At 49.4% G+C, this 113,818-nt stretch carries 113 protein-coding genes, 4 tRNA genes and 7 pseudogenes (2 of these 124 running past the window's edge); 61 read left to right on the forward strand and 63 right to left on the reverse strand.

What is annotated here, in order from left to right; translation table 11 throughout:
- The 3 genes in view from JVX88_RS19775 to JVX88_RS19785 are tightly spaced (at most 34 nt apart) and all read right to left on the reverse strand, a layout consistent with a single transcriptional unit that may run on beyond the window.
- On the reverse strand, positions 1-226 hold the 5' portion of the coding sequence (locus JVX88_RS19775) for a DinB family protein (protein WP_211619870.1). 455 nt of this gene lie to the left of the window's left edge; only the first 226 of its 681 coding nucleotides appear in the window; its start codon is at positions 224-226; the stop codon falls past the left edge of the window.
- A gap of 34 nt (positions 227-260) precedes the next feature.
- Positions 261-1,364 (reverse strand): hypothetical protein, encoded by a 1,104-nt coding sequence (locus tag JVX88_RS19780; RefSeq protein ID WP_211619871.1) that lies wholly within the window; start codon positions 1,362-1,364, stop codon positions 261-263.
- On the reverse strand, positions 1,364-1,585 hold the full coding sequence (locus JVX88_RS19785; RefSeq protein ID WP_211619872.1) for a hypothetical protein: 222 nt from the start codon (positions 1,583-1,585) through the stop codon (positions 1,364-1,366). The genes JVX88_RS19780 and JVX88_RS19785 overlap by 1 nt, the downstream gene beginning before the upstream one ends.
- Between JVX88_RS19785 and JVX88_RS19790 the strand changes: the two genes are divergently transcribed.
- Complete coding sequence (locus JVX88_RS19790; protein ID WP_211619873.1) at positions 1,584-2,444, forward strand: hypothetical protein; 861 nt, start codon at positions 1,584-1,586, stop codon at positions 2,442-2,444. The two genes, JVX88_RS19785 and JVX88_RS19790, sit on opposite strands and share 2 nt — an antisense overlap.
- A 15-nt stretch (positions 2,445-2,459) precedes the next feature.
- On the opposite strand, the gene JVX88_RS19795 is transcribed toward JVX88_RS19790, so the two are convergent.
- From JVX88_RS19795 to JVX88_RS19815, 5 genes are all read right to left on the reverse strand, one after another.
- On the reverse strand, positions 2,460-3,134 hold the full coding sequence (locus JVX88_RS19795) for a Rho termination factor N-terminal domain-containing protein (protein WP_211619874.1): 675 nt from the start codon (positions 3,132-3,134) through the stop codon (positions 2,460-2,462).
- A gap of 4 nt (positions 3,135-3,138) precedes the next feature.
- Positions 3,139-4,464, reverse strand: a complete 1,326-nt coding sequence (locus JVX88_RS19800; RefSeq protein WP_410503795.1) for an AAA family ATPase — start codon at positions 4,462-4,464, stop codon at positions 3,139-3,141.
- Between the two features lie 63 nt (positions 4,465-4,527).
- Positions 4,528-5,493 carry a hypothetical protein gene (locus JVX88_RS19805; RefSeq protein WP_211619876.1) on the reverse strand — a complete coding sequence of 322 codons (966 nt, stop codon included), beginning with the start codon at positions 5,491-5,493 and terminating at the stop codon, positions 4,528-4,530.
- Between the two features lie 89 nt (positions 5,494-5,582).
- Entirely contained in the window at positions 5,583-6,329 is a 747-nt protein-coding gene (locus tag JVX88_RS19810; protein WP_211619877.1) for a GntR family transcriptional regulator, read from the reverse strand.
- A gap of 287 nt (positions 6,330-6,616) precedes the next feature.
- Entirely contained in the window at positions 6,617-7,198 is a 582-nt protein-coding gene (locus JVX88_RS19815) for an EamA family transporter (RefSeq protein ID WP_211619878.1), read from the reverse strand.
- Positions 7,199-7,404: 206 nt separating this feature from the next.
- Here JVX88_RS19815 and JVX88_RS19820 point away from each other — a divergent pair, with 206 nt between their 5' ends.
- Positions 7,405-8,418, forward strand: coding sequence for a helix-turn-helix transcriptional regulator (locus tag JVX88_RS19820; protein ID WP_211619879.1), 1,014 nt, complete (start codon positions 7,405-7,407; stop codon positions 8,416-8,418).
- 95 nt (positions 8,419-8,513) lie between these two features.
- Positions 8,514-9,323: an AMIN domain-containing protein gene (locus tag JVX88_RS19825; protein WP_211619880.1), complete on the forward strand. Its 810-nt coding sequence runs from the start codon at positions 8,514-8,516 to the stop codon at positions 9,321-9,323.
- A gap of 154 nt (positions 9,324-9,477) precedes the next feature.
- On the opposite strand, the gene JVX88_RS19830 is transcribed toward JVX88_RS19825, so the two are convergent.
- The gene (locus JVX88_RS19830; protein ID WP_211619881.1) at positions 9,478-11,598 is read right to left on the reverse strand and encodes a type II CAAX prenyl endopeptidase Rce1 family protein; all 2,121 of its coding nucleotides are present in this window, start codon (positions 11,596-11,598) and stop codon (positions 9,478-9,480) included.
- Here JVX88_RS19830 and JVX88_RS19835 point away from each other — a divergent pair.
- From JVX88_RS19835 to JVX88_RS19855, 5 genes are all read left to right on the forward strand, one after another.
- On the forward strand, positions 11,570-12,343 hold the full coding sequence (locus JVX88_RS19835; RefSeq protein WP_211619882.1) for a Uma2 family endonuclease: 774 nt from the start codon (positions 11,570-11,572) through the stop codon (positions 12,341-12,343). The genes JVX88_RS19830 and JVX88_RS19835 overlap by 29 nt on opposite strands.
- Positions 12,344-12,595: 252 nt before the next feature.
- A complete protein-coding gene (locus JVX88_RS19840; protein ID WP_263975180.1) occupies positions 12,596-13,057 on the forward strand; it encodes an ATP synthase subunit I in 462 nt (153 codons plus the stop codon).
- A gap of 75 nt (positions 13,058-13,132) precedes the next feature.
- The gene (atpB, locus tag JVX88_RS19845; RefSeq protein ID WP_211628780.1) at positions 13,133-13,888 is read left to right on the forward strand and encodes a F0F1 ATP synthase subunit A; all 756 of its coding nucleotides are present in this window, start codon (positions 13,133-13,135) and stop codon (positions 13,886-13,888) included.
- Between the two features lie 304 nt (positions 13,889-14,192).
- On the forward strand, positions 14,193-15,143 hold the full coding sequence (locus tag JVX88_RS19850) for a carbon-nitrogen hydrolase (protein ID WP_211619883.1): 951 nt from the start codon (positions 14,193-14,195) through the stop codon (positions 15,141-15,143).
- A gap of 95 nt (positions 15,144-15,238) precedes the next feature.
- Entirely contained in the window at positions 15,239-15,808 is a 570-nt protein-coding gene (locus JVX88_RS19855; RefSeq protein WP_211619884.1) for a DUF4145 domain-containing protein, read from the forward strand.
- Here the strand turns inward: JVX88_RS19855 and JVX88_RS19860 are convergent.
- The gene (locus JVX88_RS19860) at positions 15,795-16,322 is read right to left on the reverse strand and encodes a methylated-DNA--[protein]-cysteine S-methyltransferase (RefSeq protein ID WP_225931123.1); all 528 of its coding nucleotides are present in this window, start codon (positions 16,320-16,322) and stop codon (positions 15,795-15,797) included. The genes JVX88_RS19855 and JVX88_RS19860 overlap by 14 nt on opposite strands.
- A 2-nt stretch (positions 16,323-16,324) precedes the next feature.
- Here JVX88_RS19860 and JVX88_RS19865 point away from each other — a divergent pair, with 2 nt between their 5' ends.
- The gene (locus JVX88_RS19865) at positions 16,325-16,537 is read left to right on the forward strand and encodes a hypothetical protein (protein ID WP_211619885.1); all 213 of its coding nucleotides are present in this window, start codon (positions 16,325-16,327) and stop codon (positions 16,535-16,537) included.
- Positions 16,538-16,981: 444 nt separating this feature from the next.
- On the opposite strand, the gene JVX88_RS19870 is transcribed toward JVX88_RS19865, so the two are convergent.
- The gene (locus JVX88_RS19870; protein ID WP_211619886.1) at positions 16,982-18,268 is read right to left on the reverse strand and encodes a glycoside hydrolase 5 family protein; all 1,287 of its coding nucleotides are present in this window, start codon (positions 18,266-18,268) and stop codon (positions 16,982-16,984) included.
- 163 nt (positions 18,269-18,431) lie between these two features.
- On the opposite strand from JVX88_RS19870, the gene JVX88_RS19875 reads away from it, so the two are divergent.
- Positions 18,432-19,091: an NAD(P)-binding protein gene (locus JVX88_RS19875; RefSeq protein ID WP_211619887.1), complete on the forward strand. Its 660-nt coding sequence runs from the start codon at positions 18,432-18,434 to the stop codon at positions 19,089-19,091.
- Here the strand turns inward: JVX88_RS19875 and JVX88_RS19880 are convergent.
- Positions 18,975-19,688, reverse strand: a complete 714-nt coding sequence (locus JVX88_RS19880; RefSeq protein WP_211619888.1) for a HEAT repeat domain-containing protein — start codon at positions 19,686-19,688, stop codon at positions 18,975-18,977. The genes JVX88_RS19875 and JVX88_RS19880 overlap by 117 nt on opposite strands.
- 153 nt (positions 19,689-19,841) lie before the next feature.
- Complete coding sequence (locus JVX88_RS19885) at positions 19,842-20,537, reverse strand: tetratricopeptide repeat protein (protein WP_211619889.1); 696 nt, start codon at positions 20,535-20,537, stop codon at positions 19,842-19,844.
- Between the two features lie 272 nt (positions 20,538-20,809).
- On the opposite strand from JVX88_RS19885, the gene JVX88_RS19890 reads away from it, so the two are divergent.
- Positions 20,810-21,268, forward strand: coding sequence for an EF-hand domain-containing protein (locus JVX88_RS19890; protein WP_211619890.1), 459 nt, complete (start codon positions 20,810-20,812; stop codon positions 21,266-21,268).
- Positions 21,269-21,446: 178 nt separating this feature from the next.
- Here the strand turns inward: JVX88_RS19890 and JVX88_RS19895 are convergent, their stop codons facing one another.
- Positions 21,447-21,590 (reverse strand): carbohydrate porin, encoded by a 144-nt coding sequence (locus tag JVX88_RS19895; protein ID WP_211619891.1) that lies wholly within the window; start codon positions 21,588-21,590, stop codon positions 21,447-21,449.
- On the opposite strand from JVX88_RS19895, the gene JVX88_RS19900 reads away from it, so the two are divergent.
- On the forward strand, positions 21,577-22,413 hold the full coding sequence (locus tag JVX88_RS19900; protein WP_211619892.1) for a hypothetical protein: 837 nt from the start codon (positions 21,577-21,579) through the stop codon (positions 22,411-22,413). The two genes, JVX88_RS19895 and JVX88_RS19900, sit on opposite strands and share 14 nt — an antisense overlap.
- Before the next feature lie 118 nt (positions 22,414-22,531).
- Positions 22,532-22,915, forward strand: a complete 384-nt coding sequence (locus JVX88_RS19905; RefSeq protein WP_211619893.1) for a hypothetical protein — start codon at positions 22,532-22,534, stop codon at positions 22,913-22,915.
- A gap of 8 nt (positions 22,916-22,923) precedes the next feature.
- Here the strand turns inward: JVX88_RS19905 and JVX88_RS19910 are convergent, their stop codons facing one another.
- Positions 22,924-23,436 carry a nuclear transport factor 2 family protein gene (locus tag JVX88_RS19910; RefSeq protein ID WP_211619894.1) on the reverse strand — a complete coding sequence of 171 codons (513 nt, stop codon included), beginning with the start codon at positions 23,434-23,436 and terminating at the stop codon, positions 22,924-22,926.
- Positions 23,437-23,594: 158 nt separating this feature from the next.
- Between JVX88_RS19910 and JVX88_RS19915 the strand changes: the two genes are divergently transcribed.
- From JVX88_RS19915 to JVX88_RS19935, 5 genes and pseudogenes are all read left to right on the forward strand, one after another.
- Positions 23,595-24,065, forward strand: a complete 471-nt coding sequence (locus JVX88_RS19915) for a dienelactone hydrolase family protein (protein ID WP_211619895.1) — start codon at positions 23,595-23,597, stop codon at positions 24,063-24,065.
- A gap of 461 nt (positions 24,066-24,526) precedes the next feature.
- Positions 24,527-24,706: a 30S ribosomal protein S21 gene (gene rpsU, locus JVX88_RS19920; RefSeq protein ID WP_058881784.1), complete on the forward strand. Its 180-nt coding sequence runs from the start codon at positions 24,527-24,529 to the stop codon at positions 24,704-24,706.
- A gap of 339 nt (positions 24,707-25,045) precedes the next feature.
- A complete protein-coding gene (locus tag JVX88_RS19925) occupies positions 25,046-25,858 on the forward strand; it encodes a carbon-nitrogen hydrolase family protein (protein WP_211619896.1) in 813 nt (270 codons plus the stop codon).
- Positions 25,859-26,007: 149 nt separating this feature from the next.
- Positions 26,008-26,535 (forward strand): annotated as a pseudogene (locus JVX88_RS19930) (cation:proton antiporter); the annotation flags it as partial.
- A gap of 29 nt (positions 26,536-26,564) precedes the next feature.
- Positions 26,565-26,870 (forward strand): hypothetical protein, encoded by a 306-nt coding sequence (locus JVX88_RS19935; RefSeq protein WP_211619898.1) that lies wholly within the window; start codon positions 26,565-26,567, stop codon positions 26,868-26,870.
- Positions 26,871-26,947: 77 nt separating this feature from the next.
- Here the strand turns inward: JVX88_RS19935 and JVX88_RS19940 are convergent, their stop codons facing one another.
- Positions 26,948-27,427: a phosphate-starvation-inducible PsiE family protein gene (locus JVX88_RS19940; protein WP_211619899.1), complete on the reverse strand. Its 480-nt coding sequence runs from the start codon at positions 27,425-27,427 to the stop codon at positions 26,948-26,950.
- A gap of 501 nt (positions 27,428-27,928) precedes the next feature.
- On the opposite strand from JVX88_RS19940, the gene JVX88_RS19945 reads away from it, so the two are divergent.
- Positions 27,929-29,056 (forward strand): 8-oxoguanine deaminase, encoded by a 1,128-nt coding sequence (locus JVX88_RS19945; RefSeq protein WP_263975181.1) that lies wholly within the window; start codon positions 27,929-27,931, stop codon positions 29,054-29,056.
- Between the two features lie 996 nt (positions 29,057-30,052).
- On the forward strand, positions 30,053-31,531 hold the full coding sequence (locus tag JVX88_RS19950) for a hypothetical protein (protein ID WP_211619900.1): 1,479 nt from the start codon (positions 30,053-30,055) through the stop codon (positions 31,529-31,531).
- Here the strand turns inward: JVX88_RS19950 and JVX88_RS19955 are convergent.
- Both JVX88_RS19955 and JVX88_RS19960 read right to left on the reverse strand, forming a co-directional pair.
- Positions 31,466-32,911, reverse strand: a complete 1,446-nt coding sequence (locus tag JVX88_RS19955; RefSeq protein WP_211619901.1) for an alpha/beta hydrolase — start codon at positions 32,909-32,911, stop codon at positions 31,466-31,468. The genes JVX88_RS19950 and JVX88_RS19955 overlap by 66 nt on opposite strands.
- An 800-nt stretch (positions 32,912-33,711) precedes the next feature.
- Entirely contained in the window at positions 33,712-33,948 is a 237-nt protein-coding gene (locus tag JVX88_RS19960; protein WP_211619902.1) for a hypothetical protein, read from the reverse strand.
- 16 nt (positions 33,949-33,964) lie between these two features.
- On the opposite strand from JVX88_RS19960, the pseudogene JVX88_RS44245 reads away from it, so the two are divergent.
- The 3 genes and pseudogenes from JVX88_RS44245 to JVX88_RS19975 form a co-directional block, all read left to right on the forward strand.
- Positions 33,965-36,499 (forward strand): annotated as a pseudogene (locus tag JVX88_RS44245) (non-ribosomal peptide synthetase); the annotation flags it as partial.
- 169 nt (positions 36,500-36,668) lie between these two features.
- Positions 36,669-37,463 carry an SGNH/GDSL hydrolase family protein gene (locus JVX88_RS19970; protein WP_211619904.1) on the forward strand — a complete coding sequence of 265 codons (795 nt, stop codon included), beginning with the start codon at positions 36,669-36,671 and terminating at the stop codon, positions 37,461-37,463.
- A 20-nt stretch (positions 37,464-37,483) separates the two neighbouring features.
- Positions 37,484-38,569, forward strand: a complete 1,086-nt coding sequence (locus tag JVX88_RS19975; protein WP_211619905.1) for an acyltransferase family protein — start codon at positions 37,484-37,486, stop codon at positions 38,567-38,569.
- A gap of 120 nt (positions 38,570-38,689) precedes the next feature.
- Here the strand turns inward: JVX88_RS19975 and JVX88_RS19980 are convergent.
- Positions 38,690-38,765: transfer RNA gene (locus JVX88_RS19980), tRNA-Thr, on the reverse strand.
- 40 nt (positions 38,766-38,805) lie between these two features.
- Positions 38,806-38,873: transfer RNA gene (locus JVX88_RS19985), tRNA-Cys, on the reverse strand.
- On the opposite strand from JVX88_RS19985, the gene JVX88_RS19990 reads away from it, so the two are divergent.
- From JVX88_RS19990 to JVX88_RS20015, 6 genes are all read left to right on the forward strand, one after another.
- Entirely contained in the window at positions 38,872-39,495 is a 624-nt protein-coding gene (locus JVX88_RS19990) for a glutamine synthetase (RefSeq protein ID WP_263975611.1), read from the forward strand. The genes JVX88_RS19985 and JVX88_RS19990 overlap by 2 nt on opposite strands.
- Before the next feature lie 246 nt (positions 39,496-39,741).
- Positions 39,742-41,232, forward strand: a complete 1,491-nt coding sequence (locus JVX88_RS19995) for a protein adenylyltransferase SelO (RefSeq protein WP_211619906.1) — start codon at positions 39,742-39,744, stop codon at positions 41,230-41,232.
- Between the two features lie 241 nt (positions 41,233-41,473).
- Complete coding sequence (locus JVX88_RS20000; RefSeq protein ID WP_211619907.1) at positions 41,474-41,860, forward strand: alr0857 family protein; 387 nt, start codon at positions 41,474-41,476, stop codon at positions 41,858-41,860.
- A 134-nt stretch (positions 41,861-41,994) separates the two neighbouring features.
- Positions 41,995-42,094 (forward strand) — tRNA-Cys (locus JVX88_RS20005).
- Between the two features lie 263 nt (positions 42,095-42,357).
- Positions 42,358-43,059, forward strand: a complete 702-nt coding sequence (locus JVX88_RS40830) for a hypothetical protein (protein WP_211619908.1) — start codon at positions 42,358-42,360, stop codon at positions 43,057-43,059.
- A gap of 4 nt (positions 43,060-43,063) precedes the next feature.
- Positions 43,064-43,501 carry a surface-adhesin E family protein gene (locus JVX88_RS20015; protein ID WP_211619909.1) on the forward strand — a complete coding sequence of 146 codons (438 nt, stop codon included), beginning with the start codon at positions 43,064-43,066 and terminating at the stop codon, positions 43,499-43,501.
- A gap of 215 nt (positions 43,502-43,716) precedes the next feature.
- On the opposite strand, the gene cphA is transcribed toward JVX88_RS20015, so the two are convergent.
- The 8 genes from cphA to JVX88_RS20055 form a co-directional block, all read right to left on the reverse strand.
- The gene (gene cphA / locus JVX88_RS20020; protein ID WP_211619910.1) at positions 43,717-45,465 is read right to left on the reverse strand and encodes a cyanophycin synthetase; all 1,749 of its coding nucleotides are present in this window, start codon (positions 45,463-45,465) and stop codon (positions 43,717-43,719) included.
- A gap of 124 nt (positions 45,466-45,589) precedes the next feature.
- Positions 45,590-46,273 (reverse strand): cyanophycinase, encoded by a 684-nt coding sequence (locus JVX88_RS20025; RefSeq protein WP_211619911.1) that lies wholly within the window; start codon positions 46,271-46,273, stop codon positions 45,590-45,592.
- Between the two features lie 480 nt (positions 46,274-46,753).
- A complete protein-coding gene (locus tag JVX88_RS20030; protein WP_036007137.1) occupies positions 46,754-46,894 on the reverse strand; it encodes a hypothetical protein in 141 nt (46 codons plus the stop codon).
- A gap of 468 nt (positions 46,895-47,362) precedes the next feature.
- Positions 47,363-47,947 carry a pre-peptidase C-terminal domain-containing protein gene (locus tag JVX88_RS20035; RefSeq protein WP_211619912.1) on the reverse strand — a complete coding sequence of 195 codons (585 nt, stop codon included), beginning with the start codon at positions 47,945-47,947 and terminating at the stop codon, positions 47,363-47,365.
- A gap of 718 nt (positions 47,948-48,665) precedes the next feature.
- Complete coding sequence (locus tag JVX88_RS20040) at positions 48,666-48,974, reverse strand: hypothetical protein (RefSeq protein WP_225931124.1); 309 nt, start codon at positions 48,972-48,974, stop codon at positions 48,666-48,668.
- Positions 48,975-49,221: 247 nt separating this feature from the next.
- The gene (locus JVX88_RS20045; protein WP_263975182.1) at positions 49,222-51,108 is read right to left on the reverse strand and encodes a copper-translocating P-type ATPase; all 1,887 of its coding nucleotides are present in this window, start codon (positions 51,106-51,108) and stop codon (positions 49,222-49,224) included.
- The gene (locus tag JVX88_RS20050) at positions 51,041-51,649 is read right to left on the reverse strand and encodes a DUF3850 domain-containing protein (protein ID WP_225931126.1); all 609 of its coding nucleotides are present in this window, start codon (positions 51,647-51,649) and stop codon (positions 51,041-51,043) included. Before JVX88_RS20050 ends, JVX88_RS20045 begins: the two co-directional genes overlap by 68 nt.
- Positions 51,639-53,231 carry a GNAT family N-acetyltransferase gene (locus JVX88_RS20055; RefSeq protein WP_211619913.1) on the reverse strand — a complete coding sequence of 531 codons (1,593 nt, stop codon included), beginning with the start codon at positions 53,229-53,231 and terminating at the stop codon, positions 51,639-51,641. The genes JVX88_RS20050 and JVX88_RS20055 overlap by 11 nt, the downstream gene beginning before the upstream one ends.
- Before the next feature lie 106 nt (positions 53,232-53,337).
- Between JVX88_RS20055 and JVX88_RS20060 the strand changes: the two genes are divergently transcribed.
- Genes JVX88_RS20060 through JVX88_RS44250 form a run of 3 tightly spaced genes read left to right on the forward strand, consistent with a single transcriptional unit; the run spans position 53,338 to position 54,519 of the window.
- A complete protein-coding gene (locus JVX88_RS20060; protein ID WP_211619914.1) occupies positions 53,338-53,514 on the forward strand; it encodes a hypothetical protein in 177 nt (58 codons plus the stop codon).
- Positions 53,515-53,574: 60 nt separating this feature from the next.
- Positions 53,575-54,315 carry a hypothetical protein gene (locus JVX88_RS20065; protein WP_211619915.1) on the forward strand — a complete coding sequence of 247 codons (741 nt, stop codon included), beginning with the start codon at positions 53,575-53,577 and terminating at the stop codon, positions 54,313-54,315.
- A gap of 33 nt (positions 54,316-54,348) precedes the next feature.
- Positions 54,349-54,519: an abortive infection family protein gene (locus JVX88_RS44250; protein ID WP_211619916.1), complete on the forward strand. Its 171-nt coding sequence runs from the start codon at positions 54,349-54,351 to the stop codon at positions 54,517-54,519.
- Between the two features lie 69 nt (positions 54,520-54,588).
- Here the strand turns inward: JVX88_RS44250 and JVX88_RS20075 are convergent, their stop codons facing one another.
- Positions 54,589-54,747, reverse strand: a complete 159-nt coding sequence (locus tag JVX88_RS20075) for a hypothetical protein (RefSeq protein ID WP_211629095.1) — start codon at positions 54,745-54,747, stop codon at positions 54,589-54,591.
- On the opposite strand from JVX88_RS20075, the gene JVX88_RS20080 reads away from it, so the two are divergent.
- Positions 54,692-54,982, forward strand: a complete 291-nt coding sequence (locus JVX88_RS20080) for a metalloregulator ArsR/SmtB family transcription factor (RefSeq protein ID WP_211619917.1) — start codon at positions 54,692-54,694, stop codon at positions 54,980-54,982. The two genes, JVX88_RS20075 and JVX88_RS20080, sit on opposite strands and share 56 nt — an antisense overlap.
- Before the next feature lie 133 nt (positions 54,983-55,115).
- Here the strand turns inward: JVX88_RS20080 and JVX88_RS44255 are convergent, their stop codons facing one another.
- From JVX88_RS44255 to JVX88_RS20125, 9 genes and pseudogenes are all read right to left on the reverse strand, one after another.
- Positions 55,116-55,439 (reverse strand): DUF736 domain-containing protein, encoded by a 324-nt coding sequence (locus JVX88_RS44255; RefSeq protein WP_211619918.1) that lies wholly within the window; start codon positions 55,437-55,439, stop codon positions 55,116-55,118.
- 277 nt (positions 55,440-55,716) lie between these two features.
- Positions 55,717-57,000, reverse strand: a complete 1,284-nt coding sequence (locus tag JVX88_RS40845; RefSeq protein ID WP_211619919.1) for a M1 family aminopeptidase — start codon at positions 56,998-57,000, stop codon at positions 55,717-55,719.
- Positions 57,001-57,146: 146 nt separating this feature from the next.
- Positions 57,147-58,442: an alpha/beta hydrolase family protein gene (locus JVX88_RS20095; protein WP_211628784.1), complete on the reverse strand. Its 1,296-nt coding sequence runs from the start codon at positions 58,440-58,442 to the stop codon at positions 57,147-57,149.
- 67 nt (positions 58,443-58,509) lie between these two features.
- Positions 58,510-59,346 carry a cytochrome P450 gene (locus JVX88_RS20100; RefSeq protein ID WP_211619920.1) on the reverse strand — a complete coding sequence of 279 codons (837 nt, stop codon included), beginning with the start codon at positions 59,344-59,346 and terminating at the stop codon, positions 58,510-58,512.
- Positions 59,347-59,380: 34 nt separating this feature from the next.
- Positions 59,381-60,865, reverse strand: a complete 1,485-nt coding sequence (locus JVX88_RS20105) for a cytochrome P450 (protein ID WP_211619921.1) — start codon at positions 60,863-60,865, stop codon at positions 59,381-59,383.
- A 67-nt stretch (positions 60,866-60,932) separates the two neighbouring features.
- The gene (locus JVX88_RS20110; RefSeq protein WP_211619922.1) at positions 60,933-61,337 is read right to left on the reverse strand and encodes a 2,3-bisphosphoglycerate-dependent phosphoglycerate mutase; all 405 of its coding nucleotides are present in this window, start codon (positions 61,335-61,337) and stop codon (positions 60,933-60,935) included.
- A 36-nt stretch (positions 61,338-61,373) separates the two neighbouring features.
- Positions 61,374-62,630: a bifunctional folylpolyglutamate synthase/dihydrofolate synthase gene (locus JVX88_RS20115; RefSeq protein ID WP_211619923.1), complete on the reverse strand. Its 1,257-nt coding sequence runs from the start codon at positions 62,628-62,630 to the stop codon at positions 61,374-61,376.
- Between the two features lie 3 nt (positions 62,631-62,633).
- On the reverse strand, positions 62,634-63,083 hold the full coding sequence (locus tag JVX88_RS20120; protein WP_211619924.1) for a DinB family protein: 450 nt from the start codon (positions 63,081-63,083) through the stop codon (positions 62,634-62,636).
- 7 nt (positions 63,084-63,090) lie between these two features.
- Positions 63,091-63,453, reverse strand: a pseudogene (locus tag JVX88_RS20125) (carboxyl transferase domain-containing protein); the annotation flags it as partial.
- On the opposite strand from JVX88_RS20125, the gene JVX88_RS20130 reads away from it, so the two are divergent.
- On the forward strand, positions 63,418-63,903 hold the full coding sequence (locus JVX88_RS20130; RefSeq protein ID WP_211619926.1) for a hypothetical protein: 486 nt from the start codon (positions 63,418-63,420) through the stop codon (positions 63,901-63,903). The pseudogene JVX88_RS20125 and the gene JVX88_RS20130 sit on opposite strands and share 36 nt — an antisense overlap.
- Here the strand turns inward: JVX88_RS20130 and JVX88_RS20135 are convergent.
- Positions 63,872-65,338, reverse strand: a complete 1,467-nt coding sequence (locus tag JVX88_RS20135) for a phosphomannomutase/phosphoglucomutase (protein WP_211619927.1) — start codon at positions 65,336-65,338, stop codon at positions 63,872-63,874. The genes JVX88_RS20130 and JVX88_RS20135 overlap by 32 nt on opposite strands.
- Positions 65,339-65,384: 46 nt before the next feature.
- Between JVX88_RS20135 and JVX88_RS20140 the strand changes: the two genes are divergently transcribed.
- The gene (locus tag JVX88_RS20140) at positions 65,385-66,170 is read left to right on the forward strand and encodes a VWA domain-containing protein (RefSeq protein ID WP_211619928.1); all 786 of its coding nucleotides are present in this window, start codon (positions 65,385-65,387) and stop codon (positions 66,168-66,170) included.
- 67 nt (positions 66,171-66,237) lie between these two features.
- Here JVX88_RS20140 and JVX88_RS20145 read toward each other — a convergent pair whose 3' ends face one another.
- Entirely contained in the window at positions 66,238-67,101 is an 864-nt protein-coding gene (locus tag JVX88_RS20145) for a prohibitin family protein (RefSeq protein WP_211619929.1), read from the reverse strand.
- A gap of 920 nt (positions 67,102-68,021) precedes the next feature.
- A complete protein-coding gene (locus JVX88_RS20150) occupies positions 68,022-68,315 on the reverse strand; it encodes a hypothetical protein (RefSeq protein ID WP_211619930.1) in 294 nt (97 codons plus the stop codon).
- 37 nt (positions 68,316-68,352) lie between these two features.
- On the opposite strand from JVX88_RS20150, the gene JVX88_RS20155 reads away from it, so the two are divergent.
- Positions 68,353-69,450, forward strand: a complete 1,098-nt coding sequence (locus tag JVX88_RS20155; RefSeq protein ID WP_211619931.1) for an aminotransferase class V-fold PLP-dependent enzyme — start codon at positions 68,353-68,355, stop codon at positions 69,448-69,450.
- Between the two features lie 5 nt (positions 69,451-69,455).
- Positions 69,456-70,883, forward strand: a complete 1,428-nt coding sequence (gene gcvPB, locus JVX88_RS20160) for an aminomethyl-transferring glycine dehydrogenase subunit GcvPB (protein ID WP_211619932.1) — start codon at positions 69,456-69,458, stop codon at positions 70,881-70,883.
- Here the strand turns inward: gcvPB and JVX88_RS20165 are convergent.
- A pseudogene (locus tag JVX88_RS20165) lies at positions 70,864-71,100 on the reverse strand (dihydropteroate synthase); the annotation flags it as partial. The gene gcvPB and the pseudogene JVX88_RS20165 overlap by 20 nt on opposite strands.
- A gap of 129 nt (positions 71,101-71,229) precedes the next feature.
- Between JVX88_RS20165 and JVX88_RS20170 the strand changes: the two are divergent.
- The 5 genes from JVX88_RS20170 (at position 71,230) to JVX88_RS20190 (ending at position 75,833) form a co-directional block, all read left to right on the forward strand.
- A complete protein-coding gene (locus tag JVX88_RS20170) occupies positions 71,230-72,111 on the forward strand; it encodes an ABC transporter permease (protein WP_211619933.1) in 882 nt (293 codons plus the stop codon).
- 515 nt (positions 72,112-72,626) lie between these two features.
- A complete protein-coding gene (locus JVX88_RS20175) occupies positions 72,627-73,307 on the forward strand; it encodes a hypothetical protein (protein ID WP_211619934.1) in 681 nt (226 codons plus the stop codon).
- A gap of 564 nt (positions 73,308-73,871) precedes the next feature.
- Complete coding sequence (locus JVX88_RS20180; protein WP_225931127.1) at positions 73,872-74,459, forward strand: sigma-70 family RNA polymerase sigma factor; 588 nt, start codon at positions 73,872-73,874, stop codon at positions 74,457-74,459.
- A gap of 85 nt (positions 74,460-74,544) precedes the next feature.
- Positions 74,545-75,138: a cupin domain-containing protein gene (locus JVX88_RS20185; RefSeq protein WP_211619935.1), complete on the forward strand. Its 594-nt coding sequence runs from the start codon at positions 74,545-74,547 to the stop codon at positions 75,136-75,138.
- Between the two features lie 131 nt (positions 75,139-75,269).
- The gene (locus tag JVX88_RS20190) at positions 75,270-75,833 is read left to right on the forward strand and encodes a VOC family protein (RefSeq protein WP_263975185.1); all 564 of its coding nucleotides are present in this window, start codon (positions 75,270-75,272) and stop codon (positions 75,831-75,833) included.
- Here JVX88_RS20190 and JVX88_RS20195 read toward each other — a convergent pair.
- From JVX88_RS20195 to JVX88_RS20205, 3 genes and pseudogenes are all read right to left on the reverse strand, one after another.
- Positions 75,758-76,789 (reverse strand): annotated as a pseudogene (locus JVX88_RS20195) (amidohydrolase family protein); the annotation flags it as partial. The gene JVX88_RS20190 and the pseudogene JVX88_RS20195 overlap by 76 nt on opposite strands.
- Positions 76,790-76,871: 82 nt before the next feature.
- On the reverse strand, positions 76,872-77,366 hold the full coding sequence (locus JVX88_RS20200) for a hypothetical protein (protein WP_211619937.1): 495 nt from the start codon (positions 77,364-77,366) through the stop codon (positions 76,872-76,874).
- 627 nt (positions 77,367-77,993) lie between these two features.
- Complete coding sequence (locus tag JVX88_RS20205) at positions 77,994-78,752, reverse strand: Uma2 family endonuclease (protein WP_211619938.1); 759 nt, start codon at positions 78,750-78,752, stop codon at positions 77,994-77,996.
- A gap of 67 nt (positions 78,753-78,819) precedes the next feature.
- Here JVX88_RS20205 and JVX88_RS20210 point away from each other — a divergent pair, with 67 nt between their 5' ends.
- Positions 78,820-79,518, forward strand: a complete 699-nt coding sequence (locus JVX88_RS20210; RefSeq protein WP_211619939.1) for an O-methyltransferase — start codon at positions 78,820-78,822, stop codon at positions 79,516-79,518.
- 298 nt (positions 79,519-79,816) lie between these two features.
- On the opposite strand, the gene JVX88_RS20215 is transcribed toward JVX88_RS20210, so the two are convergent.
- The 7 genes from JVX88_RS20215 to JVX88_RS20245 form a co-directional block, all read right to left on the reverse strand.
- Positions 79,817-80,395 carry a hypothetical protein gene (locus tag JVX88_RS20215; RefSeq protein ID WP_211619940.1) on the reverse strand — a complete coding sequence of 193 codons (579 nt, stop codon included), beginning with the start codon at positions 80,393-80,395 and terminating at the stop codon, positions 79,817-79,819.
- 238 nt (positions 80,396-80,633) lie between these two features.
- Positions 80,634-81,113, reverse strand: coding sequence for a GNAT family N-acetyltransferase (locus tag JVX88_RS20220; protein ID WP_211619941.1), 480 nt, complete (start codon positions 81,111-81,113; stop codon positions 80,634-80,636).
- 200 nt (positions 81,114-81,313) lie between these two features.
- Positions 81,314-81,742, reverse strand: coding sequence for an aspartyl protease family protein (locus tag JVX88_RS20225; RefSeq protein WP_211619942.1), 429 nt, complete (start codon positions 81,740-81,742; stop codon positions 81,314-81,316).
- Entirely contained in the window at positions 81,735-81,950 is a 216-nt protein-coding gene (locus tag JVX88_RS20230) for a hypothetical protein (RefSeq protein ID WP_211619943.1), read from the reverse strand. The genes JVX88_RS20225 and JVX88_RS20230 overlap by 8 nt, the downstream gene beginning before the upstream one ends.
- Before the next feature lie 556 nt (positions 81,951-82,506).
- Entirely contained in the window at positions 82,507-82,695 is a 189-nt protein-coding gene (locus JVX88_RS20235) for a hypothetical protein (protein ID WP_211619944.1), read from the reverse strand.
- Positions 82,696-82,868: 173 nt separating this feature from the next.
- Positions 82,869-83,372 carry a hypothetical protein gene (locus JVX88_RS20240; RefSeq protein ID WP_211619945.1) on the reverse strand — a complete coding sequence of 168 codons (504 nt, stop codon included), beginning with the start codon at positions 83,370-83,372 and terminating at the stop codon, positions 82,869-82,871.
- Between the two features lie 333 nt (positions 83,373-83,705).
- A complete protein-coding gene (locus JVX88_RS20245) occupies positions 83,706-84,566 on the reverse strand; it encodes an Npun_R2479 family HD domain-containing metalloprotein (RefSeq protein WP_211619946.1) in 861 nt (286 codons plus the stop codon).
- Positions 84,567-84,774: 208 nt separating this feature from the next.
- Between JVX88_RS20245 and JVX88_RS20250 the strand changes: the two genes are divergently transcribed.
- A tRNA-Gly gene (locus tag JVX88_RS20250) sits at positions 84,775-84,846 on the forward strand.
- Positions 84,847-85,337: 491 nt separating this feature from the next.
- Here the strand turns inward: JVX88_RS20250 and JVX88_RS20260 are convergent.
- Entirely contained in the window at positions 85,338-86,333 is a 996-nt protein-coding gene (locus JVX88_RS20260) for a DUF6908 domain-containing protein (RefSeq protein ID WP_211619947.1), read from the reverse strand.
- 211 nt (positions 86,334-86,544) lie between these two features.
- Between JVX88_RS20260 and JVX88_RS20265 the strand changes: the two genes are divergently transcribed.
- A protein-coding gene (locus tag JVX88_RS20265) for an ISKra4 family transposase (protein WP_211619948.1) occupies positions 86,545-87,620 on the forward strand; the annotation gives its coding sequence in 2 pieces (ribosomal slippage) (positions 86,545-86,701 and positions 86,701-87,620; 1,077 coding nt in all).
- 180 nt (positions 87,621-87,800) lie between these two features.
- Positions 87,801-89,135 (forward strand): isochorismate synthase MenF, encoded by a 1,335-nt coding sequence (locus JVX88_RS20270; RefSeq protein ID WP_211619949.1) that lies wholly within the window; start codon positions 87,801-87,803, stop codon positions 89,133-89,135.
- A gap of 6 nt (positions 89,136-89,141) precedes the next feature.
- On the opposite strand, the gene JVX88_RS20275 is transcribed toward JVX88_RS20270, so the two are convergent.
- From JVX88_RS20275 to JVX88_RS20280, 3 genes and pseudogenes are all read right to left on the reverse strand, one after another.
- Positions 89,142-90,074 carry a 2OG-Fe(II) oxygenase gene (locus tag JVX88_RS20275; RefSeq protein ID WP_211619950.1) on the reverse strand — a complete coding sequence of 311 codons (933 nt, stop codon included), beginning with the start codon at positions 90,072-90,074 and terminating at the stop codon, positions 89,142-89,144.
- 54 nt (positions 90,075-90,128) lie between these two features.
- Positions 90,129-90,269: pseudogene (locus JVX88_RS44260) on the reverse strand (phosphoribosylaminoimidazolecarboxamide formyltransferase); the annotation flags it as partial.
- Positions 90,238-90,516 (reverse strand): hypothetical protein, encoded by a 279-nt coding sequence (locus tag JVX88_RS20280; RefSeq protein WP_211619951.1) that lies wholly within the window; start codon positions 90,514-90,516, stop codon positions 90,238-90,240. The pseudogene JVX88_RS44260 and the gene JVX88_RS20280, both read right to left, overlap by 32 nt.
- A 90-nt stretch (positions 90,517-90,606) precedes the next feature.
- Here JVX88_RS20280 and JVX88_RS20285 point away from each other — a divergent pair, with 90 nt between their 5' ends.
- Positions 90,607-91,857, forward strand: coding sequence for an MFS transporter (locus tag JVX88_RS20285; RefSeq protein WP_211619952.1), 1,251 nt, complete (start codon positions 90,607-90,609; stop codon positions 91,855-91,857).
- Here the strand turns inward: JVX88_RS20285 and JVX88_RS20290 are convergent.
- Both JVX88_RS20290 and JVX88_RS20295 read right to left on the reverse strand, forming a co-directional pair.
- The gene (locus tag JVX88_RS20290; RefSeq protein ID WP_211619953.1) at positions 91,854-92,657 is read right to left on the reverse strand and encodes a sensor histidine kinase; all 804 of its coding nucleotides are present in this window, start codon (positions 92,655-92,657) and stop codon (positions 91,854-91,856) included. The genes JVX88_RS20285 and JVX88_RS20290 overlap by 4 nt on opposite strands.
- Entirely contained in the window at positions 92,596-93,975 is a 1,380-nt protein-coding gene (locus tag JVX88_RS20295; protein WP_211619954.1) for an N-acetylmuramoyl-L-alanine amidase, read from the reverse strand. Before JVX88_RS20295 ends, JVX88_RS20290 begins: the two co-directional genes overlap by 62 nt.
- 352 nt (positions 93,976-94,327) lie before the next feature.
- On the opposite strand from JVX88_RS20295, the gene dnaG reads away from it, so the two are divergent.
- The 3 genes from dnaG to JVX88_RS20310 all read left to right on the forward strand — a co-directional run bounded on the left by dnaG (position 94,328) and on the right by JVX88_RS20310 (position 97,403).
- The gene (gene dnaG, locus JVX88_RS20300; protein ID WP_317134394.1) at positions 94,328-95,302 is read left to right on the forward strand and encodes a DNA primase; all 975 of its coding nucleotides are present in this window, start codon (positions 94,328-94,330) and stop codon (positions 95,300-95,302) included.
- A 29-nt stretch (positions 95,303-95,331) separates the two neighbouring features.
- Positions 95,332-95,883, forward strand: coding sequence for a heme NO-binding domain-containing protein (locus JVX88_RS20305; protein ID WP_211619955.1), 552 nt, complete (start codon positions 95,332-95,334; stop codon positions 95,881-95,883).
- 95 nt (positions 95,884-95,978) lie between these two features.
- Positions 95,979-97,403: an ATP-binding protein gene (locus JVX88_RS20310; protein WP_211619956.1), complete on the forward strand. Its 1,425-nt coding sequence runs from the start codon at positions 95,979-95,981 to the stop codon at positions 97,401-97,403.
- A 141-nt stretch (positions 97,404-97,544) separates the two neighbouring features.
- On the opposite strand, the pseudogene psaB reads toward JVX88_RS20310, so the two are convergent.
- Positions 97,545-98,171 (reverse strand): annotated as a pseudogene (gene psaB, locus JVX88_RS20315) (photosystem I chlorophyll a apoprotein A2); the annotation flags it as partial.
- A gap of 1,147 nt (positions 98,172-99,318) precedes the next feature.
- Between psaB and JVX88_RS20320 the strand changes: the two are divergent.
- Positions 99,319-99,744 carry a hypothetical protein gene (locus JVX88_RS20320; RefSeq protein WP_211619957.1) on the forward strand — a complete coding sequence of 142 codons (426 nt, stop codon included), beginning with the start codon at positions 99,319-99,321 and terminating at the stop codon, positions 99,742-99,744.
- A 211-nt stretch (positions 99,745-99,955) separates the two neighbouring features.
- Here JVX88_RS20320 and JVX88_RS20325 read toward each other — a convergent pair whose 3' ends face one another.
- Positions 99,956-100,807, reverse strand: a complete 852-nt coding sequence (locus JVX88_RS20325; RefSeq protein WP_211619958.1) for a caspase domain-containing protein — start codon at positions 100,805-100,807, stop codon at positions 99,956-99,958.
- A 982-nt stretch (positions 100,808-101,789) separates the two neighbouring features.
- Here JVX88_RS20325 and JVX88_RS20330 point away from each other — a divergent pair.
- The 4 genes from JVX88_RS20330 (at position 101,790) to JVX88_RS20345 (ending at position 107,280) form a co-directional block, all read left to right on the forward strand.
- A complete protein-coding gene (locus JVX88_RS20330; protein ID WP_211619959.1) occupies positions 101,790-105,080 on the forward strand; it encodes a GAF domain-containing protein in 3,291 nt (1,096 codons plus the stop codon).
- A gap of 154 nt (positions 105,081-105,234) precedes the next feature.
- Positions 105,235-106,398 (forward strand): response regulator, encoded by a 1,164-nt coding sequence (locus JVX88_RS20335; RefSeq protein ID WP_211619960.1) that lies wholly within the window; start codon positions 105,235-105,237, stop codon positions 106,396-106,398.
- A 128-nt stretch (positions 106,399-106,526) separates the two neighbouring features.
- The gene (locus JVX88_RS20340; protein ID WP_211619961.1) at positions 106,527-106,763 is read left to right on the forward strand and encodes a hypothetical protein; all 237 of its coding nucleotides are present in this window, start codon (positions 106,527-106,529) and stop codon (positions 106,761-106,763) included.
- Between the two features lie 31 nt (positions 106,764-106,794).
- Positions 106,795-107,280: a cyanophycinase gene (locus JVX88_RS20345; protein ID WP_211619962.1), complete on the forward strand. Its 486-nt coding sequence runs from the start codon at positions 106,795-106,797 to the stop codon at positions 107,278-107,280.
- On the opposite strand, the gene JVX88_RS20350 is transcribed toward JVX88_RS20345, so the two are convergent.
- Both JVX88_RS20350 and JVX88_RS20355 read right to left on the reverse strand, forming a co-directional pair.
- Entirely contained in the window at positions 107,277-108,362 is a 1,086-nt protein-coding gene (locus JVX88_RS20350; protein WP_317134395.1) for a calcium/sodium antiporter, read from the reverse strand. The genes JVX88_RS20345 and JVX88_RS20350 overlap by 4 nt on opposite strands.
- A gap of 552 nt (positions 108,363-108,914) precedes the next feature.
- Complete coding sequence (locus tag JVX88_RS20355; RefSeq protein WP_211619964.1) at positions 108,915-109,055, reverse strand: hypothetical protein; 141 nt, start codon at positions 109,053-109,055, stop codon at positions 108,915-108,917.
- Between the two features lie 28 nt (positions 109,056-109,083).
- Between JVX88_RS20355 and JVX88_RS20360 the strand changes: the two genes are divergently transcribed.
- The 4 genes from JVX88_RS20360 to JVX88_RS20375 all read left to right on the forward strand — a co-directional run bounded on the left by JVX88_RS20360 (position 109,084) and on the right by JVX88_RS20375 (position 111,415).
- The gene (locus JVX88_RS20360) at positions 109,084-109,692 is read left to right on the forward strand and encodes an RNA-guided endonuclease InsQ/TnpB family protein (protein WP_263975186.1); all 609 of its coding nucleotides are present in this window, start codon (positions 109,084-109,086) and stop codon (positions 109,690-109,692) included.
- A complete protein-coding gene (locus JVX88_RS20365; RefSeq protein WP_211619965.1) occupies positions 109,689-109,979 on the forward strand; it encodes a hypothetical protein in 291 nt (96 codons plus the stop codon). The genes JVX88_RS20360 and JVX88_RS20365 overlap by 4 nt, the downstream gene beginning before the upstream one ends.
- Before the next feature lie 105 nt (positions 109,980-110,084).
- A complete protein-coding gene (aac(6'), locus tag JVX88_RS20370; protein WP_211619966.1) occupies positions 110,085-110,543 on the forward strand; it encodes an aminoglycoside 6'-N-acetyltransferase in 459 nt (152 codons plus the stop codon).
- Positions 110,544-110,602: 59 nt separating this feature from the next.
- Entirely contained in the window at positions 110,603-111,415 is an 813-nt protein-coding gene (locus JVX88_RS20375; RefSeq protein ID WP_211619967.1) for a hypothetical protein, read from the forward strand.
- 3 nt (positions 111,416-111,418) lie between these two features.
- Here the strand turns inward: JVX88_RS20375 and JVX88_RS20380 are convergent, their stop codons facing one another.
- Positions 111,419-112,066, reverse strand: a complete 648-nt coding sequence (locus JVX88_RS20380) for a tetratricopeptide repeat protein (protein WP_211619968.1) — start codon at positions 112,064-112,066, stop codon at positions 111,419-111,421.
- A gap of 7 nt (positions 112,067-112,073) precedes the next feature.
- On the opposite strand from JVX88_RS20380, the gene JVX88_RS20385 reads away from it, so the two are divergent.
- Entirely contained in the window at positions 112,074-112,232 is a 159-nt protein-coding gene (locus JVX88_RS20385; RefSeq protein ID WP_211619969.1) for a hypothetical protein, read from the forward strand.
- A gap of 624 nt (positions 112,233-112,856) precedes the next feature.
- Positions 112,857-113,818, forward strand: partial view of a glycosyltransferase gene (locus tag JVX88_RS20390; RefSeq protein WP_211619970.1) — the 5' portion only. Its footprint extends 301 nt past the window's final position; the window shows 962 of its 1,263 coding nt (coding positions 1-962); the start codon lies at positions 112,857-112,859; the stop codon falls past the right edge of the window.

A 113,818-nucleotide genomic window follows, 5' to 3' on the forward strand; every position in this document is an offset into this window, starting at 1 on the left:
ATGCGGAAATTAAGGTTACTGTGTCGTTCATTATTTTCTGGTCTCCGTCGGAGACAAGACCGAAAGGTTCGCGAGCGAGTTTACACGTTTTGTCAGCAATTGGCACCGCTTCGTGAGACACTTTTACGGCCTCGGGAGCGAGTTGTAGTGCTTCGGGACGAACTGTTACTGCTTCGCAAGCCATTTTAACCGCTTCGTCAAACCCTTGAGGGCCTTCGTGAGGCACTCGCAAGCCCTAGTGAGCTATTGAGACCGCTTCGTCAAAGTGGCTTCTTCACGAAGTTCAAGCGATCCATAATATCGAGACTTGCTCTGTGAACTTCTATCCCGTTTGCATCTTGATCGTAGTACCGCCGCTCTAATGCCTTGAGTGCTTCAGGCAATGAACCCTCGAATCGAGTGTGAATATACAAAACAGGATTGGGACCCTTTTGCCACCCAACCTCAAGAAAAGCGAGGATACCGGCATATGTTGGTTTTTCGTCGCGTTTTTGATTGAAATAGCCATCAGGATCAAAGCCACTTTCAAGAACGCATCCGTCGTAACCGACTTTCTCGAAGGTATGGCCAAACAAAACCTTGTCGAAATGCTCAAGTTCGGTTGATATTCCAGAGGCGTCTATCGCTAGCAATACTGCTTCATCTGAAGAACGAACCTGCCGCTTCTTCCGCTTTAGCGCGAGCCTAATTCGATCTTCTGAGTTATCAAAAACGGTTATCGGGGGTTCAAACATTAGGCGTCCAGATTTTGACTCTCCTGGCCAAAGAGTAATTCGGATCATGCCTGTAGGTATTTCCTCATTCAATTCCAATTTATCGCCGTCTTGTCTTTGCGGTAACTTAGAAAACATTGAGTCTAAGGCTCGCTTGAACTCCTTTTTTGAATCCGCTAAACCGATCCTTGGAAGTTCCCGCACTCCGCATCGCCATCCGGCCGGCAGTGTATTTTCGATAATTTCTAGTAACGGATTTCGTCGTACTACTTCGTCACAAGCATGAGCATTGAACACTGGAGAGATGGCTTCCACGATGATTGAGCAGTCGCGGAACGAAGCTTTGAAATCCGGTTGTCTTCCCTCGTTATTAGGTGGTTCGACTACGATGGTTGCACCAAGTTCTTGTAAGAACCTACAAACAATCAATTCGAAAAAAGCACTTTTCCAACGAGGTCGAGCGTTCTTCATGAATGACTCACTAGCTTCTAGTGGGACTTTGAAGAGATTTTCGTTCAGGAAACGACGACACTCTTTGGCTTTCCAGTTACTGCAACGCGCTAACCATTCCAAAGTATGCTCTTCACGGCTTGCCGCTGACTCGTCATCCCCAGATGGTTCAGGAAACCAAATTTCAGGACCTTCCTGCATCAGGCCGCGACATTCTCCATACGGTTGTAGACGGTATCCCTTTCCACGGCCTCAAACCCTGCACGCTCGATCATTTCGATAATCTCGGCTTTGGCCATTTTTACTTCGCCGCCGGATTCGACCGAGTAGCTGTGGGTGAGTTCGCCGCCGTCGGTGATGGTGCCGTCGAGGTCGTTGGCTCCGAAGTGGAGGGCGGTCTGGGCGGTGGCTTTGCCGAGCATGACCCAGTCCCGGATTCGCCACTTTACGTCTCTAGAGCTGATTGAGATGCTGAAGGAAGCCCTGATTACTCTGCAAGCTAGCGAAATTCAGGCTCCGCTGCTGGAACGCACCAAATTTGCCGGCTATTCCTTTAGCTACCAACGACCTGATTTAGCCAATTCCCGCGATCGGATTGGCATTGTCTGGACTGAAGACCAGGGCATGGACAATTTCTTTCGCGTCATGGAAGCCTGCCAGCGAGCGCTTGAGCAAAATCTCTGTCAAACCCTGTATCTGATTCGGGCCGAAGGAGTTGGCAAACCCAGCCTCAAGGGCCACCAGCTTTATCAACAAATTTTTTCCGTCACACCTCATTGTCATATTCAGCCGGATATTGCCTCAGTTCAATGCCTAGCCGCCTACTACAGTTTGGTGAAAGATGCCCGCGAAGGCGATTTAGTCATCGGCAGCCAAACGATTGGCCTGAAGCTACTGCAATCTCTGACCGAGCAGTCCCAGATTTGGCAAGACTGTACGCTGCTACAGGCGTTGGGCATGGTGACTGTACGAGATCCGGAGCCAGCCGCAGAGTCGATTGCACTAGCCGCAAATTTTGAGTCACCCTTTCCGCCCCTTCCCGATCTAGGCAATGGTCATCGCTTGAGCCGCCAAGTCGAAGATTATTTACTCAGCCTGGTGCGTACCCATCCGGTGATTGGTTTGCAAACGCTAGTCCAAAATTCTTTAAGGCAGTTTCCCCAGGTGGATGAGGTGTTTGTGAATCAACGCATGAACTATTTACAAGAGACCAAAAAGATTCAGATATTAAACCCTAATGCATCAAATGATGCAAAATTAGTGGTACACACAACATCATGATGAATACTGTCATTGCTAACTATTAAGTAGGAGATCAATCAGCTCTCCTTTCTTTTTATTGGAATATTTTTTAAGCCCTCGTTCCTTCGCAAGTGCCTGTAGTTGTTTTATAGTCATATTTGCAAAAACTACAGATTGACTCAACTTGCTAAAGGAATTATCCAAAACTCGAAATTCTTGAGACAAACTATTAACATTTTCTTGTATTTCATTTATGGTTTCCTTAATTGAGTCGGAGTAGTGTTTAAGCTTTTTCTCAAGAGAATTTTCAACATGTCGTTTCAACAAAGTTTCAACCTGCTTCACTATGTCAGGAACTGGGGTTTCAGCTCTCCCCAACAACTGCTCAATTTCCTGTTTTGCGAGTACAACCTCTTCATCGGTCATGTCGAAAACCCAGACCCACAGCTTTTCAATCTCCAACTCTCTCGCAACAAGACACCAATCTACCCCATAAACAACTTCATAGTCTTCCTCTTCACTATATGCATCAGTACGACGAACAATCACTGGAATTAAATTTGTGTTTTGTTGCTTGAAGCTATTGCTTAAGGCTTCAAATCTATCAGGAGAGATTTCTAATGATTCAGTCTCTGGAATCGCAATCTGGAAAGTATAAACCTGACCATGACTAATTGGTTTGACTTTAAGGTACTCAACTATACGTTTTTGGCGCTCTAATTGATCCATCACATCAAACTCCTGTTTTTTGAATGAGATGCTTGGCTAAATTGATATAACAATTCAGTGCATCTTGGGCAGCTTCTTTATCACGTTGGTCCAACTCATTGTCATACTCGGCAAAGCAAACGGGATATCCCTTACCCGAAGCCACAGAAATCATGGAGAGACTTGGAATCCAAGTTTTTTCAGGAAAGAGTTCTACATTTTTACTTTCATCCCTTTTTGCTAAAACATTAACAATTTCATCAACCATGTTACGAGCAAGCTTATGAGCAGTCCTATTATACATACTGACTGCAACACCCAAAATGGGCAATGGTTCTCCATCTCTGGATTGATCAATTGCAATTGCTCTATTGACTACATACTCCAAAGCTCTAATAGGGTATGGTGCTAATTGGGTAGGTACTAACACTCCTGAAGATGCCATAAGAGCAATAGTATTTACTTTTCCAAAGGAAGGAGGAGGATCAATAAAAATATAGTCATATTCAGTAGTGTATTTTTTAAGCTTTTTCTTGAGTACTCGATCAATATCAGGCGTCATGATCAAAGTCGCTTCCATGTCACTTAAGCGAATGTGTGAAGGAACAATATCTAGCTGCACATTGCCCCACCTTCTCTTTAATATCACTTGTTCTAGAGGTAATCTAGGATCTATTAGCAGATCAGATATATCCTTTCTTTTCTCATACTCAACATCTTTCAAAGGATCAACTCCTAAACCTGTCGTTAAATTTGCTTGAGGATCAATATCAATCAAAAGAACTCGCTTGCCTAGAGAATTTAGTGCAGCAGCAAGGTTAATTGTTAATGTGGTTTTTCCCACCCCACCTTTATTGTTGAAAATGGTGATAATCATGCCTTGTTTCTCCTTCGCTTCAGTTGTAGGTGTCACCTTAGTTTGAACTCCAGGATATGAGTTCTGCTGCTTCTCAAGCAGATTAGTCACTTCTTCACTATCGAGGGAAATTCCGGCTCTGGGACCAGCATTACCCAAGATGCAAATCGTGCCGCCTCTAGCGGTGGCTGCTGCATTGGCCGAAGCACTGCCTCGAATCAAGATTTGTCCTGCCATCAGGTTTTCCCCTACCGACCAACCGCAGTTGCCGTCGATTTCGAGATGAATCTGCTCGCTCAAGCCACCACAGTAGTAACCTACTGGACCGGCAATCTGGATTCTCATGCGGGTGTCCATTCCGACAGCGAGGTTGTGGCGTCCGGCTGGGTTGGTTAGCGTCACTTGCTCTAACCCTTCAGCCGCCAATGTGCGCAACTGTTGGTTGATTTCTCTGGTGGTTAGCTCGCTACAGTCAACCACAGTACCAGTTAGCATTTCCTGTTCGATCATAGTTTTTATTTGATGAAGTGATTAGAATATTCACGATTACTTGCTCCTCTAGTGGTTAACTAGCGTTCGTTCTGCTGTTTCTTTAGCTGTAGGCAGCACTGACCAGATATTGACCTCACCTGCACTCGGCTCGCGGATTGTGGCGTTAGAGTCAAAGTTAGGCAGATTGAGCAACGCCCGATATTCAGAAGCAATCGCAACCATATCCTCAGTTTCGTAGATCACGGCGGGTTTGGCGGCGAATTTGTCGCGCACTAGAGCCACTTTATCGCGGGTGGCAACCAGGAAGGTATAGGTGCCGTCGATGTCATCCAAAAGCTGATACAATCCGGCTTCCAGGGATTTACCTTGCAGTAACTGATAGTGAATGTAGTGGGCAATCGCTTCTGAGTCGTTTTGGGTTTGAAACATGGCTCCCATTCGCTCTAGCTGAAACCGCAGTTTATAGTAATTGGACACCTGCCCATTATGCACAAGCGCCAGATCGTAGCTGCTGGTAAAGGGATGGGAATGGTGCGTATCGACGACCGATTCAGTCGCCATGCGGGTGTGGCCGATGCCATGCGTACCGGAAAAATGGTTGAGGCCATATTTGCGGTTGAGAAGTTCGATCGCGCCGGTTTCTTTGTAGATTTCCATTGCCTGTCCCATGCCGACGACATGCAGCATCGGGAACTGGCTGTGCAAAGCTTGCTTGAACTGCGCCGGATCAAAGTTGCCGTTGGCTAAATCGATCACGAGCCGCAATCCTTCGGGAATCGGTTGGCAATCTACCAGAGAATTCATTGCCGCCAACTGCTGCTCTAACCACTGCTGCACCTGCGGCCACGGGGTTGAGGAATTGCCATGCAGTAAGAGTTTGATCTGCGCTGCCGTAACCTGCCCACTGTAGAGCGCCACGCCGCACGAATCAGGCCCGCGAGTTTCCAGGGGTTGAATCAGGGAAAGCAACGTTGAACCCAGACTATCGTAGAGTGCTGAGTTGTAGTAAATCAGCCCTGCAATACCGCACATGATGATTAATCTTAAAGATGCAACTAGTTATAACAAGTAGAGAATTGCGGAATTGTGTCACGAGTTACGCTTTGAACTCAGATTGCAGTCTACATCGACGACTTCTTCAATACCACCGAATAGGAAAGACGATCGGCTCGCGACAGGGTTTCTCCGCAAATTACCGGCTGGTTTCCGGTAGTATAGGCGACATAGCGATTCACCAACAGCGGTGCGCCCAGGGTGGTTTCCAGATGTTCGCTGATTTCGTGGCTGGCATGGGTGCATTCCAACAGCGCTTCTACCCGTTCGATTAGGACGCCATTTTTGTCGAGAGTAGGATAGATCAAGCTCGATTGCAATTCGGTGGCGAAGGTTTGACCTAGTTCCAGCAGAATGTAGGTGATATCGATGGCGACCGGAATTTCATCTACTAAAATTACTTTTTTCTGACAGTACACCTCTGACTGATGCGGCGGAAGCTGCAAGTTGGTTGCCACTGTGGGCGAAGCCGGCAAGACTTCAAATGAAAGGCTGCGAATCGAGGCGGAGGCATTCTGCTGGGCCATGTCTTCGTCAAAAAAGATCAATGGATTGGACAGCGAGCGGGTCATTTTGCGGCGCTCTTTCACAAACACCCCTTTGCCGCGATGCGATACCACCAGCCCCTGACTGACCAAATTGGCAATCGCTCGCCGCACCGTAATCCGACTGACGTGGTAATGCAGCATCAGTTGATGTTCGCTGGGAAGCTGTTCGCCGGGTAAAAACTCGCCGCTAGCAATCTGTTCCCGCAATTTTTCGGAAATGATTAAATGGAGAGGCAACTGCGGCTGAGCCGCGATCGGTCTAGACATAAATAAAGAAGGGAGTTCAAACCGCTTTTAACTTATACGGTTCCCCCCTTTCTGCAAGCTACGAAGTATACACAAGTCCTCTCAGCTTCCTTTTCTGGGATGCCTGCAGGGCTATAATCTTGCATCAATGGGAGACTTTGAGGATTTGTGTGTACACAGTAGCTTTCTGCAAGGAGGGCTAGGGGAGATCCCCAACGGTCAACAATGGCAGCAGGGCCTCGACGGTGGATCTATCTTTGCTGGCTAGATGGAGTTCTACCGCTGGAGTTGCAATTAAATTCTTTTTCCTAGGGCATTTCCTTCTCTGGATCAATTACGGCATCAACTACAGGTAAATTCGTGGGAGCAGTTACCGGGTTAACTTCAACTTGTTCAATCGGTTCAACATCCATATTCGGAACATTGGTTGGTGCAGTGGCTGAGGCAAAGCCACCTTCTGGATAAATCAGCACTAAGGCTCCTGATATAATCAACCCGGCTCCCAGGATTGTTTTTAGGGTCATTGCTTCGCCCAGAAATAGAAACGACAGAATCAACACCAGGGCCAATCCTAACTTGTCCACCGGAGCGACCCAGGAAGCGGGTGCCATTTGCAGCGCTTTGAAGTAGCAAAGCCAAGATAGCCCGGTCGCTATACCGGAAAGTACTAAAAACAGCATGGTTTTTTCAGAGAGGGTCAATAGCCCGCGCCATTGCCCGCTCACTCCCACAATTCCCCAAGCGATGATTAAAATAACGACGGTGCGAATAGCAGTAGCCAAATTAGAGTTTACATTCTCTACGCCAACCTTTGCGAAAATAGCAGTTAACGCAGCAAAGAATGCTGAAAGTAAAGCAAAGACCCACCAGCCTTTGTCATAGTCTGTCATCTCAAATCTCCATTTGTTTTGGGCCAGAACCCGATCTCTACTTACCAATCACAACAGCTACCGCTGAAATTGCAGCCACTGTTACTAGGTAATTGGCCCGATTGCATTGAACGCCACCAAGCCATATGATAAACGAGAATCTTTATCAGCAATCATAATTTATTGCAAACATCCCAATCATTTTCGGCAAGGAATGCGGTGCAACAATGGCAATCATTCTTTCAGAGCAGGATTGGTATGACCTGTGGGAAGAAGGCAGGCAAGCTGGGACAATCAATGAGTGTAGTAATGATTTTGAAACCCATCGGCAGGGATATTGTCGGTTGATTGGGCAGGTTCATGAGTGGTGCATGGAACTGCAAGAAGGACTAGAGATTTGCGGTTACGACTATCATCTAACCAATCATTTGCGGCTAACAGCACAGAATCAGGACTGTGTTTGGTCGGTGCTGAGCTTCTTTGTCGCAGGCGATTCTCACACCATCCTACACGGCTTAACGGACTATGTTGATGAAGCCTCTGGACGGACTTACCTGAGTTGTTTTGCCAATGTTGATGAGACAGAAGATTGGGCTGCTGAACAGCGAATGCTGAGAGTGCAGGTTTGTGTGAATCCAGCCAAATTTTTGAAAAACTTTGCTTCCGAACACTTGCAGTCCCTACCGCGCGAAATCAGGCAAGCCGCCGCAGGCAAAATACAACCCTACTACTACTTGAGTACCATCACACCGATGATGCAAACTGTGATTCACCAAATCCTGGATTGCCCTTACCAAGGGTTGATGAAGCGGCTCTATCTAGAGGGTAAAGCCTTGGAATTAATCACGCTGCGCTTCTGCCAACTGCAAGAAACTAGTCAGAGATCTACCAAAACACCTGCATTGAAATCCGATGACATCGACCGAATTTATCAGGCTAGGGCCATCTTGATAGAAAATCTGGAGAATCCGCCATCGCTACTGGGACTGGCTCGCCAGGTCGGGCTGAATGACTGCACATTGAAGCGGGGATTTCGTCAGGTCTTTGGTAAAAGTGCCTTTGGCTACCTGCATGACTATCGGTTAGAACAGGCCCGTCAGCTTTTGGAGCAGCGCCGGTTGAATGTGTCTGAAGTTTGCCGTGCTGTCGGGTTTGCCAATCGCAGCTATTTTGCCTCGGCCTTCCGCAAAAAGTTTGGCATCAATCCTAAAGATTACCTATACCACAAAAATTCCGCCTAGCGTTCAAGAAATTCCGTTGAGTGGCCAGGTCTAGCTTCAATCCCGCCCAGTTCCTCAGTATTCTTGCAAAAGATTGTCATGAGTTTTTACTAGGAATGGCGCGAGAATTGATGATTGACTCAGGCGAACGGCTAATTTGGCTGGCGAGTGTGATGTCGGTATTGGTAGCTTATCCAGGTTGGGCACAGCCCATCTCCCGTGATGCAGCAGCCGCCATAGAAGTGACCGAGACTGAGATTCCCCGACTCGATCAGTTAGAGCCATCTGCTACCACGGTTGATGAGTGGCTGGCGCAAGTCTCGCCAACGTTTGTCCAGGTGACTGAGGTGCGGCTAAATCCGCTGGCAGATGGGATAGAGGTGATCCTAGAAACCACCGGAGAACTGACGCCGAATGCGCCAAATATTGTTGGCAATGCCCTGATCACTGAGATTCCGAACGCTAGTTTGGCGGGAGACGCGTTCCGCCAGAGTAATCCGGTTGCAGGAATTGCCCTGGTGGAAGTGACGAATCTACCCGGCAATCGGGTGCGGTTAGCGGTGACTGGTACCACGGCTCCCCCCACGGCAGCAGTGCGGACTGAGGCGCAGCAGGTGACTTTCAGCATTGCAGCTCAAACCAGCGGGTCGGTCGAAGCTCCAGATGATGCGCTGCAAGTTGTGGTGACGGGGGAACGTTGGTTCCTTTCAGGTTGTTGTTGCGATTGTCGCCTTGCTTTGGCCTTCGGTCATTATATCACTGCCGCCATTGTCGTCGTCATTATCGTCATCGTCATCAAATTCGTCAGCAATATCTTCAATGTCATCATCAATTTCATTAATTGTGTCATTAATATCATCGGCTGCATCGCTCGCATCATCAATAAAATCGCCGACATCATCGACTACATCAACAACATCATCTAGAAAACTTCGTGTTTTACCGATTCTAATATTACTCATGTCAATTCTCCGTTTGCTGAAGCTCATTGTAGTCTAAGCATTGCCAAAACTCAAATGTGGTTGTGAGAGCCGCAATTGCCGCATCGCTATTGTCATTGAACTGGTTGGAATCTGCCAGTCATGGTTTCGCTAAGCGGGGTGCTGCATCATGCCATTGCTGTCCTCCCAATAGTAACCACCAAACGCTCACTGCAGCCCAGTGAATGATCGTAATCGTCCATAACGAACCGGTATAGCGGTAGGCAATTATGCAGGCAAAGCCTAGTAGCACCACTAATACCAGCAAAATCGGTCTGATGGCAGCTTTTGAACGCCTGAGCCTAACAGAAAGCACATAATAGGCCACGTAGATTCCCAACGCTAACAGTGCCCAGCTCCACCAGGTGAATTCAGAAACCCACGGTTTAGGGTAAGGAATCAACAAAACTCGGAATATATACTCCTTCAACAGAGCAGGAACGAAAAGGAATCTAATCAATGTGAGTATCGTTTGATACCAAGGCAAAGTACTAGGTTGCCAAGAGAGGAAATGGGTCGTGGAACTGACCGGTGAAGCAATGTAGGCGGTTTGAGTGATGGCAAAAGCTAGCACAATGAAACCCAGTAAAACTGCTAGCGTGATCAGCCAATCGGTGATATTAGGAATTGTCACACCGCCAAAGGTGCGATGAATCAGAACTGAAAAAATGGGAATTTGGGTGAGGGGTAGCTTCCAGCCACCCATCGCTAGCGTTGCTTCTAGAGGTTCAATACCCGGATCGTTGCCGCCAATTTGGTTAGGGCGCAGAAACCATAGTTTGGCACCATTAGTGAGAAACAACATGCCCAGCTCATCGTGGGCCTGACGAGGTAAGGCTGTGCGCCAGCTAATCAGTCCGGTCAGCAGATTGCGAATTTGGAAATCATCGATGCTGATGAATTGATCATCTTCCGAGCGCACTCCCATCAGCACTTCGCCATTCTGAGACCAATCCCAGCGCACTACGCCCATTGGTGTCAAATGATTTTCTAAGTCGGTCCCCAATTTCATCAGGCGTCGAAATCGTTGAGTTGTCGGATCGTTGGGATTGGCTCGCATCCATTCCATCACCTGTGGGTTGGTCTCAATTATTTGGCGAAAGCGTTGCATGGCTAAAAATAGTCCCTGAGCTGAATCCTGGACGCAAGAGGTGGCCGACGTAATCGTAGAATCACCGCTGCCGTCGCCAATCCGATAGCGCGCACCGATCAGGCTGGGTTCACCCAGCAACTCATTAAAAAACGACAGCCGCGTGCCGCCAAAGTTGTAGTCTTCGGTGAGCGTATCCAGCTTGATGAGCACATCTGAAACCGGGCGAGTTCCTGCTTTGCCGCGTACCAAATTGCCCATATAGTTGCGCCAGGTATTGGCACCGGAGATGGTTCCGTCTGAACTGTTGCCGTAGACCTGAAGATAATCGATGTCGAAGATCAAATCATTCGTGAAGGGGTCACGCACAACCCGCCCCAAGCCAAAGGAGAAGTGTCCTGCATAGGTTCCTAAAATCAAAGATTCATGAGCTGCATGATTACCACCCCGTCCACCAAACAAGTGCATCACCAGCACCCGATCGCCCTCTTGCCAATCTACTAGAGCATTACCTGAGCGGTTCGCAGTTGGAACGACCAATACAGTCTGAATCGTTCCCTTGCGCGTCTCTACGGCTTCCCAGTTGCGGAAGTTGATGTAATCCAGTCCTCTGCGAAACCCTAGTACCGTCTGCTGCGGCTGAAGCTGCACTATCGAGCGGGGCTGCATAGCCTGTACGGTAAAAACGCCTGCCTGATCGAGTGCTCCCGAGATATACCAACCGGCCTCACCTGCCGGAGATTGGGCCAAATCGCGGGTCGTCATGTTGTAGACGCCGTCTTTGTCTTGGGGCTGCTGCGGAATCCGAATGATTTCTTCAACCCCATCAAATTGGCGAGAAACTGGGTTGTAGTGACGTACCCGCATCCAATCGCTGGTACAGGGTGGACTGCCTGGACATTGGGTTGGCAAGGCTGCGTTGGCCGGCAGCACTGGCTCAACAAACTTGACCAGCCCGTAGTAGCGTCCGGTTTCCTGCACAGGTTCACGGACGATTCGCAGCGTGAGCGAGTTACTAAGTGAATTCTCTGGTAAATAGCTCAGTGAATCACCCAATAATATCTCCTTTCCTTCTCGCTGAACATCCCCTCGCAACACAACCGTGACATCATCAAAAGGACGCGGCGCCACCCTGCGGCTGAAAGCCTATGCCCAAACCCAGATCTTCACCGGCACCGACTTGAACCTCTACTACGATGTGCACCATCCGCTTTGGCATAAGCGGCCCGATTGGTTTTTGGCCTTGGGCGTACCCCGACTGTATGATGGCGTTGATTTGCGAGCTAGCTATGTGGTGTGGCAAGAGGGCGTGAATCCGTTTGTGGTGGTGGAGTTGCTTTCTCCCGGTACCGAAAAAGAGGACTTGGGGCCGTTTGCTGGTACAGAACCAAGCCTGGAAGACCTAACCGATGCGGATCAAAGCTCAGAAGCTGATTTTTCTGATCGCAGGACAGAAGCTACCGCTGAGTCTGGCAATGGTCAGACTGGAAAAGCTTCTCCCCCCAGCAAATGGCAAGTCTACGAGCAAATTCTGCGAGTTCCCTACTATCTGGTGTTTAGCCGCTATACGAATCGCCTCCGCTGCTTTCAGTTGATGGGCGGCCATTATCAAGAACAGCTCTTAGCAGCAGACGATCCGCGAGTTTGGATTCCAGAATTGGAGCTGGGTTTGGGCCTCTGGCAGGGCGAGTACGACGGCATCAATCGCTTGTGGCTGCGCTGGTATGATGCCTCTGGTAGCTGGGTACCCACCGAAGCCGAACAAGCCCGACTCGAAGCCGAACAAGCCCGACTCGAAGCCGAGCAGCTTCGACTAGAAAACGCACGATTGGCAGAACGACTGCGGCAGTTGGGTATTGACCCAGAGGAGATTTGATCCCCTAAAAGGCCACACGACCAGCCCCCTGCCTTGTTAGGATTGAGCCAGGATCAACCCATCAGCGATCTGCCCTTCATTGATCTCGCCTTCATTGGTCTCGATCAACTGTCTGTAGCTGCTCTGACAGCAAAAAAGTGACATTAATTTTTTGATCTCAACTTTACTAAGTATTGTTACCTGTCGGTGCTATGATCTTTGAGGGTCAAGCTTGACCCAGCCAACTACTCCGAACTAGGTTCTATAGGTTCCGTGAACTCGTCAGAACTACCGCTTGAGCCGACCACACCTGAGACAGAATTGCAGTCCGATATTTCGCCAGAGAATCAGCCTGGTGGCTTACCGCCAGAGCCGAATCCCTCTATGCAGGAATATTACAAGCTGCAAATGTACCTGCTGAAAGTAACCCTGATATTAACAGGAATTATTTTCCTCTCGGTTTGGATTTTCTACTCTCTTAATATTGCGCTCAATTATCTAATTGGCGCGTGCACAGGTGTGGTTTACTTAAAAATGTTGGCTAGAAACGTGGAGCAGCTTGGTAGGCAGCGCAAGCAGGTGGGCAAGACGCAGCTAGCATTGTTTGTTGCTGTCATTGTATTGGCATCGCAACTGCAACAGCTAGAAATCTTACCTATTTTTTTGGGTTTCCTGACCTATAAAGCAGCGCTCATCGTTTTTATGTTTCGGACCCTATCTACTCCTTATTCTTAGATTTTTCTACGAAGCAGGAGTAGATGCTTTTAGAGTGTCTTATGTCCACTATTTTTGGACAGTTTTCTGATGCAAATGCTGAGTTTTCTGGACACCTTCACTGCGTTTCCGCTGGCTGAATTAGAAGTGGGCAAACACTTCTATTGGGAAATCGGCAACCTCAAACTCCATGGGCAAGTTTTTATCACGAGCTGGATTGTGATTGCGATCTTGCTGACGGCTTCTGTGCTGGCCACTCGCAATATCCAGCGGGTGCCGCAGGGAATCCAAAACGTGATGGAATACGCCCTAGAATTTGTGCGCGATATCGCCAAAAACCAGCTAGGCGAAAAGGAATATCGTCCTTGGCTGCCATTTATTGGTACGCTGTTCCTGTTTATTTTCGTTTCTAACTGGTCAGGGGCATTAATTCCTTGGCGATTGATTGAGCTGCCGGAAGGCGAGTTGGCCGCTCCGACGAGCGATATCAACACCACGGTGGCACTAGCGCTGCTGACATCCCTAGCATACTTCTATGCCGGATTTAGCAAGCGAGGGCTGGGCTACTTCTCGAAGTATGTCGAGCCGACCCCGATTTTGCTGCCGATTGCCATCCTAGAAGATTTCACCAAACCCCTTTCCCTCAGCTTCCGACTTTTCGGCAACATTCTGGCGGATGAACTAGTCGTTGCCGTGCTGGTTCTGCTAGTGCCGCTGTTTGTGCCGATCCCGGTAATGCTGTTGGGGTTGTTTACTAGTGCCATTCAGGCGCTTGTATTTGCCACTCTGGCAGGTGCCTACATTCATGAGGCCGTCGAGGGGCACGGTGGAGAGGAGCATGAAGCGCATTAGTGCTCTTGCTGACGTAAGGTTTTGGAGTTCTGAATTGTAGGGTTGGACTAGATTTATCCTGCCGACAATACTGACCTCTGGTCAGAGAAATCAGAAGCCAAAAAGTTGAACATGTCATTCATTTGTTTTGTTTACTGAAGGAAGAAAATCATGAATCCTACTATTGCTGCTGCTTCTGTTATTGCTGCTGCTCTCGCAATTGTTCGAATCCTAGATCCCCTGTTTTTCAGCCCTTTTGCGGGCTGTTGGCCGTTGCCGCTGCGACGCTGATGGAGACGCCCGCGGGGCGACGCGGGAGTGGTCGATGGCACGGCGAGCCGCAGCGGCATCTTCATCGAGCGTGGTGTCGGTGGGTCTGACGCAGATGGCGTGCGTCGAAGACCCTCGCGAGAACCGGGCGCGTCAGGCGAGGCTGCTCGAGGCGGCGGCCAAGGGCGGGGCGCGGGTGCTGTGCACGCAGGAGCTGTTCGCGAGCCAGTATTTCTGTCAGGCCGAGGACCACCGGTTCTTCTCGCTGGCGGAGAGCATCCCGGGGCCGAGCACGGAGCTGTTCTCCAAGATCGCGCGGAAGCACGGCGTGGTGATCGTGGCGAGCCTGTTCGAGAAGCGGGCGAGCGGTCTGTACCACAACACGGCGGCGGTGATCGACGCGGATGGCTCGCTGATGGGGATCTACCGGAAGATGCACATTCCGGATGATCCGCTGTACTACGAGAAGTTCTACTTCACGCCGGGCGACACGGGGTTCAGGAGCTGGAGGACGCGGCACGCGACGATCGGGGTGCTCATCTGCTGGGACCAGTGGTTTCCCGAGGGGGCGAGGCTGACGGCGATGGGCGGGGCGGAGATCCTGTTCTATCCGACGGCGATCGGGTGGCACCCCAAGGAGAAGAAGGAGTACGGTGTCGCGCAGCACGACAGCTGGGAGACGATCCAGCGTTCGCACGCGATCGCCAACGGGTGCTACGTGTGCGTGCCGAACCGGATCGGTCACGAGCTGGTTCGCGGTGCCGACGGGAAGCCTGTGAGCAAGGACGGGATCCAGTTCTGGGGTCAGAGCTTCGTGGCGTCGCCCAATGGCCAGGTGGTTCACCGGGCGTCGGTCGACAAGGAAGAGGTCGTGATCGTGGACTGCGACCTTTCGAAGGTCGAGTTCGCCCGGACGCATTGGCCGTTTCTTCGGGATCGGCGGATCGATGCGTATGGGGAGATGACGCGGCGGTTCACAGGAGACCGCATGGAGTTTCGTCCATGACGAATAGACCTCCGAGCATTCCGAAGCCGAGTGAAACAGTGTTGCAATCGGGCACCCAGCTTTCAACAATATGCCCGTCGTGTCGGAAGCATGTTATGCTGAAAGAACTTAGCATACATGATATGGGTTTTCGTGCTCCGTCAGAAGGTCAATACTTTGTGATCGGTTGGCGCGTTTGTCCGGATCGAGATTGCAGACAGTTGACCGCGGTGAGCTATCTGCACGGTGCTGCGTCCGGCCCGAGTCGGGTCTGTTTCTGGCCAAGTTCGACAATCCAGGTTCAGACAGACGGGCTGCCAGAAGAGATCAAGCAGACCATCGACGAGGCCGTGCGCTGCTTCGAGGCGGCGTGCTGGCGGGCGGCTGTGGTCATGGTCCGGCGTGCGATTGAGCTTATTTGCGACGAAAAGGAGGCAAAGGGCGACAAGCTGAGACAAAGGCTCGATGATCTCGCGACGAAGGTCGCGATCACTCCGGAAGTTGTTGAAGCACTCAGCAATCTAAAGGATCTTGGTAATGATGCGGTACATGTTGAGCTCAAGGATTTTGATTCTATCGAAGAGAAACATGCTCAGCTAGCTATTGAAATAATAATTACAATATCTGCGTCGTTGTTTCGTGCAGAAGAGCTGTCCAGGAAACTCAAGGCTCTCAAGTCAACGTAATATCGACCTGCGTGATGTCTGTGCAGTCCCTCTCGTGCGTCAGCAGCCACTGCTTTCGCCAGATGCCGCCCGCGTAGCCCGTGGGCGAGCCGTCGGAGCCGATCACGCGGTGGCATGGGATGATGATGGCGATGCGGTTGTCGGCGCTTGCGCGTGCGACGGCGCGGGCGGCGGTGGGTCGGCCCAGTGCTTGGGCGAGCTGGGCGTAGGTGCGTGTCGTGCCGTGCGTGATCTGCCTGAGTGCGTCCCAGACGCGGCGCTGGAAGGGCGTGCCTGGGTCGGCCAGCGGCACGGTGAACGTGAGGGAGGGGGCTTCGAAGTAGCGCGCGAGTTCGTGCGCGGCGTGATCGAGGACGGGATGTCGGCCGGGCTGGATGTTGGAGGTGAAGTGGCGTCGGAGGGTCGCGAGCTGTCGGTCGATGGCGCGGCGGTCGTTGAACTCGAGCATGCAGAGGCCGCGGTCGGACGCGATGGCGAGCATGGTCCCCAGGGGCGTGTGGATCTCCGTGGACATCAGTGTGTGTTCGATCGCGGCGGGCATGGTTGATTGTTGGTGGAGGCGGGAGCGTGTGGGCGCCGGGATGGAGCGAGTGGGGCGGCTCGGGCTTATTGTGGGCCCATGAGTACACGGCTGCGAACGCTGTCGGGCACGCCACTTGGGCAGGGGTTTCGGTTTCCCGCGGAGTGGGAGCCTCAGGAAGGGACGTGGTTCAGTTGGCCACGGCCTGAGGGGATCAGCTTTCCCGGGCGGTACCACGAGATCGTGCCGGATCTTGCGCGTCGGGCGTTCGAATCCTGCCGGAAGATTGGCCTCAAAACCCGCTTTTGGCGCATCGTTCAGGTTCGCAGTTTTCATAGGCGAGGGTGTTGCAGAGGTATTTCTTCCGCTGTCTGTAACGGTTCGTTCGGGTGTCGGTGATGAATTGGCCTGGCCTCGTCGTTCATGCACGGTAGATGACCAGCAGCCGGAATGCATAAGGCAAAGCAAGCCAAAAAGCAGCAGCGAATAGTGCGACGTCGAAGGTCGGCGGTTCGGAAATAGCAAACACCACATCAGCAATTGAATTTATACCTGATCGCCCCGACTTTCAATTCGGAGACTTGCGGAGCGAACCTTCGGGAAACTCAAAGACCAAGGTTGCTTATCAACCCGAGCATAACCAATTGAAAGATCTAGCGGGCTATGCGCACCGCCTCCCGTCTGATGACTGTCCAAGTAGAATGGTCGCGGTCAAAGACCGAATAGAGCCCCTGTTCCTCCATCGGCGGATCACCCATATATTCATCGCCGGCTTTCCAGAAAAGCTGTCCCCTTATTGGCCGGGCCATGCCGCCGAAGGCCCAAAAATTCGCACCGGCGATATGTTGATGTGAGCGAACATTACCGATCACTTGTCTGAAGAACTTATCGCGGAGCCGGGTCTTTGCAGAAACAGCGAACGATTGTCCGTCCCGCGGCAGACCGAATTCTTCAATAACCATCGGCTTCATAAGCCTTTTCGCGACTTCTCCATTCTCGAAAATGTACTTTTCGGTCGTCGTTCCAGTGTTACCGAATTGCTCTGCCATCTTACCGTTCTCAAACCATCCCCAATTCTTCGGCCAAATGTGGATCGTTACGTAATCCACATTAGGGTCGGCGTGGATCTCCTCAAAAAGCGTAATGTCCTGTGTCCCTATCCAGCCTTCGTGGCCGATCGAAACCAATTGTTTCGGGGCAATGTCCTTAAGCTGCCGCGCAGTTTCGGCGATCCATTCTTTATAGGCTCCGTTAGCCTCGGGCCGCATAGGACGCGGCTCATTGGCGATCTGCCAGGACATTATCGTCGGGTCGTCACGATAATTGAGGCCATTTACGGAGTTCCTCCTGCCGACGACACGCGCGGCCTGTTGGGCATAAGCACATTTACATTCTCTACAGGAATAGAACTGCGCTACAAGATCGCGCAGAGTATCCCAATCGGGCTTTTTGGTGAGCCATTCTTCGGAAATGACCTTATTCCATATCAAATATTGCTGAAATCCACCGCTCCATTCCCAGTTATTGCTCAGGAAAATGACGGCACGCATATCGCGCTTGGCCATTTCGTCGAGCAGAATGTCCAGACCTTTCAGTACATCGTCATCAAAAATTCCCTGTTCGATCTGAAACGGCGGGCCTACGCGCGGCACACCATTCAATAGGCCCGAGCCTTCCGAGCCGGACATCAAACGGAGATTCGTAACGCCGTTCTTCTTAAGAAAATCGAGTTCTTTTCGAAGGCGTTCGATACCCCGTTTGGGATCTTTTTCGCGCCCCAAAAGCGAGCCGTACCAATAATTCGTACCGATAAAATAGTAAGGCTTTTCCCCAATGAACAGGTGGTCTCCGCGGCGGGTAACGAACTGGGAGGTAACGGCGAATATATTCGTCCCGAGAAGAACGGATGCCAGTAAGATCATTAGCGAATTTTTGACCATTGCTTACAAAGATATACTGGATCGGATAAATTCCGCGAACAAATAAATTTTCATGATTTTTTCGTTGTTACATCGCTCTTAAGTGTATTATTTTGAGAGAACAAAGTTTGTATTTCAATGTTTACAGTAAGACGGTCAAATTTCATCTCCAGAGGGTAATCACTTGAAGCCTACCGACATTGCCGATCCCGAATATTTTCATAAGGTAATTGACTGCCAATGGGCGTGCCCTGCTCACACGCCGGTGCCGGAGTATATCCGATTGATCGCCGCGGGACGATACACCGAGGCATATATGATCAACTGGGATTCGAACGTCTTTCCCGGCATTCTCGGGCGCACGTGCGACCGCCCGTGTGAGCCCGCTTGTCGTCGTGGCCGCGTTGACGAAGAGCCCGTAGCGATCTGCCGGCTAAAGCGGGTTGCTGCGGATAATCGGGACGACGTGATACCGTATATGCCGCAAGGTCCGTTCACTCCAAACGGGAAAAAGATCGCATTGATCGGAGCCGGACCAGCTTCATTGACCGTCGCTCGTGATCTTGCACCGCTTGGATACGAGATACATTTATTCGACGAGCAGATAAAAGGCGGCGGTTTTATGCGGTCGCAGATACCGGCTTTCCGCTTGCCGGAATCTGTGCTTGAGGAAGAGGTTGATTACATTCTGCGGCTCGGGATCCATACGCATTTCAAGCATTACGTCTCATCGATGAAAGCGGTCTTGGAGCAGGATTATGATGCGGTATTTGTCGGAACAGGAGCTCCGCGTGGACGCGACCTGCCTGATCTGCCCGGCCGTCAGGAAGGCCTGGGCGAGTAGTTGCTTGGCTTGTGGATCTTGACAGCCGTGCAGTGCGGTTGCAGTTCGCCAACGAGTCCGCCAATCTGCATTCTGAGCCAATTCGCTCAACAAGATCAGCGCCTGCGGCTGCAACGGAGATTTTAAGATTTGATTGAGGGCCAAAATGCCGGTTTCCCTGACTGTTTCGGTGTTGTCTTCAAGTGCCTGGCGAACCATTGCTAGCAGCACCTCGTTGTAAGGTGTGCCGATCAGCAGAGAGATGATTGTCTGCCGCACCAACCAGTGATCCGAGCGTTCAAACAACTGCTGGAGCGGCGGAATCGCCGCCTCGCCAAACTCAAACATGGAATTGGCGGCTTCGGCCAGCACATTCGCGTCCTGATCCTGACTCACCATCTGCTGTAGCGCATGGAAAGCGGCATCTGTCCGATGGTTGCCCAATCCCATTGCTGCCAAACGCCGCAGCGCAAAATCTCTTTCGCTAGCCAGCTTCTCTAGAATGGGCACGGCCACCTCTGGAGGAAACTCGGCCAACTCATCCAGAGCTTCCTTACGCTGATTCAGAGCTTCAGAGCGGAGGCGCATCTGCATTTGTTCAATCCGCTGACGTTCCATGCAACTGATCTACCTTGGGCTTTAGGACAAGAATCGTTTGACTCTTGAGTTCACCATAGCAGAAACAGCTAATCGCTTCAAAAAAAGCACTTCTGCAAATTGCGTCTGGAATGTGAGAGTAAATCTTGCTTATCTAGAAACTAGATTTTTCAACTACTGGAGTCGGGTTTCCAAGCTCAAAGTTTCAGAGGCGAGCTTCAGCTTGGTAGCAGCATAGCCTTCTAGAATCGGATCGCCGATCTCCTGAGCAATGAGGATAGCGTTTTGGTAAGCTTCAATCGCTGAAGGGTATTGGGCCAGCGCTTCATGGGTTAATCCCAAATTGTAAAAAGCAACTGCAGCAGCCTGACCGTCGCCACTCGCTGCTGCCAGGGTCTGCGCCTGTTGATAGAACCCCAAGGCTTGCTGGAATTCTCCTAGATGGGAATAGGTGGTTCCTACTGCCACTAGGGCTTTGATCGTCAATGCGGGATCCGAAATAGTTTGAGCCAGTTCTAGCGCCTGAGTATAGAGCGTCAACGCCTGCGGATAGTTTTGCTGTTGCAGGTAAACGGTTCCCAAGTTCCCCAGGCTGTAGGCTTCTAAACGCTGATTGCCAATCCTCCCGTTCAGTTCAATAGCCTGCTGACAGGTAACAATGGCCTGTTGGGCCGCGTTTTGGTAGACCAGATCCAGACAGGTCTCGCTGACTGCCGTTGCCTCTGCAGGGGTTGGCTGCGGTTGAGCGAGTCCTCGAGGCGCATACCAGACTGTGCCCAGCAGGACGAAGAGGCCAGACAGAGCGGTGAATCGGGAGAAGGCACGGGTGGTTTGGCGGAGCGAAATGGTGGTTCCTGGGATGCTGTGCATTGTCTCTGCTCTGTGGTGTGGGGGTAAGGCTACTATTCAGTGCTTCACAAGCCGAGAGGGGCTTTTCGCAAGACTTTGGAATCTTGGGATGCAAGCTGTAAAACTAGCTGCTCTCGACTTAATTAGCTATAGTTCTTGACCCACCGCTACTATGCAGGGTTTGAGTAGGCACGGTTTGGGATCGATCGGCAGATGCTGTCCAGCGCACAGTCCTATCGATGGAGAGGCAGTATCATACTAGGGTCATCTGTTCGCATATCTGAATGAGCCACATGAGCGAAGATTCTAAATTCCCAGTTGCCGCTGAAATAGAAGCGTTAGTTCCGTCAGAAAAGCTAGAGAAAATCAAGCGTTCCTTTGTTGAATTAGACAGTAATCATGACGGTAAGATTGCGCTAGAGGAATACCTCGAATATTTCCTGGCGATGGAACGAGAGAAACTATTGAAGCGTTTTCAATATACTGATAAAAATCAGGACGGATACATTGAATTTGAAGAATTCCTGATTGCTGCTGAGCCAAACTATTCCCTCCTAAAGCGGTTCAGAGAATTTGATGCCAATCATAACGGCCTGCTTTCAGTAGAAGAAGCGCTCCAAATTGCCGAAGAATTTAAATTTCCGATTACGAGGGAATGGCTAGATCAGTTAGTTCAGGTGGATCAGGCTGGCAAGAAGCGGATCAGCTACAACGAATATCTAGGTGCGGTGATGCGATTTGGTTTCCAGTAAATTGGTTCCCAGTAGATTGGTTTCCAGTAACAGCTCAGAAAAAAGGGGCTGTATGCCCCTTCAGTCAAGTTCAATTCATCAAGTTCAACTCATCAATCAACAATCAAATTCAACCGTTGCGTAGTTGACCTATCTAGAACCGGAAAGTCTAGAACCGGAAAGTCTAGAACCGGAAAGTCTAGAACCGGAAAGTGGTTCGTAGTACACCCATAAATTCATCGTTGTTATCATCGTTGTGGTTAGGTGCGGTGATCCAGATGAAACCGGGAGTAACATCAATGTTGTCGTTGACGGCATAGCGGTATGCGATGATGCAATCCATCGCAGAAGCCTATGATCTCATCAAACGAGGTCTCAATTTAGGAACAATCGAGATCGCCGATATTTTCGGTAAGTGGAATCAAGGAGAACTGAATTCGTATCTTATTGAGATCACCTCGACCGTATTGAAAAAACTGGACGAAAAGACCGGACTTCCGCTTGTAGATCTTATATTGGATACGGCCGGCCAAAAGGGTACCGGAAAGTGGACGTCACAGACGGCGATGGATCTAGGTGTTCCGGTCCCGACGATCGATTCTGCAGTTACGATGCGGCAGATCTCTGCTCGCAAGCAGGAACGCCTGAAGGCGGCTCTGATCTATGGAGGGCGACTTTCCCAAGCATCGTCTCCTTCAGTTGCCGCAGGTGATACTCAGATGGTTCATGATGCTCTGCACCTCGGTTTTGTTTTGTCTTATGCCCAAGGCTTTTCTATGCTGGCTGCTGCCGCGGAGGAGTTTGATCTTGAACTTGACCTTCCGCTGATCGCTAATATCTGGCGAGGTGGCTGTATCATTCGTGCCGCGATGCTGGAAGAAATTCGGTCGGCATTGCTCGAGGGGGCGCAGCACGAAAGCCTGGTTTATACACCTCAGTTCCGAGATATTATTCGGTATAAAAACGATCATTTGAAAGTATTCGTCCAAAAAGCCATCTCTTTGAATGTGCCTTGTATGGCCACCGCCGCGTCTCTCAGCTATCTTCAAGCACTGACATCAGAAAGACTGCCGGCAAATCTGATCCAGGCACAGCGCGATCATTTCGGGGCACACACCTATCAGCGAATCGATATGGAGGGCACATTTCACACGGACGACTGGTAATGGCATTACGATCTCGTTCTCTCTATTCTTTCTTATGCATTTAGCTAATGATCATTTTTCAGCTGGCGGTATCGCATCGGAGACAGAAGTCAGGTAGAATCATTACAAGGAGTCAATTATGAAAAGGGTTTTCCCTAGGTCTTTCGTTGTTTTTGGAATTGTACTCTTCATTGTTGGCAGTAATTTTGGGCAAACATCTTCTGTCGCTGGCGAATGGGAAGGGACCTACAACACCCCTGGCGGAGCTCGGCCGCTCAGATTCATGTTAGTAGTAGATGGCGAAAAGCTTACAGGTACGGTAAAACGACCGAACGGCGATGTGCCATTGGCGGGTTCGATCAAAGGCGACAAGATAGATTTCAGTTACACGATCAGCTACGGCGGCAACGACCTTACGCTGTTCTTCACTGGCAAGGTTGAAGCTAACAAGATGAGCGGCACGGTCCTGATCGGCAGTACTGAGGACACATGGTCGGCCCAACGATCAGCTTCAGGCAGCTGAATCAGCCATTACTTAAGTAAGGTCTGCTGTTCACTTTTCAACAGCCATTCACCACCTTGCTTCACGAACGTATCCGTTGTTGCCGCCTTTGCCGAACGGCCGTTCTTAGCCGTTACTTTTAGGGTATAGCTCAAGACAGCCGTCGAATCATCGAGACTTACCAATTTTTCATCCGATATCTCGAAAGATCTGATTAGCCGTTCCTCTTTGACGTCTGCGAGGGCTTTATTCTTGTTCTGGATCTTTCCGTCGATGTCGGTTAACTGAAAATCGTCAGTGGTGATCTTCGCCAAGAAGGTTACATCACCATCCTTCGCCGCCTGTGCGACCGAGTTCGCGATGCGTATCAGTTCACGTTTTACTTCCTCGCGATCGGGTGTTGCTTTGGCTGCGGGAGCCGAGGTTGAATTGCCGGGAGCGGAGGTTGAATTGCTGGGAGCCGAGGTTTGGCGTCGGTCCTCACCAAGGTTACATGCACTCCATACGGCAAACAATAATGCGAACGGAAGAATAAGTTTCATATGTTTAATTCGAAGACGATGTGATCGCCCAAGAGTCAAGCGATTCTATTCTACTGAAGTTTGCAAGTCAACGGCTGGACATGTTGATCAAAATACTTGTCGTTCACCGCATTTGTCGTTTATCCTTCATAAACACATATTCAACCTGGAGTAAATAAATGGAACGTAAGACCGCAGATCAATATCCGCAAGAATTATTGGACCTCTTCCACGAGTGGCAGCATGGCGAGATCGATCGTCGCTCATTCCTTGACGGACTCGCGAAATATGCCGTTGGGGGCCTAACGGTTGCCGCATTGCTCGAAAGTCTGACGCCAAATTATGCTTGGGCCCAAACTGTTAGCCCTGATGATGAAGAGATCAAAACCAGTTATGAAACGGTTGAATCGCCTAAAGGCAATGGGTCGATAAGAGGCTACTATGCTCGGCCGGCGAAGGGAGAGAAGTTTGCTGCGGTTCTTGTTATCCACGAAAATCGCGGACTGAATCCCTATATCGAAGACGTCGCCCGACGCCTTGCGAAGGCTGGTTATATGGCATACGCACCGGACGGCCTGACGTCAGTCGGCGGTTATCCCGGTAATGAACAAGAAGGAGCGGCAAAATTCCGCGAGGTTGAGAAACCATGATGGATGCGATGACGGATGCAATGCTAAACAATTCGACGCGAACCGAGATGCCAAATCCCGAGATGCAAAACGAATAGCAGTCATCATACTGCCATCGTGAGATTTCCTCATAGTTTTTATTAACGAATCCAAGCGAACCAAGGCTTGAGTCTAGCCAAGAGACTGAGTTATTGTAGGATTTGGGTTTTTACCCAGAGGCAATTGAATCGCCATTTACCTACGACAGGCAAATCGCAGACATTGGCACAGGCTGCGCCATGCAGCGTCCGGTCAGATTTGTGGCTCAGTAGGGTGACTGGTTAGTTTGTGACTGGTTAGTTTGAAGGCTACCTGCATCAGTCCTTCAAGGATTTCTTGATGATGATTTTACGTTGCTATTGAGAGCTTAAAATTTTTAAAATGTCTACAATTGCCTATCTTGTAAACCCGTTCTCTAGTCCATCAAAAAAGGAGAGAAAAGCATGACCCAAGTGGTCTTAGGAGAAAATGAAGGAATAGAATCAGCACTGCGGCGATTTAAGCGCCAGGTTTCTAAAGCAGGTATCTTGGCCGATGTAAAGAGCCATCGCCACTTTGAAACACCGCTTGAAAAGCGGAAGCGCAAAGCAATTATGGCAAGACGGAAGCGTAGATTTCGTTAATCAGCGCGATTGATTGACTTACTGAGTTTCAGTAGCTGTAAGTCTGGTAGGGAGGCATAGGCGTGTTATGCCTCCTTTGCATTTCGGTTGTTGCTGTACTCTGACTGTTGCTGTACTTCAACTTTCGATTTCTCAGCTGTTTAGTTCAGTTTCGGTTTAGTTACATTCCGGCTTCCTTACGTTTTGGTAGGTTATGGCTTGGTTTAGCAATTGGCTTAACTATAAGTGTTCCTTAAGGGTCTCTAAATCTATAGACTTGATATACAAACAGACTTTGAGCCGTAGACGCTTCCTACCCAATGCCTGAGTTTGTTGGTTGCTCCTTTCATTGTAAATATTATGAAGTCTTATCTCGCTGCTGCAGTTCAAATGAATAGCCTGCCGGATCTGCATGAAAATCTGGCCCAGGCTGAAGACCTGATCGATCTGGCGGTGCGGCAAGGTGCTGAACTCGTTTGCCTACCAGAAAATTTTTCCTTCTTGGGTGATGAAGCAGCCAAAATCGCTGAAGCAGCAACTATTGCTCAAAGTAGTGAAAAGTTTCTCAAAACGATGGCTCAACGCTATCAGATCACTCTCCTTGGCGGTGGTTTTCCGGTTCCGACTGCAGCAGGTAAAGTCCATAACACCGCTCTGCTAGTGGGAGCCAATGGCGAAGAGTTAGCCCGCTATGAGAAGGTACATTTGTTTGATGTCAACTTACCCGATGGCAACACCTATCAAGAGTCCCAAACTGTTCTGGCCGGTACAAATTTGCCGCCTGTTCACCCCTCCAAGGAATTGGGCCATCTTGGTCTATCAGTCTGCTATGACGTGCGCTTTCCTGAGCTTTACCGTTATCTATCGCAAATGGGTGCCCATGTGCTGTTTGTGCCCGCTGCCTTCACAGCCTACACTGGCAAAGACCATTGGCAAGTGTTGCTCCAGGCTAGAGCTATCGAAAACACCTGCTACGTAATTGCCCCAGCCCAAACTGGACGCCACAATTCTCTGCGGCAGTCCCACGGCCATGCCATGATTGTTGATCCTTGGGGCATCATTCTGGCCGATGCGGGCGACAAACCTGGCGTAGCCATTGCGTCAATTGAGCCGTCCCGACTAGAGCAGGTGCGCCGTCAGATGCCAAGCCTCCAGCACCGAGTCTTTTCCTAGATCTTTGGCTAACAGTTGTTGCTGAGGCTCTTGCTTTGAGCAACCAAAATCTGCGGAATTGATTACCAAGCTACTCCTCATCTTGTTAAGAACCATGTACAGTAGACTGAATGAGTTTCGCTGTATACATGGTCAATGTGAGCACTGGCATGGCTTTCTTTCTATCGATTCCATCACTGCTTTCGCCCTTACTCCCGACCTCTCTACTGGCACAAGTCGCAGAAGCCGCAGAAGTGACAAACGCGCAGCTTGGCCCACTTGTGTTAGCGGGGGGACTACTCAGCTTGGTCATTATTTATCTAGCCTCCAAGCTAGTCGGAGAACTTTGCGCTCGCGTTAATCTACCGCCTGTTTTGGGTGAGTTGATTGGGGGCGTAGTGGTCGGTGTTTCGGCCCTCAACCTGCTAGTTTTTCCAGAAGGCGCAAGTCACGGTACAGATGCATTTGTAATTAAATTTCTGGAATCAACCGCGGGTTTAGCTCCAGAAGCGGTTCCTAAAGTAGCGGAATCGATCGGGGAAGTCATCTCGGTGTTGTCAGAAATTGGCGTCATCATCCTGCTGTTTGAGATTGGCCTAGAGTCGGATTTAAAAGAGTTGATTCGCGTTGGTCCACAAGCGGCAGTGGTAGCTGTAGTTGGGGTGGTGGTACCATTTGTTGCCGGTACAGCAGGGCTACCTGTAGCAGTGTCGATAGCTTGGCTGCTGTGCTTAAAACCCAACCCCTACTGCTGGAAACTCCCTACCTAGACAATTCATCTAATCCATCCAACGTTCTGGATGTGGATTGGCCGACTCGCCTTGCTACGGTTGAACAGCAGATGCAGCAGCTAACCCAGCAAGTGCAGCAGCTAGAGCGACGCATCGCCACCCACTACACTACCAATGACAATCTCGCCAATCTCAGTCTTGCCGTTGCGGTTCCCTTGCCCGGCCCCTTGCCTGAGGATGAGGTGGATGATGAGCCTGATGAGATTTTGTGGGACTTTATGGAACCATCCAATGACCCATAATCGCAGCTTCTGCGAAGCAGTTGGCCGATAACCGATGGCCGATAACCAATGGTTCAGTTAGAGCAATTGGATCGGCTCTACTGTCGTTCATTCTTCATATTTCTATTCGTGCGTTTAATTAGCAAATAGCTTACCGAGAGGGCCAAAATTGCGCCTCCTAGGGCGAGCAGGTCTAGATTATTGTATTTACTGAAGTCAAAAATAATGATTTTACGAGCAATCGCAATCAGCGAAGTCACAATCACCAATTCAACCTGAACAACATGCTTTTTTAAATAAGCGGTGATATTTTCTAACAGCTCCAGCGCAATCAGAATATTTAAAAACAGACCGAAAATATCAATCAGCGTTTTATCAAAAAAACCAACTGGATCCGCCATTAGATCCCGAACCAGCAGAATCACCAAGTCCGTGAGCGAGATCAGAATCACTAAACTCAAAGCAACAGCCAAAACCTTGGCGGCAATGTTTTCTACCCAATGGGCAACGCCAAGAAAATTCTCGTCTTGACCCGCTTTGCTAACTTTCTTACTCAGTTTTTCCCAGGGAGAGATCATAGTCTGCTGCTAAATAGAAAAACACAGGTGATGTAGATAGCTAGGCAAAATCAGCACAGTTAAATTCGCCAGTCACTTGTCCTGTTAAACTGGGACATCCAAACGGGGACATCAGCTCTTTAGCAGGCTAACCGGCGACTGAATCTATTGAATTTATAGATTCAAAACTATAAGTCAACAGGGCACCATAGAAGAAATTCTATTATTGACTGGACTAATTGGCAAGAATAAATCTGTTCTTTTCTTGTAATTGCCCCGATTGCTTGTCCCAATCTCTTGCCCATTGGTAATTAATTAATGGGGTGCGGATATCTGGACTGCCCGCAGGTTGTGCGACGCACAGCGACACAAGACCAATCACAAACTCCAAATTGGGGCTGAAAGCTAGATAGATGCAGAGACAGCTTCTGTAGCATGCTTCTGTAGTAACTTTGTCAGTTTTAATACATTAATCCATTCGTCGTTGTTGTACATCAAGCACAATCTTTATTGTTGAACTCTATGTCTACCTTGCTTGTTAAAAATATCCATACCTTGGTCACAATGGATGCAACTCGCCGGGAAATTCGGAATGGAGCATTGCTAGTCCGAGACAACAGGATCGAGCAAGTGGGAACAACGTTGGCGTTGCCTCAAACTGCTGATGAAGTTTTGGATCTACAGGATCGTTTCGTTGTACTTCCCGGTCTTGTCAATACGCATCATCATTTTTACCAAACCCTGACCCGTGCAGTTCCAGCCGCTCAGAACTGTGATTTGTTTAACTGGTTGCAAACCCTTTATCCTATCTGGGCCAAGCTCACGCCAAGGGCCGTGTATGTCAGTGCGCAAATGGCTGCCGCCGAGTTGATATTATCAGGCTGTACAACGGCTAGCGACCATCTCTATGTCTATCCAAACGGCAGTAGATTAGATGACGAAATTCAAGCCATCCAGGAAATTGGGCTGCGCTTTCATGCTAGTCGGGGCAGCATGAGTGTTGGGCAAAGCCAAGGGGGATTACCGCCTGATTCTGTAGTTGAGCAAGAAGCAGCGATTTTGAAGGACAGCCAGCGCCTGATTGAGCAATATCATGACAACACTCGGCATGCGATGCTGCGAATTACCCTAGCACCCTGTTCTCCCTTTTCCGTGTCTCCGGATCTGATGCGGGAATCGGCAGCGCTGGCAAGAGCGTATCCCGGTATTCGCCTGCACACCCACCTAGCAGAAAACAAGTCCGATATCGAGTACAGCTTGGCGACCTTTGGCATGACGCCGGGGGACTATGCTGAATCTGTCGGTTGGGTAGGGGCGGATGTTTGGCATGCGCACTGTGTTCAGTTGGATGATCGGGCGATCCAGCAATTTGGCAAGACCGGAACTGGGGTGGCCCATTGTCCGTGTAGTAATATGCGTCTGGCAAGCGGTATGGCTCCGATTCGAAAAATGCTGAATCATCACGTTCCCGTAGGTTTAGGAGTCGATGGCTCGGCCTCGAATGACACCTCAAATCTATTGAATGAAGCCCGTACCGCTTTTCTGATGGCGCGAGTTCGCGAGCTGGATGCCTCGGCCATGACTGCCCGCGATGCCTTAGAACACCTATGCAGTCGCTTGGCTGCAGCCAACTTCAGCAGACAGATTTGAAAGATTAACGTAATAATTGATACGAAAACTTGAGTGTTTACTCTGCGGCAATACGGAAGTTAGATTTTACACCTACTAGAGTTAGAAGCCCGTCTTTCATGATGCTCTGATGGATCGTTTGACGGAGCCTGATAGTAAACATTGGACTGAGTTAGAAGCAGTTAGAATGCCTCCATGTAAGGCTGAGCAGCACAGTTGTCTTGGTCGTTGCCAGCAAAACTGGTCCCCGTAAGGTCTAGTTAAATCATCAAGTTGAGCGACTTTAAACGATGATGCAGGAATTAAGAGACTGTAAACTTTAGGTATTAAAAGTGACATAAAAGTTAGAGTTAGAGTACTTTGAGTTCATACCCGCATTAGGCATGATGAGTTCCCCTGCACGTATGACTGAATCCATTACTTTACTCAGATTTTGCTCAGAGGCGAGCGTATCTCTATGTCGCATTATCCTTTTCCCCCAGTTTTTCACGATAGCAACCTTAGTCTGTAGAGAGAATCGGCTTCAGATTTGCTTCTGTGGCCTATAGATTGCTTGGCCCACTGAGTTCTTGCCATAGAGTCCCAGCTCAATCTGGCTAACGGACCTAGATGTAATTCACTATTGATCAGGATTGAACTAAGTAGGTGAGCATAATTAAACATAAAACCCAAAACCCTGCGCCGCCTGCGCAGCGGGCGGCGCAGGGTTTTGAATCTGGTTTTTAATTATGCCGAGGTACTTAGTACGCATCAAAGCCTGAATGCAAGCCCTTTTAGCCCTGCACTTAGGACCATAGCGCCAACAAGTTCACCAGAACTGTTGAAACCCTGAAGAATTTGCGTATCGTTCCGTCATCCGGTCCATAATTGCTACCAGATATCCACTGAGACCTCTGGCTCAGGCGATGCTCCCGTGATGTTCCCTTCCAGAAGATTCCATTCTTGCCCTTGGCCCGATCCGGAACTTGAGATCAGGCCGTATTTCTTGCCTGCTGCGTTATGAGTGTGAATGCCATTATGTTCGGAGACAAACTGGGAGACAAATTGGGAGATAAATTGGGAGACAAATTGACAGCCAATCAGCCACTCCAACCATTCGGAAAGTTGAATCAGTCTCGACGTAATGTTCCTAAAGCTCAAGAAGCCATCTATGAGTTTCTGTTGGAGATTGTTAAAAATTGGGCGCCCGATGATGTCTTAAAGGAATTCAAGCATCTATTTATCCATCACTCTGATACCGCCGGCTCGAACACACTGCCCTATTTGTATGAAATCGTGTTTGCCAATCAGGAGCAAGAGTTTCGCAACACTTTAAAGCGCTGCTGCTACATTCTCATCAACAATTGGGATTTAACTCGCAACCACGAAGCAATTCAAAAACTGGTGCAATTATTTTCGGATCCAATCCTCTACAAATACACCATTTCACCAACTCTAAAACGTCTGCGAGAGTGGCTAAGAAACTTCATCGCTAGCGCCGATTTTCAAGAGCTTAAACTCTTTGCTGCTCGCTATGAAGACCGAGGAAAAATTCATTGGAGTCAGCGCTATACATCCTATTTGCTAGTCCCTCAATATATCAACTTAGAAAATCCGCTGGAACAGCGACAAGCCGCTAGAAATCTATCTAAGAAACTCAAGGAGCAATTTAAATTTGAGCTGGCAATGTACACAGCTCTATCGGAAAGTGCCACACCAAGAGAGCAACCACCACAAAATCCAACCAGCTTGGGGGATGAAGTGGTTCGTTTAATCAAACGAATTGTTGCAAAACGAGGATTTTTTAACTATCCCAATATTGCCCATATTTTTCTCAACCAGACTAAGAATTTAACCTATCGATCGTTTAAGCAAAGCTTGCTGGAGTATCTAATTTTTTCAGTGGAGCAGGACGAATTCGCTGTCATTCTAAAAGCACAACTCTCTGAAAAATTAAGTACGCTCTACACGGATCACGACGATAAAGCGGTGACTAGTGCTTTGATTTTACGAACCGCAAACCGCATCTTGGAATACCTAACCACTGAAAATCATCAAGAGCCATCTGCCCTATTTGTGCTTTTGCTTTCGCAGGGCAATTCGCTGACACTGGTGATTGTTTTGCTGAAAATTATCCTGATTTGCCGCTATGCTCGTACCCACTTGGAAGCTCGCATCGCTGACTTAATTCGCTACTACTCTAGTTACTCGGAAGAAGAGTGCCAGTGGGTGGTCAATTTCTTCGAAATGTTCCGGATTGTGACGGCCATTTATACTGAGAATATTGAGTACAATCTAGTCAATATGAATGAGTCTTGTTCCCGACAAGAGCTAACCCCAGACACAGAGGTTTATCGTATTTTTTCGCAGTTGAAGCGGCGCGGCCTAGAGCTAGAACCTGATATTTTGGAAATGAAAACGGTAGAAGCTTCACTGGAGGCAGCAAAACCTTCAGAGGAAGTGCTTGATGCCTCGGTCTTCCCGGTGGGGAGCAACAGGCTGCCAATTGGCAGGTAAAAACTGGGCCGCAGTTTCGGGCGGAATCGCGGGTAGGGGAGCAGTCACCAGCGGATTAGCGGCCTCTGCAATTGCCTCACAGTCACAAACTCGCTTGGCTGCGGTGGCTTGAATTTGCAATAGCCATCCTTCTAAATCCGTCACGACAGCATCGAACCCGCCTCGTGCTTGCAATTGGTTTGCCGCTATCCCAAGTCGGGCTAACCGCAGGCCGTTGAGCTGAATTTGCTGGAGCGGATAGTTTTCCAGAAACTCCAGCAGCGACAGTTGGTTATCTTCTAGGGTCGAAAGCACCAGCGCCGCTCGCAGAGCTTGAATATTGGCCGTTCCAGAAGGCGTCTGCACCAGTTGCCCAACTTCATAGAGGACAAATTCGCCTAGCACTGTATTGAGGCTGCGATCGAGAAAGCCAGCATTGAGGTTAATAGTTTGGGATAACGCTCTGCGAACGCTGTCTTGATCGACATTGGCAACATTGAAGTAGAACCGCCAGCCGCGAGACAGCTCACCAGTTGCGGCAAATTGAGCTAACTCACCGAGCGGAATTGAGGGACGAAACGGGCCAAAGGCGAGAACGATGCGTTTGTCTGCATTGGTGGAGCGGGCATCAGCTATGAGAACAGCTTCCTTAGATAAGGTGGCTGAGTTGGCGGGTGTGGTGTTGTTACTAATCAACTCTGTAGTGAAGAGAGTTTCCAATACTGTGTGGGCTTTTTGATAGGCCAAGGATTCAGCGGCAGGATGGGAAGCTGGGCTAGAAGCTTGAGTTGCTAGGGGCGAATTACATTCACAAACCAATTCAGGCAGCAGCTTCTGAGCTACGTTCAGCACGGGCTGCAATCGCGTTACATACAGAGAAACATCCGTGTACACCCGTTCCAAATTGCTGAGTACTAGCCGCACATTGCTTTGCGGATACTCCTTGATTACTTCCATCACTGAGAAGGCTTCGTCATCCGCAATCGCCTGCCTCAATGCTTGTCTCAGGGAGGTCAGCGCTTCACGCCCCAGAGGTTCACCAACGACTTTGTTGATTTGCAGCAGCGCAAATTCTTGAGGCAACACCGAACCCAAACGTGGAGCAATGGGGGTTGTCAACCAAGTTCGTACCAGAGCCGGATCAGATTCGGTTTGCTGCAAAAAAGTTTCTAGGTCAAGCGAGAGTTCAGCCGTATCAGCAAAGGCTTGCAGCTCAGAGCGGGGAATCGATAATCGTTGGTCGTAGTACTGCAGCACAACTGTGTCGGATGCTACGGCGCGGATCCCGCAAAACAGCACAAATCCCAAGCCCAATAACAGACTCAAGCCAAACCGACCCAACCGGGGAATCCAATAAAACTGGCGGACGCAGCGACCAATAAGCTGAAACAAGTAGGGCATAAACGGTGTGTCACTCCTTGTCACCAAATTGAGTTTATGATAATTCCCCGTCTAATTGCGCCACTGAAGCAAATCTTGAATTTCTTGGTTTCTAGCACTCAAGCTAAATAAAATATAAAAAAGTAGCGATCAGGGTTGACCGCTAACTCGTTTCCTTGATTGAGTTGTTTAGCTCTAATTGCTTGTGGCACAACTTCAACTGCCAGTGCCTTACTTCTTATCAGTTGTTTTCAGCTCAGGCAGAACCGAGTTTCTTGATTTGGCATCAGCTGTAGCACTTTGAGGAAGCTTAGCGCCAGTTTGGTAAGGAATAGGTAACTTCTTCATAGGACTTCGATAATCAGTAAACACTTTACTCGCTAGTTTAAGCTCTGCAAATCCGAGTGAGATCTACCTTGAGCTTGGTTTTACTGAGTCGAATTACCTGTTAGAGATATGCTGATCGGTAGATTAAATGGACAATACCCTGTTCAGCAGCATAAAATCATTGTGGAAAATCACTATGTGTTCTGCAAAGCCTCTTAATCTAAACAAGGTACTCTAATTGCAGCCAAATAGGGCTATCAGTGAATGATTAACGCGATTAATAAGATACCAAGATAAAGCGTCAATCAATAGGTGGCAAGGTGTACATACACCTGAATACATCGCTTGCAACGATTGTTAATTTGGTAGTTGATTTGCTAGTTGATTTGGTAGTTGATTCATTGTTCTCTACCTTGAACAAGGCACGATTAAAAATGGAAATTAATTCTCTTAAAGTGTCGTTTAATTATTTGAAGTATATAAACATTGATCTATTAATAGACATCAGTGAATAATCGCCCCCAGCCTTTTACGCCAATTGGATCAACGCCTGCCATCTGCAGTGATTTCCAAACCACTGCCGAAATCGTGTCGTAAATCGGGATATCTAACGCTTGCTCTAGCTCGTTCACCAACGGCGCGGCTCGCAGATTAGTGCAGAAAGTGACGATCGCTTGGGGGTGTGCTGCCGCAACCTTGTGAATCATGGCGGTGATTTGATCAGCCGTCACTCTCCTCAACCAAGGTCCGCTGCTGCGAGTTCGATTGTGGCAATTGCAGGATACGGAACATCTATTGCTACTGGCTCTGCATCACATTATTTTTGACGAGTGGTCCAGTGGGGTACTGATTCGGGAGTTCGGCGAACTGTATGGGGCTTTGGTAGAAGGCAAGCCTATTACTTTACCGGAACTGCCAATTCAATACGCTGATTTTGCTCACTGGCAGCGGCAATGGTTGCAAGGAGAAGCACTCAATGCTCAGATCAGCTATTGGAAGCAGCAGTTGCAGGATTTGCCGGTGCTAAATTTACCTGGTGCTCAAACTTGTTCGTCAGAGCCTTGTTCGCTAGGGCAGAAGCAGGAGCATCGGGGGGCGAGCCAATTGCTAGAATTGCCCCAGCGGTTACTGGATGCCCTGGAGGAGCTAAGCCAAGAGGCTGGAGTGACCTTGTTCATGACTCTGCTAGCTGCCTTTCAGACGCTGCTGCATCGCTATACTGGACAAACTGATATTGTGATTGGCTCCCCGATTGCCAATCGCCAGCGCAGCGAACTCGAAGGCTTGATTGGCTTTTTGGTAAACAGCCTGGTATTGCGGACTGATCTGGCCGGTAATCCCAGCTTTCGTGAGCTATTAGAGCGAGTGCGACAAGTCACATTGGCTGCCTATGCCCATCAGGATTTGCCGTTTGAGAAGCTGGTCGAAGAGCTGCAACCCGTGCGGAATCTGACGCAAAATCCCCTGTTTCAAGTCGTGTTTGCGCTACAAAACACACCAATGGAGCAACTCGTGTTACCCGGTTTAGTGCTCAGTCCGGTGGAATTAGAGACCAAAACGGCGCGGTTTGATCTGGAACTATACCTCTGGAAATGTGCAGATAACTTTCGCAACCTATGGGGCAAAGGATGGCGACGTACCGATGGGTTACGGGGTGTGATCGTCTATAACACCAATTTATTTGATGCAGCTACTATCACATCACTGTGTAACCATTTCCAAACTTTGTTAGAAAATATTGTAACGAACCCAGATACACCTCTCTCGACCCTGTCTCTATTAACGCTGACAGAACAACAAGCGTTGATACAGCGTTGGCATAGCAATCAATCTCCCTATCCTACAGTTGGTATTCATCAGCAGTTTGAGTTTCAGGTGCAACAAAATCCAACTGCAATTGCAATTCAATTTGGTAATCAACAATTTAGTTACGAAGCGCTGAATCAAGGTAGTAATCAGTTAGCACGCTATCTACGACGCTTAGAAGTTGATACTGATACGCGAGTAGGAATCTGTTTGGAACGCAGTGGAGAGGCAATTGCGGCTATGCTGGCAGTCCTGAAAGCAGGAGGAGCCTATGTGCCGCTGGACCCTAGCTATCCTCTGGAACGGCTGCAGTTTATGCTGAAGGATGCCGGAATTACTGTGGTGCTCACCCAGCCTAATTGGGCTGAGATCCTGCAAACCCCCGAAACGATCCTGGTTTGTTTGGAGCAAGAATGGTATGCCATTGCTCAGGAGCCGACTGAGAATTTGTCACTTCCCTGCACAGCCGACCAGCTCGCCTATGTGATGTACACCTCTGGCTCAACTGGAACTCCTAAAGGCGTAATGGTGCCGCATCGAGCTGTTAACCGCCTGGTGTGTGCAACTGATTATGTGCAAATCCAACCCAGCAATCGGATAGCCCAGGTTGCCAACCTCGCCTTTGATGCCGCTACATTTGAAGTCTGGGGAGCCTTACTGAATGGTGCCCAATTGATTGGCCTGGAGCGCGAGATTACCCTATCCCCCGCTAATTTAGCAATCGAGTTGCAACAGCGGCAAATTAGCATTCTGTTTCTCACCACGGCCCTATTCAATCAAACCGTCAGCCAGATTCCTACCGCCTTCCAATCCCTGCGATATTTGCTGTTTGGCGGTGAAATGGTGAACGTTGAGTGTGTGCGATCAGTGCTGCAACAAGGTAAACCCCAACATCTAATTCACGTCTACGGACCGACTGAAAACACAACCTTTTCCACCTGGTATGAAGTAGAAAACATTTCAGAGAACGCTACAACTATTCCGATTGGTCAAGCTATTGCCAACACACAAGTTTATCTGCTCGATGAGCGACTAAATCCAGTCCCAGTCAATGTTAGCGGTGAAATATATTTGGCAGGTGAGGGATTAGCTCAGGGATATTTGAATCGTCCAGAGCTAACTGAGGAACGGTTCATTCGTTTTGAGGATTCAGCTTTGAGTGCTCAGTTAGCAGCCCAACCCTCAACCCTCAACCCTTCTGCTACGGAGATACTACGTGTTGGCGGAGCCAGCCAGAAGGGCGTACAACCTTCAAAACTTTATAAAACCGGCGATCGCGCTCGTTATCGCGCCGATGGAAATCTAGAGTTTTTGGGTCGGACTGATCACCAAATCAAGATTCGTGGCTTTCGGGTAGAGTTGGGTGAAATTGAAACCGTGTTAACCCAAGCTGGGTGCCCAAGCGGGGCTATGCCAAGCGGCTGGTCCAGGCGCACAAGCTCCACCATGCGACGATCGGCAAGGAAGGCGGCGTGAGCTTCGGCTTCGTGTTCGCGGGCGACCCGGCCCGGCTAAAGGCCGAACTGCGCCGCCAGCGCGAGGCGGGCGAGGCGGTGGTAAGGGAAAGCGCGGGGGCGTGAATGGTGCCGGGCGCAGATCATTGGCAAGTAACTTGAAATTAAGCTCGAACAACTAACGCGCCCTTATGCGTAGCCTATTTATCCTACTCGCGACCGTGAGCTTGGCCGCATGTGGCGGCGAGAGCGGTGGAACGACCGGTGTTGGCAGTGGCACGGCACAAGGTCCAAGTTCGACACCAAGTCCTACGCCGACACCGAGCGCCACGCCGAGCCCAAGCCCCAGTCCAAGCGCGTCCCCTACGCCAAGCCAGGGAACACCGCCCGGAGGCGACGGAAAGATCGTGGTCGTTACCGAAGGTAGCAGCTCGGCTTTTGCGTATGGCGGAAACCACACTGGCATGTACCGGGATTACAAGGGTAGTGCCATAGAATTTCACGGATTGGCGGTCGGGGGAAGTGGCCTAAACAATCTGATCGACCGGATAGACGTCGTGCTCGTCGCAAAGCCTGACCTAGTTTCGGTGTATATCGGCGCCAATGATTTAACGAGCTATAGCAGCGCCGACGCTTTCGCTTCGCGGTTGCAATCGTATGTTGAGCAAATACGCCGCACCGGCGCTAAGGTTGTGATATGCACGATACTCCCTCGTCAAACTGGCAGTGCTCATGATGCAAGATACAATGCGATGAGGAAGGAAGTCGCCGAAATCATACGCAAAGTAGACTGGGTTGATGGGGTTGTTGATTTTGCCAATGACCCGCAAATGGGTCCCGACGACGCTCCTTTCAATCGCGTGCTCTACAAGACCGACGGCGTTCACCCTACTGACGGTAGCAAGGCCAACCCTCCCAGCGGGCAGATGGTGCTCTTCGAGGCGTATCGCCCTATAATGGACAAACTTCTTGCCGATGTAAGGTAGTAAGCCCTAAGTGCTGTTCTATGGGGTCGCAGGGGCAGAATCTCTCTAGGGAGTCGGGGCACGCTGTTGAGCGTCAAAGCTGGATCGATCTTGCTCGCGGGATTTGCATCACTCTCGTCGTGATGATGCACTTTGATGAAGTGTATTTCACTCACCTGAATGTGCCTGAGCTTGCCAAAAAGGTGAGCGATAACTTAACCAGCCTTGCCCGCCCTGCCAGGATGCCGACATTTTTCTTTATTTCTGGATACTTGGCTAGTCGTGCGCTAATTAAACCCATCAAAGTGGCCGCAGAGAAGAGAATTTTTCTTCTTTACTGGACCTACTTGATATGGTCGATTATATGTGTTTCTATTTTGTATCTACTTTTTGAAAATTTCAGCAGCGAGAATACTCTTCGATTTTTCGAACGCATCGCTTTGGAAGCAATTTTCCCTCAGACATCAACATGGTTTTTGTATGGGCTGGTGCTATTTTTCATAATTGCAAAGATATTTCGAAATTACCCGAGAATTGCTATTGCGATTGCATTGATATTTTCATGCTTTTCAGATGTTTTTATAGGCTCTGCTCTCTCGGAAATGATCAGAACTCTCCCTTATTTTCTCGCTGGTATCTATTTTCCAAGCTTGTTTTTAAGGGCTGGTGATCCGGGGGGGGGCTGGCGAAGTGTATTTGCTGTTGCCATCTTGTATGGGATATTTTTGATCCCGCTTGTTTTGCTAGATCGCAATTTGCCCGGCATATGGTTGCCTCCGACTTTCGTCGGCATCGTGCTCCTGCTGCAAATATCCAGAAATCTTGATAGGGTTCCGGGTGTCGATTTTATACGCTACGTTGGACGTAATACTCTTCCGATTTATGTCATGCATGTGATAATTTTGATATGCATCCGTACATTTAGTGAAGATGTAATATCACTAGAAACAGGATGGGCTTTGGCGTTTTCTCTTGCCGGGAATCTTGCTCTGATAGCCTTTTGTTTGCTACTGCACACATTCTTGAAAAAACTGGGATTTGGTTGGCTCTTCGCTCTGCCTGATTTTCTGAGATCGAGATTGATTAGTGCTCGTGGCCAAGTCGAGCGGCAGCCGGAAGCGGTTTAGAATTTTTTGTGGCTACAGATATTTGCCTATTCCTAATTGACATAGTTCAGCCCCATTTCGAACGCGAAGCAAGCCTGAGCCACGTTCCTGGCTATCGTATCGGATTTCCGGGCTGAAAACTGGTGCCGCTTACAGGACTCGAACCTGTGACCCCATCATTACGAATGATGTGCTCTACCAACTGAGCTAAAGCGGCACTCGCTGTTCGTCCCGGGTGCGCCGGGCGCGATCAGAAGTGGAGGCCCGAGCCGGAATCGAACCGGCGTGCAAGGATTTGCAGTCCTCTGCGTAACCACTCCGCCATCAAGGCTGGCAATGGCTGTCATTTGCACCTCAGCCTCTGGCGCAATGGCGAGAATCTGCTGCCCACTGCTGCCGGAGACCTATCGCCGCTGGCTCGTTCGTTTGCGGCCGGAATTTTGCACCACTTACCGGCCCTAATGGCGATCACGACGCCGAGTCCCAATTCCTACCGTCGCTTGCAGCCGCACTTTTGGAGTGGAGCCTTTCGCTGTTGGGGCATCGACAACCGAGAAGCGGCCCTGCGGGTGCCCACCAATCCCCAGTTGCCCAGACCCACCCACATCGAGCTAAAAACCATCGACGCCTCTGCCAATCCCTACCTGGCGCTGAGTGCCGTAATTGCCGCTGGATTAGATGGAATTCGCCGCCAGCTCGACCCCGGCGATCCGGTTGCCATCGATCCGGGAAATCTGCCAGACTCAGAACGACAGCAGCGGCGCATCGAACGGTTGCCGGTCAATCTAGGAGAAGCGATCGAACCCCTGAAGCAGGATGCGGTTCTGCTCACCGCGTTCCAACCTGAGCTAGCTCAAGCCTTCCTCGCCGTTCGTCAAGCCGAGTGGACCGCGATGCAAGGAATGACGCTAGATGCAGAAGTGCAATTGCTGCTAGAACGCTACTGAACTATAACCAAAACCACCATTCCTTCACTCTTATAAAAAACTTTCTTATAGAAGCTTGAAGAGGGGGTGACGCCCCCCAGCACTGTAATGTCATAATGTGTTATGTAGATGCACCCTGATGGTTGGGAGAGTTTGCAAATGGCTCTCCCTTTTTTCATGGGAGATTGGACTGAAACGCTAGACTTAAAAAGGCAATCCGCCCCCACCGGATTCACCTGTTTTACAGCAATCTGCCTAGCCACCCCAATGTTTTCCGAAGTTTCTGACCGTTCCGCTGCCAATCCGCTGCTGTCGCTCACTTTCGAACCAGCTTTCCAGAATCTGGGCGAAGACTATTACGATATCGTCACGGCGGCTGAATTTCCGCGCCAGATTTTGCGGTTTCGTAATGACCAGATTTTGCCGCTGCTGGGACTCGACCCTCAGTCTGTGAGCGATGCTGACTTTATTGAAGCGCTTGGCCTGTTTCGCGACCGGCAGCCCCTGCTTGCCATGCGCTATCACGGCTATCAGTTTGGCGAATATAACCCCTACTTGGGCGACGGACGTGGCTTCCTTTACGGGCAGGTGCGGGGTAGCGATGGCGAACTCTATGACTTTGGTACCAAAGGATCGGGCCGGACTCCCTACTCGCGCAACGCGGACGGGCGGCTCACCCTCAAGGGCGGCGTGCGGGAGGTGCTGGCGGCAGAAATGCTGCATCGGTTGGGCGTGCGGACATCGCGCTGCTTTAGCTTAATCGAAACCGGCGAACAGCTCTGGCGTGGCGATGAACCGTCTCCGACGCGCTCGTCTGTAATGGTGCGCTTTTCCCGTTCCCACATTCGCTTTGGCACCTTTGAGCGGTTGCATTACCTAGGCCGCCAGGATTTGATCCAGAAACTGCTGGATCACGTGATTCAGATCTACTATCCCCATCTCTGGCAGCAGGAGGATGCCTACCTGCGCTTCTATACCGAACTAGTGCAGCGAGTGGCCGACCTGACGGCGCAGTGGATGGCGGTGGGCTTTTGTCACGCCGTCCTAAATACTGACAATATGTCGATTACTGGCGAAAGCTTTGACTATGGCCCCTATGCCTTTATTAATGAATTCGACCCTCAGTTCACGGCTGCCTACTTCGACTATTCTGGCCGCTACTGCTACGCCAACCAACCCGCCGCCTGTCTCTGGAATCTGCAAATGCTGCAAGCGCCCCTAAAGGCCGTAATCGATCCGTTCGCGATGGAGCAGTCCCTAACCCAGTTTGACGCTCACTATCACACGATCTACCGCCAGTGGATGCTGCGCAAGTTGGGCTTTGAGTTGGGTATCGATCACGTTCCAGAGGATGTAGGCGATGAATTGCTGAAGCGGACTCTCCAGCTTCTCTGGCAAATCAAAATTGGCTATCACGAGTTTTTTGTCACCCTGCGGCAACAGTTCGACCGCTCATGGCGCGAGGATGCCACTCAGATTTTGGCCCAAGCCGATTTTCCTACCCTTAAAGCGGACGCCGTGATGCCTCAGTTTGAATCGTGGCGGCAGTTTTATTATCAGTTGCTCAACAGCTTACCGGAATCGGAACTGGATACAATTGCGCGACGCCTGCGGCAACATAATCCGCTGACGGTGATCATTCGACCCGAAATTGAAGCGATTTGGGAACCGATTACTCAGGATGATAATTGGACGCCTTTTTACGATTTGCTGAAGCGAATTTGGGATGCAGTGGAGGATGAGGTCGTGACGGGATAAAACGGGATAAAACGGATAGAGGAGTGGAGAATGACTGCGGATGGGTCAGAATCGGATTTAGGGTCGGTAGAGTCGGGAGAAACTGAGTTGGGAGCTAGTTCAGACTCTTACATGAAACGGGAATGATGCTGAGAACGAAACCGAAAGCGCCGATTCACCCAGCCATTGCTTTTGCCGAACAGTTCTGGAAAGAACAGCCGCCTGTTGACACCTGACATAAACCTGAAAGGAGACAAGATCAATGTTGAAGCTGAACTACACCGAAGTTGGGCTGTACATGGAACGCACTCTGACAACGCCCGAACTGCTCATCGCCCAGCGGGTTGTTTTGGCCATGCGATTGGGGCAATCGTTCCATGTCGAACCGGGTTGTGCTTGCTTTCTGCTGCCTGCTGATCTTCGTGAACTAAAAGTGCTGGAAACAGCATTACAACGGGAGCTTAGCTCAACCGTCACTCTGCTGCCTGTCGATCGCGAGTTTGTAGAAGTCAGTCTGACTGGAAGCTGGATTGCCGAAGACAGAGACGCTCATGAAGGCATGTTTCTGACCCTAGTGAGTGACCGAACTGAATTCTTGATCTACAGGCTGTGGCAGATCAGCGCGGCTCACATTTCCTCCCTAGCGTGAGGGGGCAAACCTAGCAGGAGAGGGCGATCCAATTTTTTCTTTGCAATCGCTCTCCCCTCCGCCCCAAAAGGTGTAGTACCCTCTTGATGCTTTGTCGTGCATTTGTAGTATAAAAGTAATATAAACGCTATAATCTCCAGGTCGCCAAATGGAAAGACATCGGTCCGCAAAACCGACATGCGAGAGTTTCTCCATGCGGAGACGCTTCGCGAACGATTCTCTCCCTGGAGTCCAATCTTTGCAATGTCTTCTACTTGAATGACCTCTACTTAATTAAATAGGAAATTGGTGAGGTTGGTGCTTGCGTGTTGCTGTTAACGGGAGTGATATGCTCCTTCCAGTTAGTTACTATTCTGGTTGATTACTGTAAGTATGGTTGAGTGAACGGCATTTGATATCCGTTTTGTCGAAAAACCTGTCAAGAGAGGTAAAACAAATTGGTTACTTTTCGCATAGAATTGCTGTAGTTGTTGCCCGAAAGTTGCCAGATTTCAATCATGCGATTACGAATCAAACGATGGATTGAAGGAACAATTATTGCAATAGCAATCGGCGTTAGCTCAGGCATCCTACCTGCTCAGGCGCAATCTGATCAACAGGTGCGCTCACTGGTGGAAGCATTGCGCGAAGCGGCTCCACAGACCGGTAACCCCAATGATGGGCTATACAGCGACTGGCAGATTCAAGCGCCAAACATTCCACGCTGGTCCGAGGCTTGTATTGGCAGATCGCTCTCTCCTCAGGAATTTGAGGCCGATTTAACGACTGCACGCACCATTCTGGTTTGTGTGATGCGGGATGTTTTGCAACAAGAGTATCGCAACAGTGGCAATGATGAGGCAACTGCGGTCCGCCGTGCTGCCGCTTGGTGGATGACGGGTGATCCATCCCGCTACAATAGCGGTGAGACAGCGGCCTATACTCAAAAAGTGCTCAGCTTCTACCGGCAACAGTCTGGAACCCCTGCGGCAGCCACTCCACCAAATTCAGCTCCACCGGCTTCGAATCAACCCCAAAGTACCCCTTACGATCGGTATATGCAAGCTGGGTATGCTGCTGTGGAGCAGAAGGATTACGAAGCCGCACTATTACACTTTCAACGGGCCTTAGATGAACGTCCGAATGACACCTATGCTCAACGAGCTATTCAAAATGTGGAACGCTACCATAATCAGCCTGGTCAAGCAGGAACGCAATAACGCGATGAAGGGATGGATCAAGCAGGGGCTGCACCTGATGGTGATGACCACGATGGCTGTTACAGCTGGATGGAGTTCTGACGTAAAGGCCGCTGAAGCATGGGTTGAGGTGACCGTGAATGCGGTAGGAGATCGATTTTTAGTGGATCAGAATTCGATTCAGCGATCCGAAAACATCGTTCGCTATTGGGAATATCGAGAGTTCAAACAGGCCAACAATGCGTTTCTAGACTTTGAAGTAGAACAACCCGTTTATGGAGTAATGATTTATCGCTCGGCAGATTGCACTTCTGGGGTAGAACGCACCCGCCGCTTAGTGATATTTGATCAGAATCGGCAAGTGATTGAGCGAGTTGATTATGGCAATAATGGCCCTCTTACTCAACCCATGACAGATAGCAGTGCTGCTAATGTCATCCGCTATGTTTGCACGCAGGAATAGCTTTAGAACAGTGCAACAGAACAGTGCAACAGAACAGTGCAACAATGATAGCTTGATTAATGCCGCTGCCTTTCGTTGGGAACGGGGGATATGGGCTTGGAACTATGGTTGAGATCAAGAGATGACAGTGGGGTTGAAGAGCAGGCATGGCAGTGGACATGGGCAGCCCAAAGCCGAAAACCCAAAGCCGAAAAAATAGGGTGAACCTGCTAAATTCACCCCTTATACCAATTTTTTGTGAAGCGGCTTATTATCAGACCCCTCCCAACCTCCCCTTGGTAAGGGGAGGTGCCGTATAGCACGGCGACATCTACCGTTGGATCTTTCAGCACCAACTGAGCTGAGACAGGCCCGGTATTGTCGCCGCGAACTATCTGCTGGTTCTGAATATAAGTGCCGTCCGTAGTCGTGAAGCCAACCGTACGGCCCGTTCCCTTCAGAATGTGAGCGATAAGCCGGGTCGTGGTTGTTTTGCCGTTGGTTCCCGTGATCGCAAAGATCGGTACCCGTGACTTCGCACCCGGCGGAAACAGCATATCGATAACATGCTCAGCAACGTTTCGGCCAATGCCCTCACTCGGCGCAAGGTGCATCCGAAACCCGGGTGCTGCGTTAACCTCTATGATACCTCCGCCATTTTCGTGCAGCGGCTCGCTTACATTTGGAGCGATAACGTCAATACCCGCGACATCCAGCCCGATAATACGGGCAATACGTTCAAACAAGAACACATTCTCCGGATGAACCTCGTCGGTAACGTCGATCGCCGTTCCGCCGGTCGATATATTTGCAGTGGTCTTTAGAAACAATCGTTCATCTTTTGGGAGTACACTTGAAAGTTCATAGCCGGCCTTGCGGATACAGCGTAGTGTCTGATTATCAATATCGATCTCAGTCAACACGTTCTCATGGCCGTAACCGCGACGCGGATCGGAATTCGTAATTTCGATGAGCTGTTCGATCGTATGTTCACCATCGCCAACAACATGTGCAGGCACACGCTCTGCGACTGCGATCAATCGGTTGTTTACAACGAGCGCCCGAAAATCCGACCCTACAAGCTGTTTTTCAACAATGATCCAACGGGAATATTCTTTCGCTTTTTCCCAAGCGATCTTGGCTTCATCGATGGACTTTATTCCGACAGTGGCCCCTTTGCCGTGATTCCCGTCAAGTGGCTTTATCACGAGTGGAAAACCAACCCGCTCGACCGTTTCTTCCAATTCCTCTTCATTTCGGATGCGGTATCCCTTCGGTACCGGAACTCCCATATCGCCAAGCAGAGTTTTTGTTGCGTGCTTATTCCCGGCGATATCGACCGCGATCATATTAGTATTCGCGGTCGTTGTCGCTTGGATCCGTTTTTGATACACACCGTATCCCAACTGCACGAGCGACTGGTCATTAAGTCGGATGTAGGGGATCCCGCGATTTACCGCCTCTTCAACAATAGATCCCGTGGATGGACCGAATCGGACATCTTCGCGAATCTCGCGCATTTTCTGAATGTCGGCGAACACGTCCGCTTTTACTTCCTCGATCGGCCGATCGCCGGCAAGTTCAAGGAATAGTCGCACCGAGGCTTTTGCCGCATACCGGCCTACCTCTTCTTCGTGATAACTGAAGACGACATTATAGATACCCCGCTCGCCCGTCTCACGAGTCCTGCCATAGCCAGTGTCCATGCCGGCAAGCGTCTGAAGCTCGAGCGCAAAATGCTCTATGATGTGGCCTGCCCAAGTCCCTTCCTGAACGCGCCGCAAGAATCCGCCCTCTTCGCCGTAACTACAACCGTGTTTAAGGAGCGTCGGAAGAACTTCATTCATTCGCCCATAAAAACCTTCGATCTTATCTGATGGCCGCTCTTCAAAATCGCCTATGTCCAGACGCATTATGATCAGCTTTTTCCAATAGCCACTCCAATAATTCGGCCCGCGAAGTGTGCGAATTTCCAGGATTTCCATACTTTTCTGCAACCTAAAGGTCTCAAACGGTAAACCCGCCAAGAGAATGTGTCTTTTGTCTCGATCCATATTGGATCTAAACCGCGGTCATTCTCGTTATTGCGTCGTTATATTTTGTTACTCCTCAGCCAAGATCAGGGAGCAGAAACTCCTGCGGCGGCTGTAGCGGATGCCTCTTAAGATAGTCGTATATCAGTCCATCGCGCAGGATGTGCATTTGAACGCCGCAAATACTGAATGATTCATGCTCAGCGACCTCAGCGATCTCGTTATACGTTATACACGAACCGTCAACGATGGTTACGGAGCCTCTGCCAATTACTTCAAGTACACCCTTGCCGTCAAGGATTATTGCCGTATTCTCGTCAATGCCGATGCCGAGATTATAGGGATTGTAAGATACTGCCGTTATCAGACGGCTAATGCGGCCGCGTTCCGTAAAGTGCTGGTCGATGATGATATTTTTCAAGAATCCGAGACCAGGAGAAAGCTGCACCGCACCTTTATGAGGATGCGACGTTGACTCTCCGCGCACGATCATTGAGGTACTCATGCCGGCCGCACCGGCGCTCGTGCCGGCAAGGACGATCGGTGTTTCACGTACCATCTTCCGCAACTTTGCCGCGAATTCGGTACCACCCAGCAAGGAAACAAGCCTCATTTGATCGCCACCGGTCATAAAAACGCCGGTTATGCCGTCGAGCAATCCATCTGCGTTAGCCTGAAACACGTCCTGCCGCGAAGTTGCACGCAGCACCCGCGGATTTGCGATACCGAGATTACGAAATGCCTGAGCTTGGGTGTTCAACTCAGGCTAGAGGGTAGGCAGCGCAAAACGTTAGCGCTTGTGATTAGCGCGTTTGGGCTGCATCAAATTGGTTGCAATCGAGCAGGGAAAAACCCGAATCAGACAGCTTGGGAGGTGAGCGCAACAAAACTAACTTGCCTAGGCGATTTGCTAAGCAAGGAGCGGCATCTGAAACGAATCTGAAAAATCTAAATTTGAGAACCGAAATCTTGCCCTCAGGGCAGGCGATCCAACAAAGTTAATGAGTCCGGATAGCGGCAGCCTGGAGCGGCATTGCTTGAGTAGAGATCTGATTAATCATCATAATTCAGTCATGAAGACTAGGATTCACGTATTGTAGCATGACTGTAGTATGTTGCAAGGGCAGGATGTTCCACAACAGCCTGAAAAACAAAAGGACAGCGTGATTAGATCAGGCTGCCCTCCACAGTTTAACGATTTAATTGATTGGCTTAATTGATTTAGCAACGATTAAGCAGCTCAACCGACTGCATAGGCCGATTGCAACGCCCACACAATCAAGAATGCAATTGCGCCCAGGATCAAAATGCCGGAGAGCGCTACGACGGGTAGGCTGTCTGCCCCCTTAAATTCCATGATTCCTCGATTCAAGTCGGTCATAGGTTTGATGTCCTCCCACAACAGGATTAGCAGCAACCAAATTGCCAATAACTAGGTTAACAAGCGATTAACAAGCATCAAACTGACGATCAATTTGATGCTGATTCAGCTAATTTCAGCCAAATCAAAGGCTCAAGATCGAGTCTTCCTTCCCAATTCTAGCCAGAGTTCTGCCTCGATCAAGTCTAGAAAGCACACTTTAAGATTTTTTTCAAGAAAGATTTTGCATCAGTAACATCCAGCACGGGGCAGGCTTTGGAGTTGCGCTGGCAGAACAGCAGAAATTCAAAGGCCCAGGCGGTGGGCAAAATCACGAGATTGGTCTGCACAGAGCCGAGGGCTAGACCGGCTGTGGATCCAGTCAGCAATCCGTCGCGGCAGCGTTACCGAACTTCAGCCGGAATAAGGGTATGGGTCGGGGTCATGGTTTACGAGGTTTGATAGAAGCGTTTCAAGGAATGGGGAGAATCAGAAGGAGTCGATCATGCCGATGAGTCTAGCGGTGCCTTCAATATTTATCAGCTCCAGTAGAAGCGAGCAGGCAGTTTGACTTCCCTGAGAACATCCATTGGACAGGACAGAGCTGACGTTCTGATAATCGATACAGCTCGTCGGATCGTTGTTTAGCCCGCAGTTATAGGCAGCCGAGGTTCCAGAGAGGAAGACGTTGTTGTAGAAAGCATCAGTCAGGGCTGGCTGATTGGGCAAACCTGGCTGGGAGAGCGGGGTTGCGTTGAGGCTCAACTGGTATTTGCTGCCGCCTCGCTTTGGATAGACCCGAACGTAGTAGGTTCCAGGTTCTAGAGTGGCGTCAATCTTTTCGGATCGATTCTTCCTGCGGTTTGAGCTGGCTATCGCTTTACCGTTCTGAATCAGAGATACATCAACGTCATTCTGAAGACTGCCTAACAATAGGTTGAAGCTGCTGCGTCGATTGATATTCAGCGCATAAAAGTCGTTCTTGTCTCGTAACCCAACTGATCCCCTAAAAGTTTTCTTGCCGTTTAGCACTCCGACGTTACGAGCACCATTCAAGCGATCATCTGCTGCCATAGTTTATCAATTCCTCAATTTTTCAACACACGGTCAAGTATTTTACCTAATACCCCTGGTAAATACCAGTAGCCTAACTGCGTCTTTATTGAACCTACATGGGCATTCGCTCAACTATGCTCCGGAGCAACCAGGCTGTGAAACAGAGTCAGAAACGCTGCTAGGTTATCAATTGATGCATGATTAATTACACAGACACCCGATCTGTACTTAGGAAAGTCTGGACCGATTCGTTCAATCACGACTTTGCTGTCTTCGTGACTCAGCCTAACTTCACCACCGCTGTACTGGTGGGTTTCTGCGGCATCGATCACCTACAGCCCGCCCGCCTCCCTCAACCAGAAACTCAACTGTGCCAGATTGCTCCAACTCGGCCTGGGCTTTCTGGAGGCAAAGGAATGTCCAGATCCGTTCCGCAGAAACAGCAAAATGATAGGGATCGTCTTGTCTCAGTCGCCCAGACTTGCTAAAGAACAAACCGACAATGGATTTATTACCTATCAGACGGCCCGATGATTTGGTACTCCTATTTCTTAAAGGGTAGAGAAAAATAGAAGCAGTTATCCTATTCCAGTCAATTCTCACGCTTGTTTGAACCTCGATGAAACCCTACCTGATCTGTTCAACCTGCGGTTCAGATGACATCATGAAAAATGGCACCATTTAGCTGGGATTGCTCGGAGACTGCACCTGTTCGAAGACTGGTTGCAACGCTACGTCAATCGTTGCTATCAACTGCTGCCTCAGATCGTACAGGTGCGACCCAAGCCGCAACTGCCTTCTTGGATTTCGGTTTGCTGAGTAGGAACCACCACAGTTCCAAGCCAATCAGTCCTAATCCGCCCAGAGTCACAGCAACTTTGTTGCCAAGGGGCTGTTCAATGCGGCGAAACTGTCCAGTTTGTTCAGTCTGCGGTTGCATCTCGTTCATGTCGTGGGGCATTTGAGCAACTGCTCTCCCGTTCGCAAGTCCGAAAACTAATCCTAAACTGGCAATACCGCTGATGATGGTTGTTTGCTTCACCATTGAACAATCCTCCTATCCAAACGTCTCTAAAATTGAACCTGAAATCACACCAAGCAGAAAACCGAATCCTGCAAGTGTTCCAAAAAATGTCAAATAGTTAAGCATCGTTGTTTCCTAAGTCAAGGGTTAATAATGGTAATAGGTAAGGGATAATGGGTAATTGAAAATTCATTTTTCCTTGTCGATCTACATGCTTACTCATATCTCCATACCTTTATGCATCCTATTACCCATTACTCATTACTCATTACCGATTTCCTACTGGCTTGAAGTTCCGCAACCGTAAAGCGTTCGTCACCACAGAAACCGAACTGAATGCCATTGCTGCACCGGCAATGATGGGACTGAGCAACCAACCGAAGATCGGATAGAGAATCCCTGCGGCGATCGGAATTCCAGCCACGTTGTAAATGAACGCGAAGAACAGATTCTGTTTAATGTTGCGAATGGTGGCACGACTGAGTTGAATCGCAGTCACAATGCCCTGTAAATCACCAGAGATTAGCGTGATATCACTGGCAGCGATCGCCACATCGGTTCCGGTTCCGATTGCCATCCCCACATCGGCTTGAGCCAGAGCAGGGGCATCGTTAATGCCGTCACCCACCATTGCCACTACCTTGCCTTCCGATTGGATTTTCTCCACAGTTGCCGCTTTTTGATCGGGACGCACTTCTGCAAACACTCGCTCAATTCCCACTTCACGGGCAATCACATTCGCAGTGCGCTGATTGTCTCCGGTCAGCATCACCACTTCTAAGCCCATCTTTTGCAAGGCACGAATGGCATTGACCGAAGAGGGTTTGACCGCATCGGCAATGCCCATAATGCCTTCGATTTTGCCATCGATCGCAATCCAAATTACAGTTTTACCCAGGTATTCCAGCTTGTCCCAGTGTTGTTGCAACTGGCTGGTTTCAATCCCCAATTCGTTCATCCACCGATGGGTTCCAATTTGCACCAATCGATCCGACACGTATCCTTGCACCCCACTTCCGGCGATCGCTTCAAACTCCTGTGCATCAGTCAAATCCACGCCTTGAGTTTGAGCATATTGCACCACTGCTTCAGCTAAGGGATGTTCAGAATTGCGCTCTACCGATGCTGCTAAACGTAGCAGGTTGAATTCATTGCGATTGGCTGTTCCATTCACCGTGACAAAATCCGTGACGGTAGGTTTCCCTTGCGTGATCGTACCCGTTTTATCGAGAACGATCGTTTGAATTTTGTGGGCGAGTTCCAGGCTTTCAGCCCCTTTAATCAAGATGCCATTCTCGGCTCCTTTCCCAGTGCCCACCATGATCGAAGTGGGTGTGGCTAATCCCAGCGCACAGGGGCAGGCAATAATCAGCACTCCAACGGTGGTAATTAGCGCCATCGTTACGTTCCCCATGATGTTGTACCAGAGGATGAACGTGAGAATGGCGATCGCCATCACCGCAGGTACAAACCATCCCGTGACCTGATCGGCAAGTCGCTGTATGGGCGCTTTCGACCCCTGGGCTTGCTGCACCAACTTCACGATCTGAGCTAAGAAAGTATCTTTCCCAACTCGTGTGGCTCGAAACTTGAAGCTGCCGGTTTTGTTAATCGTTGCGCCAATTACTTCGTCGCCTGGATGTTTTTTCACGGGCACACTCTCACCCGTCACCATCGCTTCATCGATCGTGGAGGAGCCATCAATAATCTCGCCATCCACCGGGATCTTTTCACCAGGGCGAACGAGAACAATATCTCCCAACATCCCCTCCGCAATCGGAACATCTACTTCCTGACCCTGGCGAATCACTCGTGCCGTTCTTGCCTGCAACCCCATCAGCTTCCGAATCGCTTCAGAGGTGCGTCCCTTCGCCCGGTTCTGTAATAATCCTCCCAATAGAATCAACGCAATAATGACGGTTGCCGCCTCAAAGTACACGTCTGGACTCAGCCCCTGTTTGATGAACCACTGGGGAAAGAAGGTCGGAAATAAAGAGTAAAGGTAAGCAGTTCCAGTGCCGATCGCCACCAGCGTATCCATCGTTGCGGTATGACGCTTCAAAGCTTTCCAAGCATTGACGAAGAATTCACCCCCTGCCCAAAACAACACGGGAGTCGTGAGGACAAGCTGAAGCCAGGGATTGTGTAACCACATGGGGATGAAGGGGATGGGCAACCCAGTCATGGCAGGCAGTGATCCAATTACTAGGACAGCACCGACATTCACTCAGTCGTCCTTCCTGCATTAGCTGGTCTCTTCCCTCATCCAGTGCATCAATCCACTCAGGTTTTAGATACCAGTTCTCCCGCCAATTTATTGTGGCTTGTGGTGGTACAAAGCCCGGACAAAGTTTATATATTTCTTCCAAAGACAATTGTGGGAAAGTAAAGCTCTTATAAATTAAAGTACCATAGGCAATCTCACAATTTTCAAAATAGCTGTCGTAAAATTCTTTTTCTACGCCCATTAAAGCATGGTATTCTTTCCACATTTGGGAAACAGGCAAGGATATTAGTTTATCTGCTATAAAACCTCCTTGAATAATAGAATCAGGTGCCGTTTCATAAAGAAGAATTAAATCACCTAACTCCATACCAATGGGACGCTTTCGCAATTCAATGGTTTTTGTTCCATTTATAATACGCTCAGCGTAGATTTTCTTAATACTTAGAGCTTTGATGTATTTAACCTGCATAAAGACCTCCAAGTTCAATAGCCTTCTTATAACGACTTAAATCGATACTATGCATTGCTTGTGGTGCGCCTCTAAGCACTCCACTACTTAATAAATCATTGAGTCGAACTACTTCACGAAAAGGTGTTAAATAATCAAATTCAATAGCTTGTCTCTGTTGCCCTTCATTTCCAATTTCTTGTAGTGTGAGAACACCTTTCATTCCTAAATCGTTATAGAGCTGCGTCGGCGTTCCAATATATCGAGTAATGATTCTGGCTGTAGCTACTACGCCAGATATCGGACTACTTGCGTAAAAAATTATGGATGCACCCCTCATGTCATCATGGATACAGCTACATCGACCATAGTAAACAGTTTTCCCAGCTTGAAATATTTGAATTAAAAATTGAGGGCGAATAGGGATGACATAAGCTGTTTGTGGCGCAAAAGATGATTCTCCCGGATAAATAAGATTTAACCAAGAATGCAGGGAGAACTGATTGATAGGATTTGAGTCAGCATCACTTAGATGAATTACGGCATTATTGGAACGGATACTCTCTATGAGTTGCCGTCCCGATGGATTATAGGAAGTAGGAATGATTGATGGAAAGAGTATTCTGGCTCTAGTTAAATCATCCGTTCTAGACTCTTCCAACTCATAAAAAAATAGTTTTGTCAAAAACCATTCTGGCTCATGATTCTGACGAATATAAATTTCACGTCCAATACCCTCTACCCAAAAACCATAACGCTCAAAAAATGGAACTAATTCAACTCTTGCTGTTGTCACGAATGCTCTTCTAATCTTCTCCAATTTCCATTGTTCAAGACAAGTTAGAATCAGATTTCGTCCGATCCCACTACGTCTATGCTCTTGCGTAACAAATAATGTTGATAGTTTAGCTATGTCGTTGCCTTTTGGCTTCCAAATTGCAACCCCAACAGCTTGCCCATCTCTATAAGCTACGTTGAAGATAGTGTCTTTTTGGTTAAGAGTTTTAAGTAACCACTGCGGAAAGCCTGGATAGAGTAAAGATAACTCTTCATCAATTATCTTTATTAAGGCAGTCTCTTGTTTGAAAGCCTCACCATCCAGTCGTTTAACTCCAAATGCTGTAATGACAGAGTCAAAGGAATCCCCTTGGACATCCCTTCGTCCTCCACCTAGTTCTGAGAAATCATCAATGATTACAGCCCTATAAAGGCTATCTAGAAAATCCTGGAATTCCTTTTGCCCAGGAAATCTAAACCATTCGACTCCAGGAGCCTCTGAGATGTGATATCCGCGCTCTTTCAGTTGATTATGAATTGTTGTTTCAATCCAGTCACCTGGAATCCTAACTGCTCCTAATAACTGGGGTTCCTCTGGATGTGCAGTTTTAACTTGTGCTTGTATGCGTCGCAGAGCTAAGTCTATTGGATCAACGTCAGCACTACCAGAGGTTCTACCGATCTTGACTCTTGGTTGCTCTTTTAGATACGAAGGAAATGAATAAATGTAAAGAACTGTTTGAACTTCCATAAAGGCTAGAGCGTTTTCCTGGCAAAGCAACCTTTTCAGTTTGCCTATTATATAGCCCATCAGATTTTGTGGCATCCGTCTAAGCTGAGCCTAGAACTTTGAGCCAAAACCTCCATGTACTACCACAACCAGAGAACGAAGCCAGCTAACGATTGAGTTGAGCGCGCCGCCCGCGGCGCACATGACAGGGCACTTTATCGATCACGGCTGCGCTCCAACGACGTGTTATGCGGCAGCAGCACGGGAGCGTGCCAATCCATGTACGGCGGCCATGATGCCGAGGGTTGCACCAAGCAACGCGCAGATGACCCCGACGTTTCGCGAAGTCTCAGCGATGTTCGCCATCCCGGCGATGTAGCTGTATGCCACCGCCCCAAGGGAACAGGTGGCACCAAGGCCGAAGCCTATCCAAGCCCCAATGGGAAACCGGACTGGCTGGACTGTTTTGGGCGCTGGCGGCGCCGCCTGCGGCATCAGGGTAGGTCCGATCCACATTGTAACCAAGCTGGCCGAGGGCGACAATCTCACCGAGGCTACCACAGACCTTGTAATCAATCAGGTTGGCGCATCAGGAGAGATTTTCGGGTTGTTTGGTGATGATGCCGAGAAGCTGGCCGAATCCATTGCACTGATATCGGCCATCCCGGTTCTAGTTGTCGTAAATCTAGCAGGAGACGCCGTCGAGGTCGCGGAAGGTGATATCGAGCCCGAGGACTTAGTTGGAAGCCCTCTTTCCACCCTACTGCAACACGCTCATCAGCTCTATTCTCCTGTTGCACGACCTATGCCAATTGAACTCAAGTATCTCCTAAATGGCATCGTCCCAGCCCAGATTCTCAACCGTGCCAAATACGTCATTGATAAGACGCCTGACAACGTTGCTGGTTTGGCAAATCTGTTGAATCACTTGTCAGATGACGGGATTCATGCTGTGACTGCTGACGACATAGTTATTTTCTCGTCTGGTCCCTCATCTAGCTTGTCTGGACTATTGCTGTGGGTACATGAGCTCTATCACGTCGGGCAGTATGCCGAATGGGGCTTGGAAAAGTTCGCAGCGGAATACACGACCAATTACAAAGACGTAGAAGAAGCTGCGAACGTCGCCGAAGAAAAGGCCCTGCCTATTTTGTCGGAGAGGCTGGCTGGGCTGACCTAACGCAAGGTTCTCTTATGCAATCTCGCGACCGTCGTGCAGGGCCTCGCTGAAATCCGCGGGCTCTATGGCACGGGGCACGGTCGAGATGGCAAAGCGCGCGGTGTGACTTCTCGTCATGGCTGGCCGTTGGTGCGGCCAGTGCGCTTGTGGCGTTTGCCTTTCAGACGCACCTGGAGATGCCGCCCAAGGCGTGAGGGCAGATGATCCTGACCGATCTTCTCCCTGTATTCGACCAGCACCGCTAACGACCGTCACGGCCTCTTTCTGGTGAGCCTATCCGGCACGGCCCGTCCGGGCATCAATCGCGTGCGCTTTCGCATCTTCGATTTGTGCAGCTTCCCCTGTCGGGTGGGCATCCGCCCAGCATGAAGCGCTCGTGTCGGCACCGCGCCGCAAAATCCTCGCCGATCTGTCCAAGGCCGAGCTAAACACGGGCGAGATCGCCGCTCGGTTCGAAATGTCGAAGCCTTCTGTCTCGCAACACCTCTCGGTGCTTGAGAATGCCGGACTGATCGCAAGCGGGAAACATGGACAGTTTGTCTACTATGTTCTGCTGCCTGAAAGTCTCGCCAACACGCTCAATTCCTACGTGCAGCAGGTCTGCCCGGTATCAAGGCCGCTGAAGCGCGAGAGCGCGGAACTCTCGCGTCAAAAATCCGACCCGTGACTGACTAAGGCCCGCCTTGAGTGGACTATTTTTCGCGTCTGTTTTTTGGTTTGGGCCGCTGAAAGCGGACAGTCTGCTACCGGCCCAGTTCCAGCCAACCCGCGGCACCGAAGCACCGCGGGCGACCTTGACCTCAATCCGCCGGGTTCCACAGGATGACGAACCGGTCGTCGCGGTCATCGCCCGCGGCCTTGGCGAGGTTGGCGTAGAGCCGACGCGGCCCGAACTCGGGTGCGGCCAGGCTGAGCGATATGTACTCGTTGCCGGAGGCTTCGGAGCGGCGGTTCCAACCCGCACCGATCTCAACGTCGCCGGAGTGGACCCGGTAGTCGGGATGGACATCGTTGGTCTTGCGGGCATTCGGTGTGATGGTGATCTCGGCACGGATGCTGAGGGTCTTGAGCTGGCCCTTGAAGGTGCCGTTTTCGCTCTGGGCGACATATCCGATGGCAGGCATTGCAGGTCTCCTTGTCTGTCGATCCGGGAACCGTTCCCTGGTCGATGGGCCGACCGCGACGGCCGGGACAAGAAGCGCCCGAACCCCAAAGGGCCGCAGCGTAAGCGGAGGACCGGAGCGGGCGAGATTGTTGTGCGCGAGGAGCCGCTATGCGGCGGGGAAGAATCTCGCCCGCGATGGTTTCGGGAGGTTCGACCGGCCGTAGGTCATGGGCTCAGGAGACGGGAATGCAGTTCCGTTTGGCAGTAGGGAAACCGCCACCCTGCTGGCGCGTCGCCTATGCGGCACGTGCGCCGCGCGCCAGTTCCTCGATCCGCTGCGAGCATACTTCGTGCACCACCCGGCCAAGTTCCTCGACCTGGCTCCCGAGCCATTCGAGCTCTTCTTTCGAGATGCGGTAGTGCTTGGAATAGCGCGCCTTGACGTAGGCTTCCTTGAGCTTCTCGAACCGCGCCCGGTCGCGCTTGGTATCGCGCGGCCAGACGTAGGTCAGGCGCGGATCGATCCGCTCGGCTTGGGTACGCAGGAACCCGATGTTGTGCACATGCGGCGTGTAGAAGGTGCAGACTAGCAGCACGCAGTGATAAAGCCGCTCGGTGGCCTGATGCAGTTCAAAGGCCGCTTTATTGCTCCAGCCTCTCTGCGCGGCCTCAGCGGCGAATATCTCAGTATCAGCCATGGTGGTGGCTGTGATATTTTCCATTCCGCCGAAACTGAATTTTGCAACTATCGTCTGATCATATTTGGCAAATGGATACTCGATGCCGGTAAGTTCTTCGTGGATCCGTAGCATATCACGCGTTCGGCCATAAGCCTTTTCGATCATATACTCGGTTCCCGGATACATATAGTAAGCCAACGAAATTCCGTTATACTGTTCTTCCTTTTTGACGTATTTCCCAACAACGAACGAGATAAGATACGTCGGATGCGGGGTTCCCATCATGTGGTGAATGGTCTTTGTGCCATCATCGTGGACCTCGCCGCCTACAAGTTCGCCATTGCCGATCACCGTCATATCAACAGGAACTCGAATACGAGTTTCCGAGGTCGCTTTATCCGATGGAAAGTCAAATGAAGGGAACCAATGATGAGCTTCTTCGGGCTGGCCCTGCGTCCATATCTGTGCCGAATGTTCGATCTTATGATCAGACGAATTCTCGTCAATAAAATAGATACCTTTCTTCGGCGTAGCAGAATATTTGAAACGGATCTTTATCGCTTCGTCTTTCATATAGTCACGATCAAGCGTTACCGTTATCTTTCCCGGGGATGTTCTATATGTTAGCTGTTCGGAGCGATCGGCAAGCGTAACGCTTTCGAATTTAAGATCGCGGGCGTCGAGTACGGCGATCCGGAAACTGTCAGCTAGTGGCTTTAATTCAACCGTAGTGTCGCCAAACACAGTGCGCTTTTTGTGGTCAAAAGAAACGCTGATCGCGTAATGCTGAACATCATAGGTCCGAGCACGATTGAAATTCGGGCGCTGAGAAAGAGCACCTGAAGAAACAGTGAAGATCGCAAAAAGAAGACAAAGTGAGCGAAAGATAGATAATTTCATTGGTAAATCTAAGATGCAGATCTGGCAATTAGGGATCGTCAGATGTGATCATTCGACGCCAGAAAACTAAACAAGTGATCTCCGAGATCACAGAACCATTTCGTACAAGTGTTGGATGCGGTTCGGTGATCTCGTCAAAAATGGCTTTACGGATTCAGGTATTTCCCAAACCAACCGAGCACTTCCTTATGCCACAGCTCAGAGTTCTGCGGCTTGAGTATCCAATGCCCTTCGTCAGGAAAAATGACAAGACGCGACGGAACCTTTCGAAGCTGCAACGCCGTAAAAAGCTGTAAGCTTTGATCTACCGGTACTCGGAAATCCAGTTCTCCGTGAGTGATCAGCGTCGGCGTGTTGAAATTCTTTACGAATTTGTGAGGTGACCATTTTTCATACATCTCCGGGTTTTCCCACGGCATTCCTTTGAACTCCCAATTTACAAAGAATATTTCTTCGGTAGAGGTTGCCATGCTTTCCAGATTGTAAACACCAGCGTGCGAAAGGAGAGCTTTGAATTTGAACCGCGGATCGTCGTTGTGGCCGAGTATCCAATCGACCATATAGCCGCCGTAGCTGGCCCCAGCGCCGCCAATACGTTCCTTATCGACGTAAGGACGTTTTAGCATTTCAACGATGCCGTTTTTGATATCGATAAAGACCTTGCCGCCCCAATCGCCGGAGATCTCGTTGACGAATTGCTGGCCGTAACCGGTCGAACCGCGAGGGTTCGGCATAAAGATCACATAACCCGCATTCGCCCAAACCTGCGGATTCCAACGTGTGCTCCAGGCGTCATTCCAAGCACCTTGCGGGCCGCCGTGGATGAGAACGATCATCGGGTATTTTCTGTTCGCATCGAAATTCTTTGGCTTGACGATAAAGCCGTGATTAGGTGTGTTTTCCGCACCGATCCATTCGATCTCTTCGGGACGGCGGAGACCGAGATCGCCGTTCGCCTTACTCAATGCGACACCGGCGGAACCATCGATATTCGCGGCGTATATCTCAGGCGGCGAGGTCATCGACATCGAACTGAACACAAGCGTTTTGTTGTCAGGCGCGATGTTGATCCCGGTGATGAAAGGATATTTATCGGTAAGCGGCAGCTGTCGGACGTGGGTGCGGATACGCATTCGGAAATCAGGCTCGAGTGGAACCGAATAGACTGGATGTTTGCCACGTGCACCGGCGGTAAAATAGACCGTCTTGCCATCTGGTGAGAGTATGAACTCATCGACCATTTCGTCGAAGCCTATCGTAAGTTCCTGCGTTTCTCCAGTCTGGCGGCTGAAGCGCATAAGCCGCCATCGGTCGGCTTCAAATGTCGCCGTTTTCTGCGAACGGAAGAGAATATATTTACCGTCCGGCGTATAGAACGGCGAGGCGTCGTAGCCCTTATTATTCGCTGTAATGTTTCGCGGCTGGCCGCCTGCGATCGGCATTACGAAAAGGTCGCTGTTGGTAGATGCGGCCTCGATCGGGTCGAGATTTTTGATAAAGATAACTTCCTTACCGTCCGGGGAGAATGAATAATCGTGTCCAGTCGAAGCGCAGTTCTTGGTCAGTCATGCCAGCACCTGCCTCATCGCGGGCTGACAGCAGCAGGGTCAAGATATCGGTGCGGTTGGGATCAAAATTAGCGCGTCGCTCGCGGATTTCAGCATAGAGCAAGTCATCTACCTGCCGTTTTAGCGCTTCATAGACAGCCAGAGGTTTCCAGGGACCCCACTCCTTCAGCAGCACCGGAAAGAAAGTGAACATGTAGGACAGCGGATCGGCGCCAATCGATAGGAGTTTACGAATGTTGCTACGCATTTGGCGATAGCGTTCGCCTTCGTTAAGGCCAAACACTACCTTCAGCATGATCTGAAGCGTGATCTCCTGCATGGCGGGCAGGATCGTCAGCGGTTGACCGGGCTGCCAGAGGTGGATCACCTGCTCAGCAATCTGGCAAATCGTATCGCCGTAGGCTTTCATGCGTTCGCCGTGAAACGGAGGCATGAGCAACTGCCGTTGGCGACGATGGGGTTCACCGTCTAGGGTCAGCAATGAAAAATCGCCCATCGTAAATTTGAGGGCGACTTGGGCGCGGCCATAATCGTAGAGCTGGGGGTTAGTGAAGATCTCAGCGATGGCCTGGGGATGGCTGACACAAACCGATTCACCGCTACCAAACCGCATCGTAAAGCAATCGCCATAGCGCTTGGCACAGCTCTCCAAAAATTCCAGAGGAGTAAAGGTCCAGCGCAACAAATTCCAGAAGCTCCACCCTCTGACGACGGGAGGATAGTTGTGGCCATAGCTCGGCGAAATCGTAAAGGAAGGATTGGCTAAATCGTTTTGCATAAACTGCTTTTGAATGGCGCTAAAGGACAGGATCTCAAACAGGGCGTAGAGCGCGCACGGTCATCTTTACCCCGCCTTGGGGACTGATGTTGACACCGCGACGAATCGCCTTGATCGGGCGTTTGTCCCGCAATGCCAACTGATAGCGTTTCAAAATCGTGGCTAATACCAGCTTCATTTCAAATTGGGCAAAGGCTGCCCCAATGCAGTAGCGATTGCCGCCGCCGAATGGATAGTATTCGTAGGGTGTATATTGCCGTTCCAAAAAGCGCTCTGGTCGAAACTGCTGCGGCTCTGGATAGAGGTCTTCCCGGTGGTGGGTCAGGTAGTTGCTAGGAATCAGCATCGTGTTGACCGGAAACTCGTAGGGACCGATTTGCATGGGGCCATTGGTAATGCGGCACTGGATCGTGGGTCCGGCAGAGCGCAAGCGCATCGATTCGGAACAGACAGCGCTGAGATAGGGCAAGCGGGCAATTGCCATCGGTTCTGGCTGATCACCTAGCGTATCTAGTTCGGCCAGCAGTTTGGTCTTCACAGCTGGATGGGAGTGGATATAGTAAAAGGCCCAAGCCAGCGTCGAAGCGCTAGAGTCATGCCCTGCTGGCAGCATGGTCATCAGTTCGTCGCGCAGTTCCTGATCGCTGAGGGGCTGTCCATCTTCATCACGGGCTGCCATTAGCAGCGTCAAGATATCGGGCTGATTGGGATCAAAATTCTGCCGCCGCTCCCGAATTTCGGCAAACAGCAAATCATCGATGGGCCGCCGCATTCTCATGAAGTTCTCGACCGGTCTCCAGGGTCCGCGATCCTTCAACAAACCCGGGAAAAAGGACAGCGGATAGAACAGCGGATGACCGAACACCGCCAGAAATTGCCGCAGGTATAGCTTGATCTGCTCATAGCGCTCGCCAGAGTAGAGGCCAAACACGGTTTTGAGAATAACCTGAAGCGTAATGTCATTCATCACCGGCAACATCGTCAAGGCTGTTCCGGGCGTCCAGTGGCACGTCATTTGGGTGGTGATATCGCAAATTTCGTGGCCGTAGGCTTTCATTCGCTCGCCGTGGAACGGTGGCATCAGCAGCTTACGGTGGCGCTGGTGCGGCTTGCCATCTAGGACGAGCGTGGAGTATTCACCCATCGAGTAGCGGACCTGACGACTAGCTCGGCCTGTGTCCATCTGTCCTGCAGCGGCTGCAAACACCTCAGCCACCATTTGCGGATCGCTGATAAACACCCAAAACGGCTGGTTCTTGCTAATCCGAACAGCAAAACAGTCACCGTAGCGGGCAGCACAGCGATCCAAAAACTCTACCGGCCAGAATGTCCACTGCAGCAACTGCCAAAAATACGGTGAGTTCACCACTGGCGGAGACAGTCCCGGCGATTTGAGAGTCGAAGTTGGTATCACGTTCATGGCTGGGTTTTCAGGGTAGAGGGCAATCGCAAACTCGGCTAGGTGAACACAGCAGGCATTCGGGCCAACCAGCGCAGGGTAGTATCCAGACAGTGGCAATCCAAAAGGTCTTGCAGTTGCGAGACGCGCCGATAGCGGATTCCTTCAAATTCTTCCAGTGTCAATCCTACGGTTTGATAGGATTCATAGAGCTGTTTGGCTCCGGTACGAGCATCCCACTGGGGCTGAAATTCTGGCAAGGAACCTGATCGTCGCCATATTTCGCCGCAGTTTCGGACTTATCCAGGCCCTGCAAACCGCCGTAATGCCGTTCATTTAACAGCCACGATTTCGTCTCCGGGATCCACATCAGATCCATCTCATCCAGAATGAGCCACAGCGTTCGGATCGCTCGTTTCAGCACCGATGTATATGCCTCGTCAAACGTGTATCCCTCATCTTTCAACAACTGTCCCGCAGCTTTCGCCTCTTCTAGGCCTTTCTCCGAAAGATCAACGTCGTACCAGCCGGTAAACCGGTTTTCTTTGTTCCACTGGCTCTCGCCGTGACGTATCAATACTAATTTGCGCATATCTTGGAACGCGGAATCTCCTGTCCGCACGCTTCATCAATTATTCAACAGATTCTTAACTTCGCCAACCAGATAAAGTGATCCGGTGACCACAACAAACTCGTCCGAACTTGCGACGGCGAGAGCCTCTTCGACCGATACTGTAAGTACGACCTTTTTCGGGTCGATATTCTCAGGAAGGAACTCGGAGAGCTCCTCTGCCGTCAAAGCGCGCGAGTTTGAGGGTTGCGTCAGTATCAGCCGTTCAGCACGCGGCCACAGGATCCCTGCAATTTCTCCTACGTTCTTATCCCTCATCGCACCAAAGATCATCGTGAGCGGACGCTTCTCGACATATGTCAAGAAATGTAACAGTGCTTTTGCTCCTGAAACATTGTGTGCACCATCAAGCAACAAGTTTCCGATATACTCAAGCCGCCCCGGATGTCGTGCATTTCTAAGGCCGAGACGTATTTGGTCGTCCGCAATATAAAAATGACCCCTAAGGCCATAGGCCAGCATTATTGCCACTTCGGCATTCTCTATCTGGTGAGCACCAAGCAGGCCTATTTCGGACGGCAGCATTCTGACGGGATTCCCCAATGCACTTTCGTCAAAGATTACGGCACATTCCATTATGTTCCTCGGATGGTATTGCAGCCTTCGGAGCCTGTCCCAGATCACCTCCAATGCGTTCGGACTCTGCCTGCCTATGATGACGGCCTGTGTATCCGCGCGAATGATCGCCGCCTTTTCGTCGGCTATTTCCTCGATGGTGTCGCCTAGATGCTCCTGATGGTCAAAATCGATGTGAGTTATCGCGGCGATCTCAGCATTTGCGGCGGTGGTCGCGTCTAGCCGACCGCCGAGGCCCGTCTCAAGGATCGCAAGTTCGACGCCTGCCTTAGCGAACGCAACCAGGGCGATCGCCGTAACCTGTTCAAAAAATGTGGGCGTGTAGGTGAGCGTGCCTTCGGCCAAAAGTCTTTCGGATGTCTTACGAACCAACGTCGCAAGGCTGGCAAAATCGTCTTCGCCGATGTCGGCTCCATTTATCTTGATGCGTTCGGTTATAGAAATGAGGTGCGGTGAGGTGTAAAGCCCGGTCTTGACGTCAGCCTGGCGGCATATTGAATCAAGAAATACGCAGACCGACCCCTTCCCGTTCGTGCCTGCAACCTGCACCTTCAAATACTTTTCCTGTGGGTTCCCAAGCTCGGCAAGCAGCGCTCGAATATTCTCAAGGCCAAGCTTTATCGCCTCGACCTCATTGCCGAGCGAATATAGATAACTTTCGGCTTCGGCGAAGTTCACGGTCTATATTGTAGCAATGAGTCGCCGGTGATAATTTATTTGGCCGAGATGATAGTTCAGATGGGCAGCTAGGTGAACGAGAAAAAACTCAGTTGTCATCGGGTGGCCAAATACTTCGACGGGATAGGGCTTACTAAGTTCTTCTTCGGTCAGTCCTTCGAGGACGGTTCTCACTTCTGTCTTGGCCAACTCGATATCTTCCAAGAGCTTCGCTCGCGGAACGAACTTAGAAGAAAACTCGGCATCTCTGTCACGCACATAATCCGTGGCTCCAAGAACCGCCCCGAAAAAATGCCGCAAATTACCGGTCAAGTGAACGCAAAGATTGCCCGCGGAGTTCGCGATCTCACCATCAACCCGCCAAAGATCGTCTTCGTTCGCATAAGCCTCGACCTCCGTTTTGAGATTCGCCAGGTCGCGGTCAAATATTTCGATTAGAACCTTCTGAAGCATCTCGGAACTAAGCGGATTTTCTGTCGCTCATCATGAAATCAAGCACGCGGATGATCTTGTCCCGCAATTCTCGGCGATCGACGACCATATCGACCATACCGTGTTCGAGCAGGAATTCGCTGCGCTGAAAACCTTTCGGGAGCTTTTGTCGGATAGTCTGTTCGATAACGCGGGGGCCTGCAAAGCCGATCAGGGCCCTAGGTTCTGCGATTATCACGTCACCTAGCATTGCAAAGCTCGCAGTTACGCCACCAGTTGTCGGGTCAGTGAGAACTGAAATGAAAGGCTGTCTCGCCTCGTGAAGCATTGAAAGGGCCGCAGAGATCTTGCCCATTTGCATCAGCGAGAGCGTGCCTTCCTGCATTCTTGCTCAAAAATCATCGCCGAAGCCGCGAACGGCCCGATAACTGCAGGTGCTGAGGTAGTTCTCCAACAGAAAGGTATCGTTGTGCTTCCGGATATCTATATCAATGCGGGCGGGGTTACCGTCTCTTATTTTGAATGGCTGAAGAATCTTTCGCGGGTACGTTTTGGCCGGATCGAGAAGCGTTTTGAGCAATCTGCCTTTGACCGCATTCTAAACGTTGTTGAAAGCGAGACCGGACGTAAGCTAACTGCTGAAGAGCGTGCGATGGCGTCGCGCGGAGCCGACGAGACGGACCTTGTTTATTCAGGATTGGAAGAAACCATGATTACTGCGTTCCAGCAAATTCGCGAGATCGGCAAACGCGACGACGTTGACAATCTGCGGACGGCGGCGTTCATCAACGCCATTGACAAGATCGCCGTCAGCTATCTTGAGCTCGGGATCTTTCCATAGACCGTTCAACCGCAACGGCAATTGTCTTTGCTACCTTATCTTCAACCGCTTTACGTATCTCCGCAAGCCGTTCTTCAGTTGCGGCCTCGAAACGAAGAACGAGTATCGCCTGCGTGTTCGACGCGCGAACAAGGCCCCAGCCGCCTTCAAAATTCATTCTGGCGCCATCAATGGTGATCACCTCGTGATCATGCGAATAATGTTCGGCGATCGCGGAAACAACTTCAAATTTCAGATCATCCGGACAGTCAACGCGCAGTTCCGGTGTCGAATATGTTGCAGGCAGATCGGAAAACAGCGCAGATAACCTTTCGTCGGTCTTCGATAATATCTCTATGACCCGTGCGGCGGCATATGTGGCATCATCAAACCCGTAAAAGCGGTCAGCAAAAAAGATATGGCCGCTCATCTCTCCAGCGAGGGCCGCTCCGGTCTCTTTCATCTTCGCCTTTATCAGCGAATGCCCGGCCTTCCACATAACGGCGTTGCCGCCATGTTTTTCGATGTCGTCGTATAACCGCTGCGAACATTTTACTTCCGCAATGATAGTCGAGCCCGGCCTTTCTGACAGCACGGCTCGCGATAGAAGCACCATCAGTTCATCACCCCAGATCACTCTGCCGGTCTCATCAACAACTCCGATCCGGTCGCCATCGCCGTCAAAAGCGATGCCGATATCTGCTGAGCTTTCCCGCACCGCGTTGATCGTGTCGATCAGATTTTCCTCAACCGTCGGATCAGGATGATGATTCGGGAAAGCCGCATCGGGCTCGACAAAAAGTTTGACCAGATCTACGCCAAGCCGCTCGAGCACCGGAACTCCCGTTACGCCGCCCATGCCGTTCCCGGCGTCGATAACGGCTTTTAGTTTGCGTCGGCCCGGTTCGATCCGCGAGACGATATCAGCAATGTATTCTTCCAGCACATTCAGGGTTTCGACCTGACCGGTCCGGATACCGTCAAACGCTCCCTGCGGCGCGGAGAAGGCAAGTTCTTTTATCTCCTGTATCTGCGAGCCAAACAGCGCCGCCTTGCCGAGACAGATCTTGAAGCCATTATGATCCGGCGGATTGTGCGAACCAGTGATCATCACTCCGCCATCGACCGGACATGTATAGACGGTGTGGTAAAGAACCGGCGTGGGGACGCGGCCGATCAGCAAAACGTCCAAGCCGATGGCCTGAAATTCGCGTGTTAGGATCTTGCAGAACGTCGGCGAACTTTCACGTGCATCGTAACCGATAGCGATCCGCTTTGCTTTGTTCTGAACGAAGAATCGCCCGAGGGCGTTTGCTAGGCGCGCAACGGTTGCGTCGTTTAGCTGCGGCCCAACGATGCCGCGTATGTCATATTCGCGAAAGATATGGCTATTCATTCTGTAATAGAAGGCCACATAACCAAGCCGCATTGCAAACGGCAAAGCCGCTGTCTGCAAAGCTTCTAACAGCTGGGCCGGTTCTGTTATACTTTTCGTTTGATGAATGGCAACAAGCGCCGCGTGCGCGGCATCATACCACTTTTGGCAGTATCGCCTTACCTACTATTTTACCGTGATGTTAAGAAACCTAAGGTCAGCCTGTCTCGCTTTGTTCGGTTTGCTAATCCTTTCGCTCAGTGCCGATGCACAGGTAGCCTCCCCGACGCCGCCTGATGAAGGCGGCCAGATCAAGACGTTCGAGGTCCGGCTTCCTGTAACGGTAACAGAACGCAAAAACACGCTTGTTTCCGGCCTTACAAAAGCGGATTTCATCGTACTTGAAGATGGCGTTGAGCAGGAAATCACTTTCTTCAGCGATGAGAAGACCAATCCGCCGGTTTTCGTTGGTGTTTTGATGGATACATCTCCTTCAACAGCCGGCAAGCTAAGATTCTCAAAAGAAGCAGCCGCGAATTTTTTCTACACAGTAGTTCAGTTAAGAAAAGACAAGGGAGCATTTATGACCTTTGATAACGAGGTCAAGCTTCATCAGGACTTCACGGATAAACTCGATCTTTTGCAATACGCATGGCGAAAGTTACAGTACTTGAAAAAAGGATCAGTTGTGATCTGTACAGGTAGCATTGAGCCAAATCCGTACATTTCCAGTAATGGAAATGTACCTAAAGCTGGGTTAGAAATGACGGTTCTGGATGTTGATCTAGATATCGTTCGCGGTAATGAGAATGAAGATGAAGCAGGGAATGTTGATTCCATTGAGAGTGATAGCCCTAAGAACGCTGAAGCTAGCAATGAAACAGCAGGAAACCCTTTTGCCTTGAATGCTTAAGGGGCGAGATAGTACAAAAGAACGGGCTTAGAAAAACGAACTAACTCAAGACCGAAGTTAGCTATCTTCACTGTGGTGGTTGAGCTGCGGTTTGATTGGTTTCTGCTTGCTCTGCTAGCTGTTGAGGGCTGACATTAATCAGCGGCAATGTTCCTTCACCCGACATCACAGTTGGAAATTGGCCGTTCCACTTTTCAATGGCTCGCTGCTGTAGGATCGCAGGGGTCAAAGTTTCTCGTAAGAGCCGTTGAGCTTCAGCCTGTCCTTTGGCACGGTTGATTTCGGCTTTAGCTTCCTGTTCAGCCTGTTGGGCTTTGAAAGCGGCCTGCTGAGCCTGTTGTTCGGCCACCTGTTTGGCTTCAATAGCCGCGTTGAACTCCGCTGAAAAGGCAAAGTTCACCAAGGATACATCATCGACAACGACACCATAGGGTTCTAGGCGCTTGGTCAAAGCATTGTCAATTTCATCCTTGAGCTTTACCCGTTCTTGCAAAATGTCTTTCACCGGCCGCTGGGCAATCGAAGCTTTTACTACCTCAGAAACCGCAGGATTAATAATGCCTGTGATGATGGCGTCCATGTCACCAACCTGCTGAAACACTTGATTTACTCTGGAAGGTTCGATGTGCCAGTTAACGGCAACGCTCGTGCTGACATCCTGTAAATCTTTAGAGGCTGCTGCCGCTTCTACGTCGGTTTTTTGGACTCGCACGCTCAGTCGTCTCACATTGGTTACTACAGGTAACACTGGATGGATTCCCTCATCTAGAACTTTGTCTTGCACTTTGCCGAAATACATGACCACGCCCCGCTCACCTGCACCTACAATTGTGAAAGGCCGGAGAAACAGGGCCAGTAACAGAAAGCCGATTCCGCCTACAAAGAGAAACGAAAGTGAGCGAGATGAAGACTGTAGAGTTCTGGTATTCATATCAATTTCCTTCTGTACATAACTGAAGATGGCGTAGTGCTACCTGATGATTGAAGAGAGTGTCTACTACTACTTTCCACTAGATCTACAGTGAAATAAGTCCAGTGTTGAACTCAGGTGCGATCTCATTTGGTAATTCAGGTTGATTTTGCTTTAGTCAGCTAATTTATGATGTTCAACAGTTAAGCTGGTAGTTTGCTGCAATTTCTTCTAGAAAGCAGTTATTTATGTTGCGCGACTGCCATTTTCGGCATCAATTATAATCACTACAATCACATTTGCACCTCAACTTCAGAGCAACATGTTCAGTAAAGTTGCAGCAATGTAGATCTGAGTATATGAATCAAACAGATCGGTGTAAGGTTTTCTGAGTATCTCTTAGCGCCTATACCTGTGAATGTGCAAATCGGTCGGTGTAGTTCTAGGCTTGGCTTGACCTCCAAATGGATTTCACACATATTCTTAGCAAAACAGACAAGCAACCTATGCAAATTTTCTGTCGGGTTTTGATTTGATCAGAGCTTCTTTTTGAAGATGGCAGCAAGCAGAAGTTTCCTTGCGGCTTTAGTTTGGTGTATCGTTAAAGCCCTGCGTTGCTTTAATAGACGTATTGCCAATTACGAGGCATGCAGTTCTATTGAAAAAATTGATCCACGACAAATAAGCGCACAGCAGATTGATAGAGGTATGAGAATCATAATCGTCACAATTGCAATGATTGGGCTAATCAAACCATGAAGCGAGTAAAGCAATAACGTGAGCGCTTGTCTTACCATCACAGCCACTGAGTATCTCAGATACAGTCGATAGCAAGATCTACGAAGCTGTAAATTTCGTTGAAACTGATGGTATCTTTCAATACTCAGACTACAGCTTCAATTTCGTGATTGTCTCTCGGTTGGTGCAATTGGTTTAAATCTTTATCCAATTACCCAATAGCCATTTCTGCGCCAGTACTGCTCCTGTAGGGCTTGGCTGAGCTGATTTTCAGAAATCAAGGATTTTTCTAGCAGCAGTTCACCTAGTTTTTTAGAACTACTGGGTTGTTGAGTCAGAGTTGTATGCAGTTGAGCCGCAGAAATCCAGCGATGTCGAATCAGGATCCAACCCAATTTGGCAACAGATTCAGTAGCGGCGATCGGAGCAGCCTGTTTAGCAATTTGAGAAGTTTCTGCGCGGCGGGGGGCGTTGGAGCCAGTGCTAAGAGCAACCATAGTATCGTTGTTTCATCATAGGGGCGGATGTATTAATTTGAACAACGGCGGTGTCAGCCCAAGCCCGCGGATCGTTACCGAGGCATTTGTCCGCTACACCTGGCAGCAGGAGGACGCAACGGCTTACACGATGTGGCAGATATTGGAACCCCAATCAGAAACTGTCCGAACTGGGCTTGCTGAGATGTTCGGGTGTTCACCCGAAGAGATCGCGATCACACGAAATGCCTCAGAATCGCTTGAGATATTACTTTTCGGGCTTGATCTTAAGTCCGGCGACGAGATCATCGCGAATACTCAAGATTATCCGCGAATGCTAACAACGCTGCGGCAGCGGGAATTACGAGAAGGCTTAAAGCTAAAGCTTGTCAAGATACCGATCGCGCCGAACGACCCTGACGAGATCGCCGCCGCATATGAACGTGCGATCACGCCGCGAACAAAGCTGCTGCTTATCTCGCACCAAATAAACCTGACCGGGCAGATAACGCCGATCAAGAAAGTATGCGAAATGGCACGTGCTCGTGGCATTGAAACGATAGTTGACGGAGCTCATTCGTTCGCGCAGTTTGACTTCAAACGCGACGACATCGGGTGTGATTATTTCGGAACCTCGCTTCATAAATGGCTTTATGCTCCGAAAGGAACAGGAATGCTTTACGTTCGTAAGGAAAAGATACCGAAAGTATGGGCTCTAATGGCTGCTGAGGACAAGAATCGAAATGACATTCGCAAATTCGAAGAGATCGGGACGCATTCTGCGGCGATGCGGCTTGCAATAGGCGAAGCCGTCTTGTTTCACAACGCGATCGGCGGGAAGCGAAAGGAAGAGCGGCTAAGATATCTTTCAAGATATTGGATGGATCGGCTAAAGAATATCCCCAAGGTCGGCTTCAATACATCATTCGATCCCGCTCAGTCGTGTGCGATCGCGAATTTTAAGATCGATGGCGTTGATCCGGTAAAGCTTGGAAGTTATCTGATGGCGAAACACAAGATATTCACCACGCCTATCATCCACGAAGAATTTACAGGCATTCGCATAACGCCGAATGTTTACACAACACTTTGGGAATTGGATAGATTTTCAAACATCGTCGAAGACGTAGCAAAGAAAGGTTTGCCGACGGCATAGGTTTTATGAGCATTAAGAAAGTTACACAACATCCGACACAGAACGAAGGGCTTATTTTCGAGCGGTCGCAGATTGGCCGCGTCGGCTATCGCCTACCGACATTGGACGTGCCTGAAACTGCTGACGCTATTCCTGCGGAGCTTTGCCGAGACGACGATCTCGCGGGCGTGCCCGAAGTGTCCGAGGTTGACGTGGTTCGCCATTTTACGCGGATGTCCACTTGGAATTATTCGATCGATCTCGGAATGTATCCGCTCGGAAGCTGCACGATGAAATATAATTCGCGGCTGAATGAAAAAATGGCCCGAATACCCGGCTTTGCGAATCTGCATCCGCTGGCACCGGAAGAAGAATCTCAAGGAGCACTTGAACTGATTTATAAATTGCAAGAGGATCTGGCTGAGATCACAGGCTTGCCCGGCGTATCACTCCAGCCTGCTGCAGGTGCACAGGGTGAGATGACCGGCGTTATGCTGATCCGCGCGTTCCTTGATAAACGCGATGGCGAAGCTTCAAAAGACCGCCGAGTTATGCTCATTCCCGAATCGGCACACGGCACAAACCCGGCGTCGGCAGCTATGGCTGGATTTACGGTTAAGACCATTCGTGCTACCGCTGAGGGTATCACAGATATGGAACATCTTCGCGAACTCTGCAATGAAGGCGGGATTGCAGGAGTTATGTTCACTAATCCTAATACGTTCGGGATCTTCGAAAAGAATATCAAAGAGATCTGCGATGTTATTCACAAAGCCGGCGGCCTTGTTTATATGGACGGAGCAAATATGAACGCTCTTGTGGGCGTTGCGCGACCAGGCGATATGGGTGTGGACGTTATCCATTTGAATTTGCACAAAACGTTCTCAACACCGCATGGCGGCGGCGGTCCGGGTTGTGGGCCTTGCTGCTGTACCGAGGAACTCGCTGAATTTTTGCCTGTGCCGCGGGTAGAAAAGCTGGGTGACACATACAAATTGAACTACGATATGCCGAAATCGATCGGCCGAGTTAAGGCATTTTTCGGCAACTTTGGGATGATGGTGCGTGCACTATCATATATCTACACACATGGAGCATCCGGGTTAAAAGAGGCTACTGAAACCGCTGTTCTGAATGCTCGTTATGTCGGCGAAAAATTAAAGGAAACATACCACAAACCCTACGATGCCGATTGCATGCACGAGGCAATCTTTTCACACAAGAATCAGACTCGCTCAGGAGTTCACACGCTCGATATCGCCAAGCGTCTGATCGATTATGGTTTCCATCCGCCGACCGTTTATTTCCCGCTGGTGGTTGAAGGTGCGATGCTGATCGAGCCGACCGAATCAGTTGGCCGGGCGGATTGGAGCTGTAGCGTATGGCTTCAATCACCGGCACAACCCGCTGTAGCTCGGTTTCTAGCGATATATCTTCTGCCTGAGGCCGAGTAGACTGGCCACCAACATCGAGGATATGCGCTCCGCTAGTCGCCATGTGCTGAGCCTGCTTTAGAGCTGAGTCCAGGGTATTGAACTGGCCGCCATCGCTAAAGCTGTCGGGAGTTACATTCAAAATGCCCATCAGATAGGTTTGGCTGCCCCACTCAAAGGTTTGGTTCCTGAGAGCGAGTGAGGTGTTGAGCGTAACTGAAGGTTGAGAATTCGTCATTCTGGCTTCAATCAACTTTGGACGGTAGTTGGACGGTAGAGTTGGACGGTAGAGGAAGTTTATATAGCATGTTTTAACTGCACTACACGTAAACGGTAAGATGAAACAGATTCTTTTCCAATTGCACGCATGGCTGTCAGTCAATTTCGCCTTCCCGGTTTGCGTCGCCTTTCCCAGTACCCACGCCTTTCGATCCAAATGATGGTAGCTGGGATTGTGATCACGCTGCTATTTGTGCTAATCGCTGTGTTCGCACCCTTGCTTCAGTCATGGGGATGGATTCAGGATCCGATGGAAGCCTTGGCAAACCCAATTCACGAACCGCCCTCGGCGGCCCACTGGTTTGGCACCTCTCGGCAAGGATACGACGTGTTTTCGCGCACGCTGTTTGGCACGCAGGCAGCATTACAGGTAGTGGTGGCAGCAACGGTGTTGAGTTTGGTGGTTGGAGTGCCCTTGGGCATGATCAGCGGCTACTTGGGCGGCAGATTGGATCGGGTACTGCTGTTCTTAATGGACACCATCTACACGCTGCCGGGGCTGCTGCTGTCGGTGACGCTGGCGTTTGTGGTGGGCAGGGGCATCTGGAATGCAGCGATTGCCCTTAGCATTGCCTATATCCCACAGTATTATCGAGTTGTGCGCAACCATACAATCAGCGTTAAGACGGAACTATTCATCGAAGCAGCTCGCTCAATGGGTGCTTCAACCTGGCATGTATTGTTTCGCTATCTATTTTTTAACGTCATTCAGAGTGTTCCAGTTCTCTTTACTCTGAATGCTGCTGATGCCGTACTCGTGTTGGGGGGGCTGGGCTTTCTCGGCTTGGGATTACCAGAAGAAACACCGGAATGGGGCCGGGATTTGCAGCAAGCATTGGATGCCTTACCGACAGGAATTTGGTGGACAGCCTTGTTTCCTGGGCTGGCGCTGACATTACTTGTGGTGGGGCTGTCGCTGATTGGCGAAGGATTAAACGAGTTGATCAATCCCCTGTCGAGGCAGGAGTAGGAAAATATTCTGACAATTAGCTCCTATCACTCTTACGCTTAAAGAAGACTGAAAGGGTACTTAAAGGGTACCTAATAGGAATTTATGCGTTCCCAGAGCTACGCCAACCAACACCGAGCTGCTCTTAACAATGACGAGCGGCAATTACCATGCTTAATAAGATTTTGACATCACGACCACAATTGGCTCGGTCGAATTGTTAAGTAAAATAAAGAATTATTGCCTAAAGCCTTTGATTTAGGGTCGAGGTCAGAGCGCCTGCCTAAGCTTACTCAAACGGCTACAATGCTGTTCTGGTAAAGGATTGTAGCGCCAGCCTAGAGATTTAGCTTGCTTGAATCTGGGTGCTTTTCAATTGACCGGCTATTTATCCAGTTACTAACATCGTTAACATAGCGTGAGCGATCTGCAAAAGAGCGAGTATTCTATATGCCTGATAGATGCCCGGCAAGTACCCGACCAGGGCGTCGCCTGTGTCTACCCACTCGTCTAGCCAGCCAAGCGTTTAGAGTTGCATGTCTAAGTCTGCGAACCAGTCTGCTAAACCAGGTCAAAATCACGCTTTTAAGCGCACCACCTCCCGATTAGAGCAGTGGCTGCATCACACTTTTGCTCGTCGAGGGTTAAAGATTCAATATCGGTTGCGCGGCAATACCCTGCATCTGCTTTGTCGCCAAACGCCCTGCCCAGATCAAACCGAACTGCTGCAATGGCTGCTGCCGATTCTGAAAGACACAGACTTTACTAAGCTGCTGCCTGCTGGCGAACCACTGCTTTATCAAGTGCGGTTATATGGCTGCCAACCCGACGAAAAACGCTCTGCCTGGGTCGCCCCCATTTATCTGAATCAACTAGATCACCACCTCGCCCAACTCCGCACCCCAGCCCTAGCCACCGTCGCCCCGACTTCGCCACTCCGTCACCCCATCACTCCGCCACCCGATCTGGTCGCCCTCACCCTCTCCAACACCGCTCTGGCCAAACGGGGAGAGGAGATGGCAATTGCCTGCTACCTGAGTGAAACCCTGAATGAACTGGGTGTGGGTGTGCGGGTCAGTGTGAAAGCAATTCCCTACGTGCCGCCCGCTGCGGTACAGCAAGACTTGCCACAAGACTTGCCACAAGACTTATCTAATCGTTCAAGATTACCAAGATGGGATAGACAAGGTGTCGTTGCCCAAGGGTGTGAAGTTTAACCAACTCGATATTGTGCGGCAAGGTAGCGATATTCTAGTCTCCTTCAAGGGCGATCTATTAGCAATTGGTCAGAATCTCTAATTGAATGCATCGAGGTATGAATAGGACAGACTAATTGTAAAGATTGAAAATCCTCTATTTCCTGTGCAAAGTAGAGATGTTAGATGATGGGTCGGCCAGATGAATGATTGAGCAGGTTCATAGCACGTCAAGCTGCTGTCAGAAGTGATTACTCAGTTGCTTGCCGATGTCTAGGTGAAAATGCCCTTTGCTGCCCCGTTGGGCGTTGTTGCAGAAGTGACAGGCAATTCAACGATTCTAGCCTACGCCTCGCGTGCGGTTCCCATTTCGACTGCGCTCAATGCGCAACTTTCCGGAAGGAAAAGGCACTCGAGCTGCCGAAACCCGGCATTTTGGAGTGAAGGTTAATTTAGCCTACCGAGTTATCAACAACAAGCAGATCATAAAAATCTATCTATAGAGGGTTGATTCTGAAATTCTTATCCTGTATGGACCACTTAAATCTTTAGAGACTAAGGGATAATAGGATACGTCTTTTCGGGATGAACAAACGTCCCTCCATAATGGCAGCCCCACCCAGTCCAGAATCCGCCATCATCGAACGAATTGCTCAGCAAGACCAAGTTGCTTTGTCTGAGTTATACGATCGCTATGCGCGGGTGATTTACGCTGTTGCCTATAAAAGCCTGAATTCGGTCGAAGAATCCGAAGAAGTTGTTTTGGATGTGTTTGCCCAGGTTTGGCGAATTGCCAGTCAGTACAAGCCGGAGAAAGGGCGGGTTGACACCTGGCTGTTTATGCTGGCCCGCAGCCGCATCCTCGACCGGTTACGCTCGCTGCAACGAGTCAGCAAGAAAAATATGGCTTCCGTCGAGGCCGCACAGATCCAATTCAACCAACAGACCGTAGATCCAGTTGAGGATGCCCTAATTGGAGAGAGACGCACCCAGGTACTAGCTGCCCTAGAACAGCTTCCGGTAGAACAGCGGCAAGCCATTGAATTGGCCTACTACAGTGGGCTGAGCCATAGTGAAATTGCGGCGGCCACCGGGCTTTCACTGGGAACCGTGAAGACGCGAATTCGGCTGGGATTGACCAAGCTACGAGATCGGCTAGGGGCATGGTCCTGAAGCCTGAACACTCAACTCTAGAGTAAAGGAGACAAAAAATCCAAAATTCGCAGGCTAGAATGAAACTACGAATCGAGTAAGACCTATGGAACGGCAAGAGATATCCGAGCAGGCGGCGCTCTACGCTCTGGATGGGCTGGTAGAAGCTGAAGGCGCTTGGATTGAGACAGAACTAGCAAGCCCAACTGCTTGGGCAGACGAATTGGCCAGCTTCCAAACAACTGTTGCAGCTCTGGCCTATAGTGCCCCTGCGGTTCCAATGGCGGCTGATTTGAAGGAGCGACTGATGCAGCGGATTGCCGCTGAGCCACTGCCATCGCCAGTTTCCCCCCTTGCTCCTACGGTCATCGAAGATTTGCGGCAAAAGGCAGAAGCGATCCAATGGCGACCCTATGACCTCGCACCCCAGACAAAAATAGGAACGCTATTGCAGGATCCAGATACACGAGAAGTGCAGTGTTTTATTCGGGCAGTTGGAGCGGTGCAGTTTCCCAATCATCGGCATGCTCAGGCTGAAGAAATTATTGTACTGGAAGGCGATCTGGAGATTGACGGTCAGGTGTACAGTCAAGGCGATCGCGTCTGTTCGCAAGCGGAAACAGAACATCAGCCAGTGACTCGCAATGGGTGCTTGCTGTTTCTGCGCGCCTCGCTCGATGATGAAATTTTGTCATTCTAGCTTGAGCAGAGCAGTTGAAAATAGTTGTAATGGTTTTGGTGATTTTTTTAGCAATGACTTCAGTAATATTGTTGTATGATAAACAACCTGGTCACTCGCTCTACTGAATTGTAACGATTGGAGAGTAGCTTATGGCAGAGCAATTGATCACAGCTCAATCAGCCCTGCGGCCAGGAATGCTGCGTCGAGTGCACCACATTGCCTTACATGTTCGTGACATGAACGCATCCTGTCACTTCTATGGCCAGATTTTAGGACTGCGGGAATTGCAGGGCGAAGAAGTACCAGAGACTCTGAAGGCATTGTTCGAAGCGGGCGAAGCGGCCAATTTTGTCACACCCGATGGCACCGTGATTGACCTGTTTTGGAAGCCGCAGCTCGAACCGCCCGACCCCGATCCAGGCAAAGAATTCACCCGTGCGGGACACTTAGCCTTTGATATTGACCCAGCGTTGTTTGATCAGGCTGTCGATGTCCTGCGCCAAAACCAAATCCCGATCGATCATGGCCCGGTAAGCCGTCCAACCGGTCGAGGCATCTACTTATGCGGATTGGTGAAATTTAGCACTACAAAATCGGCAGGCAATCCTTGCGCCAAATATCCACAGATTCTGTCTTGCAAAACTACGCCGACGTTACTTGTTACCATCTTCAGAATCACTTTTGGATCGGGCCGTACACCGTCTCCAAATTGACTTTTGGCTATTTTGTAAGTAAAGTCTAGTTCCGGCACCAAATTTGGGCTATTCAACAAGCCGTTATCAGTACCTAGCAGCAAATTTGCTTCACTTTCAATCAGTTTGGCAACGGGTGGTAAAGGTAGCCCTAAATTGGCGTTAGCACGAGGATTTAGAACAACATTGGCCCGCTGGGCTGAAAGCAACGCCAATTCTGCATCAGTTGCAACGGTGGCGTGAATAATCAAATCAGGTTGATAAAGGTCGATCGCGCGTTCCAAATCACCCCGTCCTGCCATCGCTAAGCTGTCCGCTCGATAGGCATTGTTCTCCAAGCAGTGAATGGCTCGCAGTTTTTTATGTTGCTGAGTGATTTCTCGGATCTGCGCCCAAGCAGGATCGGTCAAATCGTTCATCGTACTTTCTGAAAAACCATCGGCTACCGCCAGAATTGCTTCCAGTTCCGTGACGGCTGCGGGCGGGAGACTGCTGCGATTCTGTTTTAGCTCAACCTGTGTAAACGGGAGGGCGTTGAACTGTCCCAGAATAATGGAGTTCACGCCTGTCTGCTCAGCGGCTCGTTGCAATAGCTGACTGCCGTAGACCCCTTGCTCGCGAAAATCAATATGCCCGATAGTGCCGGTTCGGGCCATGTAATGTAAGTGATTCGTGATATGAAACAAATGCTCTGCTTCCGAACGCTTGGCTAATTCTCGATACTTGTAGCCATCAGGACGAAAAAATCCCTCCTCTAAGGTCATCCCGGTTGCTCCATCCGGTAGGCAGGTGTCACCAATGTGGGTATGACCATTGTAAAATCCTGGCACAATCACCAGAGCGCCCTGATCGATGCTTTGGCAAGGTTCTCTGAGCACTAACTGCTGAACTGTATCGCCATCTACAACAAAGCGGTCGCACCAATAGGGTTCGAGGTCAGATCCGTAGAGAACAATGCAATTTGATAACTCAATCATAGTTCACTGGCTTCAGCTCGGTGCAACCTTCTATCCTCCATACTTTATCCTAGAATTCTCCTGTCATATCATCGGTCATACTTCAATTAAGCGCACAACCGCCAGCTAAACCCGATTTGGGCTTGATCACTTGCTCGCTTAGCTCTACTGGTGGTTCACCAGATACGGTTTTGAGAATTATTGTGGGAACTTGATTATAAGCTGGATTAGAATTGGTTGATGGTATACCCACGGTTGCAGATGGCTGAGATGGAGTCGTAACGATCTGAACTGTTAAATGGCTTGCTCCTTCTGGCTGCTGAATTTGCACAACAATAGGAGTTGCTTCAGGAGCCGATGGTGGTACAACCAGTGGCGATAGGGTTTGCAGCATCTGAGCGTGATATGCCTTACCCAGAAACAATTTGGATAGCTGGGGCAGGCTGGTCAACACAATTGTGAATAACGCACTTGTCATCAATAGCGCAATCAAGAGCAGCTTTCGTTGCCGCATCACAGATTCCTGTTGTTGAGTGAGCGAACGGTCGCACACCAGGAAAAATCTGGGAATTTGGGTAGGAGATTCGACGGGTTTCATAGGCCGCTCAACTTCATAAACAAATGGGTTTGATTTTGTGTGCCTCTATTCCAGGAATGGCATCACTGACCCTTGAAGTTAGATTAGTAGATTAACTCACTTGAGTCAGCCTGAAAAAGTTAGATTAACTCAGTGATTTTCAGCCATGTTTTTACGGCCTATTCTGCATCGATTCGCATTAGGTCAGAAAAAGTCAGAAAAGGTCGGTTGTTTCGGCCATACGGTTTTCAGAGCACTATAATTTCGCCACAATTAGGAAGTAGATTAGCCACTTCGGTGAACCAATTAACTATTTTGCTTTGTTTGCTTAAATTGATGGCCTAATTCACTGAACTGTCTCAATCGCTTTAATCAGATTTTTATGCAAACACCATCTCGTATTCCCTTTTTCTCGTCATCGCAGTCGGTGTTGTGGCGTCCCACAGCCGCCCTTGCCAGTGTCAATGCCGCCATTACCTTGAGTTGGATTATCTACCGGGTGCATTTGGCGGGATTACTCACCCAAGCAGGGTTTCCCAAAGGTCTCGCCCCGGTCTTGCTGCTGATTGAATCCCTGCTAGCAATTGTGGTGGAACCCTGGGCCGGGGTCACCTCGGATCGCACGCCCCAACGCTTCGGGGGACGGTTCTATATCATTCTGCTGGGAACCGGCATGACGGCCCTGTTATTTGCCTTGCTGCCAGGAATTGTCAGGCTGGTGCAGCCAAGCGCATCGGCCAACTGGTGGCTGCCGGGGTTGCTGATCGTTTGGGCGACTGGTGTCAAATATCGTTTTCCCTGATTGTCATACCAATAAAGCGCCTCTCGCCAGATATTTCCGTCTTGATAGGGATGTCTACCAATTCCCAAACCAATTTCTGGCATCCAGTAGGGTTCACCGATTTGCTGTTCATAGCCACCATTTATCAAGCGGTAAACCTCAAACGGTTGATGTTGATCTCGTTGCCAGTACTGAGGGTTGTAAATCACGTAATACAATACCCCCAGTCGGGCATAGAGACCCATCTTTGGATCGTATTCGCCACCCGGTGTCAGAGAAACAATCTCCAGCACGAAGCATGGAACAACACCCTCCTCCCATACCACATAGCTTTTGCGCGATCCACCCGCCTTATGCCGCTCAACTCCCAAACTGAGAAACCCATCCGGTACAACAGGCACCAGTGGATTGATCCCAGTCGTGTGGTAGATGCCCATATCTACGCCAAAAAACCAGTCATTGCATTCTGTCCAAATGAACTTGAGTAAGAACAGCAAAATGTTAGGGATCAGATTTTGGTCTTCGTTGTCCACAGGTGTGTCATTAGAACAGGGAAGCTCATCGCTGCTCGGCAGGTGAAGCCATCGGTCAGACGCCTCGTGAGCTTCGTCAAACGACTGCACCATCGCAAACACCACCTTTGAGAGAATCAGTTCTTTAAAATCAGTTCTTTAATTGTAAGAGAACACCCCTATGTCAAACAAAATCCTGGCTCTCAGCGATGCCGCTGGGCAACTACACCCCTATCTCTACGACTATCTGCTGGCTGTTTCCTTGCGAGAACCCGAAATTTTGACCCAATTGCGCCAGGAAATGGCTCAACATCCGGCAGGCGGTATGCAAATCGCTCCAGATCAGGGGCAGTTTATGGCGCTGCTGGTCCAGTTAATGCAGGCCAGGAAAGTATTGGAAATTGGCACCTTTACTGGATACAGTACCCTCTGGCTAGCTCTATCGCTGCCTCACAATGGCACCATTATTACCTGCGATATCAGTGAAGCGGATACGGCGATTGCCCGTCGCTATTGGCAAGCCACTGGCGTTGCTGACAAAATTGACTTGCGCCTTGCTCCCGCCCTCGAAACGCTCGATCAACTCTTGCTCAATGGACAGGCAGAAACCTTCGATTTTGTCTTTATTGATGCGGACAAAGATAACTATACAGCCTACTACGAAAAGTCTCTACAACTGGTTCGTCCAGGGGGTTTGATTGTCATTGACAATGTTCTTTGGGGCGGCAGAGTTGCCGATCCTGAAGCAGATGATGAACATACGATTGCCATCCGCACGTTGAATCAACACCTACATCGTGATCAGCGCATCCAGTTAAGCTTAGTGTCAGTTGCAGATGGTCTTACTCTCGCACTCAAATGCGAGGATCGGGATAGATGACTGATTCGTTACGATGCATGTCCGTTTAATCAGAAGTGAATGTGCAATGGAATCATTGTCTGTGGTTTAAATGCATATCAACCAGATCTACGCTGTCTTCTAAATGCCAAAAATCCAATTTGATCTGGAACATATTTGATCTGAAACATAGACTTGTTGGGCAATAAGCCTTAGAGTTCTTGAAATTCTCTCCAAATAGACATCGCAGCGACTATCCTTACTCTTTTCCAACAGGTCTAATGTCTAGCCTGGGCATGGAGTAGACGTAAATCAGGCTACCAATTTAATCCGGAAAAGTTTAATCCGGAAAAGCAGCACCCGTCATCGGATCGCGGATATAAAGGCCCAGCGTCAGAGACTGTAAAACTTCATCCCAAACTGGCGTCATCTTTTCGGCTTCATCGGCCCAATACTCAAACGTAATCAAACACTGCACGTTGGAGCCTAAACCAATACAGATGCGCGAAAATGCCTCGCGGGGTGCTTCTTGGGTATCGATAAATCTCAGTTCAGTCCAGACAATCTGGGCGGTTTGGCGTTTAACGGTAAAAATCTCGCTGCGGGAAATTACATCGCGGTGATCGTCCTCCACCACTTGCTTCAACAGCGGCTTGAGCGGCACCAAACTCCAGTCTGCTGGCGGCAGTAGATTAAAGGACACCTCTAAGCGGGCATTGTCGTTAGGCGGATCCCCATCCAGAAACCGAAAAGACTTTTCATCCGGCTCAAACACCCAATCGGCAGGCACATCAAACCGCACCGCACCCCGACCCGCCACAAAAATCTTGTAGCCCGGCTTCGATTGCCAATGGTGACCAGGCTGGAGATCAAGCGTTTCCTTGATCCACTTGAGGTTGTGTTTTTTGCCCTTTGCCATAGCGCATTGCCATCCTGTTGACGCCCGTTGGGTTTATGGTACCAAACCCACTCCAGTCCAGACCAAAACCGATCAACAGGCTACATGACCCCGACTCAATTCCTCTAAAATACTCTTAACATTTCTTAAGAAACGCAGAGAGGAGCATTCGATGTTAGAACTCTGATTTAGTCTCAGTTTACAAGAAGTGTCAGATTAAGTCTTGACTATTACAATTTTTGAACAACTGTGAAATTTACTACCTTTGACCATAGAGTGCCTTGCGGAAAACTATTTTGTCCGCCCCTTCCGCATAGAACTCGCGTATCCGTGCCTCCTCGTCATACCCATTTTTTCGGTAGAATGTCCGCACATGATCAAAATCTGGTGTACCCATCGTCTCAACTAGCAAGACCCGCGCACCCCGATTCGCCAAAGTCTCCTCTACAAAACGTAGCAACTTCCCACCCCGTCCTTGCTTTTGATGAGTTGGATGAACGCCAATCAATTGCAGGTTCCAGGTTCCACTGGTCATCCGTTCCGGTTCGCAGTAGGCTAATCCCACAAGTCCATCATTATCATCATCTGTGATCCAAAACGGGTAAGTGTCGCCCTCTTTGTTTAACGAATCAGTCAACATCTGGCGCAACTCTTCTAGTTCATCAGGTGAGAAAAGCCCGATCGACTTAGCTAAGTTAATTAGCTCACCTGTATCATCTGGTGTGATGGGTCGGATCATTGCGAACTCCGTGCGTGTAAAAGACACAATCTTACAACAGTATCTTGAACACCAACGAGTCAGTTTCAAATTACTGCCACCACCTGTAACCGAAGCCAGCTAACGGTGAAGTTGTGCGGCGGCAGACAAGTTTGAACTCCCACCGATAACCTCCGTACCGTCCGCACCAACGCAGTGTTAGGTGGCTGAAGACCACTAGCTTACTCTGTGGCAGTAGATTTTGGGCTAACTGCAAACTCTAGCTGTGAACGGTAGAAACAAACATCGAACTCCATAAAAAAGTTCACCTGCCCCAGAATGAGCGGAACATTTGTAGCTTGTGTCCAAGCAAATACCAGTTGAATAGATTCAAACTGCCCAACGACAGCTTGGACAAGCACGACACGCGCCTCGTACTGAGCCAAATTTCCTGTCAAACTCAGTGCTGTTGTTTGTCGTTCCCAATCGTACCCAAGCTCGACCCCTATTGAATAGGGCAGCACATTAACACTTGCACCGGTATCCAGCAGCCCGGATGCTGTGATAGGAACCTGTTGATGAACCAAGGTAAATGGCAAGTAAGGGCGAAAACTAGCTTCACCTAAAGTTGGATCCCCAGGAAGAAATGGATACCGCTCGGTGTTACGCATGATTTTGAGCTTTGGCAGCCCGTAGCACTTTTAACATTGTATCCGCAGCCTCATCCGCGCCATAGGGAGACCATACTGGATAAGCTTGTTCAGGTTTAATTAGTTCGGTTTCCTGCTGAGCTAGCTCAGAGATCAAAAGCTGCATGACATAGAATTTGTCTGAGCGACTCAGCCCTCTCAAGGTCGAAATCAGATCTGATGAAATCATGCAAAACACTCCAGTCAAATTGGGTTTGCCCTTCTATTCTAGAGATTTCTTCAATTCTATGATCTCTTCAATGCTTAATGGAGGAGAACGCCGATGAATCATGCCATGGCAATTTGGACAGACGGGGCGTAAATCCTTTACAGGATCAACTTCGTACTCCCTTTCTCTGAAATAGGACACAGATGATGCACATGAATAAAGCCTTCGGCCAATTGCCCAAAAGCTTTACTAAAATTAAAATTGCAAATTGAACAATTTAACCCGTAATAATCGATACATTTTTGTCGTGCTTTAGGATCTCGCTCATAGGCGTTGACCGCTACTTGACGTACCGCCCCTTCACGAAATATTTCTGCTGAACCTACTTCATCCGAGGAAAACCTGAAAGTACCACTCTCAATCTATCCTAATGCTTCTAGAGCTTGTGAAACTTCAGGTCTTAAAATCCAGTGCCACTCCCCCTTGCGTTTCTCAAACGTAACCAGCGTGCCTAACTTCTCCGATTCTGGATTGTAACCCAACCTCTCACCAACCAAACGAGCTAAACGCCCATACATCATTTTGCCGTTGTATGGTGGCTGTAGCCCATAGCCTGAGCAAGTATCTTCGCAGTTATTGTTTTTTCATGTGCATGATAGTGAATCTGAAGTATTTGAACATGAGTATCTTTCAAATTATCTATTGCTTGAAAAGCAGCTACATATTGCTGAAACTCTGGAGGATTCAATGAAGCTACAGCGTTCATAAATAGGTTGTGAACAAGGGGGTGTGGGGGCTTCGCCCCCACGCAGGGGTGAAACCCCTGCACCCCGTTCAAACTCAAGAAAGGATGGCTGTATGGTCGGCATTCTTCAGCTCTAATATTCTGCTACTCAAAGATAACTTGGAAGCACTGTCCCAACAGAAAACCCAAGCCAGCTAACGATTGCATTCAGCGGCAGCGAAAGAACTTAAACAATAGCCGAAAAGACTCTCAACTGTCCGCTGCAACGCTGCAACTGGTTTATGGGGGGACAGGACTGAAGCAAAGGCGATAGAGCGCCCACCTCGGTTGAGCCAAGCTTGGACTCCCAAAAGCTGCTCAGAGGTAATGGTTTGCACATTGGGCAAAAACAGAACCGTGATATCGCCAAAGTCGGTAGAGCGTTGCACTGCATGCCAATCAATTACCCGATAGGTCAGTCCAGTGGCATCGAGACGAGCAGTAATGTCTGCCCACTGGGCCTGATTGTCTGCACTTCTGACCACCCCTAGAATCACTGCCTGCTGAGTTTGGGCTTGCGCTAGGTGCTGAGGTTGAGTTGCAGTCGGAAGTGCTGCTGCCGGAGAGTCGCTGAGTAATCCGCCTACCAGAATGGCGGGAACAACCGGGATCAAGCGAACCAACCACAGGGAGAGCAATCGAGAATTAAATTGGGACATTGCCATTAAATTGCACCATTGAGAGCAGAAACTTGCCGAGGAAAATCAAAACCTGAACCAAACGCCAATTTAAGTTCCACGTCAAAATTGCAACAATAAACACCCTACATCAACATCCAGAGGAAAATTCAGCTTTCTAACGCTGTAGCCCTGGAATTGCAGAAAAATTTGCTAAGTCTTTACAAACACAGCCCGTAGGATTCACAACCGGAATGGCTGTTGAGTGGTGAAAGTGATTTATAAACCACTCAACTAGACACGCTACATCAGGCTGCTAATCTCGTACCAGCTGCCGTACCAAACCCTTATAAAGCAGTTTGTCAATCGACTTATTTAATCAGCCTCAACCGCAGCAAGCTCCAGTCCAATAGGTTCATGTTCTACAACAAATACGTTGGAGTAGAGATTGGCAATGATTTGCTTTCCCTGTTGCGTCAACTCTAAATATTTCAATGAATCTTTCACATAGGGATAAACCCCATTCCAGTAGAATTTGGGATAGTTTTTGCGCAAATCTCCTGGATGACGATATCCTAAAAACTTATTGACGCCCGTTTCCTCAAATTCATAGAACAGCGCACTAATCTTCTTGAGATAACGCGGGTCGCTGAGTTGCCCAATTAGATCAGAAGCGCGAATCAAGCCGGGGTAATTAATCGTGTCTTGATGATCTTCTTTATTGGGGACGGGAAAGCGGGTTAGTTCAATATTGACTTTGATGCGCTCGGAATCAATTAAGCTATGCCCACCAAAGCGCTCATCGATGAATAACTTGGCCCGATCCACATGGTAGGGCGTTAAGCTGGCGTCGGTAGATCCGGGCTGCAGGTAAACCATTTCACTGTTCTGCCCAGTGGCGTACCAGCCCTCCCGATCATCCCGACAAACCCCCTTAACGTAGCCAATGTCGTGACAAACCAATGAAATAATGAAGTGCAGCCAATCTTCGCAAGAAACCCCACCTTCGCGAATATGCCGACCGCGTAGGATCTCCTGGCCTACCAAAGTGACGAGAATGGTGTGCTCGACATTGTGGTATAGAGCGTCACTATTGGCGATATTTTCTAGCGCCATCGACCCGACCCAACCAATAATGTCTTCGTAATCGTGTTTCCATGCACCATAGGTGCGACGATAGCCTTCTTTCAGCTTCTGCACGAAGTCATCAATCAGCAGTTCGGTGGCGTTAAACATCCTGGGTTCTCACTTAATCTGCATTAGGGGTTTAAGATTGCTTAACCATTCTTTTCCTCAAGCATGCCCAGATCGGCGCGGTTGTTACCTTATTTTATTGAACTGCTTAAATCCTATCGATTCTGTTCCAAATTAGACACAGCGATCGCCTCAAAAATGCGCTATGCTTGGATACACGAAATCTGCTTAGATTCAGTGCCACAAATCTGCGGGTGTAGTTCAGTGGTAGAACGTCAGCTTCCCAAGCTGAATGTCGTGGGTTCGAGTCCCATCACCCGCTTATTGAGACCATTCATTTGTATTCATTTGTAATTGTGAATTTGGCTATGATTGTGGCTTAGGTCATTGGAGAAGATCGCCGGATTGGTATTGATGTACTGCGCGATCGAGTTGTTACGATTGTATTTACAGAACCGGATGGGAATACAATTCGAGTCATTTCCTTACGAAAAGCCTTAAAACATGAACGACGCCAACATGAACAATTCCTCCGAAACCAATTAGGCTAGAGTTGATGCCATGACCGATGAAGAAATCGACACATCCGATATTCCACCTTTGGATCATACTTTCTTGCGATTGCCACTTGTGCATCTTTAGCAATTTCTGCTCAATGTTCAGCGATCGATTCAATTAGGCAAATCAACATTCTCAATTTCCTGTGTTAATTGTACATCTTCATAGATTTGCTCGATGGCACAAGAATATTCAATACTTTCCCAGGTGACAATCTCTCCAGCTGTATAAGGTGCGTAAAGCCACAGCTTGCCTTCACCCTGACGGAAACACTCTACATTCATTTGCTCTGAGTCGATCAGAACAATTCGTAGTGGACATCTTGCTGTAACTCGTCTCGTGCTGCGCTTTTCTTGCTGCTTCTGCAAATCCCTGTTCAAGAATATTGCGAGCAAACATTTGAGCAAAGGGACGATCGATCGCTCTGTGTTCTCCACCTCGAAAAAGATCTTGAACTGCCGTTTCCTTAAACTGAAGCTGGCCATCCAGTTGAATCTCGAAAATCATTTCGGAGTCAATAAAGACATCTCCGTTTTGTTTCAGATAATGGGTTAAATACAGTTCATGATTATGGCACTCTATCACGAGAGGAATATACGGTTCATTCTCGATACGTAAGTGAAAATCTTCTTCTGCCGTGATCAGCTCTCGTAATCCAGCTTCCTCTAAAAATTGAGCAATGCGTCTTTCTAAGTTTCCCTTCTGCTCTTTGGAGGAAGCAATTTTAAGTCTGCCATCTAACGGTCGCGGTGTTACTTCAACACTGCTGATATCCCGACTCAAACGGATAGGCGTACTCCCATCCACTGGATTAGGTTCACGAGCATTGGGAATAATATTACTCTGTTGTCCGAACGTAGCAGATTCAATCGCTTCCAGTTCCGGTAACTTTATGCCTAAATAGTTACGAGCGATGTCTTTGTGGTCAAAAGCCGCTAACGTGTATCCTCGTTGTTTCATAACGACATTGAGGGTCTGCTCTAACCGATCGGCAGAAACGACAACCTCCATGCGATCACTCACTGAGTAGAAATCGGAACCAACCGCTGCAATGATTTGCTCATCGAGATAGTATTGTCCACCTGATTCTTTTGCCTTGGGGGTTTGCAGCACAAAGCCATTGCCATTGAGTTGAGTTTTGAGAATCAGCAACTCATCCAGGGTTTTCACGGCTCCCTGGCGATCGGTTAATTCAGTAAGGAAGACCTTGACCTGTTCAAGTTGGGTGAATGCAACGGGTTCTTGTTCCAAACTTTCCTAAATATCAAATCCCTTCGGCATCATCAATCCCTGCCACACCTGCCCTTGATGGTCGGTGTAATTAATTAACTTCCCCTTGGGATACTTCTCAAAGGGAGCATGTCACCTTTGCAATGAGTAGAAATGCTTAAGAGGCTGAGGCTACTAGAAAATTTAACTGATATTGGTCAGAATCAAAGGGATTAATCAGGCAACTAAGGTGATGAAACCAGAACAAGAGCAAGCCCTTAAAGCCCATCTGCAAGCGATTGCCCAAATTCTCTATGCCGATAGTGACCCCGATACCATGCAAACGCTGGAAGGCATTGAAATGACCGTCAGGCAGAAGATTCAAGCCCATGTGAGTCCAGAGTTGGGAAATTTTTTATTAGAGCAATTACAGCAACAACAGCAGCACGATCCAGAACTCTGAAAAGCACGTTAGGGGCATTAGAAATGACTGCCAAACAAGCCGAGAAACTGAAGGTTTTGCCGCATCGTCAAATCACTCCTCATTTGGAAAACTGTTGTTTACGGCTGAGTGCGACCGTCTCTTATGAGCAGGCAGAACAAGACCTGGCTTACCTAACTGGAATCCGGGTTCCTGCCAAAACTCAACAACGCATCGTGCATCGTCAGACATTTGACTTGCCCTATATGGAGCAACCGATTGAGGAGTTGAGTGTCGATGGCGGTAAAGTCAGAGTGAGAACACCTTTGGGTGAGGAATGTGAATGGAAAGATTACAAAGCGATTGCTACAGGTCAAGGAATGCTGGCTAACTTTCAAAATAATGCTCAATTAATTGATTGGGTCAATGGGCAATCCTTAGCTCAACCGATGGTTTGTTTAGGAGATGGTCATGATGGCATCTGGAACATCATCAGCCAAATTGCCACTACTGAGCAACGGCTAGAGATTTTGGACTGGTATCATTTGGTGGAAAATCTGCACAAAGTTGGCGGGTCAATCAAACGCCTCACTCAAGCAGAGGGGTTGCTCTGGCAAGGTCAAGTTGAGGCAGCGATTGCGTTGTTTAGCCACTGTCAACGAAAACAGGCGAAGAACTTTTGTGAGTATCTGCGTAAGCATCAACATCGCATTGTGAATTACGAGTATTATCAGGCAGAAGGGGTGTACTCAATTGGTTCTGGTGCTGTTGAATCTGCTATCAAACAGATTGGTCGGCGAGTGCAACTTTCAGGTGCACAATGGAACCGGGAAAATATCCCGCAAGTGTTAGCTCATCGCTGTGCTTATCTCAATGGGTTAATTGGTTCGCTATTGTCTATCAACTAAGCACAATTGCTTATAGAAAAAGTGACATGCTCCCGGTTTTTCTCTGCTCCTACTCTTTTGAAACTACAGAAATGCCATTTTCTAATACCACTTTGCAACAAAAACCGATCGCCCCTAAGGAACGATCGGATCATCTGAGCGTAGAAACTTAAGTGAACCAGCAGTGAACCAGCAATCTATTTGAACAGACCCAAGACCGGAGCTGTTTCTGGCTCTGCAAAGTGCCTGCTGGTTTTATCTAAACTTGCTAAACAAAATCAACCGCATTTTTATTTTGAAAATCGCGATAAACATCAAGCAATTGCTGCTTTTGATACGGCAATTTTGCAACAAATGAGCGGTGCTAATCGGTTCTCGGAGGCACAGCAGTTTATTCAGGGTTGCTTCCAGCGATTGCTGTCCAATTATCCCGATATCTATGCGGTTCAGCCGCCGTGGAATACACCTTGTTTTTTTAGCAGCTTCACTTTTTTTGATCACAATCGCACGGTTGATTCGCCCTTTCCGCCCGCCACGGTTTTTTTACCGCGTTGGCAAATTGTGAGATGGCAGGAAGCGAGCTTTGTCATTGTCAATTGGGAAATTGATACAGCTTCTCGAATTGGTGAATTAACCCAAACGATTTGGAATCAATTGCAGAAATTACAGTTGATTCAATACGATGGATTCTATTTAGCTGAAGACCAAAAAGCGCGGCTAAATCGATGGGAAGTTATCGAGACTCACGATTTTAAATCAACGGTCAGTTCAGCACTGCAATCAATTCATCAACAAGCCTATAAAAAACTTGTTTTAGCTCATGCAATTGATGTTTGTTCTAATTTGCCGTTTCAGTGGGGCCGCTCGCTGCATCATCTGCGGCAGCTCCATCCTGACTGCTGTGTGTTCTCCACCGGAAACGGCAACGGACAGCGGTTTATTGGGGCTAGTCCAGAGCGGTTGTTGAGTATTCGCAATCGCAAGCTGATCACCGACGCATTGGCTGGATCCGCCTCACGGGGCCGTACTGCCGTCGAAGATGTCGATTTCGCTAATCGGTTATTCAACAGCGAAAAGGAGCGGCGGGAGCACCAGCTCGTGGTGGAGTTTATTGCTCAGCAACTCACGGCTCTGGGACTGCATCCGCGTTATGCAGAAGTGCCTGCCCTGCTGAGGTTGTCGAATATCCAGCACCTGCATACTCCGATTCAAGCGGTGTTGCCGGCCCATTTACATCCGCTGCAACTTCTGACCGCTTTGCATCCCACACCTGCCGTAGCCGGAATGCCGCGCCAAACCGCCTGCGAGCAAATTCTGCACTATGAACAGTTTGACCGTTCCCTCTATGCCGCACCGCTAGGATGGGTCGATGCCCACGGCAACGCTGAATTTATTGTTGGCATCCGTTCAGCGGTCCTTGATGGCAATCGTGCCCGCCTGTATGCGGGGGCTGGAATTGTGGCCGGTTCTGACCCGGAGCGAGAATTGGCGGAGGTGAAGCTGAAGTTGCAGGCGCTGTTGCGGGGATTGATTTAATAATAATCAGCGGCGAATCCAACCGTTGATCGTGAAGCGGCTGTCGGCAAAGGACTGTGAGGGGCAGTGAATCGGCAGCACCTCATGCATGTAGCGGCTCAAGAAAAACACAATGCTATTGTTACGCGGTTCAACGGTTTTGAACGTGTGGGACTGAACGTAGTAGTTATTTTGGATTTTACTGTCATAGATCACGAGTTCGCCGCCGCTAAAGGCTTTTGGTTCGCGATGAAAGTAATAGACATAGGTCAATTCGCGAGTGGCTGTGTCCTGACTGCCGTTATCGTTGTGAACCTTGTAAAATTGGCCGTCATTATGGGCAGTGAGCTGCGCTTCGATTTGGGTAACTGGAAACGGAGCAAGGCTGAATTGCTCGCATACTTGCGGTAATACTTGCTGAATTTGTCGGGTGATTAGCTCGGAAAATTCAGGAAATGAATACAGGACAACTGATTCTCGATAATTGGCTTCACCTGTGAAGGTGGACGAAGGAACGAACTCAGCCTCATGTTCGATGACGTAATCTAACAATCGCTGATGATCCGCAGGTGCAAGAAACTGATCGAGCTGAAGATACTTAGAGATACAGGGATCGGAATCAGATTGCAATGGTGTGGTACTTGGATTAGATGAGGCGACTTGGTTTTGCTCAATAATCAGCGGCGGTTCGGTAATCAAACCCACCAACCGATCGCTGGGAAAGGCAAGAACTGCTTTGCCATGCTGAATTGGAATTTGGAACAACCGCTTGACCGAATTGCCGTTTCCGGCCACTAAGGTTTCATATAGATCGTGCAGCAGCGGGTCTTCAGGCATGACAGTAACCGTGTACTGCTGGCCGCCGGTAAGCAAAAGCGTAATGGCTACCTGATCGGAGGTTGCTTCCGGCTGTGTTTTGGCTACTTTTTTGCGCTGTTCTACGAATCCTTTCCGCTTCATGGTTGTGCTCTAACCCATTCCGTTCTTAACCTCAGTATCAAATCTAGTGCAAATCTAGTGCAGAAAATGGCGTACACCTGTAAAAACCATCACCAGTTCCAGTTCATCCGCCGCATCGATTGACTCCTGATCTCGGAGGCTGCCTCCCGGCTGCACAATTGCCTCAATTCCGGCAGCGGCGGCAGTTCGAACCGAAAACTGGCATTTTTAATTCAAGCCTCTCGGGCATTCGTGTCCAGGAAACACGCATCTCTACCTCAAGCAGATGCGAACTCGGCTTGTTCATTGAAACGGTGAATTCGATCTTCGGATGTTTATCCGTCTGTTTAGACGATCTTGCTATGGATCGTTCGGCGACATTCTTCGCATTCGCATGCTGCACCATAGTAAAAACTAAGCACGCTGCAAGCGTGCAGATACTCAGCCTAAGTATTGTTCTCATCGTAACGAAGTTATCTTATCGCGTGAATAGTTGTTTGACCTATTCTACATTCAATCTCCGCTTTGCTAAAATTTGTCGTTCGGGAGAGCTATGCCAGCCGACAAAGGAAAAGAGCGCTTTTTTACCCCGCCTCTCATCATCATATTCCTGACGGTTTTCATCGATCTTGTCGGGTTTGGCATCATTATCCCGATCCTGCCGTTCTATGCAAACAACCCACCGTTCAATGCAACCCCATTTGAAATAGGGCTTTTATGGGCAGTCTATTCATGGATGCAGTTTTTCTTCGCACCGCTCCTCGGAAGGCTTTCGGATCGTTATGGGCGAAGGCCGATCCTATTTCTTAGCATACTTGGCTCTGCGGTCGGATTCCTTGTTATGGGCGTGGCAGAATCATTGCTAGTGTTGTTTGTCGGTAGGGTAATAGGTGGCGTTACCGGAGCGAATATATCTACTGCACAGGCATACATAGCCGACGTTACCACGCGCGAGCAGCGGGCTAAAGGAATGGGATTGTTCGGGGCGGCGTTCGGCTTCGGTTTTATTCTCGGTCCGGCGATCGCTGGCCTGCTTAGCCCGTACGGCGTTCACGTCCCGTTCTATTTTGCTGCGGCGCTTGCATTTGTGAACGCGATAGCATTGTTCTTCTTCCTACCGGAGAGCAGAAAGCAGAGCGAAGCTGAGCCTGTCCGCCGCAAAGGCCGCTTTGAGGATCTGGCAATGATGTTCAGTGAGAGAAAATTCACACTTGTGAATCTGACATACTTTCTGCTAGTTACGGCCTTTTCGATAATGACCTATGCCTTTGTTCTTTTCACATCATACCGGTACGGTTACGGTGCATCTGAGAATGGCTACATATTTACATTTTTAGGGGTCATTTCAGTCGTATGCCAAGGATTGGTGTTCGGCGTATTGGCGAAGTATTTTGGCGAATCAAGGCTAACGATCGCGGGTTGCATAATTATGGCGGCAACGCTCTTCTCGATGCCTTTCATCGGCCCCGCGGCAGGCGGCCTTGCCGCGCTTTTGATGATTGGAGCACTGCTTACCTTCGGAAATTCGATGGCATCTCCCGCGCTGACGAGCTTGGTTTCAAAGATATCAAGCGAAGAAGAGCAAGGTAAAGCTCTCGGTATCATGCAATCCGGTGCAAGTCTTGCTCGGGCGATCGCACCAATGATCGGGGGAGTTCTTTTGAATAATGCCACGGGGTCTCTTGACAACTCAACCATCAGCAGGACGTTTCAAGCGGCCTCAGCGATCATGGTGGTTGCGGCTATTGCCGCAATTTATACGCATGGCAGTTTCTCGGGCGAGCTTGGAAAGAACGTTGATTAACTGACGGCTCGGTGAAGACTTCGGGACGAACGCGGAAGCACGATCCTAAAGGTTGCCCCTTCACCATTCTCACTAATCGCTTCGATCGAGCCGCCGTGCTCCTGAACGATACCGTACGTGACCGCAAGTCCAAGCCCCGTACCATTTCCAACACCTTTCGTAGTAAAGAATGGGTCGAATATCTTTTTAAGATTCTCTGCTGGAATACCTTCGCCCGTATCTTTTACCTCGACGCATATAGTATCTGTATCAAGCATTCGCGTGGTCAGCGTAATTGTCCCGCCGGCGAACATAGCATCGCGAGCGTTCAAAATAAGGTTGGTGAATACCTGCTGTAGCTTTCCAGCGTCGCCGAATACTGTAGGGGATGTCGGTTCGTAGTCTTTTACTACCTCAACATTAGATCTGCGCAACTGCGGTTCCAGCAACTGGAGTGTATCGTCGAGAAGCTTGTTGACATTCAGCTCGAACGCTTCGATCCCGTTACCGGTTCGTGAGAAATTTAAGAGGTTACCAACGATATTTGAGGCTCGCTCCGTTTGCCGTTGCATCTTCTGCAAAAGAGCATGTTTCGGATCGGTCTCCGGGATCATTCCAAGCAACATTTGCGTGTAGCTCGATACGCCGGTCAGAGGGGTGTTTACCTCGTGAGCAACGCCGGCGGCAAGCAGTCCGATGCTCGAAAGTTTCTCGTTCTGCTGTAAGGATTCTTCGAGCTTGACCCTGGAGGTAACATTCTCAAGTACAACGATCGCTCCCGTTTGCTCGTTTGATACTGAGCGAAGCGGAGCAACAGCCACATTCAATACCAGGGACTTGCCCGCCGAATCCGCGGTGGTGCCGATCGGCAGACCAGCGCCCACTCAACTGGTTCACCATTGGGGCTACGCCTCGTCGCACAAACCGGAAACGCGGATCGACGCTCTCTTGCACCAGCGGCTCCGTACTGGCATAAGCTTTGAGGTGCTGAATTTGTGCCCTTACTCCAATCCGAGCATCCCGGAAACTGGCTCCTTCAGGCGCATCACCGATGCCGCCCAATCCAGCAAAGTTATACTGCTCTGGTTTGATCAGCCGGTTGAATCGCAGAAAATCGGTCTCCACGCACATTTGCGCAAAGGCAATATCGGCACTCACACCCTCGATGGCAGCCTCTTCCCGATAAAGTTTGGGCAATTCTACAAAAGGGGCAAACCCTTCTGGGTTATGGCCTTTGAGAAACATCAATAGCTGCACTTCCGAAGCAGAACCGCGCCCCATAATTCGATCCAGTTGTCCAGGGTAGGCGATTGGCATCGAGCGCAGAATCAGCGTGTGGCTGTCTTTGTCGGGGTGGAGCGATAGATTGAATTCGCGTAAATCTATAGCGCGGACATAGACGATATTGCGGTAGCTGAGGCGGCGAATCGAGGCATCGAGCGGTAGATCAATCCCCAACTGATCGACGAGATCCATCGGAATATAGAAGTTTCCATTGGCAATGACACCTTCACCATAAACTAAGGCACCATTCAGGTTGATGTTGATCGCCGGATAGGTGGGCACCGGATTCAACGCTGCCGTCCCAGCCACCGAGCGACTCCAAAGAGCCAATCCTTCCGCAATGCCTAACGCCACGTCCTGCCGCTGGGCTTGCAGAATTTGGTGGTCCTCCGGATTGGTCATATATCCAATGTTCAGGACCAGAGCCGGAATCACAAGCTGGCGACAAAAGGCTGCATATCCCAAGGGGCAAACGGTATCAGGCTTGACGCCTTGGCTGAGGATTTGAGGCGCACGGCGCAGCAAGGTTTGTAAGAGCTGGTCGGCTTGAGCACGGCGCTGATCGTTAGCTGTAATGTAATACAGCCGAGTACCCCGCAGGTTGGGGTTGATAGTGCTGCTGATTTGAAGCTGAATCGCCACGTCGCCAGCCTCAGCATAGCGATTGATCCAGGCGATAGTTTGCTCTGGCGTCAGTTCTTGAGGTACGGTTGCGGCTTCGTATTGATTGGCTCGCAGATATTGCACCACTAGATCCTGCATCAGGCTCACGGCTTGAACGGCAGCCGCTAGATTGACACCGCTCAGATGCTCCCCAGGCTCCTCGTATCCCACGGCTACAAAAACTCGTCCCATCTGACTTCCTTCCACATCTAGAACTACCAATCTAATCCTTAAAGGGATAGCAGTTTTCCGGTGAATTGGCGCAAATGCTGCTGTTGATTTTGGCAAAATCTTGGCCGAAGTCTGGGTGAACCGCTCCTCAATCACGCAAAACTTCACAATCAATCTCCAACCTTGCCGTAACTGTGCCGTTCGATGCGTTTTAATTGGCACTGTTTTAATTGGCACTGAGAGCAGCGTTGAGTGCATCTGTTGAGCGCATCAGGGTGTATCTGTTGAGTGCATCATCCAAACTCTACGGAATTTAGACACTAGATGTAGTAGAATCCCAGTCTACCTCTCCGATTTGCCACTAAGATGGGTTATGGACATTCCCCGCCTGCATCCAGACACGGTTGAAGCCGTGAAGCAACGAGTGGACATTGTTGATGTCATCTCGGAACATGTTGTGCTGCGCAAACGCGGCAAAGACTTTACAGGGCTATGTCCGTTTCATGACGACAAATCGCCCAGCTTTAGCGTCAGTCCGGGAAAACAGTTCTATTACTGTTTTAGCTGTGGTGCGGGCGGCAACGCAATCAAGTTTTTGATGGAAATTGGCAAGCAGTCGTTTGCTGATGTGGTGCTGGAGTTGGCGCGGCGCTATCAGGTGCCGGTTAAAACGCTAGAGCCGGCCCAGCGGCAGGAACTTCAGCGGCAGCTATCTCTGCGTGAACAACTTTACGAAGTGCTGGCTCTGACAGCCAAATTCTATGAGCACGCCCTGCACCAAACCGACGGTCATGCCGCCTTCACCTACCTGACCGAGCAGCGACAGCTAAACCAGGAAACGATCCAACAGTTTCAGCTTGGGTATGCCCCCGCTGGTTGGCAAACCCTGTATGGCTATCTAATTGAACAAAAGCGGTTTCCAGTGGAGCTAGTCGAACAGGCTGGCCTGATTGTGCCGCGCTCAGAAGGGCGCGGCTACTACGACCGCTTCCGCGACCGACTAATGATTCCGATTCATGATTTGCAGGGGCGCGTGATTGGGTTTGGCGGCAGAGCCTTGGGCAACGAGCAGCCCAAATACCTCAATTCGCCGGAAACCGAACTATTTGACAAGGGAAAAACCCTGTTTGCCCTCGATAAGGCCAGAGCCGCGATTGCCAAACTAACGTGGAAAACAGGCTATGGCACTGATTCACTCTATGTTGTAGCTCCCTTGTCACCCTCCCAGAGAAGCAAGAGTATAGTGATTATTAATACTAAGTATGGTGATGCCAGAGTTGTGGCCATTGATGCTGCTGTCACTCTGACTGTCATGCTGACCAAATTGATGTTTGCAAGCTTGAAATAGCAGTAGCAGAACCCTTTAGGAGATTAACAATGTATGGCTTAGTTAATAAAGCGCTCAAAGACATGGTATGCACTCGCTTTGGGGAAGAATCGTGGCAAATGGTGCAGCAGCAAGCCGAAATCGATATAGAAACGTTTGTGAACGTAGAGAGTTACCCCGATGACCTCACTCATCGCTTAGTTAGGGCTGCGAGCCAGGTGCTAAATCTGTCTAGTTCGGAAATCATGCAAGCCTTTGGAGAGTATTGGGTGCAATATACCGCTAGTGAAGGTTTTGCTGAGATCATTGATATGTGTGGTGATAATTTACCCGAATTTTTGGAAAATCTAGACAATCTTCATGCACGAGTTGGGGTTGTTTTCCCGAAGCTTCAGCCTCCTTCATTTGAGTGCACCGACGTGAAAGAGGAGACGCTGAATTTGCACTACTACTCACATCGGCAAGGGCTGACTCCGATGGTTTTTGGCTTAATTCAGGGTTTAGGAAAGCGCTTTAACACCAAAGTGAATGTTACACAGACTAAGAGTAGAGAAGAAGGAAGCGATCACGACGAGTTTTCGGTTCGGTATAGGCAAAATTAACTCACTTTGACATGTTCGTCATATTTCTGCAATTTGTAATGAGCGTGCACTAACTCAATTGTCTTCTTACCAATGCATAGAATTCTAATTTGCATATGATTTCCCATCATCTGAGCCTACCACCCCAATGGTTTGCCCAAGCCTTTCCTTTTCATATTGTGTTCAACCGAAATCAGGAGATCATGCAAGTGGGAGAAGTTCTGCAGCGGATCAGTCCTAAACCGCTACTGGGCAGCCAGTTGGAGCAGCATTTCCGAATTAGTCGCCCCAGCATTCCAGTGGATTTTGACATCATTCAAAAACGATCACGCTCCATCTTTTTGCTGGAGTCTCTGGAAGGCAAAATGCAGCTCAAGGGCCAAATGATGTATGTGGATGACCATGATGCTATTTTCTTTCTTTGCTCGCTCTGGGTCACCAATGTCAGCGATCTGACTCCAATTGGCGTTAAGCTCAAGGACTTTGCTATCCATGATCCGATTGCTGATTTCCTGTTTCTTTTGCAGGTGAGGGATACCGCCCTGACGGATGCTCAGAACCTAACGACTAACTTGACCCAGAAGCAATCGCAATTGCAAAGCGTGTTGGCCTTAAAAGAAGAAATTGCCCAAACCGCTAGGGCGCAGGCGCAGCAGCTCGAACAAACCCTGAGGGAATTGCAAGCAACTCAGGTACAGCTCGTCCAGAGTGAAAAAATGTCGGGCTTGGGGCAGTTAGTTGCAGGTGTAGCTCATGAAATTAATAATCCAATTAACTTCATTCACGGCAATATAATTCATGCCACCGAATATACCCAAGAGATCTTGCATCTACTAGAGCTTTACCAGCAGCATTATCCAACTCCTATCACAGAAATTCAAGCGGAAATTGAAGCAATTGATCTAGATTTTGTTAAAGATGACCTGGTTAAACTGTTGAAGTCGATGCGGGTAGGAACGGATCGAATTCGCGAAATCGTCAAGTCTCTCCGCAGTTTTTCCCGACTCGATGAAGCAGAAGTCAAAGGGGTTGATATTCATGAGGGCATTGACAGCACGCTGATGATTCTGCACAACCGATTGAAGGCAAAACCTGATCATCCAGGCATTCAGGTAGTTAAGGAGTTTGGGACACTGCCATTAGTAGAATGCTATCCCGGCCAGCTAAATCAGGTATTCATGAACCTGATCAGCAACGCTATTGATGCGTTCGATGAGCAGGATGAACTAAAACGGCTCAAAATCCCAAGAGCCAAACCAGGCCAGATTCGGATTCAAACGCGAGTAGTCAATTCAGATTGGATCGCGATTCATATTGCAGATAATGGTCCTGGCATTTCCAAAGAATTGCAATCCCGCTTGTTTGATCCCTTTTTTACAACCAAACCTGTAGGGAAAGGAACCGGATTGGGCTTATCAATCAGCCATCAAATTGTGGTAGAGAGGCATGGCGGAACAATCCGGTGTGATTCAACTTCGGGCGAAGGAACCGAGTTCATTATTGAAATTCCAGTTCAACAACGGCGACGGCAGGTCGCTTAGGACCGCAGCTTCTAAGCGAGGGTTGCTATAGATACTCGTGGTTCACAAAGGGCAGGGCAACGAGTTCGCCTTTGCTATCTCCTATTTTGACCTGTAGTCCGGGTTCCACATTTTTGGTACGAATATAGGCCAAGCCGCGCCCCAGCCAACATGCTGCCCTCGCGACTCAGGAATTGCAACATGCACGAGGTGGCCTGCCCAAGCTAAGCAGCTAACGCCGAATAAGCCTGCCAGGTGGTGATTCAGACGAGATTCAGCATTCTTAAACCAGGATAGAGAAGGCCGGAACTTGGGCTGGAGATGCAGCCATCCTGCAAACAAGAACACTGCCGCTAGCAGCAGCAGGAACACTGAACCCATCCAGAGATCGCCATTGGTCCGCATACCGATGGTATACCACCAGTGATAAATGCCGGAATAGGCGATGTTGACTGGATAGGTTGCTCCTCCCTGAGTAAAAGCATCAACTGCCGCCTGACCAAAGTGGGGGTCCCAAATCGCATGGGCGATCGGACGAATATGGGCCGGGTCTTTGATCCAGCGTTCAAAGTTACCCTGCCAAGCCACATGAAACAGCAGACTCGAAGCCCAGAGAAAAATAATTGCGACATGACCGAAATGAGACGCAAAAATCTTTTGATATAGATTCTCTTCCGTCATGCCGTCATGCATTTCAAAGTCATGGGCTGTCGCGATCCCATACCAAATTCGACGAGTGGTGGGATCTTGCGCTAACCCTTGACTAAATTTCGGAAACTTTGTTGCCATATAGTTACCTCATCCCTAACAGCGCTTGGCGCTTGAATGGCGCTTGAAGAAATGCTCTGTCAGCTTTCAAGCGCATCAGGTATTGACTCACACCAGGGTGAACGCTATTGCGGGCGCTAAACTTCCCTGAGCGGCACTTGATTGGCGTAAGGGCTACCCTGCGTTCTCCGGTAATGATTTTTCTAGCGATCTGCTTCTAGCAATCTAGTTCTACTGATTAGTCTTTAGCAACCAATGTCTCCAGCTTGGGGTTGAAGTATGCCCTATCCCAAGTATGCCCTGTGCCGTAAAGTGCCAGTTAGCTCCTTACATTAAACTGCGGCTTCTTTGCCCTCTCTCTACCCCTAGAATGAGAATTGCGTTGATTTCACCGGTAGTTTATGTACAGCCCCAATACATGGCCCAAATAGACTGAAGAGAATGTTCTTTTAACACTAAATTGCTTCATCTGATTTTACTCCCAAGAGAGAGGATAGTTTCAAAGCGTTTTGAAGTAATAGAAGAGAGACTATAGATGAGAAAAGATGTGCGTATATTTAGTTTCATATTCAACTTCAGAGTTTTGGTAGTAGCAGCACTGCTGAGTTCGCTGTTTGTGATAGCTATCTACTACGGGATTATCAATCCTTAAGGTGGAGAACAGGTAGAGAACGGGTTCGGATTACTGCTGTGACCTGTTGAGACTCGATGGTGAGTATAAATTAGGCACGGAAATCAGGAGATGAAAGTATGCATTGGTTTTTTGCGTTTGCAGCATGGGGATTTATTTCAACAGCAGTGTGGAGCCTGTGGGCTATTGTTCGAGACACCGTTAAACAGACAAAACAACTCCACCAAATTCCCTGCTCTAACTGTTTATTTTTTACAGACAGCTACTATCTTAAATGTCCAGTCCATCCTCATAACGCTCTGACAGAAGAGGCAATTAATTGCCCTGACTATTTTTCACCGCATGCGAATTACTCAGTGCCCCCAACAACTGTTCCATCTCGTGCAACAACCCGTGCAACTGCTAACCGCAGATGAATCTAACTTGCCAACCTTTTCCTTGGATTTTGGTAAAGGTACCGAATGATAGATGCTGATTGGTCGAGCAGTAGATAAGGTGATTGGAGTTTTTACGTTGGACTCATCGGATTAAACTGTTATGGATGCCCTTCCTCTCGTTGTTAACCAACAGCAACTCAAGCTGATGCAGCAAGCTGCGAGTCAGGCTATTGCTGATTTAGAGAACCAAAAACAAGCTGGAGCATTTGACTCAAATGGCAGTCAGCAGGAAGAAAACCTGTTGACTTATGGAACTGACGATTATGAGTCGGCGCGTCAGCTTGTCCAGACTATTGAGCAGGAGCTTCAGTCAAAAGTACAGGCTTGGGACAAAACTCCGGAAACCAATCAGCCTGTAGAAATTTCTTTCAATTCCTACCAAATCGGCTTAATGCGAGCCAATCTGAAACGAGTCATGCAGTCGCGCGAAGATGCCCAGCCTTCAGCCGATCAATCTGAAACGCAACTGCTGCAAGACTTGTTAGAGCAACTTCCTGAAGACAGTCCACAAGAAGATGCTGATTAGGCTGTAGTTGCTGCCGTGCTAGATACAGAGTTAAGGCGCTCTGGTAACAATGTCTGGCGTTCCTGAATGAGGCAATGAGTTTGGGTTTCGTTTCCTCTCAGCCCGCTCAATCCCCCAACTTTCAGCCCTGTCGTGCATCCTAGAAAGGGGATAGATTTACGGAATCTGCCGTTCATAAATTTCATAACGCCATGTGCAACTATATTTGCCCTCACCTCCCCAGCTCTTCTCGACCAAAGAAATATTCAGCGTGCGATTCGTCAAAGAATTCTAGTCCTCTGTAGGGGCAGATATCTTTAGATTGAATAGTAGATTGAGCCAGTCTTGGTGCGCCAACAGCTTCGCTGTTACGTCGGGTTAGAATGATTTCACTGCCGGAGCTTTCAAATAGGGGCTGCTGAATTTCCCCTTTGAGAGTGTGATTGACCCAATCGGTTAGCGAATGGTTTGTGACGATTCCAGGCGCAACTCGGTTCGGATCGAGGCCGGTCAGTAAGGCATCCGTGAAGACGCTATACTCGCTGTCCAAGGATTCATAGGCCGTCTCATATTCTCGAGATGCTGCCATGAAGAGCCGATCCGTACCAGGATGAGCCCCTGGATCAGCTTCCAGGAAATTGAGCAACTCCCCGCTGTGGCAACAATCAAGCCAGATGATCCGTTGCCGGACCGGACTTTCTTGCAGCAAACGACGCAGCCAGAATAGCGATAAACCATAAAAACCCTTGTCTGGGTTGGAATCGCTCAGGGCTAAATATCCCTCTCGAATCCCTGCATCGCGCTGAATGCCATGACCAGAAAAGTAAAACACGGCAGTTTGGGGCGCATTTCCTCTCGGCTTAAACAAATTGATCAGAGCAGTTTCCAGATCGCGCAAACTGACCTGCGTTTTCTGCCCTATCTTCGGTTTTCCCTCCTGAATCACTTCTGGAAGGCGATGAACTCTAAACTCACCGTAGGCATGCAATTGTTGAGCAATGGCTTCTGCATCCCTAGCTGGAGCTTTCAAGCTGGGTAAATACTGATAAGTATTAATCCCTACTATCAAAGCGTCCCGTGACATCGATACACCCTCTACACAACAGAACTAGTCGTTGCTCAAATTTCTTGATTACATGAACTGGTTGCACCAATAAGAGTCGGCTAAAGTGGCAGAAACCGATTGCTACTGGGGGCTTTAATTAACTGATTAGATCATCTAAATAGCGCTATAACTAAGCTAAAGAAATGCTATTAACCAGGCATTATTCAACCAGTACTTAAGAAGTTTGAATCCTAAAAATTCACTTGTCTAGCTAATAATCAAGTAGAAGTGATCAACATCACTTTATCTATGTGATGGTTGCAATTTACTTTCTTGTCTGAAATCATTTCTGCAAATGAACTGCTTTGAAAATGGTTGTTGAGCATAGCTTGAAGCGTCTTGAAAAGAGATATTAAGTATTACAATTACGAAGATATCTAATCTTCTAATTGTCGTAAAAGGGGGTAAGAACCCTTGCTTATCTATGTTTTTGATCTAAAAGCAGTAATAAAATTTGTTTTCAGGAATAAAGATTATTTGAAGCTAACCGTCATAACGCGGAAAGCCAGTAGTGATTTGTTTTTTGAAGTCGGTAGATCTGCGATTTTCAAGCTGAGTAAGTTAAAAATTGAGTAGTTTTAATGTTATTTACAGCCTTCTTCAGGCTAGTGAAGTACGAAAAACGGTGTGCAGGGACACTGCTCCTGCGTGGGGCGAAGCCCCCACACCCCCTAACCTCACATGAGTGAAAAACGCTGTAACTGGTTTGTAGAGTTGCCCTGTAGCGTCAAGCTCAGATTTTGAGCTTGGTAAACTCAAGCCTGGTAAATCCAAATTCTGCTAAGGTAATGGTCTTCAGAAGCATCCAGATGCAGTATGGAGGTGAGTTAACCGTGTTGACAGCTTCCTCAAGCCTAGGTTTTCCTTGGTCCTAGTCTTGAGTGTGGGTTCCGTAGCACCAATTGTTTGAGTGAATCGATAGAATATCACTATCAATGTAGTGTCTAGGACTTTGGTGAGGGTGTCTATCGATACTATTCATGGTCAACTGCAAGGATTAAAATCTAGCCAGCTGAAGCAGCTACAGCGTGTGTATCACCAGCGATTGCCGATTGATCGTTTAGTTACACCTGAGTTTGCTCAACGATTGGCTGCTATCAGCACAGAGATCAACCAGCCGGTCTGCGCCTATCTGAATCGGCGGGGTCAAGTGATTCGAGTTGGGGTTGGAACCTTACGGCAGACTCAAATTCCCCCTTTGGAGTTGCCCCGATATGGGGCAGAGCGGTTGAGTGGCATCCGCTGTATCGCAACTCAACTTAAGGCTGGTCCCCCCAGTGAGGCGACCATGACAACCATGGCCTTTCAGCGGCTAGATGCCTTGGTTACCCTCACCATAACTGGCAGTGGTTTTGAGCGCCGGGGTGGTGGTGCTACTGGTTATGTCAAAGAAGCCTATTTAGCACATTTGTTACCTGACCCAGAGGTTAGATGGACTGTTTCAGCACCACTAAGCCCAGAACAATTAAGCAGTCAAGACTTCAATGAGTTAATTAGTGATCTAGAGGAAGAGTTCCGGCGTCAATACGTTGCTAAACACGTTAGCTCAGAACAAGATGGCAATTATTGCTGGCTCCAAGATGAGGCTAAACTGATCCGAGATGCAGCAGGTGCTCCAGTAGAAATTATTGGCTACTGCATCGACATCACTAGCCGCAAAACCGCAGAATTAGCGCTACAGCAGTTAAATACGGAGTTAGAGCAACGGATTCAGTCCCGCACTGCCGCCCTGCAAGAAAGTGAGGAACTGTTTCGCCAATTCACCGAAAATATTCCCAAGGTGTTTTGGATGGAAGACTTGGAGGGAAATTTACTCTACGTGAGTCCCAGGTTTGCCGAAGTCTGGGGCATTCCAACCGCGACCCTCTACCAGAACCCGAAAGCATGGCTGGATGCGGTGCATCCGGAGGACCGTATCTGGATGGCGATTGTGGCAATTAATCGGTTGGAATATCACGAAGAAGATATCGAGTACCGGATTCTGCAATCGGATACAGACATTTGCTGGATTCGGGAGCGAGCTTTCCCTATTTATAATTCTCAAGGAGCAGCCTACCGAGTAGCCCGCATCGCCGAAGACATCACGGCGCAAAAGCAGGCAGAAGCTGAAATTCACCGCAGCCGCGATTTATTTGAAGCTGTCTTTCAAGAATCGGCTGACGCAGTTTTTCTGGTGGATCCAGTCACATTGTTGATCCTCAACTGCAATCAGCGAGCCGTTGATCTGTTTGAAGCCAACCACACCGATGAGTTGATCGGCATTCAGGGGCACACGCTGCATCGCTATCCATTTTGGGGGAACGATGTGCTAGTCGCGCAGCAACAGCTCGCGGCAAACGGCGTCTGGAGTGGTGAAATCGAATACTGCACGCTGAAGGGACATTTTTTTTGGGGTAGCATTGCCGCCAAGACGATTCATGTCGCTGGACGAAAAATGACGCTCGTCCGAGTGTCTGACATCAGCCAACGCAAACAATCTGAACAACTCTTGCAACAACAGGCGAATCGGGAAGCCTTGCTGCGCCAAGTCGCCTTTCGGACGCGCGAGTCCCTCAATCTAAACTATATTCTCACTACAAGCGTCAATCAGGTACAAGCGTTTTTACAAACCGATCGGGTGCTGATCTTTCAGTTTGAGCCAGAGGGCAGCGGCTATATTGCGGTGGAGGCGGTTTCTGACCCTCAATTTTCCATTCTGGGAGCACGCTTTCACGATCCTTGCTTTTCGATGCAGGTGGCCGAGCGCTATCAGCAAGGACACACGAGCGCCATCAGCGATATTTATAGCGCAGATCTAACCCCTTGCTATGTAGACTTTTTGGCCCAGTCCCAGGTGCGCGCGAATTTAGTGGTGCCAATTCTACAAGATGAGCAGCTCTGGGGCTTGCTGCTGGCTCACCACTGTACGGCTCCGCGTCACTGGCAGCCGTTTGAGATCGATCTCCTGACCCAATTTGCCGATCAGGTCGGGATCGCGATTCGCCAAACTAATCTCTACGACACCCTCAAAACTCAGTTATCAGAACGTCGACGGGCGGAACAAGCCCTGGCGCAACAAGTGCAGTATGAGCAATTGCTGCAAACCATTTCCCAGCAAATTCGCAGCTCTCTTCGGTTAGAAGAAATCCTGGCCGCTGCCGTAACTCAGGTGCAGCAGGTCTTGCAGGTGGATCGCGCCCTTGTCTTTCGCCTATACGCCAACGGAACTGGCTGTGTGATCAAAGAAGCTACATTGCCGCAGTACCCGGTTACAGCCGAGATGCGGTTTCCAGAAGAGCAGTTTCCGCTGGAGTGCCGCACCCTGTATCAGCGTGGGCAAGCTCGCGCAATCACAAATGTAGACACTGACATTCTGGCAGACTGCTTAGTAAAGTTCATGCACCAGATTCAGGTGAAGTCTAAACTGGTAGTGCCAATTGTGCAGAGCGATGAGGAGACCGGCTCAACGGTTTGGGGCTTATTGATTCTCCACTCCTGTGCTGTCTATCGCCAATGGCAGCCGGCGGAAGTGGAGCTGATGCAAAAGGTGGCGGTGCAAATGGGAATTGCGATTCAGCAATCGGAGCTGTATGTGCAGCTAGAAACTCAGCTCAAGCAAAAAGAGATTTTGATTAAAGAAATTCACCATCGGGTCAAAAATAACCTGCAGGTGATTTCTGCCATGCTAAAGCTGCAAGCTCGCGTGACTCAAGATACAGCCGTCCTCGATGTTTTAGAAGATAGCCGTAATCGCCTCCGCGCTATTGGGTTGATCCACGAAATTCTCTACCGCTCGAACGATCTAGAGCAGCTCAACTTCGACGAATATATTCAGAAATTAGCAAACACGATTCTGGCAACGCATAGCAGCGCGAACCAAGTGCGTCTGGTTTACCAACTGCAACCCGTTTGCCTCAACCTCGATACGGCAATTCCCTGTGGGCTGTTGCTGAATGAACTAATCACGAACGCTATTAAACATGCTTTTCCGAATGGACCCCCACTGATGGGGAACTTGGAACAGCGACAGTTTGGGACCTCCCAAAATGGGGGATGTAGGGAGCTTTTCAAACATCTAGATCTTGAAGATAAAATCTTAAAAACTAGGATCTTAGGCAAACCTGACATTAGGCTGGGTCTTTTTAAGAAAGATCGCTTTTTATCCTCCTTTCACTCGTCACTTAAAGTAGGGTTTAACGTTTGCGTATGGTTCAATTTCATAGAGAAAATACACTGGAGATACACTACAGTCCTACCTTCGATGTCTTTGTAAACGACAAATAAAAGTAAACGACAAATAAAAGTAAACGACGAGTAAAAAGCCAATAGATTAAGAACCATAACAACAAGCATGATTGCTAACCCATTGGTAATCCTGCACAGACGAAGCTGGCAAATTGGGCTAGGTTTACCGAGGAAGGTGCGTAATGAAAATTCTTTTAGTAGAAGATGACGAATACACCAGTCAAGTGCTTTCAGCCACCCTTTCAGCTCATCGTTACGCGGTGGATACTGTCACAGATGGCTCGGTAGGGTTGGAGTTGGCTACTCGCTGGAATTATGATCTAATTCTCTTGGATGTATTGCTGCCAACCTTGAACGGCATCGAAGTCTGTCGCCGACTCCGGGCACAAGGCTGCCAAACGCCAATCTTGATCCTGACTACAAAAGATTCGAATGATGATGTGGTGACTGGGCTAGATGCAGGGGCAGATGATTATTTAGCCAAGTCCTGTGAATCGTCTCAGCTTTTGGCTAGAGTGCGGGCGCTGCTGCGGCGCAGTGGCATGGCTCCACCGTCTCCGGTTCTATCTTGGGGGCCGCTTTGCCTTGATCCAGCCCTGGCCCAGGTGACTTACAATCAGCAGAGCATTTCTCTACGCCCCAAGGAATACAGCCTGCTGGAGCTGTTTCTGCGTCACCCCCAACGGATTCTCAGCCGCAGCGCCATCATCGATCACATGTGGCCCATGGAGGAAACCCCGGTGGAAGGGGCTGTCACTAATTTGATCAAGGATTTGCGTCAGCGATTGAAGTCGGCAGGAATGACAGCGGATCTAATCGAAACTGTGTATGGCTTAGGATATCGATTAAAAACGGCACCTGTACCCGAAGAAAAGACCGAAGAAAAGACCGAAGAGAAAACTGAATTGGGTCAGGCTGCAACCAGTCCCAGGGAAAATCAGCGGGAGATGTCATCCTTGGCCGAAATCAATTTCCTGGCAGAGATGAGGCAGCAGCGCGGAAAAACGGCTATTCAGCAGATTGCCGAACGATTCTACGGATCCCTGGAGCAGCGGCTTGCTGTACTAGAAGCGACAGCCTTGCTGTTCCATGCCGATGGTTGTAATTTGCAGCAACAAAAGGTCGCCCGCACCGAGGCTCACAAGCTGGCCGGTGGTTTGGGAACGTTTGGCTGTAGCAAAGCTTCAGATATTGCACGAGCAATTGAACGTCTGTTGGAAACTAGACTCAGTCAACAAGCGCGAGTTGCCGATCGGTTTTCGCAACTGCTGGTCGAGCTAAGGCAGGAACTGGGGCAGCCCCAGACATACCAGCCCATAGCTGATTCCGCGATGGCCGGAAAGTAAGTGAATCGAAAGACCAGTAAATCGCAAGCCAGTGAGCAGTGCAGGTGCTGAGCAAAACGGGTCTTATTAGTTTCATATGTTTTTGATTTAGGCTGAAGGCTAAATCCTTTTAATACTTATGCTTCGTCATGCACAGCGATGACTGGTTTAGGAATGATTCATTTCAAATTGAGCGGATTGAAGCAGCGTCCCATGCTTTAAACCAAGCGCTACAAAGTCTTTATGAACGCGATTATGCGTCTGCTCGAAATCTAGTAACATTCACCCAACAAGTATTAGAAGAATTGTTGCTGGACTGCGAGCATCACGTTCAAGCTGAAGCACTGCTCAACCAGTTTCGCTACTATGAACAGTCCATAAACTAGCGAAGGTAGAAAATCCCTAGGAGCAACAATTATGGGTACTGATACGGCGCGGGGGCCTTTGGTCATCATCGGCGACGCTGAAGATAGGGACGGTGAGTGCATCGTTCTGCGGGAGTTTCTGCGCTTAGCAGGCGGATTGCAGGCTCGGATTGCGGTGATGACGGCAGCTACCAGCATGCCCAAAGAAGTCGGCGATGACTATATTCGCATTTTTAAGCGGTTGGGGGCTGATTCCGTCGAGACCGTGCATACTGAAGACCGGGAAGACTCTAGACGCGAAGACTCACTCCGCATTATCGAACAGGCGACCGGCATCTTCTTTACTGGAGGCGATCAGTCCCGCATTGTGGATTTTATTCGCGGCACACCACTGGATCAGGCGATTCATAGACGGCACGAGGAAGGCGTCGTGATCGGTGGGACGAGTGCAGGGGCGGCCATGATGCCCGATGAGATGACTGCAGCAGAAGCAGAGGCAGAAGCAACGCAGAAAGAGGCTTCACAATCTGATAGCTAGCCCCGCAATTTCTTCTGGAAGCGAAACGTGCGGCTGGCAACGATGGCTAAGGTCAGTACCGTTAGCGGAAGCACAAACCACAGCATCACCGAGCTATACAACGGCAGGCTGTCATGATTGGTTGAGTCGAGAATGAGATAGATCGTGTAGGCGATGTAGTATCCCACGAACACAAAGCCTTCCCAACGGGCAATCAAATTACCGCTGGCAAACACAGGCAGACAGGCGATGGCAACCGCAATCATCACGGGCATATCAAATCCGAGCGCAGCGGTAGAGACATTAACACCATCCGGGGCAACCATTGCGGAGAGTCCCAGGACGGCCAGAATATTGAAAATATTGCTGCCCACTACATTGCCCACGGCAATATCCCGCTCTCCCTTGAGGCTAGCCACGACCGAGGTTGCCAGTTCGGGCAGAGAAGTCCCAGCCGCCACAATCGTCAAGCCAATCACCAGATCGCTGACTCCCAAGGCACGGGCAATGGTAATCGAACCATCCACCAGCCAACGCGAACCGATCACCAGCAAGACCAAGCCGCCAACGATATAGCCAATATTAATTAGCCACTGCAAAGGCGAGCGTTCTGCCACTCGGCCATACTCTTGCTCGTACTCGTCTCGTACTGCTTGGTTTGACTCTTTGCGGCTTTGGTAAATTAAGAAAACCGTGTAGAGGACGCCCAGAATAAATAAAATTACCCCATCTACGCGGCTGATCCTGCCATCTACACCAAACACTAGGGCCAGCACCGACACACCAATCATGATTGGCACATCTAAACGAATCAACTGCTGGGCCACAATCAGCGGAGCGACTAACGCCGATAATCCTAAAATGAACAGCACGTTGAAAATATTACTGCCCACCACGTTGCCCAAGGCAATATCGGCTTGCCCCGACAGGCTGGTAATCGTGCTCACCGCCATTTCAGGCGAGCTGGTGCCATAAGCCACAATTGTCAGTCCGATCACCAGCGGCGAAATACCAGCAATCGTGGCTAATCTGGACGCGCCTCGGACCAACGCCTCTGCACCCAGAACCAGTAACACCAGTCCCAGAATCAATAAAATGAGCACAGTAAAGCTCATAGCTTGTCTTTTGCTCCAACTGCGAGAGGATAAACAGGATGCCGCCAGCGAAATGCTGAAACCGGCACATGCCAAAAATTGCACTAATCCCCATCATCACGCAGCAAAGCCACGATCGTCAAAAAGTTTGTGTTAATCGTGAACATAGCTTTGAGTCATTACCGAGCAACTGATCCGGTAAGAGCTAGGACACATTTGACCAGGTATAGAGGCGAGATTATCCCGCCCCTAACTGTTATTCAGGTATTCATATTCAGATATTCAGATTCAGGTATTCAGGCTGTCACCCTATCTGATTAACACCGTCATGTATTTGCCGGCTGCAAACGGAGTTGGAACGAGCGGTGTGAATTTGGCTCGGTCGGTGGCGATGCGTTTGACGCAAAACTCGTTGATCGTATGCAGGACATCATCGCGGGTGCCAACAATCCAGATTTGCGTTTTCTCGCCATCCGAAACCGGCAGCAGTTCGTTGAATTAACTAGCGGCAGTCCCCACCCTAAGAGGATGGGGAAGGATAGCGAGTGAGCGAAGCGAACATTATTCTTCAGGTTTCGGCAAGCGTTTAATGTATTCTCTAATTACTTGAGACAATGCTTTATCTTTTGACTTTGCATAGGCTTCGAGTCTTGCAAAATCCTCATTAGACAATCGAACTCTAAGCATCTTTTCTTTGCTCATGCTGCTACATTGTTGCTACAATAGCAATATGCTAACACGACGCATTACATTCAGACTCTATCCCTCTCGTCAGCAGGTCGCCAAACTGCACTACTGGCGTAGATTGCATTGCAGTCTCTATAATGCGGCGCTGTCCAATCGAAAAACCCAATATCAAAAGTTTGGGCATAAGGTTGACTATTTTGAGCAACAGAACAGCTTGCCCGCCTTTAAGGAAGTATGGCCGGAATATAAAGAGTTAGGATCCCACGCATTGCAGGCAACTCTCAAGCGGGTGGATTTTGCCTATCAACGCTTCTTTACGGGGCTTGGTGGCTATCCCAAGTTCAAATCCATTCGGCACTACTCCGGGTGGACATACCCCTGCAAATCAGGTTGGAAAGCTCAAAGTGACGGCAAGAACGGTCATCTAGTGTTGTCCAACTTGGGCAAGGTTCAGATGCGGGGTGAGGCGAGAACTTGGGGTTCCCCAACCACCTGCACCATCGTTTATCGTAATGGCAAATGGTACGCATCGATTACGGTACAGTGCCAGCCTGAGCGGAAACTAGGAACGGGCGTGATTGGGATGGATTTGGGGGAGCAGGAACCGAACAGCAGCTTTTCCCGCTTAAGAGCGGCGACGGATTGCTTTTGACCACAGCGAAGTGGGCCTCCCCGACTGGTGTGCCGTTCCTTGGACAGGACAGAGAGACTACTGGTGTTAAGCCAACGGTTGAGGTGAAGCGTCCGGACACGCCAGAGCCGGTCGAGGTTCAGGAACTGATCGATCAGCAGGAAGATGAGAATAATACCTCTCCATCTGATCGGCCTCGGACGTCGCCATCGCCGGAAGCCACTAAGGCCCCTGTGGAAGATGTTCAGATGAAAAAGGCTATCGAGTTGCTGCAGGATAAAACTGGCGCCGTTCGCTCCGGTAATTAAGATCGTGGTTCATTTGGCGTGATGAGCATTAGCGGGCCGGGGATATTCCTCGGCCTTTTTCCTTATGCTTGTTGCGATGCAATAAGCCTGTTAGAATCGCTCTAAATGGACGAGCAACAAGCAAATATCCGAGCGCTCAGGGAAAGTGATCTTAGTGAGTGGCTGCGTCTCAGGAAATTGCTTTGGGATGAGACCTCTGAGGATGATCATCAGGCCGAAATGGTTGATATCTTTGAGCATCCGGAGACTCAGGGGGTTGGTGTTGCAGACAAAGGAAATGGTTCATTGATAGGGTTTGTCGAAGTGAGTATTCGGCCTTTTGTCGAGGACTGTGAGACAGATCATGTCGGATATCTAGAAGGCTGGTTCGTAGAAGACAGTTTTCGCCGAAAGGGTGTCGGAAAAGAATTAGTTAGATTTGCTGAAGCTTGGGCTCGGGAACGCGGTTGTACTGAAATAGCGTCAGATGCTGAGATCGGGAACGAACTTAGTCTTGCGGCCCACACAAAACTCGGATATTCGGAGACATCACGTCTGGTTCATTTACGCAAGGAGCTTGCCTGAGAGGTAATACGAACGAAATGTGCAGTAAGAGTTCCAATCTTCCTTGTTTGGTCGTCCCTTTGCTTTTCATTTTAGGATCCTTTATCAGCTCAGCGACAGCCCAATCCAGCGAACAACAGTTTCCCACACCTGTTTTTGAGAATGAATTGAGCGGTGAGATCAGGGCAAGGAGCATAGGTGATCCGCGCCAGACCACTTATTTCTATACCTTCAATGCATCTCAAGGCGATCTATTTATCAATATAGTTACTGCGAATCTAAACGCGGACATAGACATATTCATAGAGCAGGGCCTGCGGCCATTGACAAAGATAATGGTGTATGCCGGGAGTGGTGAGACTGAAACGGGGAGGGTGATCTACTTGCGCAAACCCGAAAAATTGCTTTTGCGTATTCAGGGCCGAACTCCTAACGATGATCCAGGACGATTTAGATTCAAGTTTGCCGGCGCTTTTTTGGCTGCGTCTCGCGATGCAGAGCTACCGCCGGACATTCCCCGAGTAACAGATATTGTTGATGTTCCTGTTAAGGTGACCCCTGCAGGTACTATCGTTGAACGTGGAGAAGACGGGATCGAACGTGCGGAAAGACCGAGTATTGGACGTGCAGATAATACGAGGACAGATCAGAGCCCTGAAGGGCGGGCTACCGGTTCTCCGTCGGAGCGTCCTTCGGCTCGCCGCCGCGACCCGAACGATCCTATGGCCGGTTTCAAGCTGGTTGTGGAATTCCGCGACGGTTCGGTGATGGAACGGCCAATGAAAGACGTGAATCGGTTTCAGGTTGACAGGGGAGTGCTTATGGTATTGAACAAGAACGGGACCGTCGCTAGATATTCGATGACAGATGTTGTTCGTGTATCGATCGAATGATTATTACTTTGGTGGATCGATATTTTGTCTTAGTTTTCCAACTAACGGACTTGCCGCGTCAAGTTTTTCAAGTTCTGACACCATTCTAATCGCTGTTTCCCGATCGCCTTTTCTTAAATGAGCGATGCCCAGATAGTACACGGCTCCGGTGCTTTTAGGATCCAGCTCACGGGCTTTGTTGAATTCTTTTATAGCGCGGTCGTAATCAGGAGACGCCCGCTCCACAAAGGTAGCCCCGAGATCTATTCTTGCATTAACGTCGTCCTCCTTGAGGGTCAAAGCTTTTGCATAATACGGTTCGGCCTCCTCAAAACGCTGCGAATCAAATAATGCATTGGCAAGTACAACGTTTGCCTCAAAATTCTCAGGCTGAAGTATCAGACCACGCTTGTAAAACTCGACGGCCTTATCAAAACGCCCTATCTGAGCGTAAAGATCACCTGTTTGCATCTGTGCGGCAAAATTCTGAGGTTCATTCACCGCCTTTTCAAGGATCCCATCAACCGATCCGGCGGTGATCTCAGCGGGAACTGAGCCATTCATGGGCGTGGCTGGCGAATGGGAAGAAAGTGCACTGCGATTAAGGCTGTTGGCACCGAAGAAGCCGGCAACAGCTCCGATCAATAAACCGAGCGTTTCCAGCGCCAGCATCGACAGTGTGACTCGTGCCTACGCCTATTCGATTGAAAAAGCCTGCACTCAGCTTGGCTATCAACCCAAAATTAGCTTCGATGAGGGAATGCGATACACAGCAGAATGGTTGCAACAGGAAAATGTTTTGTCGCCCGAGTGGCTAGCGCGAGCAAAGGCTTCCTAGATGCAGTTCAGTACTGTCGCTTAGACTACACTTTATCGTTGCTTCAAATTCAGTTCGGGATAAGTATGAAGATTTCGAGGCTATTCCAGTGAAACAACGGAAAGGATTTATGATGATTTCAACCTGCTCTACCGCTAGAAAGATTGAGAAATTCCGTAGATCTGATAGATCTGAAATTGATGGTCTACTGTCTAAACTCCTAGTGGCTCTTAGGTGACAGCATGAAGGTACGCAAGCTGTGATATCTAGTGATTAATAATGACATTGATAGTGACTGAGTTTTTGATGATTGAACTTTTACAATGCTGATGGATGCCCAAACCCTATACTCACACGAATTATTTGCATAGAGGTACTACAATATACCTAAAATACTTTTCAGATGCTAATTCATACTATTGCAATATCACTCATTCCGGAAAATAATTTTGTATGGCCTTCTCCTTTAGGTCAGTCTATCGATCGCATTGCAGTTACGTTTCTGTCTAATCACTTCTAGGTTCTACTCTCTGACGTTTTTCGCATTCTAGCTGCTTCCGTAGTTTGACGCTGAGTTTGGCTGTTTTCGGTTTGCTACTCGTATTTGGTTCATTCCAATTGGTCCGTCTTCCAGAGAGCCTATTCATGATTGCGGTCTCCATTGTCCTATTCTGGTGTTTGACAGCGCTGGTGATCATTCAGATTCCCTACGTGGTCGCTTTCCTTCAGCAATTGCGGCAAACCCGCGCGGCTTCAGCCTTGCCTAGTCCAGATTTACCGAAAGCAACCATAATCCTGTGTTTGCGGGGAGCCGATCCATTTCTGCCTGATTGCCTGAAGCGGTTATTAAGCCAGGATTACCCCAACTATCAGTTGCATATTGTAGTCGATAATCCGGATGATCCGGCATGGAGCGTTGTTAACCAGATTGTAACCAATCAAACCGATTTACCTGTTAAGGTTAGTTCTCTGCACGTCAGACATGCTACCTGTAGTCTCAAGTGTAGTGCTTTGCTGCAAGCCATTTCCGAATTAGAGCCAGATTGTGAAGTGGTTGCTTTAGCAGATGCCGATACGCTGGCCCATCCGACTTGGTTACGTGAGCTAATCATCCCATTGCAGGATCCGCAGGTGGGAGCCACAACCGGCTGTCGCTGGTATTTGCCTGCTGATGTTCAATGGGGCAGTCTAACGCGATACTTGTGGAACACCTCGGTGGTGGTTTGTATGCACAAAGACTCGATTCCTTGGGGTGGGTCGCTGGCCGTGCGGACCGAGGTGTTGCAGCAATCGGGCGTCTTAGCGCAATGGCAGCAGGCACTAGTGGAGGATGCGACTTTAGATCGGGTGCTGAAAAGCCAGGGATTGCAGATTCGTGTGGTGCTGTCGGTGTTGATGGCCAATCGGGAAAGTTGCAAGTTATCTAGCTTTTTGCGGTGGCTGCAGCGGCAGATGGTGTTTGTGCGGCTCTATCATCGTTCCTGGACTGAAAGTTTTATTTACAACAGCATTGTTTTTGGGTTGCTAGTGCTGGTCTATGGCACCTTACTGGTGGCTGTTTCAACGCAGCAATGGCAAGCCGTCCTGTGGTTGGGCGCTGCTCTAGC

The organism is Leptolyngbya sp. 7M, assembly GCF_018128485.1.

What these genes read in the sequence shown, in the direction of transcription:
- JVX88_RS20295 (WP_211619954.1), bottom strand. Translation starts at nt 93,975, where the DNA reads ATGGGACGAGTTTTTGTAGCCGTGGGATACGAGGAGCCTGGGGAGCAT.
- JVX88_RS20120 (WP_211619924.1), bottom strand. Translation starts at nt 63,083, where the DNA reads ATGCTTCAGAAGGTTCTAATCGAAATATTTGACCGCGACCTGGCGAAT.
- JVX88_RS20175 (WP_211619934.1), top strand. Translation starts at nt 72,627, where the DNA reads ATGTCTAAGTCTGCGAACCAGTCTGCTAAACCAGGTCAAAATCACGCT.
- JVX88_RS19800 (WP_410503795.1), bottom strand. Translation starts at nt 4,464, where the DNA reads ATGCTAACTGGTACTGTGGTTGACTGTAGCGAGCTAACCACCAGAGAA.
- JVX88_RS20220 (WP_211619941.1), bottom strand. Translation starts at nt 81,113, where the DNA reads ATGATCCGACCCATCACACCAGATGATACAGGTGAGCTAATTAACTTA.
- JVX88_RS20240 (WP_211619945.1), bottom strand. Translation starts at nt 83,372, where the DNA reads ATGTCCCAATTTAATTCTCGATTGCTCTCCCTGTGGTTGGTTCGCTTG.
- JVX88_RS20095 (WP_211628784.1), bottom strand. Translation starts at nt 58,442, where the DNA reads ATGCCGATCGCAGGCGGCCAGCCGCGAAACATTACAGCGAATAATAAG.
- JVX88_RS19790 (WP_211619873.1), top strand. Translation starts at nt 1,584, where the DNA reads ATGACCCAGTCCCGGATTCGCCACTTTACGTCTCTAGAGCTGATTGAG.
- JVX88_RS19825 (WP_211619880.1), top strand. Translation starts at nt 8,514, where the DNA reads ATGGCGCGAGAATTGATGATTGACTCAGGCGAACGGCTAATTTGGCTG.
- JVX88_RS20275 (WP_211619950.1), bottom strand. Translation starts at nt 90,074, where the DNA reads ATGAAGCGGAAAGGATTCGTAGAACAGCGCAAAAAAGTAGCCAAAACA.
- JVX88_RS20285 (WP_211619952.1), top strand. Translation starts at nt 90,607, where the DNA reads ATGCCAGCCGACAAAGGAAAAGAGCGCTTTTTTACCCCGCCTCTCATC.
- JVX88_RS20345 (WP_211619962.1), top strand. Translation starts at nt 106,795, where the DNA reads ATGGGTACTGATACGGCGCGGGGGCCTTTGGTCATCATCGGCGACGCT.
- JVX88_RS20170 (WP_211619933.1), top strand. Translation starts at nt 71,230, where the DNA reads ATGGCTGTCAGTCAATTTCGCCTTCCCGGTTTGCGTCGCCTTTCCCAG.
- JVX88_RS44255 (WP_211619918.1), bottom strand. Translation starts at nt 55,439, where the DNA reads ATGCCTGCCATCGGATATGTCGCCCAGAGCGAAAACGGCACCTTCAAG.
- JVX88_RS20060 (WP_211619914.1), top strand. Translation starts at nt 53,338, where the DNA reads ATGACAGGGCACTTTATCGATCACGGCTGCGCTCCAACGACGTGTTAT.
- JVX88_RS20050 (WP_225931126.1), bottom strand. Translation starts at nt 51,649, where the DNA reads ATGCAGGTTAAATACATCAAAGCTCTAAGTATTAAGAAAATCTACGCT.
- JVX88_RS20380 (WP_211619968.1), bottom strand. Translation starts at nt 112,066, where the DNA reads ATGCTGGCGCTGGAAACGCTCGGTTTATTGATCGGAGCTGTTGCCGGC.
- JVX88_RS19955 (WP_211619901.1), bottom strand. Translation starts at nt 32,911, where the DNA reads ATGCCCTACTTGTTTCAGCTTATTGGTCGCTGCGTCCGCCAGTTTTAT.
- JVX88_RS19805 (WP_211619876.1), bottom strand. Translation starts at nt 5,493, where the DNA reads ATGTGCGGTATTGCAGGGCTGATTTACTACAACTCAGCACTCTACGAT.
- JVX88_RS20200 (WP_211619937.1), bottom strand. Translation starts at nt 77,366, where the DNA reads ATGAAACCCGTCGAATCTCCTACCCAAATTCCCAGATTTTTCCTGGTG.
- JVX88_RS20015 (WP_211619909.1), top strand. Translation starts at nt 43,064, where the DNA reads ATGAAGGGATGGATCAAGCAGGGGCTGCACCTGATGGTGATGACCACG.
- JVX88_RS20280 (WP_211619951.1), bottom strand. Translation starts at nt 90,516, where the DNA reads ATGAGAACAATACTTAGGCTGAGTATCTGCACGCTTGCAGCGTGCTTA.
- JVX88_RS19890 (WP_211619890.1), top strand. Translation starts at nt 20,810, where the DNA reads ATGAGCGAAGATTCTAAATTCCCAGTTGCCGCTGAAATAGAAGCGTTA.
- JVX88_RS20320 (WP_211619957.1), top strand. Translation starts at nt 99,319, where the DNA reads ATGGATGCCCTTCCTCTCGTTGTTAACCAACAGCAACTCAAGCTGATG.
- JVX88_RS20335 (WP_211619960.1), top strand. Translation starts at nt 105,235, where the DNA reads ATGAAAATTCTTTTAGTAGAAGATGACGAATACACCAGTCAAGTGCTT.
- JVX88_RS19915 (WP_211619895.1), top strand. Translation starts at nt 23,595, where the DNA reads ATGGAACGTAAGACCGCAGATCAATATCCGCAAGAATTATTGGACCTC.
- JVX88_RS20045 (WP_263975182.1), bottom strand. Translation starts at nt 51,108, where the DNA reads ATGTGGTTACACAATCCCTGGCTTCAGCTTGTCCTCACGACTCCCGTG.
- JVX88_RS20235 (WP_211619944.1), bottom strand. Translation starts at nt 82,695, where the DNA reads ATGAACGCTGTAGCTTCATTGAATCCTCCAGAGTTTCAGCAATATGTA.
- JVX88_RS20190 (WP_263975185.1), top strand. Translation starts at nt 75,270, where the DNA reads ATGGCAGAGCAATTGATCACAGCTCAATCAGCCCTGCGGCCAGGAATG.
- JVX88_RS19945 (WP_263975181.1), top strand. Translation starts at nt 27,929, where the DNA reads ATGTCTACCTTGCTTGTTAAAAATATCCATACCTTGGTCACAATGGAT.
- JVX88_RS20225 (WP_211619942.1), bottom strand. Translation starts at nt 81,742, where the DNA reads ATGCGTAACACCGAGCGGTATCCATTTCTTCCTGGGGATCCAACTTTA.
- JVX88_RS20140 (WP_211619928.1), top strand. Translation starts at nt 65,385, where the DNA reads ATGGCAACAAGCGCCGCGTGCGCGGCATCATACCACTTTTGGCAGTAT.
- JVX88_RS20305 (WP_211619955.1), top strand. Translation starts at nt 95,332, where the DNA reads ATGTATGGCTTAGTTAATAAAGCGCTCAAAGACATGGTATGCACTCGC.
- JVX88_RS19880 (WP_211619888.1), bottom strand. Translation starts at nt 19,688, where the DNA reads ATGGAACGTCAGCGGATTGAACAAATGCAGATGCGCCTCCGCTCTGAA.
- JVX88_RS20035 (WP_211619912.1), bottom strand. Translation starts at nt 47,947, where the DNA reads ATGGCAGCAGATGATCGCTTGAATGGTGCTCGTAACGTCGGAGTGCTA.
- JVX88_RS20145 (WP_211619929.1), bottom strand. Translation starts at nt 67,101, where the DNA reads ATGAATACCAGAACTCTACAGTCTTCATCTCGCTCACTTTCGTTTCTC.
- JVX88_RS19925 (WP_211619896.1), top strand. Translation starts at nt 25,046, where the DNA reads ATGAAGTCTTATCTCGCTGCTGCAGTTCAAATGAATAGCCTGCCGGAT.
- JVX88_RS20230 (WP_211619943.1), bottom strand. Translation starts at nt 81,950, where the DNA reads ATGATTTCATCAGATCTGATTTCGACCTTGAGAGGGCTGAGTCGCTCA.
- JVX88_RS19820 (WP_211619879.1), top strand. Translation starts at nt 7,405, where the DNA reads ATGGCAATCATTCTTTCAGAGCAGGATTGGTATGACCTGTGGGAAGAA.
- JVX88_RS20055 (WP_211619913.1), bottom strand. Translation starts at nt 53,231, where the DNA reads ATGCCACAAAATCTGATGGGCTATATAATAGGCAAACTGAAAAGGTTG.
- JVX88_RS19815 (WP_211619878.1), bottom strand. Translation starts at nt 7,198, where the DNA reads ATGACAGACTATGACAAAGGCTGGTGGGTCTTTGCTTTACTTTCAGCA.
- JVX88_RS19850 (WP_211619883.1), top strand. Translation starts at nt 14,193, where the DNA reads ATGGCACGGCGAGCCGCAGCGGCATCTTCATCGAGCGTGGTGTCGGTG.
- JVX88_RS19910 (WP_211619894.1), bottom strand. Translation starts at nt 23,436, where the DNA reads ATGAAACTTATTCTTCCGTTCGCATTATTGTTTGCCGTATGGAGTGCA.
- JVX88_RS19810 (WP_211619877.1), bottom strand. Translation starts at nt 6,329, where the DNA reads ATGTCTAGACCGATCGCGGCTCAGCCGCAGTTGCCTCTCCATTTAATC.
- gcvPB (WP_211619932.1), top strand. Translation starts at nt 69,456, where the DNA reads ATGAGCATTAAGAAAGTTACACAACATCCGACACAGAACGAAGGGCTT.
- JVX88_RS20340 (WP_211619961.1), top strand. Translation starts at nt 106,527, where the DNA reads ATGCACAGCGATGACTGGTTTAGGAATGATTCATTTCAAATTGAGCGG.
- JVX88_RS20185 (WP_211619935.1), top strand. Translation starts at nt 74,545, where the DNA reads ATGGAACGGCAAGAGATATCCGAGCAGGCGGCGCTCTACGCTCTGGAT.
- JVX88_RS19900 (WP_211619892.1), top strand. Translation starts at nt 21,577, where the DNA reads ATGATGCAATCCATCGCAGAAGCCTATGATCTCATCAAACGAGGTCTC.
- JVX88_RS20210 (WP_211619939.1), top strand. Translation starts at nt 78,820, where the DNA reads ATGTCAAACAAAATCCTGGCTCTCAGCGATGCCGCTGGGCAACTACAC.
- JVX88_RS19895 (WP_211619891.1), bottom strand. Translation starts at nt 21,590, where the DNA reads ATGGATTGCATCATCGCATACCGCTATGCCGTCAACGACAACATTGAT.
- rpsU (WP_058881784.1), top strand. Translation starts at nt 24,527, where the DNA reads ATGACCCAAGTGGTCTTAGGAGAAAATGAAGGAATAGAATCAGCACTG.
- JVX88_RS20355 (WP_211619964.1), bottom strand. Translation starts at nt 109,055, where the DNA reads ATGAGCAAAGAAAAGATGCTTAGAGTTCGATTGTCTAATGAGGATTTT.
- JVX88_RS20110 (WP_211619922.1), bottom strand. Translation starts at nt 61,337, where the DNA reads ATGCGCAAATTAGTATTGATACGTCACGGCGAGAGCCAGTGGAACAAA.
- JVX88_RS19780 (WP_211619871.1), bottom strand. Translation starts at nt 1,364, where the DNA reads ATGCAGGAAGGTCCTGAAATTTGGTTTCCTGAACCATCTGGGGATGAC.
- JVX88_RS20030 (WP_036007137.1), bottom strand. Translation starts at nt 46,894, where the DNA reads ATGACCGACTTGAATCGAGGAATCATGGAATTTAAGGGGGCAGACAGC.
- JVX88_RS40830 (WP_211619908.1), top strand. Translation starts at nt 42,358, where the DNA reads ATGCGATTACGAATCAAACGATGGATTGAAGGAACAATTATTGCAATA.
- cphA (WP_211619910.1), bottom strand. Translation starts at nt 45,465, where the DNA reads ATGGAAATCCTGGAAATTCGCACACTTCGCGGGCCGAATTATTGGAGT.
- JVX88_RS19905 (WP_211619893.1), top strand. Translation starts at nt 22,532, where the DNA reads ATGAAAAGGGTTTTCCCTAGGTCTTTCGTTGTTTTTGGAATTGTACTC.
- JVX88_RS20180 (WP_225931127.1), top strand. Translation starts at nt 73,872, where the DNA reads ATGAACAAACGTCCCTCCATAATGGCAGCCCCACCCAGTCCAGAATCC.
- JVX88_RS19940 (WP_211619899.1), bottom strand. Translation starts at nt 27,427, where the DNA reads ATGATCTCTCCCTGGGAAAAACTGAGTAAGAAAGTTAGCAAAGCGGGT.
- JVX88_RS19860 (WP_225931123.1), bottom strand. Translation starts at nt 16,322, where the DNA reads ATGTCCACGGAGATCCACACGCCCCTGGGGACCATGCTCGCCATCGCG.
- atpB (WP_211628780.1), top strand. Translation starts at nt 13,133, where the DNA reads ATGCTGAGTTTTCTGGACACCTTCACTGCGTTTCCGCTGGCTGAATTA.
- JVX88_RS19885 (WP_211619889.1), bottom strand. Translation starts at nt 20,537, where the DNA reads ATGCACAGCATCCCAGGAACCACCATTTCGCTCCGCCAAACCACCCGT.
- JVX88_RS19795 (WP_211619874.1), bottom strand. Translation starts at nt 3,134, where the DNA reads ATGGATCAATTAGAGCGCCAAAAACGTATAGTTGAGTACCTTAAAGTC.
- JVX88_RS20325 (WP_211619958.1), bottom strand. Translation starts at nt 100,807, where the DNA reads ATGTCACGGGACGCTTTGATAGTAGGGATTAATACTTATCAGTATTTA.
- JVX88_RS20150 (WP_211619930.1), bottom strand. Translation starts at nt 68,315, where the DNA reads ATGGTTGCTCTTAGCACTGGCTCCAACGCCCCCCGCCGCGCAGAAACT.
- JVX88_RS20310 (WP_211619956.1), top strand. Translation starts at nt 95,979, where the DNA reads ATGATTTCCCATCATCTGAGCCTACCACCCCAATGGTTTGCCCAAGCC.
- JVX88_RS20215 (WP_211619940.1), bottom strand. Translation starts at nt 80,395, where the DNA reads ATGGCAAAGGGCAAAAAACACAACCTCAAGTGGATCAAGGAAACGCTT.
- JVX88_RS19995 (WP_211619906.1), top strand. Translation starts at nt 39,742, where the DNA reads ATGTTTTCCGAAGTTTCTGACCGTTCCGCTGCCAATCCGCTGCTGTCG.
- JVX88_RS19975 (WP_211619905.1), top strand. Translation starts at nt 37,484, where the DNA reads ATGGGGTCGCAGGGGCAGAATCTCTCTAGGGAGTCGGGGCACGCTGTT.
- JVX88_RS19970 (WP_211619904.1), top strand. Translation starts at nt 36,669, where the DNA reads ATGCGTAGCCTATTTATCCTACTCGCGACCGTGAGCTTGGCCGCATGT.
- JVX88_RS20360 (WP_263975186.1), top strand. Translation starts at nt 109,084, where the DNA reads ATGCTAACACGACGCATTACATTCAGACTCTATCCCTCTCGTCAGCAG.
- JVX88_RS20205 (WP_211619938.1), bottom strand. Translation starts at nt 78,752, where the DNA reads ATGGTGCAGTCGTTTGACGAAGCTCACGAGGCGTCTGACCGATGGCTT.
- JVX88_RS19870 (WP_211619886.1), bottom strand. Translation starts at nt 18,268, where the DNA reads ATGGTCAAAAATTCGCTAATGATCTTACTGGCATCCGTTCTTCTCGGG.
- JVX88_RS20100 (WP_211619920.1), bottom strand. Translation starts at nt 59,346, where the DNA reads ATGCAAAACGATTTAGCCAATCCTTCCTTTACGATTTCGCCGAGCTAT.
- JVX88_RS20000 (WP_211619907.1), top strand. Translation starts at nt 41,474, where the DNA reads ATGTTGAAGCTGAACTACACCGAAGTTGGGCTGTACATGGAACGCACT.
- JVX88_RS20065 (WP_211619915.1), top strand. Translation starts at nt 53,575, where the DNA reads ATGGGAAACCGGACTGGCTGGACTGTTTTGGGCGCTGGCGGCGCCGCC.
- JVX88_RS40845 (WP_211619919.1), bottom strand. Translation starts at nt 57,000, where the DNA reads ATGAAATTATCTATCTTTCGCTCACTTTGTCTTCTTTTTGCGATCTTC.
- JVX88_RS19855 (WP_211619884.1), top strand. Translation starts at nt 15,239, where the DNA reads ATGCTGAAAGAACTTAGCATACATGATATGGGTTTTCGTGCTCCGTCA.
- JVX88_RS19950 (WP_211619900.1), top strand. Translation starts at nt 30,053, where the DNA reads ATGTTCGGAGACAAACTGGGAGACAAATTGGGAGATAAATTGGGAGAC.
- JVX88_RS20245 (WP_211619946.1), bottom strand. Translation starts at nt 84,566, where the DNA reads ATGTTTAACGCCACCGAACTGCTGATTGATGACTTCGTGCAGAAGCTG.
- JVX88_RS19785 (WP_211619872.1), bottom strand. Translation starts at nt 1,585, where the DNA reads ATGCTCGGCAAAGCCACCGCCCAGACCGCCCTCCACTTCGGAGCCAAC.
- JVX88_RS20040 (WP_225931124.1), bottom strand. Translation starts at nt 48,974, where the DNA reads ATGGTGAAGCAAACAACCATCATCAGCGGTATTGCCAGTTTAGGATTA.
- dnaG (WP_317134394.1), top strand. Translation starts at nt 94,328, where the DNA reads ATGGACATTCCCCGCCTGCATCCAGACACGGTTGAAGCCGTGAAGCAA.